The sequence below is a fragment of the Streptomyces sp. NPDC051172 genome (genome assembly GCF_040682555.1).
GTDB lineage: Bacteria > Actinomycetota > Actinomycetes > Streptomycetales > Streptomycetaceae > Streptomyces.
The window spans coordinates 1-115343 of record NZ_JBFBBE010000019.1 but is presented as its reverse complement, the minus strand read 5'-3'; the positions used below and the strand labels follow the sequence as shown (position 1 = coordinate 115343).

General features: G+C 72.6%; 77 protein-coding genes, 5 pseudogenes and 1 riboswitch (1 of these 83 running past the window's edge). Of the genes and pseudogenes, 46 read left to right on the top strand and 36 right to left on the bottom strand.

Annotated elements, in window-relative coordinates:
- On the bottom strand, window positions 1–3528 hold the 5' portion of the coding sequence (locus AB0N07_RS14590) for a cation-translocating P-type ATPase (RefSeq protein ID WP_365834791.1). Its footprint begins 795 nt before the window's first position; the window shows 3528 of its 4323 coding nt (coding positions 1–3528); it begins with the start codon at window positions 3526–3528; the stop codon falls past the left edge of the window.
- 9 nt (window positions 3529–3537) lie between these two features.
- The gene (locus AB0N07_RS14585) at window positions 3538–4071 is read right to left on the bottom strand and encodes a hypothetical protein (protein ID WP_365834789.1); all 534 of its coding nucleotides are present in this window, start codon (window positions 4069–4071) and stop codon (window positions 3538–3540) included.
- A 261-nt stretch (window positions 4072–4332) separates the two neighbouring features.
- Here AB0N07_RS14585 and AB0N07_RS14580 point away from each other — a divergent pair.
- Window positions 4333–4494, top strand: a pseudogene (locus AB0N07_RS14580) (pectate lyase); the annotation flags it as partial.
- Window positions 4495–4523: 29 nt separating this feature from the next.
- Here the strand turns inward: AB0N07_RS14580 and AB0N07_RS14575 are convergent.
- On the bottom strand, window positions 4524–5276 hold the full coding sequence (locus tag AB0N07_RS14575; RefSeq protein ID WP_365834787.1) for a PaaX family transcriptional regulator C-terminal domain-containing protein: 753 nt from the start codon (window positions 5274–5276) through the stop codon (window positions 4524–4526).
- A 72-nt stretch (window positions 5277–5348) separates the two neighbouring features.
- Between AB0N07_RS14575 and AB0N07_RS14570 the strand changes: the two genes are divergently transcribed.
- The 6 genes from AB0N07_RS14570 to AB0N07_RS14545 all read left to right on the top strand — a co-directional run bounded on the left by AB0N07_RS14570 (window position 5349) and on the right by AB0N07_RS14545 (window position 12382).
- Window positions 5349–7031: a DNA alkylation response protein gene (locus AB0N07_RS14570; protein WP_365834785.1), complete on the top strand. Its 1683-nt coding sequence runs from the start codon at window positions 5349–5351 to the stop codon at window positions 7029–7031.
- A 200-nt stretch (window positions 7032–7231) separates the two neighbouring features.
- Entirely contained in the window at window positions 7232–8467 is a 1236-nt protein-coding gene (locus AB0N07_RS14565) for an EfeM/EfeO family lipoprotein (protein WP_365834783.1), read from the top strand.
- On the top strand, window positions 8464–8784 hold the full coding sequence (locus AB0N07_RS14560; protein ID WP_365834781.1) for a hypothetical protein: 321 nt from the start codon (window positions 8464–8466) through the stop codon (window positions 8782–8784). The genes AB0N07_RS14565 and AB0N07_RS14560 overlap by 4 nt, the downstream gene beginning before the upstream one ends.
- Window positions 8785–8878: 94 nt before the next feature.
- On the top strand, window positions 8879–9076 hold the full coding sequence (locus tag AB0N07_RS14555; RefSeq protein WP_365834779.1) for a hypothetical protein: 198 nt from the start codon (window positions 8879–8881) through the stop codon (window positions 9074–9076).
- A complete protein-coding gene (gene efeB / locus AB0N07_RS14550; protein WP_365834777.1) occupies window positions 9073–10296 on the top strand; it encodes an iron uptake transporter deferrochelatase/peroxidase subunit in 1224 nt (407 codons plus the stop codon). The genes AB0N07_RS14555 and efeB overlap by 4 nt, the downstream gene beginning before the upstream one ends.
- A 205-nt stretch (window positions 10297–10501) precedes the next feature.
- Complete coding sequence (locus tag AB0N07_RS14545; RefSeq protein ID WP_365834775.1) at window positions 10502–12382, top strand: alkaline phosphatase family protein; 1881 nt, start codon at window positions 10502–10504, stop codon at window positions 12380–12382.
- Window positions 12383–12437: 55 nt separating this feature from the next.
- Here AB0N07_RS14545 and AB0N07_RS14540 read toward each other — a convergent pair whose 3' ends face one another.
- The 3 genes from AB0N07_RS14540 to AB0N07_RS14530 form a co-directional block, all read right to left on the bottom strand.
- Window positions 12438–13661 (bottom strand): MFS transporter, encoded by a 1224-nt coding sequence (locus AB0N07_RS14540; RefSeq protein ID WP_365834773.1) that lies wholly within the window; start codon window positions 13659–13661, stop codon window positions 12438–12440.
- Window positions 13662–13829: 168 nt separating this feature from the next.
- Window positions 13830–14660, bottom strand: a complete 831-nt coding sequence (locus AB0N07_RS14535; protein WP_365834771.1) for an MIP/aquaporin family protein — start codon at window positions 14658–14660, stop codon at window positions 13830–13832.
- Window positions 14661–14877: 217 nt separating this feature from the next.
- The gene (locus AB0N07_RS14530) at window positions 14878–15462 is read right to left on the bottom strand and encodes a hypothetical protein (RefSeq protein ID WP_365834769.1); all 585 of its coding nucleotides are present in this window, start codon (window positions 15460–15462) and stop codon (window positions 14878–14880) included.
- Between the two features lie 279 nt (window positions 15463–15741).
- Here AB0N07_RS14530 and AB0N07_RS14525 point away from each other — a divergent pair, with 279 nt between their 5' ends.
- The 4 genes from AB0N07_RS14525 to AB0N07_RS14510 all read left to right on the top strand — a co-directional run bounded on the left by AB0N07_RS14525 (window position 15742) and on the right by AB0N07_RS14510 (window position 19646).
- The gene (locus AB0N07_RS14525) at window positions 15742–16827 is read left to right on the top strand and encodes an exo-alpha-sialidase (RefSeq protein ID WP_365834767.1); all 1086 of its coding nucleotides are present in this window, start codon (window positions 15742–15744) and stop codon (window positions 16825–16827) included.
- A 73-nt stretch (window positions 16828–16900) separates the two neighbouring features.
- On the top strand, window positions 16901–17578 hold the full coding sequence (locus AB0N07_RS14520) for a uracil-DNA glycosylase (protein ID WP_365834765.1): 678 nt from the start codon (window positions 16901–16903) through the stop codon (window positions 17576–17578).
- 65 nt (window positions 17579–17643) lie between these two features.
- A complete protein-coding gene (locus tag AB0N07_RS14515; RefSeq protein ID WP_365834822.1) occupies window positions 17644–18627 on the top strand; it encodes a BadF/BadG/BcrA/BcrD ATPase family protein in 984 nt (327 codons plus the stop codon).
- A gap of 95 nt (window positions 18628–18722) precedes the next feature.
- Window positions 18723–19646, top strand: coding sequence for a hypothetical protein (locus tag AB0N07_RS14510; protein WP_365834763.1), 924 nt, complete (start codon window positions 18723–18725; stop codon window positions 19644–19646).
- Window positions 19647–19812: 166 nt separating this feature from the next.
- Here the strand turns inward: AB0N07_RS14510 and AB0N07_RS14505 are convergent, their stop codons facing one another.
- Both AB0N07_RS14505 and AB0N07_RS14500 read right to left on the bottom strand, forming a co-directional pair.
- Window positions 19813–20847 carry a lactonase family protein gene (locus tag AB0N07_RS14505; RefSeq protein ID WP_365834761.1) on the bottom strand — a complete coding sequence of 345 codons (1035 nt, stop codon included), beginning with the start codon at window positions 20845–20847 and terminating at the stop codon, window positions 19813–19815.
- 194 nt (window positions 20848–21041) lie between these two features.
- Window positions 21042–22535, bottom strand: coding sequence for an FUSC family protein (locus AB0N07_RS14500; RefSeq protein WP_365834759.1), 1494 nt, complete (start codon window positions 22533–22535; stop codon window positions 21042–21044).
- Between the two features lie 196 nt (window positions 22536–22731).
- Between AB0N07_RS14500 and AB0N07_RS14495 the strand changes: the two genes are divergently transcribed.
- Entirely contained in the window at window positions 22732–23208 is a 477-nt protein-coding gene (locus tag AB0N07_RS14495; RefSeq protein WP_030931193.1) for an Lrp/AsnC family transcriptional regulator, read from the top strand.
- Window positions 23209–23239: 31 nt separating this feature from the next.
- A complete protein-coding gene (locus tag AB0N07_RS14490; protein ID WP_365834755.1) occupies window positions 23240–23935 on the top strand; it encodes an HAD family phosphatase in 696 nt (231 codons plus the stop codon).
- Here the strand turns inward: AB0N07_RS14490 and AB0N07_RS14485 are convergent.
- Window positions 23883–25517 carry an AMP-binding protein gene (locus tag AB0N07_RS14485; RefSeq protein ID WP_365834753.1) on the bottom strand — a complete coding sequence of 545 codons (1635 nt, stop codon included), beginning with the start codon at window positions 25515–25517 and terminating at the stop codon, window positions 23883–23885. The two genes, AB0N07_RS14490 and AB0N07_RS14485, sit on opposite strands and share 53 nt — an antisense overlap.
- A 7-nt stretch (window positions 25518–25524) precedes the next feature.
- On the bottom strand, window positions 25525–26157 hold the full coding sequence (locus AB0N07_RS14480) for a TetR family transcriptional regulator (RefSeq protein WP_365834751.1): 633 nt from the start codon (window positions 26155–26157) through the stop codon (window positions 25525–25527).
- Between the two features lie 92 nt (window positions 26158–26249).
- On the opposite strand from AB0N07_RS14480, the gene AB0N07_RS14475 reads away from it, so the two are divergent.
- Window positions 26250–29351, top strand: coding sequence for a carboxyl transferase domain-containing protein (locus AB0N07_RS14475; RefSeq protein ID WP_365834749.1), 3102 nt, complete (start codon window positions 26250–26252; stop codon window positions 29349–29351).
- A 130-nt stretch (window positions 29352–29481) separates the two neighbouring features.
- Here AB0N07_RS14475 and AB0N07_RS14470 read toward each other — a convergent pair.
- A pseudogene (locus AB0N07_RS14470) lies at window positions 29482–29889 on the bottom strand (AAA family ATPase); the annotation flags it as partial.
- 24 nt (window positions 29890–29913) lie between these two features.
- Here AB0N07_RS14470 and AB0N07_RS14465 point away from each other — a divergent pair.
- Complete coding sequence (locus AB0N07_RS14465) at window positions 29914–30789, top strand: alpha/beta hydrolase (RefSeq protein WP_365834747.1); 876 nt, start codon at window positions 29914–29916, stop codon at window positions 30787–30789.
- Between the two features lie 59 nt (window positions 30790–30848).
- Here AB0N07_RS14465 and AB0N07_RS14460 read toward each other — a convergent pair whose 3' ends face one another.
- Entirely contained in the window at window positions 30849–31577 is a 729-nt protein-coding gene (locus tag AB0N07_RS14460; protein ID WP_365834745.1) for a TIGR03943 family protein, read from the bottom strand.
- Window positions 31574–32608, bottom strand: coding sequence for a permease (locus AB0N07_RS14455; protein WP_365834743.1), 1035 nt, complete (start codon window positions 32606–32608; stop codon window positions 31574–31576). The genes AB0N07_RS14460 and AB0N07_RS14455 overlap by 4 nt, the downstream gene beginning before the upstream one ends.
- Before the next feature lie 163 nt (window positions 32609–32771).
- Between AB0N07_RS14455 and AB0N07_RS14450 the strand changes: the two genes are divergently transcribed.
- Window positions 32772–33305 (top strand): TerD family protein, encoded by a 534-nt coding sequence (locus AB0N07_RS14450; RefSeq protein WP_365834741.1) that lies wholly within the window; start codon window positions 32772–32774, stop codon window positions 33303–33305.
- Window positions 33306–33332: 27 nt separating this feature from the next.
- On the opposite strand, the gene AB0N07_RS14445 is transcribed toward AB0N07_RS14450, so the two are convergent.
- A complete protein-coding gene (locus AB0N07_RS14445) occupies window positions 33333–34091 on the bottom strand; it encodes a hypothetical protein (protein WP_365834820.1) in 759 nt (252 codons plus the stop codon).
- 176 nt (window positions 34092–34267) lie between these two features.
- Complete coding sequence (locus AB0N07_RS14440; RefSeq protein WP_365834739.1) at window positions 34268–35053, bottom strand: LysR family substrate-binding domain-containing protein; 786 nt, start codon at window positions 35051–35053, stop codon at window positions 34268–34270.
- A gap of 58 nt (window positions 35054–35111) precedes the next feature.
- Here AB0N07_RS14440 and AB0N07_RS14435 point away from each other — a divergent pair, with 58 nt between their 5' ends.
- Window positions 35112–35516, top strand: coding sequence for a DUF5997 family protein (locus AB0N07_RS14435; RefSeq protein WP_365834818.1), 405 nt, complete (start codon window positions 35112–35114; stop codon window positions 35514–35516).
- Window positions 35517–35707: 191 nt separating this feature from the next.
- Window positions 35708–35881, top strand: a riboswitch (cyclic di-AMP (ydaO/yuaA leader).
- Between the two features lie 56 nt (window positions 35882–35937).
- The gene (locus AB0N07_RS14430) at window positions 35938–37293 is read left to right on the top strand and encodes a C40 family peptidase (protein ID WP_365834737.1); all 1356 of its coding nucleotides are present in this window, start codon (window positions 35938–35940) and stop codon (window positions 37291–37293) included.
- 158 nt (window positions 37294–37451) lie between these two features.
- On the opposite strand, the gene AB0N07_RS14425 is transcribed toward AB0N07_RS14430, so the two are convergent.
- On the bottom strand, window positions 37452–38138 hold the full coding sequence (locus tag AB0N07_RS14425) for a DinB family protein (protein ID WP_365834735.1): 687 nt from the start codon (window positions 38136–38138) through the stop codon (window positions 37452–37454).
- 142 nt (window positions 38139–38280) lie between these two features.
- On the opposite strand from AB0N07_RS14425, the gene AB0N07_RS14420 reads away from it, so the two are divergent.
- The gene (locus AB0N07_RS14420) at window positions 38281–38712 is read left to right on the top strand and encodes a VOC family protein (RefSeq protein ID WP_365834733.1); all 432 of its coding nucleotides are present in this window, start codon (window positions 38281–38283) and stop codon (window positions 38710–38712) included.
- A gap of 6 nt (window positions 38713–38718) precedes the next feature.
- Here AB0N07_RS14420 and AB0N07_RS14415 read toward each other — a convergent pair whose 3' ends face one another.
- The 3 genes from AB0N07_RS14415 to AB0N07_RS14405 all read right to left on the bottom strand — a co-directional run bounded on the left by AB0N07_RS14415 (window position 38719) and on the right by AB0N07_RS14405 (window position 42021).
- On the bottom strand, window positions 38719–40272 hold the full coding sequence (locus AB0N07_RS14415) for an MFS transporter (RefSeq protein ID WP_365834731.1): 1554 nt from the start codon (window positions 40270–40272) through the stop codon (window positions 38719–38721).
- A 136-nt stretch (window positions 40273–40408) separates the two neighbouring features.
- Window positions 40409–41338, bottom strand: a complete 930-nt coding sequence (locus AB0N07_RS14410; protein WP_365834729.1) for a carbohydrate kinase family protein — start codon at window positions 41336–41338, stop codon at window positions 40409–40411.
- On the bottom strand, window positions 41335–42021 hold the full coding sequence (locus AB0N07_RS14405; protein ID WP_365834727.1) for a class II aldolase/adducin family protein: 687 nt from the start codon (window positions 42019–42021) through the stop codon (window positions 41335–41337). Before AB0N07_RS14405 ends, AB0N07_RS14410 begins: the two co-directional genes overlap by 4 nt.
- Before the next feature lie 57 nt (window positions 42022–42078).
- On the opposite strand from AB0N07_RS14405, the gene AB0N07_RS14400 reads away from it, so the two are divergent.
- Window positions 42079–42726 carry a TetR/AcrR family transcriptional regulator gene (locus AB0N07_RS14400; protein ID WP_365834725.1) on the top strand — a complete coding sequence of 216 codons (648 nt, stop codon included), beginning with the start codon at window positions 42079–42081 and terminating at the stop codon, window positions 42724–42726.
- A gap of 278 nt (window positions 42727–43004) precedes the next feature.
- Here the strand turns inward: AB0N07_RS14400 and AB0N07_RS14395 are convergent, their stop codons facing one another.
- The gene (locus AB0N07_RS14395) at window positions 43005–44534 is read right to left on the bottom strand and encodes an aldehyde dehydrogenase family protein (protein WP_365834723.1); all 1530 of its coding nucleotides are present in this window, start codon (window positions 44532–44534) and stop codon (window positions 43005–43007) included.
- A gap of 118 nt (window positions 44535–44652) precedes the next feature.
- Window positions 44653–45828, bottom strand: a complete 1176-nt coding sequence (locus tag AB0N07_RS14390) for an FAD-binding oxidoreductase (protein ID WP_365834720.1) — start codon at window positions 45826–45828, stop codon at window positions 44653–44655.
- Between the two features lie 124 nt (window positions 45829–45952).
- Here AB0N07_RS14390 and AB0N07_RS14385 point away from each other — a divergent pair, with 124 nt between their 5' ends.
- Together AB0N07_RS14385 and AB0N07_RS14380 are read left to right on the top strand one after the other, a co-directional pair.
- Window positions 45953–46867: a LysR substrate-binding domain-containing protein gene (locus AB0N07_RS14385; RefSeq protein WP_365834718.1), complete on the top strand. Its 915-nt coding sequence runs from the start codon at window positions 45953–45955 to the stop codon at window positions 46865–46867.
- Window positions 46868–47098: 231 nt separating this feature from the next.
- Window positions 47099–47989 carry an ornithine cyclodeaminase family protein gene (locus AB0N07_RS14380; RefSeq protein ID WP_365834716.1) on the top strand — a complete coding sequence of 297 codons (891 nt, stop codon included), beginning with the start codon at window positions 47099–47101 and terminating at the stop codon, window positions 47987–47989.
- A gap of 488 nt (window positions 47990–48477) precedes the next feature.
- On the opposite strand, the gene AB0N07_RS14375 is transcribed toward AB0N07_RS14380, so the two are convergent.
- Window positions 48478–49074 carry a short chain dehydrogenase gene (locus AB0N07_RS14375; RefSeq protein ID WP_365834714.1) on the bottom strand — a complete coding sequence of 199 codons (597 nt, stop codon included), beginning with the start codon at window positions 49072–49074 and terminating at the stop codon, window positions 48478–48480.
- A 70-nt stretch (window positions 49075–49144) separates the two neighbouring features.
- Here AB0N07_RS14375 and AB0N07_RS14370 point away from each other — a divergent pair, with 70 nt between their 5' ends.
- The 5 genes from AB0N07_RS14370 (at window position 49145) to AB0N07_RS14350 (ending at window position 54417) form a co-directional block, all read left to right on the top strand.
- Entirely contained in the window at window positions 49145–50008 is an 864-nt protein-coding gene (locus AB0N07_RS14370) for a LysR family transcriptional regulator (protein WP_365834712.1), read from the top strand.
- A 226-nt stretch (window positions 50009–50234) separates the two neighbouring features.
- Complete coding sequence (locus tag AB0N07_RS14365) at window positions 50235–51125, top strand: alkaline phosphatase family protein (RefSeq protein WP_365834710.1); 891 nt, start codon at window positions 50235–50237, stop codon at window positions 51123–51125.
- Between the two features lie 5 nt (window positions 51126–51130).
- A complete protein-coding gene (locus tag AB0N07_RS14360; protein WP_365834708.1) occupies window positions 51131–52414 on the top strand; it encodes an MFS transporter in 1284 nt (427 codons plus the stop codon).
- Entirely contained in the window at window positions 52411–53433 is a 1023-nt protein-coding gene (locus AB0N07_RS14355; RefSeq protein WP_365834706.1) for a TolB-like translocation protein, read from the top strand. Before AB0N07_RS14360 ends, AB0N07_RS14355 begins: the two co-directional genes overlap by 4 nt.
- Window positions 53434–53616: 183 nt before the next feature.
- Window positions 53617–54417, top strand: a complete 801-nt coding sequence (locus AB0N07_RS14350) for a transglutaminase domain-containing protein (protein ID WP_365834704.1) — start codon at window positions 53617–53619, stop codon at window positions 54415–54417.
- An 8-nt stretch (window positions 54418–54425) separates the two neighbouring features.
- On the opposite strand, the gene AB0N07_RS14345 is transcribed toward AB0N07_RS14350, so the two are convergent.
- The 3 genes and pseudogenes from AB0N07_RS14345 to AB0N07_RS14335 form a co-directional block, all read right to left on the bottom strand.
- Complete coding sequence (locus AB0N07_RS14345) at window positions 54426–55334, bottom strand: TIGR01777 family oxidoreductase (RefSeq protein ID WP_365834702.1); 909 nt, start codon at window positions 55332–55334, stop codon at window positions 54426–54428.
- Window positions 55335–55785: 451 nt separating this feature from the next.
- Window positions 55786–56991, bottom strand: coding sequence for a cysteine desulfurase-like protein (locus tag AB0N07_RS14340; protein ID WP_365834700.1), 1206 nt, complete (start codon window positions 56989–56991; stop codon window positions 55786–55788).
- Window positions 56992–57064: 73 nt separating this feature from the next.
- Window positions 57065–57809: pseudogene (locus AB0N07_RS14335) on the bottom strand (IclR family transcriptional regulator).
- A 66-nt stretch (window positions 57810–57875) separates the two neighbouring features.
- Here AB0N07_RS14335 and AB0N07_RS14330 point away from each other — a divergent pair.
- The 10 genes and pseudogenes from AB0N07_RS14330 (at window position 57876) to AB0N07_RS14285 (ending at window position 76046) form a co-directional block, all read left to right on the top strand.
- Window positions 57876–58514 carry a hypothetical protein gene (locus AB0N07_RS14330; protein ID WP_365834698.1) on the top strand — a complete coding sequence of 213 codons (639 nt, stop codon included), beginning with the start codon at window positions 57876–57878 and terminating at the stop codon, window positions 58512–58514.
- A gap of 52 nt (window positions 58515–58566) precedes the next feature.
- Entirely contained in the window at window positions 58567–59985 is a 1419-nt protein-coding gene (locus AB0N07_RS14325) for a hypothetical protein (RefSeq protein ID WP_365834696.1), read from the top strand.
- Between the two features lie 58 nt (window positions 59986–60043).
- Window positions 60044–61294 carry a MoxR family ATPase gene (locus tag AB0N07_RS14320; RefSeq protein ID WP_365834694.1) on the top strand — a complete coding sequence of 417 codons (1251 nt, stop codon included), beginning with the start codon at window positions 60044–60046 and terminating at the stop codon, window positions 61292–61294.
- Window positions 61291–62525: pseudogene (locus AB0N07_RS14315) on the top strand (VWA-like domain-containing protein). The gene AB0N07_RS14320 and the pseudogene AB0N07_RS14315 overlap by 4 nt, the downstream one beginning before the upstream one ends.
- A 104-nt stretch (window positions 62526–62629) precedes the next feature.
- Window positions 62630–63412, top strand: a complete 783-nt coding sequence (locus AB0N07_RS14310) for a PaaX family transcriptional regulator C-terminal domain-containing protein (RefSeq protein WP_365834816.1) — start codon at window positions 62630–62632, stop codon at window positions 63410–63412.
- Window positions 63413–63568: 156 nt separating this feature from the next.
- Window positions 63569–65170, top strand: a complete 1602-nt coding sequence (locus AB0N07_RS14305) for an MFS transporter (protein WP_365834692.1) — start codon at window positions 63569–63571, stop codon at window positions 65168–65170.
- A 191-nt stretch (window positions 65171–65361) separates the two neighbouring features.
- Entirely contained in the window at window positions 65362–66051 is a 690-nt protein-coding gene (locus tag AB0N07_RS14300; protein WP_365834690.1) for a DUF4232 domain-containing protein, read from the top strand.
- A gap of 189 nt (window positions 66052–66240) precedes the next feature.
- Window positions 66241–66375, top strand: coding sequence for a hypothetical protein (locus tag AB0N07_RS14295; protein ID WP_266963465.1), 135 nt, complete (start codon window positions 66241–66243; stop codon window positions 66373–66375).
- A gap of 156 nt (window positions 66376–66531) precedes the next feature.
- A complete protein-coding gene (locus AB0N07_RS14290) occupies window positions 66532–74529 on the top strand; it encodes a type I polyketide synthase (protein WP_365834688.1) in 7998 nt (2665 codons plus the stop codon).
- Complete coding sequence (locus AB0N07_RS14285; RefSeq protein ID WP_365834686.1) at window positions 74526–76046, top strand: tryptophan 7-halogenase; 1521 nt, start codon at window positions 74526–74528, stop codon at window positions 76044–76046. The genes AB0N07_RS14290 and AB0N07_RS14285 overlap by 4 nt, the downstream gene beginning before the upstream one ends.
- On the opposite strand, the gene AB0N07_RS14280 is transcribed toward AB0N07_RS14285, so the two are convergent.
- The 8 genes and pseudogenes from AB0N07_RS14280 to AB0N07_RS14245 all read right to left on the bottom strand — a co-directional run bounded on the left by AB0N07_RS14280 (window position 76012) and on the right by AB0N07_RS14245 (window position 99508).
- Window positions 76012–78684 (bottom strand): amino acid adenylation domain-containing protein, encoded by a 2673-nt coding sequence (locus tag AB0N07_RS14280; RefSeq protein WP_365834684.1) that lies wholly within the window; start codon window positions 78682–78684, stop codon window positions 76012–76014. The genes AB0N07_RS14285 and AB0N07_RS14280 overlap by 35 nt on opposite strands.
- 50 nt (window positions 78685–78734) lie before the next feature.
- A complete protein-coding gene (locus tag AB0N07_RS14275; protein WP_365834682.1) occupies window positions 78735–79559 on the bottom strand; it encodes an SDR family oxidoreductase in 825 nt (274 codons plus the stop codon).
- Between the two features lie 48 nt (window positions 79560–79607).
- Window positions 79608–80312 carry an alpha/beta fold hydrolase gene (locus AB0N07_RS14270; protein ID WP_365834814.1) on the bottom strand — a complete coding sequence of 235 codons (705 nt, stop codon included), beginning with the start codon at window positions 80310–80312 and terminating at the stop codon, window positions 79608–79610.
- Window positions 80313–80363: 51 nt separating this feature from the next.
- Window positions 80364–80513, bottom strand: a pseudogene (locus AB0N07_RS14265) (MbtH family protein); the annotation flags it as partial.
- Window positions 80510–84475: an amino acid adenylation domain-containing protein gene (locus AB0N07_RS14260; RefSeq protein WP_365834680.1), complete on the bottom strand. Its 3966-nt coding sequence runs from the start codon at window positions 84473–84475 to the stop codon at window positions 80510–80512. The pseudogene AB0N07_RS14265 and the gene AB0N07_RS14260, both read right to left, overlap by 4 nt.
- Window positions 84476–84579: 104 nt before the next feature.
- The gene (locus AB0N07_RS14255; RefSeq protein ID WP_365834678.1) at window positions 84580–90882 is read right to left on the bottom strand and encodes an amino acid adenylation domain-containing protein; all 6303 of its coding nucleotides are present in this window, start codon (window positions 90880–90882) and stop codon (window positions 84580–84582) included.
- Window positions 90883–90887: 5 nt separating this feature from the next.
- On the bottom strand, window positions 90888–98177 hold the full coding sequence (locus AB0N07_RS14250) for an amino acid adenylation domain-containing protein (protein ID WP_365834676.1): 7290 nt from the start codon (window positions 98175–98177) through the stop codon (window positions 90888–90890).
- Complete coding sequence (locus AB0N07_RS14245) at window positions 98174–99508, bottom strand: cysteate synthase (RefSeq protein WP_365834674.1); 1335 nt, start codon at window positions 99506–99508, stop codon at window positions 98174–98176. The genes AB0N07_RS14250 and AB0N07_RS14245 overlap by 4 nt, the downstream gene beginning before the upstream one ends.
- Before the next feature lie 420 nt (window positions 99509–99928).
- Between AB0N07_RS14245 and AB0N07_RS14240 the strand changes: the two genes are divergently transcribed.
- Both AB0N07_RS14240 and AB0N07_RS14235 read left to right on the top strand, forming a co-directional pair.
- Complete coding sequence (locus AB0N07_RS14240; protein WP_365834812.1) at window positions 99929–100879, top strand: thiamine pyrophosphate-dependent enzyme; 951 nt, start codon at window positions 99929–99931, stop codon at window positions 100877–100879.
- 1 nt (window position 100880) lies between these two features.
- Window positions 100881–102923 (top strand): 2-oxo acid dehydrogenase subunit E2, encoded by a 2043-nt coding sequence (locus AB0N07_RS14235; protein WP_365834671.1) that lies wholly within the window; start codon window positions 100881–100883, stop codon window positions 102921–102923.
- 3 nt (window positions 102924–102926) lie between these two features.
- Here AB0N07_RS14235 and AB0N07_RS14230 read toward each other — a convergent pair whose 3' ends face one another.
- Both AB0N07_RS14230 and AB0N07_RS14225 read right to left on the bottom strand, forming a co-directional pair.
- Window positions 102927–103778 carry an isocitrate lyase/phosphoenolpyruvate mutase family protein gene (locus AB0N07_RS14230; RefSeq protein WP_365834669.1) on the bottom strand — a complete coding sequence of 284 codons (852 nt, stop codon included), beginning with the start codon at window positions 103776–103778 and terminating at the stop codon, window positions 102927–102929.
- Between the two features lie 293 nt (window positions 103779–104071).
- The gene (locus AB0N07_RS14225) at window positions 104072–105247 is read right to left on the bottom strand and encodes a cytochrome P450 (protein WP_365834667.1); all 1176 of its coding nucleotides are present in this window, start codon (window positions 105245–105247) and stop codon (window positions 104072–104074) included.
- A gap of 212 nt (window positions 105248–105459) precedes the next feature.
- Here AB0N07_RS14225 and lanKC point away from each other — a divergent pair, with 212 nt between their 5' ends.
- The 5 genes from lanKC to AB0N07_RS14200 all read left to right on the top strand — a co-directional run bounded on the left by lanKC (window position 105460) and on the right by AB0N07_RS14200 (window position 112322).
- Window positions 105460–107466 carry a class III lanthionine synthetase LanKC gene (gene lanKC / locus AB0N07_RS14220; protein WP_365834665.1) on the top strand — a complete coding sequence of 669 codons (2007 nt, stop codon included), beginning with the start codon at window positions 105460–105462 and terminating at the stop codon, window positions 107464–107466.
- The gene (locus tag AB0N07_RS14215) at window positions 107466–108083 is read left to right on the top strand and encodes a hypothetical protein (RefSeq protein WP_365834663.1); all 618 of its coding nucleotides are present in this window, start codon (window positions 107466–107468) and stop codon (window positions 108081–108083) included. The genes lanKC and AB0N07_RS14215 overlap by 1 nt, the downstream gene beginning before the upstream one ends.
- Window positions 108084–108090: 7 nt before the next feature.
- On the top strand, window positions 108091–108210 hold the full coding sequence (locus AB0N07_RS14210) for a SapB/AmfS family lanthipeptide (RefSeq protein ID WP_275774570.1): 120 nt from the start codon (window positions 108091–108093) through the stop codon (window positions 108208–108210).
- Between the two features lie 84 nt (window positions 108211–108294).
- Entirely contained in the window at window positions 108295–110016 is a 1722-nt protein-coding gene (locus tag AB0N07_RS14205) for an ABC transporter ATP-binding protein (protein WP_365834660.1), read from the top strand.
- Entirely contained in the window at window positions 110013–112322 is a 2310-nt protein-coding gene (locus AB0N07_RS14200) for an ATP-binding cassette domain-containing protein (protein ID WP_365834658.1), read from the top strand. Before AB0N07_RS14205 ends, AB0N07_RS14200 begins: the two co-directional genes overlap by 4 nt.
- Before the next feature lie 25 nt (window positions 112323–112347).
- Here the strand turns inward: AB0N07_RS14200 and AB0N07_RS14195 are convergent, their stop codons facing one another.
- Window positions 112348–112962, bottom strand: coding sequence for a response regulator transcription factor (locus tag AB0N07_RS14195; RefSeq protein WP_365834655.1), 615 nt, complete (start codon window positions 112960–112962; stop codon window positions 112348–112350).
- A gap of 205 nt (window positions 112963–113167) precedes the next feature.
- Here AB0N07_RS14195 and AB0N07_RS14190 point away from each other — a divergent pair, with 205 nt between their 5' ends.
- On the top strand, window positions 113168–114226 hold the full coding sequence (locus AB0N07_RS14190; protein WP_365834652.1) for a right-handed parallel beta-helix repeat-containing protein: 1059 nt from the start codon (window positions 113168–113170) through the stop codon (window positions 114224–114226).
- Between the two features lie 47 nt (window positions 114227–114273).
- Complete coding sequence (locus tag AB0N07_RS14185; RefSeq protein WP_365834650.1) at window positions 114274–115302, top strand: methyltransferase; 1029 nt, start codon at window positions 114274–114276, stop codon at window positions 115300–115302.
- Window positions 115303–115343 lie beyond the last annotated feature (41 nt).

The window sequence follows — 115343 nt, the reverse complement described above, 5'->3', positions numbered from 1 at the left end:
GGCGCCGTCCCCGACCATCCCGACGACCCGGCCCGCGTCCCGCAGCGCCTCGACGACCTGGAGCTTCTGCTCGGGCGCGACCCGGGCCACGACGCCCATGTCGCGCAGCATCCGGGCCCGTGCCTCCCGGTCCGCGGACGCCAGTTCGTCGCCCGTGACCACGCCGGTGTCCTCCGGCCAGCCCAGGTCGGCGGCGATGGCACGCGCGGTCTGCGGATGGTCGCCGGTCAGCACGATGGGTCGTACGCCGGCCGCCCGCAGACCCTGGACAAGAGCGGTGGAGGTGTCGCGCGGTACGTCGGCGAGCGCGAGCAGCCCGGTGAACTCCAGGTCCTGCAGGGGTTGTTCGATGATCTCCGAGGCCGTGTCCGCGTCGTCCAGGCGGCGCCGGGCCACGGCCAGCACGCGCAGTCCGTCGCGGGCGAGGGCCTGCGCCGCGTCCGAGGCTTCCGGGGACAGGCCGGAGCAGGCGAGAAGTACGGTCTCGGGGGCGCCCTTGACGACGAGTTGGGGCGCACCGTCCTCCGCCTGGCCGACGGCGGCGGCATATCCGCGGCCGGCCTCGAAGGGCAGCGCTGCGGTCTGGGTCCACTGCGGGTCCGGGGCGGCCGCGTCCAGGACGGCCTCGTCGGTGGCGTGCACGGGGCGTTCCGTGCCGCCGTTCAGCCGGGGGCAGGCGCGGGCCGCGGTCCGCAGCGTGGTGTCGGCCGCCTCGTCGCGCGGCGCATGAGCCGTGCCACCCGAGTCGCTCACCCGCACCAGGCGCAGCCGGTTCTCGGTGAGGGTGCCCGTCTTGTCGAAACAGATGGTGTCCATCCGGCCCAGGGCCTCCAGGGTGCGCGGGGTGCGGACGAGGACGCCGCGGCTGCTCAGCCGGCGGGCGGCCGCCATCTGCGCCACGGTCGCGACCAACGGCAGCCCTTCGGGGACGGCGGCCACCGCCACCGCCACGCCGCCGCTCACCGCACGGCGGATGGGCGCGCCGCGCAGCAGCGAGAGCGCGGTCACCGCGGCCCCGCCCGCCAGCGTCAACGGCAGTTCCTTGCTGGTGAGTTCCCGCAGCCTGGCCTGCATCCCGCCGGCCGGCGGCGTGCGGGCGGCGAGGTGGACGGCCCGGGCGGCCTCGGTCCGGTCGCCGGTGTCCACCACGACGGCCCGGGCCTGTCCGGCCACCAGGGTGGTGCCCTCGAAGACCATGCAGTGCCGGTCCGGCACGGCGGCGTGCGGTGTCGGGTCGGTGCCCTTGTCGGCCGGCAGTGACTCTCCCGTGAGCGCGGACTCGTCCACCTCCAGGCCGTCCGCCCACAGGATCCGGGCGTCGGCGGGTACGACGTCGTCGGACCGGAGCTCGATCACATCACCGGGCGTGAGCTTGGCGGCGTCCACGAGGTGCGGTTCGGCCGACGTCTCCTCCTCGGTGACCCGTGCCTTCGGTTTCTGTTCGGCCAGCAGCTTGGACAGCGCCCGCTCGGCCCGCAGCCGCTGGACGCCGCCGACGAGAGCGTTCAGATCGAGCGCGCCGACCACCAGCAGGGCGTCCACGACCGAGCCGAGGATCGCCTCGGCGGCCGAGCCGACCGCCAGCACCGGAGTCAGCGGGTCGTCGAGTTCACGGCGCACGGCCCGGGCGAGCTCCAGGGATCCGCGGACCGGCGCCAGCACGGGCTGCCTGCCCAGTGTGCGGATCGCCGTGCGGGCCCGGTCCGTGAGCTGCTCGGCGAAGGTCTGCTCCGGTTCCGTCTCGTGCTCCAGCCGGTCGCGCACCTCGGCCGGCCGCAGTTCGTGCCAGGCCACGCGCGGCCGGGGGTGCGGAGCGCGGGCCGCTGCCACAGCGAGGGCCGCTCGGGCTCCGCTCAGCAGGGCCCAGGCCGCGCTCGCATCGACCGGTGTGTGCCGCAGGCCCGGCCAGGGGGTGGGGCGTCCGCGGCGGGATTCGCCGATGGTGACGAGGAGCCCGGACAGCGTGGCACCTGACCGGGCGAGGGTCTGCGACCTGCGGCCCACCGCACGTGCGGCCGGGATCGCGGTCAGCAGCCGCCACACGTCGACCAGGCCGTGCAGGGCCAGCACATCCGCGTCCCACAGCACGGCACTGTCGCCGTCGCTGACGGCGAGGGCCACGTCTCCGGCGAGCAGTCCGGTCAGGACGTCGTCGTCGGACGCCGTCGGCCGGGCGACCGTGACGACGACGGCGCCCTCTTCGTGCAGTTGCTTCACCACTTCGGCGAGCGGCCGCTCGGCGCTCACCACCTGGTCGACGAGGCTCGTGAAGTCGGCCAGGGCCGGGTCGTCCACCATCACCACCCGCAGCCGGGCACGTCGTGCCACGTCCAGTACGGCCTCGGCCCACGCGTCGGCGCCCTCGCCAGTGGCCCGCAGCGCGCTCGGATGCAGGACGACCGTGTCGGCCATCTCCAGCTGCCGCAGCCGTTCCGTGTCCCGCACCAGCACGCCCGCACGGGACAGCGAGCCGCTCAGGACGGCGTGGAAGGCGGCGGGCCCGTAGCGCGCGGCCTTGGGAGAGCCCGCGAGCATCGCCTCCGCCGCCTCCCGGCCGTCGTGCTTGACCAGCAGCATGGCAGCGGCACCGAGCACACTGCCGGTCTCCGCCTTCTCTGCGTACGCCTGGGCCGGTGAGGTGCGCAGCGGCGGGCGCGGGCAGCGGTCCTGCGTGGCGATGCTGTCCCGCTCCGGTAGGCAGAGCTGGTCGTGGACCGCGTCGAAGGCAGCCGTGCGCGCCACGGTCTCGGCGAGCTGCAGGGCACGCAACGCGCTGTCGAGGACCAGGGGCGTCGGGGTCCGGCCCGCACCATGGGCCACCGCGTTCGCGACGGCCAGCGCCAGGTCCATGCGGGACCGGCCGATCCGGGCCCGCAGCCAGCCGCGGAAGCGCGGGTTCTCCCGCACCATGGTGACCAGCGCGGTCACCGCCCGTGGCGAGGCCGGCAGCCGCAGGCCGTAGCCGATCAGCGCGGCCGCGATGCCCGCCCCGTCGACCGCGAGCGCCGTCGCCGCGGCCCGCACCCCGGCGGGATCGGCCGGGTGCGGGACGTCGTCGATCTCCTCGTCGGTCTGTGCCAGACCGTGCCGGGCCGCGAGTTCCGTCGCCTTCTCCACGACGCGGTCGGTGAGGGCTTCCTCGGTCGCGGTCACCACGAGCCGCCGCAGTCCGCCGTCCCAGTACGCGAGGGCCACGTCCGGCCGCTCGGCCAGGGCCCTGGCGACCCGGCGCGCCACCTGCTCCATGCCGCCCGCGCCCCGTACCCGGTCCGGCTCGGCGGGCCGCAGCGCGAGGTGCACCCGGGATCCTGCCCGCCAGGGATGCGGGGTGAGCGATACGGCGTTGCGGGCGACCCGTGCGACACGAACCGCGGCATCCGCGCCCCGTACCCCGGCCCGTGCCGTGCCTGCGACCGCTCCGGCAGCGACACCCACCGCGGGAGCGGCGCCTCCGGCGAGCAGCCGGGGGCCGGCCGACACGATCCCGAAGGCGGCGCTCGCCGGGCGCGTGAGCAGTTCCAGAACCATCTCTCACCCTCAGCCGGTTGCGCTGCTGCGGCGGGCCGTCGAGCCGGTGCGGGCGGTGGACTTGCCGCGACCGGCGGACGTCGTCTTCTGACCGGTGGACTTGCCGGCCGGACCGGTGGACTTCGCGCTCTGGCCCGTGGACTTCCTGGCCGAGGCCGTGGACTTCCTGGCCGGTGCTGTGGCCTTCTTGGCCGGTGCTGTGGCCTTCTTGGCCGGTGCCGCGGCCGTCCTGGCGCGGGTGCCGGACGTCGTGCTCCTGCTCCCGGCGGACGTGCTCGGCCTGTCCTCGGGCTTCGGCTGGGTCAGCCAGGCCACGGCCGCTCCGGTCAGGGCGATCGGCCACTCGACGACACCGGCGAGGCCGAGCACTCCGGCTCCGGTGTACACGGCTATCCGGCGCCCTTGCGGCGAGACGGCTCCGATCCTGTCCAGCGCTCCTTCGGTGGTCCTGCTCACGACCCCCGCGCCGGGCACCCTGCGCAGCGCCGAGGCCGCGGCCCGCAGCGGCTCGAGCAGAGTCGTCGACACTTGCTGCGTGTCCATAGCTCTCTTCACCTCGTATGACGTCGCCGTTCGTGTGCGCACCGGGTTCCCGCGAAACGCGACGTCACCCGCCTTCGGCGTGCCTAGATGACATTCCTGCCGACCCCGAAAAGAGGCTGATCACTTCGGTTCCACTGCGGACGCGAAGATCACGGCGGTCGGAGCCGGGCGCCCCGGCCGCCGTGGGTTGCGGACGTCAACTGCTCGTGCAGGCAGATCCGTTGAGCGTGAAGGCAGCCGGGGCCGCACTGTTCGGCCGGCATGGCCATGGCGGACATTGCCTCGCCCGTGAGCGCCGCCACCTGGCCCACCGCGAACGGCAGCCAGGTCGTCACCGCCACCATCAAGCTCTCCGGCTCCAAGGACTACGGGTTGAAGCGCCTCTACGGCAGCGGAGACCTCGGCACCGGAGGCCAGAGCGAGGCACGGCGCTTCGTACGGCCGCCGTGGTGTCAGGATCGGTTCAGTGCCCGATCGACCGGGTGATCTCTCTGGTACGCCGCGTACGCGGCACGCAGCGCCGCGCCCGGCCAGTCCTCGGGAAGGAGCTCGGGCGGCAGCACGGGGTCGGCGAGCAGGTGACGGACGACCGCGGCGAAGGCGGTGAAGCGGTCCGCCGGGCGGTGCACCTCGGCGACGTGGGCGAGCTGGGACCGGGCGGTGGCGGCCCAGGTGTCCAACGGCCACAGCTGCGCGGCCAGTTCGCGCGCGGGCCGGCCGGGGCGGGCGGTGTAGGACTGGGCCACCTGTTCCAGGTCGTCCGGCAGGGGGCGGCTGAGGTTGGCGGGGCGCAGCCAGACACCCTCGCGGAGTTCAGCCAGGCGCAGCGCGGTCAACCGGGTGCGCAGGTCCGCTCGTTCGGCGGGGCCGCGGCCCGTCGCCGTGATCACCACCATCTCCCAGTCGCCGTGCCACGCGCGCGTGCGGGCCTCCACCGCCTCGTCCTGGCGCCGCTGGCGGGCCAGCAGGCGGTCGCTGAGCCGGTAGACGGCGTCGGTGCGCCGAAGGTCACCGGCGGCCACCATCCGGCTGAGCGCGGCACGCAGCGTGGAACCGCCGACGCCGAAGGGCTCCACGGCGCGGACGAGCTCCTTCACCGGAAGCTCCGGCGGATGCGTGCCCAGCAGCAGGCTCAGCACCACCGACCGCGCCGACAGCGGCGGCAGGTCGACCTCGCTGGGCTGCGACGGCATGTTCATCCGCATGGGCAGGTACTTTACGTGCACCCTTCTTGTTGCAACATTGCTACGGCCGCAGAAAAGGCGCAACATGGCTGCATGGTCTCGACACCCGCGCCCGCGCAGCCCCGCCGGCAGTACGCCACGCACGACGTCACCAACCAGCCGCCCGCCCTGACGCCGTACGACGCCTCCGAGGACACGGCCCTGCTGGAGGGGCTGCGCCGGGAGGGCGCCGGATGGGCCGAGGAGGACGTACGGCGGCTCGGGCTGCGGGCCGGCAGCGCCGAGGCGCAGGAGTGGGCCGAGCAGGCCAACGTGCACGAGCCGGTGCTGCGCACGCACGACCGCTACGGCAACCGCGTCGACGAGGTCGACTTCCACCCCAGCTGGCACCATCTGATGCGGGCCGCGGTCGCCGAGGGCCTGGCCGCCACACCGTGGGCGGAGGACCGGCCCGGCGCGCATGTCGCCCGCACCGCGGGCGGGCTGGTGTGGGGACACACCGACGCGGGGCACGGCTGCCCCACCTCGATGACGTACGCGGCCGTACCCGCCCTGCGGGCCCAGCCCGAGCTCGCGAAGATCTACGAGCCCCTGCTGACCAGCAGGGAGTACGAGCCGGGGCTGCGGGTGCCGACCGAGAAGCGCGGTCTGCTCGCCGGCATGGGGATGACCGAGAAACAGGGCGGCTCCGACGTCCGTACGAACACGACCACCGCGTGGCCGACCGCCGAGCCGGGCGTGTACCAGCTGCGCGGGCACAAGTGGTTCACGTCGGCGCCGATGTGCGACGTCTTCCTGGTGCTGGCGCAGGCATCCCCTCTCAGGGACAAAGGTGGCCTGTCGTGCTTCCTGGTGCCGCGGATCCTGCCCGACGGGAGCCGTAACACCTTCCGTATCCAGCGGCTCAAGGACAAGCTGGGCAACCGGTCGAACGCCTCCTCCGAACCGGAGTTCGACGGGACGGTGGGCTGGCTGGTCGGGCCGGAGGGCCGTGGCGTCAAGACGATCATCGAGATGGTCAACTGCACCCGGCTCGACTGCGTGATGATGTCGGCGACGCTGATGCGCAGGACCCTCGTCGAGGCGGGGCACCATGTGCGCCACCGCAGCGCGTTCGGGGCACGCCTCGTCGACCAGCCACTGATGCGCAATGTGCTGGCGGACCTCGCACTGGAGTCGGAGGCCGCCACCACGCTCACCCTGCGGCTGGCGGGTGCCGCGGACCGGGCGGTGCGCGGGGACGCCGGGGAGGCGGCGTTCCGGCGGATCGCGACCGCCGTCGGCAAGTACTGGGTGACCAAGCGGGGCCCGGCCTTCACCGCGGAGGCCCTGGAGTGCCTCGGCGGCAACGGGTACGTGGAGGAGTCGGGCATGCCCCGCCACTACCGCGAGGCTCCGCTGCTGTCGATCTGGGAGGGCTCCGGCAACGTCAACGCCCTTGATGTCCTCCGGGCGTTGAGGCGTGAACCCGGCGCCACGCAGGCCCTCTTCGACGAGCTCGCCCTGGCGCGGGGTGCGGACGAGCGGCTGGATGCCGCCGTGGTCCGGCTCGAGGGCCTGCTGGCCACCGGGTCCGAGTCCGGTGCCCGGCGCCTGGTGGAGCTGATGGCCCTGACCCTGCAGGCCTCGCTCCTGGTCCGGCACGCCCCGCCCGCCGTCGCCGACGCCTTCTGCGCGACGCGGCTGGGCGGCGACTGGGGACACGCCTTCGGCACACTGCCGGACGCCGCCGATCTGGACGCCGTGCTGGAGCGTGCGTTGCCGGGCGGGAGTTGAGCCGACGCGGGATGCGGGTCGCCGGGTCCCGGGTTCTTCGCAGGTGGGAGGCCGCCACGCTGCCCGACGGGCGGGTGAACCCTGGCCGAATTCTGGCTCTTCCTCCGGTCAGGAACCGGTCAGGAGGGCTGTCGCGGTCCTGCGGCCTGCTTAGGATCATTCGGCGCCGACTCGTTCGTACGACTATCAGGAGGGCCGGCATGCCCGACACCGCATCCGGTCCACCCGCTCCCCGGGCCCGGCGGCGCACCGCGCTGCGCGCAGGTGGTGCCCTGGCCGCTGCGGCTGCGGCTGCGGTGACGGCAGGGGTGCTGGCTGCCGGTGGTTCCGGCGGGGGGCGGCAGCAGGCGAAGGCGGCCGACGGGCTGCGGCACACCGCCGTCGAGGTCACGTCCGCCGCCTGTGGCCGCGGCTGGACCCATCCCGAGCCCGGCCGTCAGGTCTTCGATCTGCGCAACACCTCCGGCTCGGCGGCCGAGGTCTATCTGACCGATGCGAAGACGGGCGCGGTCTACGGCGAGATCGAGGGGCTGGCCCCGGGCACCGAGCGCCTGATACGGGTGACGCTGGGCGAGGGCTCGTACGCCTTCAAGTGCCTGCCCGAGGACGCCGACGCCGTCATCGGCCCCACCGTGCACATCACCGGCGGGAACGTGCGGAGTGGTCCGGCTGCCCTCCCGGTGACCCAGCAGCAGCTCATCCCGCCCACGCTCGCCTACCAGAAGTGGATCGGGGCCCGCACGGTCGAGCTGGCGGACAGGACCGACGTGCTGCGCGCCGCGATCGACCGCGGGGATCTCTCCGCCGCCCGCGCCGCCTGGCTTCCCGCGCACCTCGTGTACGAGCGGATGGGCGCCGCCTACGGCACCTTCGGTGACGCGGACCGGACGATCAACGGGACCACGGCGGGACTGTCCGACGGGGTGCACGACGCGGGCTTCACGGGGTTCCACCGGGTCGAGTACGGGCTGTGGCACGGCGAGCCGGCGAGCAGCCTGCGCGGGCCGGCGGACCGGCTCGCCAAGGCCGTGCACGCCTTGCGCGACAGCTGGCCCGACCAGCGGATGGATCCGGCCGATGTCGGCCTGCGCGCGCACGAGATCCTGGAGAACACGGTGCAGTTCGAGCTGACGGGCCGTACCGACTACGGCAGCGGCACCAATCTGGCCACCGCCCGCGCCAACCTCGACGGCACCCGCGTGCTGCTCGGCTGTCTGCGTCCGCTGCTGAAGACCCGCGACAAGGGCCTGTCCGACCTGGACGCCTGGATGACCCGAGCCCGGCACACGCTCGACGCCGCCGAGCACGACGGCCACTGGACTCCACTGGCCCGACTCCCCCGCGCCCAGCGGGAGAAACTCGACGCAGACCTGAGCGAACTGGCCGAGCACCTCGCCGCCGTGGCCACCCTCACGGACGTACGGAGGACTGCGTGAACCCGCCGACCGCCGTCCCACGCCACGGCCTCCTGGCCGCTGCGACCGGGGTCAGGCTCGTGGCCGCCGACCACCGGACCGCGTCCGCCGCGGCACAGCTCCGCCGACACACGGAGAACCACGCGCACCGGCCGCCCGGCATCGCACCGTACGGCCCCCTGGCCGCCACGAGCAGGACCGGGCTCATGGCCCCCGACCACCGGACCGCCTCCGCGCAGCTCCGCACCCGACGTAGGGCCATCGGCATCCACCTGTGCGCGTCAATCGAGCAACCCCCCGCCAGAGCCGCCTCCACCGGCATACGGAGGATCACGTGACCCCGGCACCCGAGATCGCACGCCGGGGCCTCTTGGCCGCCGACCGCCAAGCCGCCTCCGCCTTGGCCACCCCACCGACGACACGGAGGACCGTGTGACCCCGCCGCCGGACATCGCACACCACGGTCCCCTGGCCGCCGCCGGGACCCGGCTCGCAGCCGCCGACCGCCAGGCCGCCTCCGCCGCGGCGCAGCTCCGCACCCACCGCAAGACCATCGACACCAACCTGGGCGCGTCACTCGAGCAACCCCCCGCCAGGGCCGCCTCCACCTGCATACGGAGGACCGCATGACCCCGCCCCCCGACATCGCACGCCGCGGACTCCTGGCCGCCGCAGCCGCCACTGCCGGTGCCGGGCTTGTGGCTGCCGACCGCCTGGTCGCGTCCGCCGCCGCACCGGTGCGCGAGGGTGGGCAGGTGGCCTTTCACGGGCGGCACCAGGCGGGCATCGTCACTCCGGCGCAGCGGGCCACGGCGTTCGTGGCCTTCGACGCGACCGCGGAGAACCGGGGCGAACTGGCGGACCTGTTGCGCACGTTGACGGACCGGGCCCGGTTCCTGACGTCCGGTGGCAGCCCGGAGGAGTTGGGCATCACCGGGCCGCCCGCCGACTCCGGCACCCTCGGCCCGGACGTCCCCGCGGACGCCCTGACCGTCACCGTGGGCGTCGGCGCCTCGCTCTTCGACGACCGTTACGGCCTGGGCTCCCGCAGGCCGCACCGGCTCACCACGATGCCCTCGTTCCCCGACGACGACCTGGATGCCGCCTGGTGCCACGGCGACCTGAGCGTGCAACTGTGCGCCGCCAACCAGGACACCGTGCTGCACGCCCTGCGCGACCTCACCCGGCACACCCGCGGTGGCATGCAGGTGCGCTGGCGCATGGACGGCTTCGTCAGTCCGCCCCGACCTTCGGGCACGCCCCGCAACCACCTGGGCTTCAAGGACGGCATCGCCAACCCCGACCGGCGCGACGCCCGGACGATGGACCGCCTGGTGTGGGTGGGCAGCGGCACCGGCGAGCCCGACTGGGCGGTGGGCGGGAGCTACCAGGTCGTACGGCTGATCCGCATGCTGGTGGAGTTCTGGGACCGGGTCTCGATCACCGAGCAGGAGCGGATGTTCGGCCGCGCCCGGGACACCGGCGCACCCCTGGACGGACGCCACGAGACCGACACCCCCAACTACCCGCAGGACCCCCAGGGCGATGTGATCCCCCTGGACAGCCACATCCGGCGGGCCAATCCGCGCACCGGCGCCACCGACGACCAGCGCATCCTGCGCCGCGGCTACAACTACGACCGCGGTACGGACAGCAACGGCAACCTCGACATGGGCCTGCTGTTCTGCTGCTACCAGCAGGACCTCGTCCGCCAGTTCGAGGCGGTGCAGAAGCGGCTGGCCGGCGAGCCGCTGGTCGACTACATCACCCCGTTCGGCGGCGGCTACTTCTTCGCCCTGCCCGGCGTCCGGGACAGCTCCGACTGGCTGGGACGCGCACTGTTGGCCTGATCCCACCCAGCCGATCTCGGTCAAGAGCATGCCAAGAGACAATGAGGATTTCCTGACCGAAGATTCGCTGACGCGTCATTGCCACTCCTCCGCCCCGCCGCCACCATTGCCCAGGATCGAGCCGTAGATGTCATGGCCACGGATCCCGTGGCAGTGGATCGGTGGAATTGCAGTGGAATTCCGTGTTCTCGGAAGGCGAGACAGCATGATCGGCACAGATGGAACCCCAAGGGCGCGGCGCCGGTTGACGCGCGTAGGCGCCCTGCTCGGTGCGGCCGCGCTGGCGAGCGCGGGCGGCGCTTTCCCCGCCTCCGCGGCCGGCGTTCAGGCCGCCTCGGGCGCGCACGCCGCGACACCGATCAAGCACCTGGTGGTGATCTACGACGAGAACATCTCGTTCGACCACTACTTCGCCACGTATCCGAAGGCCGCGAACACCGACGGCACCAAGTTCAAGGCGGCGGCGCACACCCCGAAGGCCGACAACCTCCTCAACGCCGGGCTGCTGAAGAACAACCCGAACCTCTACAAGCCCAAGCGGCTGGCCAGTTCGCAGGCCATGACCTGCGACCAGAACCATTCCTACGGCCCCGAGCAGTACGCGGCCGACGGCGGCAAGGCCGACAAGTACGTCGAGAACACCGAGGTCAACAAGTGCAGCGGGCTCTTCGGCGAGCCCGGCCTGGTGATGGACTACTACGACGGCAACACCGTCACGGCGCTGTGGAACTACGCCCAGCACTATGCGCTGAACGACAAGTCGTTCAGCTCGGTCTACGGGCCCTCCACACCCGGCGCGGTCAACCTCATCTCCGGCCAGACGCACGGCGTGATCTCCGCCGACCCGGCGTCCGGCACGGAGAACCCGAAGCAGACCTCGAAGCCGGACCCGTACACGGTCGTCTCCCCCGACGCCAAGGGTGTCGGCACGCTGGTCAACGACCCTGACCCCGCCTTCGACGACTGCTCGGACAAGGACCACACCTCGACCAACGCACTGGCGGTGATGCAGGGCAAGAACATCGGCGACCTGCTCAACTCCAAGGGTGTGAGCTGGGGTTGGTTCCAGGGCGGCTTCCGTCCCAGCACCCCCTGGGACGGCAAGCAGGCCGACTACGCCAAGTGCGGCGGCACCACCCACGCCAACGTCGGCGGCGCGGCATCCGTGGACTACAGCCCGCACCACTCGCCGTTCGAGTACTACAAGTCGACTTCCAACCCGCACCACCTGGCCCCCAAGAGCGTCGCCGAGATCGGACACGCCGGCCGGGCCAACCACAACTACGACCTGACGGACTTCGACGCGGCCCTCCAGGCCGGCCGCCTGCCCGCGGTCAGCTTCCTGAAGGCGGCCGAGTACCAGGACGGTCACGCCGGCTACTCGGACCCGATCGACGAGCAGCATTTCCTGGTCAAGGAGATCAACGCCCTGCAGCAGTCGCCGCAGTGGAAGTCCACCGCGGTCGTCGTCGCCTACGACGACTCCGACGGCTGGTACGACCACGTGGCCGCCAAGGTGCTCAACGGCTCCAAGGACTCCACGGCCGGCTCCAACGGCAAGGCCCTGGACAGCCCGGCCTGCCAGTCCGGCCCGGCCGCGGCCGGCGGATACGCGGACCGCTGCGGCCCCGGCACCCGGCAGCCGCTGCTGGTCATCTCCCCCTACAGCAGGGTCAATTCGGTCGACCACACCGCCACCGAACAGGCGTCGATCACCCGGTTCATCGAGAACAACTGGCACACCGGCCGCATCGGTGACGCCTCCTTCGACCGGCGCTCCGGCAGCCTGAGCGGCCTGTTCGACTTCAAGCACCCCAACAACAAGCAGGTGCTGCTGAACTCGGACGGCTCGGTCAAGTCCGTGAAGGGCATCCCGCACCACAGCGGGACGGTCACCGCCGCCTCCGCGCAGGGCGCCTACCCGCCCTACGTCCAGGACCTCAAGGCGCAGAACGTCGCCGACACCGGCTCGGCCTCCCCGGCGCTCCCGATAGCCCTGGCTGCGGGTCTGCTCACCGCTGGTGCCACCGGCACCGCGTTCGCCCTGCACCGCCGCAAGCGGCGCATCGGGCACGCCGCCGGCTAGGAGAGTCTGCACCGGACGGTCCGCTGGGCACTCGCCCGCGGACCGTCCGCGCATTTCAGGACGGACGCCCCGGGCGGGTGACGGCCAGCAGGACGAGCGCCAGGGCCTGGATGGCCACGGTGACGATGATCAGCGCCGGGATCGAGCGGGAATACAGGCCTCCCGCGAGAATGCCGCCGATCAGCGTGGCCGCGCCCATGACGGCGGCGAACAGGCCGTACGCGGTGGCGCGGCGTCCGGGCGGGACGAGGTCCGCCACGGTGGCCCGCAGGGTCGACTCCTGTACGCCCATGGCGGCGCCCCACAGCAGCGCGCCGGCCACGGTCAGGCCGACGGTGTCGGTGAAGGCGAGCAGGGGCACACCGGCGGCGAGCACGGGCAGTACGGCCAGGGTGCGGGCGCCGTACCGGTCGTAGGCCCAGCCGGTGGCCAGCGCGGCGAGCGCGTCGACACCCATGGCGGCGGCGTACAGCACCGGCACCGCGGCAGTGGGCAGCAGATGCCGCTGGACCAGGTGGTAGGAGAGCACGCCGAAGGTCGCGAACCCGGCCAGCGTCGCGGCCGTGAAGGCGGCATACACCCAGAAGGTGCGCGGCAGCGGCGCCCTGCGCGGCTGCCCCACGGCGGCCGCGGGTTCCGGCTCGGGTTCGTAGGCGGCCGGATCCGGCACCCGGTGGCGCAGCCACACCAGCAGGGCCAGTACGGCGACGCCGGGGGCGGCCAGGACGCCCAGCGCGGGCGCGTAGTCGTCGCCGGTCGCGGCCAGCACCCCGGCCACCACCAGCGGGCCGATCAGCGCTCCGATCTGGTCCATCGCCTCATGGACGGCGAAGCCGCGGCCGCGCCCGGTGACGGCCGTGGCATGCGACAGGAGCGTGTCCTTGGCCGGTGAGCGCACCGCCTTGCCCACGCGTTCGGCGATCACGAGCGCACTCGCCACCCACAGCACTCCGGCCAGACCGAGCACCGGCACGGAGACCACCGTGAGCGTGTATCCGGCGATCGTCCAGGCCCAGAAGCGGCGGGTGCGGTCGGTCAGCGGTCCGGAGGCCAGCCGCAGCACCAGCGCGGCGGCCTCGCCGACGCCGGTGACCACGCCGACGACCAGGGCGGACGCACCGAGCGAGGCGAGCAGCGGGCCGGTGACGGAACGGGCGCCCTCGTAGACGAAGTCGGCCAGCAGGCTGACCGTGCCGAAGGCGACGACGAACCGCCAAGGCCGCATCCCGGGCCCGGCCTCCACAGCCTTCGGCGTGATCCTGTCGCCCCTCCCGCGCATGCCTGTGACGCTCCTCGCCCGGCGTACAGCACTTCGTCGCCCTGCGCGAACGGGCGCACACCGATGCGTACGACGGTAACCGCACCCTGCGGGACCGGAGCGGCCGGGCGGTCGGCGGGCTGAACTGCTGGGCGCCGGCGCCCGCCCGGCTCGATCGGACCTTCGCCCCTACTCCGTCGTCCGCGTGCCGTCGGGTGTCGGGATCTCGCCCGGCTCCTGTTCCTCCGTGCCGGTCAGATACGGCGAGATGAACAGCCTGTAGATGGCGGCACCGATCACGCCGCCGACCAGGGGCCCGACGATCGGCACCCAGAAGTAGATGTTGCCGTACTGGTCCCGCCAGGCGGTCCCGTACCCGGTGATGAAGCTGGCGAGCCGCGGCCCGAAGTCGCGGGCCGGGTTGATGGCGTAGCCGGCGTCGGTACCCCAGGCCATGCCGATCGCCACCACCAGGAGACCGATGATGAGCGGGGCCAGGTTGGCGCCGGGCGGAGTGTTGAGCAGGTCGGTGACGGCGAAGATGACCAGGACCAGGATGGCGGTGCCGATCACCTGGTCGCGCAGGGCGCCGAGTTCGCTCACCGGCAGGGTGCCGTTGCCCGGCAAGGTGGAGAAGACCCCCTGTGTCTTGATGGTGTGGCCGGGGTCGGTCTTGGCGAGGACCTCGGTGTAGTTCCAGCGCACCAGCAGCGCGGCGACGAAAGCGCCCGCGGTCTGCGCCACGACGTACGGCCCGACCTTCTTCCACTCGAAGCCCTTGAAGCAGGCCAGCGCCAGGGTGACGGCGGGGTTGATGTGGGCGCCGCTGAGCCGGGCGGCGACGTAGACGCCCATGGTGACGCCGAGGCCCCAGGCCCAGGCGATGCTGTCGTGATCGCCGATCCCGGCGGCCACGACCTGGGCCACCACACCGCAGCCGAAGAGGATCAGGATCATGGTGCCCAGGAACTCCGCCGACAGTTCGCCGACCAGTCCCCTTCTGGAAGTCTGCTCCGCCATGAGGCACCGCCTTCCGCCAGAAATGGTTGTGTCCGCGAGCGTAGTTGTCCGTCGCGAGGCGTCCAGGGGCCCAGCATCAACTGGAGCAACCGCCACCACTTCCGCCCTGAGGCAGCACCTGAGCGCGCCGCCTCGGGGCGTCACGTAAGACGATGGCACAGGGACCCGGAACCCGCACCGCGACGCCCTCCCGCAGCCTCGTCGGCAGGCGTCCTCGTCAGCTCGTCTTGCGCCCCCACAGCGGTCCGAAGCGTGCCCACTCCGTGTCCCACTGCGACATGCGGCGGCGTTCCATGCGGCCGCACAGGACACGCCCGCCGACGAGGGGCACCGCCGCGGCGCTCATGCCCACCAGGGCGCCGATCAGCGAGGACCGCAACTGGGCCTGGGCGGCGGTGGCGGGCCGGGAGACGAGGTGGCCCTGCAGGTCGGTCCAGACGGTGACCGCCGTGCCGGCCCTGCTGCCGGGGCCGACCCGGACCTGCCCGGTGTGCGTGGTGCCGTCCGGGGCGGTCCAGCGCACGTTTCCCCACACCCGGTCGCCGCTGAACGTGGCGGGGTGGTCGGAGGCCGGCCCGGGCGCCTTCTCCGTCAGCCGCGCCGCGACCTGCCGCCATTCGATGCGCTCGCGGGCCAGACCGTCCTCGACGGACCTGGTGGCCGTCAGACCCGCGAGCACGCCCACCAGGACGGTGACCAGCCAGGTACCGAGAACGACCCACGCCTCCACCGCGTCGGCGCGACGCCTCAGCGGATTGCGCCGCCAGCGCCACAGCCACACCTTCGGACCACGGAACGCCATCGAAGGCATCCTCCTCATGAGCGCACGATCATCCGGAACCTCCCTCCCATACGGGCGAAGGCCGCCGGATGCTCAGGTCGACTCCACCGACTCGACGGTCGCACGCGTCACCTCGCCCGCGCAGGTGTCTCCGCGAACGGTGCCGGATATCGCCGCGGGACTCGCCGACACTGCTTTGACCTGCGGTGATGCCGATCCAGAGGTGACTGTCAGTGGCGGGGTGCAGACTGGCCGATGTCTGGGACAGAGCCGTCACAGACACAGCGGAGGTGATTCGGCATGACCGAGGTACTGCTCGCCGTGGGCACGCGCAAAGGCCTGTTCATCGGGCGTCGGCGAGGTGGCACATGGGAGTTCGACGAGACTCCCTACTTCAACGCGCAGGCCGTGTACTCGGTCGCGGTCGACACCCGCGGCGACCGTCCGCGTCTGCTGGCCGGCGGCGACAGCGCCCACTGGGGCCCTTCCGTGTTCCACTCCGACGACCTGGGCCGCACCTGGACGGAACCGGCCCGGCCGGCCGTCAAGTTCCCCAAGGACACCGGGGCTTCCCTGGAGCGGGTGTGGCAGCTGCACCCGGCGGCCGCGGAACAGGACGTGGTGTACGCGGGCACGGAGCCGGCCGCTCTGTACCGCTCGCAGGACCGCGGGGAGACCTTCGAGCTGGTGCGCCCCCTGTGGGAGCACCCCACGCGTTCGAAGTGGGTGCCGGGCGGCGGCGGCGAGGGGCTGCACACCGTGCTCACCGACAAGCGCGACCCGCAGGCGGTGACGGTCGCCGTCTCGACGGCCGGGGTGTTCAGAACCACGGACGGCGGGGCGAGTTGGGCACCGTCCAACTCCGGTGTCTCCGCGGTGTTCCTGCCGGATCCGAACCCGGAGTTCGGGCAGTGCGTGCACAAGGTCGCGCGGGACGCGGCCAACCCGGACCGGCTGTATCTGCAGAACCACTGGGGTGTGTACCGCAGCGACGACGCAGGCGGGCACTGGAGCGACATCGGCGAAGGGCTGCCCTCCACCTTCGGCTTCGCCGCGGCCGCCCACCCGCACCGCGGCGACACGGCGTATGTGTTCCCGATCAACGCGGACGCGGACCGGGTGCCCGCCGACCACCGCTGCCGGGTCTTCCGCACGGCCGACGCGGGCAAGAGCTGGGAGCCGCTGTCGGCGGGCCTGCCGCAGGAGGACCACTACGGCACGGTGCTGCGCGACGCGCTGTGCACCGACGACGCGGACCCTGCCGGGGTGTACTTCGGCAACCGCAACGGCGAGGTGTACGCGTCGGCCGACGACGGCGACAGCTGGCGGCAGTTGGCCCGGCATCTGCCGGATGTGCTGTGCGTGCGGGCCGCGGTGATCGGATGAGTGCTGCGGGGGGAGCGCACGGCCTTGGCCACCGGTTGATCTCCGCTGCCCGTACGGCAGTAGGGTGACGCCCGTGGCACCACGACCGTTGCATGAAATCGTCGAAGCGGGCTGGGCGAAGGCCCTGGAACCGGTGGCCGGACGGATCGCCGAGATGGGGGACTTCCTGCGCGCGGAGATCTCCGCGGGGCGCACCTATCTTCCGGCCGGAGCGAATGTTCTGCGGGCCTTCCAGCAACCCTTCGACGAGGTACGCGTCCTGATCGTCGGCCAGGACCCGTATCCCACGCCGGGGCACGCTGTGGGACTGTCGTTCTCGGTGGCGCCCGAGGTGCGTCCGCTGCCGGGCAGTCTCATCAACATCTACCGGGAGTTGAGCACCGACCTGGGCCTGCCCGAACCGTCCAACGGCGATCTGACGCCGTGGACGCAGCAGGGCGTGCTGCTGCTCAACAGGGCGCTCACCACCGCCCCGCGCAAGCCGGGCGCGCACCGCGGCAAGGGCTGGGAGGAGGTCACCGAGCAGGCCATTCGGGCCCTCGCCGGGCGCGGCAAGCCGCTGGTGTCCATCCTCTGGGGCCGGGACGCCCGCAATCTGCGCCCGCTGCTCGGCAGCCTCCCGTCGGTGGAGTCCGCACACCCGTCCCCGATGTCGGCCGACCGCGGCTTCTTCGGCTCGCGTCCCTTCAGCCGGGCCAACGACCTGCTGATCAGACAGGGCGGACAGCCGGTGGACTGGCGCCTGCCGTGAGCGGTGCGGGGGACGGACCGGGTACGGACGCGGCGGGGCACGGAGCGCGGGCGGGCACGACCGGAATCCTCGCGGTCGACTCGGGGGGCTCGGGTCTGCGGGTCGTCGTCAAGCCCACGGACGGCGGTCCGCCGGCCCAGCGGGAGTCCCGGGAGCCGGTGCGCACCGGAGCCCGGGGGATCGATCCGGACCATCTCATGGCCCAACTTGTGCCGATCGTACGGGAGTTGAACGCCGAGACCGGTGTCTCCGCACTGAGCACGGCCGTCGTGGGTGCCGCCGGGCTCGCCTCCCTCGGCGATGCGCTGCGTGCCGAACTCCCCGGCGCGCTGGGCCGGGAGTTCGGCATCCGCTCCGTCGCCCTCGTCGCCGACGCCGTCACCGCCTATGTCGGCGCCCTCGGGCCGCGCCCCGGTGCCGTGGTCGCGGCCGGCACGGGCCTGATCGCCGTCGGTACCGACCTGACGGGCTGGCGCCGCGCGGACGGCTGGGGGCATCTGTTGGGCGACTGCGGCAGCGGCGCCTGGATCGGGCGGGCCGGGCTGGAGGCGGCCCTGCGCGCGTTCGACGGAAGACCCGGCGGTTCGACCGGGTTGCTGGCGCGCGCCGAGGAGATGTTCGGTCCGATGCCGGGGCTGCCGGGCAGGCTCTACCCGCGCCAGGACCGGCCCGCCGTGCTCGCCTCCTTCGCACCCCAGGTGGCCGCGTGCGCCGACGGCGACCCGGTTGCCGGGCGCATTCTGCGCGCGGCGGCCCGGCACATGGCGGAGTCGGCGGCGGCCGTCTGTCCGTCCGCGGGAGACGCTCAAGTGGCCGTGACAGGTGGCCTGTTCAAGATGGGCGACCCCCTGCTCGCCCCCCTCGCGGAAGAGCTGTCGCAGCGGCTGCCGCACGCGCCGTTGGTGCCGGCCGCCGGTGATCCGCTGGCCGGTTCGGTGCGTATCGCCGACGAGCTCGCAGCGGGAACGCTCACTCTCCCGAGTGATGAAGGGATGTTGAGCGTGATGACCGGCGACGACGGCTGGTCCTCGTACGCCGCAAGCTTCTGATCCGTATGTAACTCATCAGACAAAATGGGACAGAAACCGCTCACCTGCACCCTCCCCGAACAGGGGAGCCCAGGAAGCCAGTAACATGCGTCGCCATGAGCTCCCCCACTGGGCCCGCGTCCGGCCTGCCAGTACGAATGCCGCGACCTCGCCAGCCCGGGCGGCACCGCCGACCCGAGCCGCTGGCGGCTCCTGAGGGCGCGCCTGCGCTCGTCCTCGCGGTGCCGGGAACTCCCGGCGCCCCCACGCGCAGCCTCGCCGAGGAGGTCGTGAGCATCGCCCGCTCCGAGCTGCCCGGCCTCGATGCGCGGATCGGGTACCTGGACGGGGACGAGGCGGAGTTCCCCACGCTGCAGGCCGTGCTCGCGCACGCCTCAGAGGAGCGGGCCGCCCGCTTCGAGCACGCCCGCGCCGTCGGCCTGGACGTCAAGGAGCCGGACGGCCCCGTCGCCGTCGTCGTGCCGCTGCTGGCCGGCCCCGACGGCGCGCTGCTGCGCCGGATCCGCCAGGCCGTGATGGACAGCCGGGTCGCGGCCGACCTCACCGACGTGCTGGGCCCGCATCCGCTGCTCGCCGAAGCGCTGCACGTGCGCCTGTCGGAGGCCGGACTGGCCCGCGCCGACCGCGCCCGCCTGTTCACCGTGGCGACGGCGGCGGACGGCATCATCCTGGCCTCGGTGGGCGGTGACGAGGCCGTTCAGGCGGCCGGGATCACCGGCATGCTGCTCGCCGCACGTCTCGCCGTGCCGGTGATGGCGGCGGCTCTGGACCAGGACGGCTCGATCGCGGCCGTTGCCGAGCAGCTGCGCGGCTCGGGCTCGCAGCAGCTGGCGCTCGCGCCGTACCTGATAGGGCCGGAGATCGACCCGGGCCTGGTCGAGGAGGCGGCCAAGGAGGCGGGCTGCTCCGCCGCCGAGCCGCTCGGCCCGTACCCGGCGATCGGCAAGCTCGCGCTGGCCAAGTACACGACGGCCCTGGGCATCGCTCCGCCGCAGCCGCAGGGGACGCCGGTTCGCTGAGGCAGGAAGCAGCCGCTGCTCGCAATGTACGGACGCCGAAGGGCCCGCTCCATGCACTGGAGCGGGCCCGTCGGCGTTCGCCTGTGGCCGATGCGCGTCACCGCCGCGGGACGAAATGCCGTCGGTCGTCCGCGGCACCATCGTGGCCGGCCACTCCCCTGTGCAGTCAGGCGAAGACCACACAGGACGCCGCAGGGACCGCCAAAGAACCTTCGTAGCGAGGCAATCCCGTGGACGGGTCGAGGGCGAACCAGGTCACCTCACCTGAGCGTTCGTTGGCGACGTAGAGGAATCCTCCCGACTCGGCGATCGCGCGGGGCCAGTGGCCGCCGCAGGGGATTGTGCCGATCAGGCGCAACTCGTCGCCCTCGACGGCGAACGTGGACAGGACGTCCTCGCCGCGGGTGGCGGTCCACACGAAGCGGCCGTCGGGGGAGGCGACGATGCCGGACGGGTAGGCGTCGCCGGTCGGGGCTCCGGGGAGCACGTGCCGCTCGGTCAGCGGTTCCAGGGAACCGGTCACGGCGTCCCAGTGGCAGACGGTGACCGTCGGCGTCAGTTCGTTGAGGACGTACGCGCGCGTGCCGTCCGGATGGAAGGCCAGGTGGCGCGGGCCGGAGCCGGGCCGCAGGGCGATCTCCCGGTGCACTTCGAGGCGGCCGCCGGTCAGCGTGCAGACCCGGACCGAGTCCGTACCGAGGTCGACGCTGACGGCCCACCGCCCGCTCGGGTCGGGCTGTACCTGGTGGGCGTGCGGCCCCTGCTGGCGCAGGGTGTGCGGGCCCGAGCCCTTGTGCTGGAGGACATCGCAGGCGGCACCGGCGAGGGTGCCGTCGGAGCGGACGGGCACGGCGGTGACGCTGCCGGAGCCGTAGTTGGCGGTCAGGACGTGCCCGTCGAACAGGCTGAGGTGCGTGGGGGTGTTGCCGCCGACCGGGACCGGCGCCCCGGCCTTCTCCGGCCGGTCCCCCGTCACCCGGTACGCGGCCACCGCGCCCTCGGCGGTCTCGCTGACCGCGTAGAGGGTCCGCCCGTCGGGTGCCGGTGCCAGGTAGGAGGGGTCGGGCACGCCGTCCACGCTGCTCAGCGCGGTCAGCGCACCGCTGTCCGGGGCCACGGCCGCGGCCACGATCCCGGGGCCTCCCGCCGCCGTGAACGACCCGATGAAGGCCCGCCGTCGCCGCCCGCCGCCGTCTGTCACCGCTGTCCCCTCTCGGTTCTGTGCCGTCGGGCCGACGTTAGCAGCCGATCACGAGCGGTCTAGACCATACGCGGGGCATTTGACCAGGCCGCAACCGAGGCGCCCGTCTCCCGGCGGGCCCCCGCGAGGACCTCGGGGTGGTGGACGTAGGCGGGGCGGGGCGGGCAACCCCTCCGGCAGAAGATGCGGCCGCTTCACGCCCCCACGAGCGGCGACCCCGACGGCGTCCGCAGCGGTGTGGCCAGCTCGGCCAGGGCCCGTTCCAGGCCGTGCAGGTGGGCCAGTGCGGGTTCCGCCGCGGGAGCCTCGGTGGCGATGTCGAGACGGGCGTGTTCGCCACTGGTGAGCGCCTCCACCGCCGCCTCCACGCGCCAGCAGGCGGCGGCCAGTCGGGCGTCGTGGGAGGCCTCCGGGTCGGCGGCGACGGCGACCAGACCACGGGTCTCGCGGGCGCAGTCGTCGAGCAGGTCCAGCACCCGGCGGGCACGTCGCTTGCGGCCGAGCATCGGGTTGAGCGGGTGGACCAGGGGCGCGACGGAGAGCCGTACGCGGCCGAGGAGTTGCTCCAGTTCCGCGATCCGCCGCGCCGGGTCTGCGGCCTTGGAGCCCGCGAGGCGGGCGGCTGCCTCTGCCGTGCACGCGTGGACGCAGCGCAGGGCGCGCTGGATCCAGGCGTCGGTGATGGTGTGCGTGGTGACGGGCAGGACGAAGAGCACGGCGAGTACGGCGCCGAGCGCGCCGACGCCGGTCTCCGCGACCCGCAGGGCGAGCAGGCCCGGGTTCAGTACGCCCAGGAGGCCGTAGAGGAGTTCGGCGAGGAGCGTGACCCAGAGCATCATCCATGTGTACGACACCGCGGCCGTGTAGAAGATGCCGAAGACGCAGACGGCGAGGAGCGCGGCTGTGGGGAGGGCGGCTCCGTGCAGGGGGACGGCGATCAGCGGGCCGAGGCCGATGCCGATCACCGTGCCGAGGACCCGGCGGAAGCCGCGGACCAGGGTCTCGCCGCGCGAGGCGGTGTTGACGAAGATCCACCAGGTGGCGCCGACCGCCCAGTACCAGCGCTGGCCGGACACCAGCTGGCCCACGACGAGTGCGAAGCCCGCGCCTGCGGTGGCCTGGACGGCCTGGCGGGTGGTGACGCGGGCCAGGCCGGTGCCGGCGGGCGGTGCGGGCACGGGTGCCGGGGGCAGCTTGGCCTCGTAGCACCACAGGCCGAAGCGGACCGCGGATGCGCTGAGCACGGACAGCAGGACGGCGGCGTACAGCTCGGGCAGCCGGTCCGTGGCCGCGTGCAGGAACTGCGCCACGAAGAAGGTCATGAACGCGAACACGCCGAGGCTGTGCCCGCGCGGCCCGAAGCGGCGCGCGTACACGCCCGCGCCGATGACGGCGAGGAAGGTGAGGTCGCGGGCCACGGGATGGTCGTGCAGCTCGGCCGCGGCGGCAAGCACCGGCAGCCCGACGGCGGGCAGCAGCGCGGTGGTGACCGCCTGCCCGCGGACGGTGGCGTCCGTGACGGTGAACAGGGCGAGCAGCGCGGCCAGCCCGCCGGTGACGGCACCGACGAGGGACAGCCCGGCCAGAGAGCAGACGACGACCGCGAGCCCGATGCCGAGGACGGCCCGCGCGGCGAAGCGCAGCCGCGTCCGCCCCGGATCCGGCGCCACGAACACCCTCTTCAGCACTGTTTGCCACCCCTCGAAAATCACTGGCATGAAAAAGGCGCCGCGGGGTCCGCAGCGCCATCGACCCAGACATTGCAGCATCGACGGGTCGGCTGGCTCAAGCGGCTCCGAATATACTGAGCCATTGGCGCAGACATATCGGTCCGTGGACGGCCATGAGCGAGCCAACGGACCATGTACGAGGAGGCCGGGCACGATGGCCGTCGACGAGCTCGACACCCGCATCCTGCGGCTGCTGATGGAGCAGCCGCGCACGAGCGTGCGCGAGTACGCCCGGATCCTGGGCGTCGCCCGCGGCACCTTGCAGGCCCGCCTCGACCGGTTGGAGCGCGACGGTGTGATCACCGGTACGGGCCCGACGCTCTCCCCCGCCGCGCTCGGCCACCCGGTGCTCGCCTTCGTGCACATCGAGGTCACCCAGGGGCATCTGGACGACGTGGGTGAGGCGCTGGCCTCCGTGCCGGAGATCGTCGAGGCATTCTCGATCACGGGCGGCGGCGATCTGCTGACCCGGGTCGTGGCGCGCGACAACGCCCATCTGGAGGACGTGATCCAGAAGCTGATCAGCCTGCCCGGCGTCGTCCGCACCCGCACCGAGGTGGCACTGCGCGAACGCGTACCCCAGCGGTTGCTGCCGTTGGTCGAGTCGATCGGCCGCGCGGCCCGCAAATGACCTTGCCCTGGTGCGCTGCCATGCTGGAGCCATGAGCAGGCTCGGCACCACTTCGGTCATCTTCGATCTCGACGGAACGCTCGTGGACAGCGAGCCGAACTACTACGAAGCGGGCCGGCAGACCCTCGCCGAGCACGGCGTCCCGGACTTCACATGGGCGGAGCACGAGCGGTACGTCGGTGTCAGCACCCAGGAGACGGCCGCCCGGTGGAAGCAGAGGTACGGCCTGGCGGCCCCCGCCGCCGAACTCCTGGCCGGCACCAACCGCCGCTATCTGGAGCTGGCCCGGGCCGCCACCCGCACGTACCCGGAGATGCGGAAGTTCGTGGAGCTCCTCGCGACCGACGGCGTGCCGATGGCCGTGGCCTCGGGGTCGTCGCCGGAGGCGATCGACGCGATCCTCGCCGGTACCGGCCTGGACACGTATCTGCGCACCGTCGTCTCGGCCGACGAGGTGCCCCGTGGCAAGCCGGCCCCGGACGTCTTCCTGGAGGCGGCCCGGCGCCTCGGGGCGGCCCCGGCCGACTGTGTGGTCCTGGAGGACGCCGCCCCCGGCGCCGCAGCGGCGCACGCCGCCGGCATGCGCTGCATCGCGATCCCGTACGTCGCCGCACCTGCCGACGCGCCGGAGTTCGCCACCGTGGACCTGCTGCTGCGCGGCGGCCAGGGGGAGTTCACGGCGCGGGGCGCGTACGACTGGCTCGTGCGCTCAGCTCCGTCTTCCTGATCTTCCCGGTCGGCGTGAGGGGCAGTTCGGGCACGATCTCGACCAGCGGCACCTTGTACGTGGCCATCGCCTCCTTCGCCCATGCGCGCAACTCGTCTGCGGTCAGGACGGAACCGGGAACGGTCCTCACGAAGGCGTACGGCAATTGGCCGCTGTGCTCGTCCTCCACGGCGACGACGGCCGCCGCGAGCACTTCGGGGTGGCGTCCGAGCAGGGTCTCGACCTCGGTCGGGAACACGCTCATCCCCTTGACCTTGATCATGTCCTTGTTCCGGCCGAGGTACCGCAGACAGCCGTCCTCGTCGAGGCTGCCGATGTCCCCGGTGTGCAGCCAGCCGTCGCGCAGCGCACGCGCGGTGGCCTCGGGTGCGCGCCAGTAGCGGGTGAGGACCGAGGGGCCGCGCACGACGATCTCGCCGGGTTCGCCCAGGGGCAGCGGCTCGCCGGTGGTGAAGTCGACGACCATGAACTCGGTGCCGGGCACGGGCAGTCCGCAGAACACGGGGTCGCCGAGCAGGTCGTGGTCGCCGTCCTGGAAACCCAGGGTGTTGGTGTCGCTGGTGTGGGTCTCGGTCATGCCGTAGGAGGCCTCCCGCAGGACGCCTCCGGTGGCCTGCCGCCAGCGTGCGCGCACCTCGGGGGTGAGTTTGCGGATGAAGGAGATGGCGAGCGGCGCGGTGAGGCTGCTGAGGTCACGCTGCGGGAAGTCCGGGTGGTCGAGGAGTTCGAGGTAGTTCTCGACGGTTCCGGCCAGGGTGGTCACCCGGTGCGTCTCGATCGCGTCGAGCACGGCGGCCGGGTCCCAGCGGGTGAGCAGCACGCCGGTGCCGCCGGAGACCAGCGGGGCGAGGATGCCGAGGTTCTCGCCCGCGATCCAGAAGACGGGCAGGTAGCACAGGGAGACGATGCCGTCCTCGGCGCCCGGCATGCCGTTCTGGATGGCGGTGGCCGTGTAGACCATGTGGCGCTGGGTGTGCTCGACCCCCTTGGGCAGTCCGGTCGTGCCGCCCGTGTAGTTGAGGGCGGCGAGCGCGTCGAGGTCCTCGGCCGGCGCGGCCAGGGGCGGGTGCGCCATGACGGCGGGCCATTCGTTCTCCAGCAGGACCGCGCGTGCGGCCGTGCCGTCGAGTGCCTCGGCGAGCACGTCCCGCAGCGGCTCGAAGGACAGCACCAGTTCGGCGCCGGAGTCGTCGATCTCGTGCCGTGTCTCGGCGGCCTTGAACATGGGGTTGACGGGCACGTGGACCGCCCCGAGCCGCAGGATCGCAAGGAACGCGACCGCGAAGAACACGCTGTTGGGCAGCTGGACGGCCACGCGGTCACCGGGGCGCACACCCCGGCTCTCCAGCCATCCGGCCAAGCGGTCGGTGGCGTCGTCGAGTTCGCGGTAGGTGAGCGTCTGCCCGTGGGCGACGAACGCGGGCCGGTCAGGTGTCTCGCGCGCCCAGTGGCGTACGTGTCCCGGCACCGTCCGCTCGCCGGCGCGGTGCGTAGCGGTGTCGGGCTGCCTGCCGCGCCTCGACTTCGCCCAGCGGGCGCGCAGGTCGGCGAGGTGTGCGTCGGTGCGTGGCGTCGGCGTCATGGTGCGGCTACTCCTGACGTGTTCGGGCGGCTCCGAGCAGGTGCAGATATATGCCGGTGACGTCGCGTACGGCGTCCTCGTACGTGTCGGGGTGCGCGGCGACTCGGTGGGCGAACTCGACGCACATGCCGCCCACCGCGCGGGCCAGGGCAAGGGGTTCGGCGGCCGGGGCGGCCAGGCCGCGGTCGGTGAGGCGGCGGATGTAGCGGGCGTGCCGGTGGACGGGCCGTTCGCGGATCTCGTCCCACAGCTGCGCCGTGCCGGGATCGGTGCGGGACTGCTGCTCCAACAGGCCGAGCAGCGGCTGGTGTCGGGCGTAGGCGGCGATGAAGGCTCCGACGGACGCCTCCGCCACGGCGTGCGGGTCGTCCGTGTCGACGCCCGGGACCTCCTGCGCGGCGAGGAACGCGTCCCGTACCCGGACCGCCAGGACGCCGAAGATCTCCTCCTTGGAGGCGAAGTACACGTAGAAGCCCGCCCGCGATACCTCCGCTTCCGCCGTGATGTCGGCGACGGTGGCGGGGCCGAGGCCGAGCCGTGCGAAGACGGCCTCGGCGGCGTCCAGGAGCCGGGCGCGGGCCGGGGCCTCGGTGCGGTCGCGGGCGGTGCGGACCGCCCAGGCCTTGTGTGTGCGTGCCACACCGGGAGCGTATTGACGTTGACGTCAATGTCAATGAGCATGGCGGGGCCGGTCGATGAGGACCGCTGAGGTCCGGGTCCTGGAGGGCTCCCATGGGTACTGCCGCCGTGCTCGTCGCCAACCGCGGGGAGATCGCCGTGCGCGTCCTGCGGGCCGCCTCCGAGGCCGGCCTGCGCTCGGTCGCGGTGTATGCCGAGGGCGACGACGCGCACGCTCGACTCGCCGACGAAGCCGTCCCGTTGGACGACTATCTCGACGGCGGCGCACTGCTCGCCGCCGCGCGCGGCACCGGCTGCGACTTCCTGCACCCCGGGTACGGCTTTCTGAGCGAGGACGCGGACTTCGCCCGCCGCTGCGCCGACGCCGGGGTGACTTTCGTCGGGCCCACGCCCGAGGTGCTGGCGGTCTTCGGGGACAAGGCGCGGGCCCGTGTGTTCGCCGTCGAGGCGGGGGTTCCCGTGCTCGCCGGGGCCGACGGCCCGGACGGGGCGCGGGAGCTGCTGGCCGCCGGACCCGTGATGATCAAGGCGGTGGGCGGGGGCGGCGGACGCGGCATGCGGGTCGTACGGCGGGCCGAGGAGCTGGACGAGGCCTGGGAGCGGTGCGCCTCGGAGGCTCAACAGGGCTTCGGGCGGGGCGAGTTGTATGCGGAACGGCTGCTGGAGGGCGCCCGGCACATCGAGGTCCAGGTCGTCGGGGACACGACCGGCGCCGTCACGCATCTTTTGGACCGGGACTGCAGCGCACAGCGCCGCCACCAGAAGGTGATCGAGATCGCGCCCGCGCCCGAACTCTCCGAGGACACCAGGGAGCGGATCCTCGGCGCCGCACTGCGGATGGCCCGCGCCGCCCGCTGTTCGAGCCTGGTCACCTTCGAATTCCTGCTCCGGGGCGAGGAGTTCTGGTTCATCGAGGCAAATCCGCGGCTTCAGGTGGAGCACACGGTCACCGAGGAGGTGACTGGGGTGGACCTGGTCGCCGTACAGCTGCGCCTGGCGGCCGGGGCCACACTGGACGAGCTGGGGCTGTCGGGACCGCCGGCTGCGCCGCGCGGGTTCGCCGTGCAGGCGCGGGTCACAGCCGAGGGGGCGGGGCGGATCACGCGGTTCGACCTGCCGTCGGGGCCCGGTGTGCGGGTCGACACGGCGATCCGTGCCGGGGCCGAAGTCGGTGTCCGCTACGACCCGTTGCTCGCCAAGGTGGTCGCGCACGTCCCGGCGGGCGATGTGGAGGCGGCTTGTGCGCGGGCGCAGCGGGCGCTCGGCGAGTTCGCGGTGGAGGGGGTGCGGACGGGGATTCCGCTGCTGCGGGAGGTGCTGGCGCGGCCGCGTTTCTGGGCGCACACGGGCGTGGTGGCGGATCTTGCGCAGACCCACGTCGTTCCCGAGGAGGCGCCCGGCGACGGCACGGTCCTCGCGCCGCTCAGCGGCACCGTCGTCTCCGTCGACGTCTCCCCCGGTGAACCGGTGCGGGCCGGACAGCAGTTGCTGGTGGTGGAGGCGATGAAGATGGAGCACGTGGTGCGGGCTCCCGGCTCCGCGGTGGTACGGCTGGTGCACGCGCGCGTGGGCGAAACGGTCGGTGAGGGCTCCCCGTTGGTCACTCTGGACGACCTTTCCGGTGTCCCGGGCGAGGGGCCCGCGGCGGAGCCGGTCGATCCGGACGCCGTGCGGGCGGATCTCGCCGAGGTCGTACGGCGGCACGCCTTCGGTCTCGACGAGAACCGGCCGGAGGCGGTCGCGGGGCGGCACGCCCTCGGCCGGCGCACCGCCCGCGAGAACATCTCGGACCTGTGCGACACGGGCACCTTCACCGAGTTCGGCGCCCTCGCGATCGCCGCCCAGCGCGGCCGCCGCTCGCTGGACGACCTGATCCGGTCGACGCCGGCCGACGGCATGGTCACCGGCACCGGGCAGGTCAACGGCCGGCCGTGCGTGGCGATGTCGTACGACTACACGGTTCTCGCCGGTACCCAGGGGCTGCAGAACCACCGCAAGACGGATCGGATGCTGGAGCTCGCCGAGGAGCGGCGGCTGCCCGTGGTGCTGTTCGCGGAAGGCGGTGGCGGACGGCCCGGGGACACCGACACCACAGCCGTGGCAGGCCTCGACGTGACCACCTTCCAGCGGATGGGGCGGCTCAGCGGGCTGGTGCCGCTGGTCGGCATCGTCTCGGGGCGGTGTTTCGCCGGTAACGCCGCGCTGCTGGGCTGCTGCGACGTCGTGATCGCCACGCCCGACGCGACGATCGGGATGGGCGGGCCCGCGATGATCGAGGGCGGCGGGCTCGGGGTGTTCCGGCCGGAGGAGGTGGGCCCGCTGTCGGTACAGGTGCCGGGCGGGGTGGTGGACGTCGCGGTCGCCGACGAGGCGGAGGCCGTGCGGGTGGCGCGACGGTATCTGTCGTACTTCCAAGGAACACAGAGCACTTGGGAGGCTCCGGATCAGCGGCTGCTGCGGCAGGTGGTGCCGGAGAACCGGCGGCGGGCCTACGACGTGCGGGCGGCGGTGACCGGGCTCGCGGACATGGACTCGGTGCTGGAGCTGCGGCCTGAGTTCGGCGTGGGCGTGCTGACCTGTCTCGTTCGGATCGAGGGGCGGCCGCTGGGTCTCCTGGCCAGCAACCCGGCGCATCTGGGCGGGGCGATCGACCGGGACGCGGCCGACAAGGCGGCGCGGTTCCTGCAGTTGTGCGACGCCTTCGGGCTGCCGGTCGTCTCGCTGTGCGACACCCCGGGGTTCATGGTCGGCCCGGACGCCGAACGGACCGCCACCGTACGGCACTTCGCCCGGCTGTTCGTGACGGGCGCCAATCTGCGGGTGCCGCTGGTGAGTCTGGTGCTGCGCAAGGCGTACGGCCTCGGGGCGATGGCCATGATGGGCGGCTCGACGCGGGCCCCGCTGGCCACGGCGGCCTGGCCGAGCGGCGAGTTCGGCGGGATGGGCCTGGAGGGTGCGGTGCGACTCGGCTACCGCAGGGAGCTGGCGGCGATCACGGACCCGGCCGAGCGTGCGCGTGTCTTCGAGGAGCGGGTCGCCGAGTTGTACGAACGCGGGAAGGCGGTCAACGCGGCGGCCGCGCTGGAGATCGACGCGGTGATCGACCCGGCCGGGTCGCGGGCCTGGATCCTTGCGGCGCTGGAGCGGTGCCCCGTACCGGAGGCAGGACACCGCCCGTTCGTCGACACCTGGTGATCCGGGGCCTGGCGGTGCTCCGTCCCCCGGGGCACCGCCCGTCCATCGAGGCGTGATCACATCCGGTCCCATCGGCCCAGTGCACGTCCTCGACGACGAGTACCGCAGGATGCGGGGTCACGGCCAGCTCGCCGTGCAGGGCCTCGTAGACGCGGTGGCGGTCGCCGCCCTCGGTGACGGCGCGGGCGAGTTCGGCTCCGACGCTGCCGACGAGGTCGTGGAACGGGCCCAGCGGTCGCCGGGTGGCGAGGTCGTCGCACTGTCCGACGAGCACGCGGGCCTGCCCGGGCAGCCGCTCGGGCATGGCTCTCACCAGGCTCGACTTGCCGATTCCGGCCTCGCCGAAGACGAGCACCACCGAACCGGCCCCGTCGGCCGCCTCCCGTGCGGCCGTGGCCAGCTGTGCCAGCTCGGGCTCGCGCTCGAGGATCCCCCGGTCCACGCCGCCGATTCTGCCACCGGAGCGGGGCGGGATGACGGGTCCTGCCGGTCGGATGTCACACTTCGGGCCGCCCGGCCCTCTTGAGTGTGGACACATGGCGGAGACGTACGGGAGGCCTTCATGAACACCACTGCCCGAGCAGACGCGTACAAGATCGAGCTGTCCGCGGGCACGGTCGAATACCAGGACACAGGCGGCGACGGTCCCGTACTGGTGCTGCTGCACGGCCTGATGATGGACGCCTCGCTGTGGGATGGGCCGTTGGCCGACCTGGCCGCGGACCATCGGTGCATCGCCCCGACGCTGCCTTTGGGCGCCCACTGCCACCCGATGCACGCGGATGCGGATCTGTCGCTGCCCGGGGTGGCGAGGCTTGTCGCAGAGCTCCTGGAGCGGCTGGATCTGCGGGAGGTGACCCTGGTGGGGAACGACACGGGCGGGATGCTGGTGCAGTTCCTGATGGCCGACGGGGAGGCGCAGGTTGCGCGGGCTGTGCTGGTGTCCTGCGATGCGTTCGACAACTTCCCGCCGGGGCTGACGGGCCGGACCCTGGTTCTCACCGGTCGGCTCTCACCGCGCCTGTTCGGGCTGTTCATGCAGCAGATGCGGGTGCGGGCGGTGCGCCGGCTGCCGATCGCATTCGGTTGGCTCACCAAGCGGGGCGATGCGGCCACCGCGCGCTGGATGCGGCCGGTGCTGCGGCAGCCGGCCATCCGCCGTGACGCCGTCCGTCTCCTCCGCGGCGCGAACCGGGGCACCCGCCGCCTGCTCGAAGCCACGGCCGAACGTCTGCCGCTCTTCGACCGGCCCGCCCTGGTGGTCTGGGCGCGCGAGGACCGGGTGATGCCGCCCGAGCACGGCCGTCGCCTTGCCGCGCTGCTGCCGCAGGGGCGGCTCGTCGAGGTGGACGACGGCTACACGCTGCTCCCCCTGGACCGGCCGGCGGAACTGGCGCGGATCATCCGGGAGTTCGTGCGCGCCACTCGGGTGCTCTGACCCACCCGCCGATCTTCCTGAGCCGCCTGTCCGGGTGCCTGCCGAGGTTGCCGTCCTCGTCACGACGGCGTGAGCGGAAGGTCGTCCGTGTAGGCGTTGACCGGCGGGGAGATGCGCTCGATGCGGTGGACGTCGAGGGCCGCCGTCGCGGACTTCGTACCGAGGGTGCCCTTGGGGTGCCAGGTTCCGGTGACCGCCACCCAGGTGTTGGCCGGCAGTGCGGCGGTCCCGTACATGCGGACCTTCACCGACTGGGAGTCCGCCGCGCAGCAGGTGAAGATGATCCGGGTCAGATACCAGCCGCCGCCCCGCCCCGCGGGGGTGACGAATCCGGTCATCTGGATGCTGCGGCCTCTGACGGCCTGCTCCCGGTCCTGCTGGACCCGGGCGGTGAAGTCGGTGAGGGTCATCGGCAGCGGGACGGTCGCGGGCAGCGGATCGAACCGCTGCGCCTTCGGCACGGCCTTGTTGCTCGCGTGGGAGGCGGTGTACGCGCCGAGGGGGGGCGGGGCGTAGAGGAGCAGGCTGAACGCGGGCAGGAACAGCAGCCAGGCGATGCGGGGTGCGGTGGAGTGGTCGTGGCCGTGTTCGTGCGCGTCGGCTTCGGGGGTCGCGCGGTCCAGCGCTGCTGCTGTCAGGCCCAGCAGCAGGAGCAGCACGCCGGAGGCGATCAGCAGGGGGCGCAGGCCTTCCTTGACGTAGCGCAGACAGAGGTCGCTGAACAGGGAGGCGTGCAGCAGACCCAGGCCGGTCAGGACGAGTAGGAGAACTTGGGCGTGGCGCTTCACAGCAGTGCTCCTCCGATCAGGACCCCCGCGGCCACGGCCACCACCGTGGTCGCGGTCGAGAAGCGCAGGGCGAAGGACCGGCCGAACGTGCCCGCCTGAAGGGCGATCAGCTTCAGATCGACCATCGGGCCCACCACCATGAACACCAGCCGGGCGGTGGGCGAGAAGCCGGTGAGTGAGGCGGCGACGAACGCGTCGGCCTCCGAGCAGACGGCGAGCAGGACGGCGAGCGCCGCCAGGAAGAGCACCGACAGCCAGGGCGAGCCGGAGAAGGTGTCGAGGACCGAGCGCGGCACGGCCACGTTGAAGGTGGCCGCGGCCATGGCGCCCAGCACCAGGAAGCCACCGGCGTGCAGGAAGTCGTGCTGGAAGCCGAGCCGGAACTCCCGCGCGCGACTGTGTCCCGACCGGTGGCCGGTGTGGCGGACGGACGGCCGCAGCCATTCCTCGCGGCCCAGCCAGAGCCACAGCCAGCCCATCGCGGCCGCGGTGACCAGGGAGGCCAGCAGCCGGGCGGCGACCATGGCCGGGTTTCCCGGGAAGGCGACGGCCGTGGCGGTGAGCACGATCGGATTGATCGCGGGGGCGGAGAGGAGGAAGGCGAAGGCCGCGGACGGGGTGACACCGCGGCGGATCAGGCTGTTCGCGACCGGCACCGAGGCGCACTCGCAGCCCGGCAGGACGACCCCCGCCAGGCCGGCCACGGGGACGGCGAGTGCGGGCCTGCGGGGCAGGATCCGGGTGAACAGATCGGCCGGTACGAACGCGTTGATCGCCCCCGACAGGACCGTGCCCAGCAGGAGGAAGGGCAGCGCCTGGACGGTGATGGCCAGACAGACCGTGCGCCAGGCCGCGACGGCGGGCTGGTTCAGCCATCCGACGCCGGTGAGCGAGAGGACCGCCACCGAGCCGACGGCGGTGAGGACGACGAGGGGCAGGGGCCGTCCGGTGACGCGGCGCCCCTGATGGCCGGCCGGCGCGACGAGCGCCACTTCTTCCGCCACACCAACCAGTTCATCCGTTCTATTCATATTTACTCCGGATGTCGGATTCGTGGCGAAGATAAGCCAGGATCACTCCCCTCACGGTGCGCACACGCCGCCGCGCGCGGATGAATGAACGGGACCGGGAACATACTTGACCTTGCGGGGGGACTGTCCCGCGGTGGCCTGATTCGAGAGGGGCAGCTTCCGGGTGAGCGGCGGCGGCAAGATAACGGGAAAGATCGAGGTGCGGCTCAAGTGGGACCCCAGCCCCTGGAGCCGGCCGCCCCACCATCTGGACATCATGGCGACGACCTACTCGGCGGACGCCCCGTACGGACGGCCGGTGTACGTCGTGCACACCGAGAGCCGCTCGCCGGACGGCACCATCAACATGAGCCGGCACAGCGAGACCGGCCTGGGCCTGGGCTTTGTCGAGGTGATGGTCCTGGAGCTCCATCGCCTGGCACCCTCCTTCGCGCGGGTGGTCGTGGGTGTGGCGATCCATCAGAGCACCGGCCCCAAGTTCTTCGGCGACATTTCGAACACGGGCGTGCTGGTCGTCGACGGGTACACGGAACTGCTCGAGGACGACTTCGGGCAGGTCGCCGACGCCACCGCGGCGACCGTCGCCGAGTTCACCCGGGATGCCTCCGGCGCCTGGGAGTTCCACCCGATGGTCCGCGGTTTCGACAGCGACCCGACGGTCTTCGCGGCGGAGATGGGCGGTACGCCACAGCCCTGACCTGCGTCCGACGTGCGCCGGCCGCGCTCACCCGACCGCGACGTGATCGTCCGGACGCGGGCGCTCGGCCCCCGCCCCCGGCGACTCCGACCGGCGTACCGGAAGGAGGGGCCGGGCGGACGCCCGTTTGCGGCCGCGTTCGTGGAACAGGGCCAGGACGATCGCAGTGCCGACCGCTATCAGATGCTCGCGACCGGCCAGATTGGGTACGGCGATCGACTCCCACACCATCGACCCGCCGGTGAGGGCGAACACGATCGGAGCACGCTGGACGATCGCGACATAGGTGAAGAGGCCCACGACGGCGGCGGACGGGCCGGTGTCCAGCACCTGCCCGACCGCGCGCGGCAGCCCCAGCCCGCCCCAGCCCGGACCGAGCGCGATCATCAGGCGCACCATGAGGGTGCCGGCGAGGGTGGTCGCGTACGAGATGACGAGCGTTCTGGCCCGGCCGAGGATCAGCTCTGCGAGGGCGAACGCGAGGAACAGGCTCGTGATCCCCGCCCACACGGGGAGATCCAGGGCCGGGACGTACAGTGACACCGGCGTCCGCAGCAGGGCCAGCCACAACGGCAGGTCGCCCTTGACACCGCCGAGCAGCCGCACCACCACCGCACCCGTCGGCCGCTGCGCCAGCGCATGGAAGAAGATGACACCGAAGGCGGCCAGGAACGCCAGGAACAGTGCGGGCAGCCCACGGCGTCTGAGTTGCCGCACCGGATCGACGACGATGCCGTGCCACTCGACCCGCAGCGTGCGTACCACCAACGCCGCCACCCGCCACAGCGCGCCGCGCGGCCGCCGGTACTCACGGTCGGCCGGATCACCCCACAGTCCGTGGGCACGCAGCCGATCCGCGGCACCGCCCGCGCACCGCACCCCCTTGCGCAGCAAAACTCCCCCGCCTCCCGTCCATCGCCCCACCGGATGGTCGGAACGGGGCGAGGCCGCCCCGAGGGAGGCTATGCCCGGCGGCGGGGCTTCCTTCGCTTGGCGCCCTTGGAGACGTCGGATCCGGCCCTCGGGTTGCTCCCCGCCGACTTCCCAGCCGTTTTTCCGGTCACCTTTGCCGCCGCGGGCTTGCGCCGGGCGCCGGTCGTGTCGCCCGCCTTGCCCTTCGTTTCCGGTGTCGCCGCCTTGCGGCCGCGGGAGCTGTTGGCCGTGCGACCGCGGACGATTCCGATGAAGTCCTCGACCAGGTCCGTGGTCGCCTCCTCGGGCCACGCCAGGGCGATGCTCGACGCGGGGCCGTCCACCAGCGGCCGGTACGTGAGGTCCTTGCGGTGGTACAGACGGGCCAGCGACTGGGGGACGACCAGGAGGCCGACGCCCGCCGCGACGAGTTCCACGGCGTCCTCGGTGGTGGCGGGGCGCTCGAAGGCGGGCTCGCCCGGCGGCCGGTCCCAGTCGAAGACGTCGTCGAGGGGGTGGAAGAGCACCTCGTCCGCGAGGTCCTCGACGGTCACCTCGTCCGCCGCCGTGATCACATGGTCCTTGGGGACGACGACGACCGTCGTCTCGGTGTAGAGCGGGATCGCGCTGAAGAACGTACGGTCGACCGGCAGCCGTACGAGTCCCGCGTCGGCCCCGCCCGCGCGCAGCACGTCGGATGCCTCGGCGGCCGGTACGGCGAGGAGGTTCAGCGGGATGTCGGGCAGGCGCTCGTTCCAGATCCGCACCCACTTGGCGGGCGTCACTCCCGGGACGTACGCAAGCCGGAACGCCTGGGGTTCTTCCGAGCCTGTCACCAGGCCAGGCTACCGGCCGTGGTCGGAGGACTCGCACATGCTCGATACCCTGGACGGCATGAAGTCGCACCAGAGCACCCAGACGATGAAGCCCGCGACCGCGGCGAAGAAGCTGGGTGTGTACCTCGAGGCCACCCCCGCCGAGTTCCGGGAGGGCGTCGTCTCACGAGCCGAGCTCGACCAGCTCCAGGCCGAGCCGCCCGAGTGGCTGCGCGAGCTGCGGGCAAACGGTCCGCACCCCCGTCCGGTGGTCGCGGCGAAGCTGGGCGTCTCCATCGCGGGTCTCGCCCGGGGCGGGATCACCGAGGCGCTCACCACCGAGCAGATCGAGGCCCTGAAGCAGGAACAGCCCGAGTGGCTGCAGAAGGAGCGCGCCACCCAGGCGGAGGTCCGCAAGGAGGCGGCGCGCATCAAGAAGCGCGACGCCGAGCGTGAGGCTCGCAGCGAGGGCCCGCGGGCCTGACGCGGCCCGTTCGCAACGGACGGTTGCCGTCCGGATCCACTGTGTGCACAACGCACGGATCTGACGGCACGTCACGACGAAGGTCACAGAAGCGTATCGGACATTCCGGCCTTCAACCTTCACACGAGCCGCACAAGTTGGCTAGCGTGTCGTCAGGCCGCACGAGTTCCTCCGGCGAACCCCGCCGGGACGCGCGGCCTCCGCCGAATCCGGTACGCCCCTGTGGCAGCCGGAACCGGGGACCCAACCGAACGACGGGGTGAATCGGCCCAACTGCCCGCCAGGCAGGGGCCGTAGGGCATGCCTTCCGGAACCGACCGCCCGAACCCGACAGCTAACTCGGTAGGCGGAGTACGGAAGGAGTACGGCTCCCATGGCGCCGGATCGACCATCGCGCACCGCAGGCTCGGGCCTTCCCGGCATGCGCAATTCCGCTCTCGCGACCGCCGCCCTCACCTCGGTGGCCCTGTTCTCGCAGACCGCCGACGCCGCACCGACGACGGGCGACGAGGGGCCCAGCCGCGAGGCCGTCCGGCAGCGGGTGAGCAGCCTCTACGACCAGGCCGAGTCCGACACCGGCAACTACAACTTCACCCGGGCCCAGCTGCTGGGAGCGCGGCCGCCCGCCGCCCCGCCCCGCGAGCGCGGCCGCTCGGATCCGGCACTCGACTCGGTGTCCCGGCGGTGGTTCGACGGAGCCCGCGCCTCGCTGGGTCCGACGGTGCCTGCGCTGCTGCCGGCCGACCGTATGCCGGACCGCCGGGCCGAGCCCCGGACCGCGCGCCCGGCGGACAGCCGCAGCACCGCCCTTGAGCTGGAGGCGACCGCCCGGCCCGTGGCCGAGCTGACCTCCGCGGAGTCCCGCCGTACGGTGGCCGAGCTGACCGCCGGCCCCACGGCTGCGCTCCCCGCCATCCCGCTGCCCCGACAGGAGGCCGCCTCCGCGCTGCCCGCTGCGGCCCCCGAGTCCAGGCAGACCTCCCTGCGCAGGTCCAAGGAGCAGAATCAGCGCAAGATCGCGGCGGCCAGCGAGCTGCTGTACCGGTACACCGCCCGGCAGACATCCGCACCGCGCCCGGCTGTCGGGGCCGTGCCGGCCCAGCTCCCCCGGCAGGACCAGGCGCAACAGACCCGCCCGGCGGCCGAGGAAGCGTGGCGGCTGCAGGAGCCGACGGTCCTCGACACTGGCCTGCCCCCGGCCGGGGCACAGCTGATGCAGCCGTCCGTCCTCGACACCGGCGTACCCGCGGTCGAGCAGTGGCGCATGCAGCCTTCCGTGCTGGACACGGGCGTACCCGCCGTGGAGGAATGGCGCACCCAGCCGTCCGTGCTCGACACCGGCATACCTCAGGCCGGGGGTTGGACCATGCAGCCGTCCGTCCTCGACACGGGTGTGCCCGCAACCGTTACGCCCACCGCCACCAAGGCCGACAGGGCGATCGACTTCGCCCGTGCACAGATCGGCAGGCCGTGTCTGTGGGGTGCGGTCGGGCCGGAGTCGTACGACAACGCCGGGCTCACCCAGGCCGCCTGGCGGGCCGCGGGGGTCACCCTGCCACGGACCCCGTACGAGCAGGCGGGCGCCGGCACCGTGATTCCCCTGGCCGAGAGCCGCCCCGGAGACCTGATCTTCTTCAACGACAACTTCAGCCACGTCGGCATCTACACCGGCAACGGCCTGATGATTCACGCACCGGGTCCGGGCGCGGTCATCCGCGAGGACTCGGTCCACTACGCAGGCGAAGCCGCGGTCCGTATCGCAGTACGCCCCATGTGACACCAACGGCTCACTGAACCAGGAGGAGGCCGCCGACGGAAGTCGGTGACCTCCTCCTTTTCAGCCACAGGCACTCCACAACATCCTGTGACGCATGACCGCATTCGCAACGGCCGCCTGTGGCTCCGGTTCCGGGAGCGCCGGTACCCGTGACCGCATCAGCACGGTCCTGCGGGCCCAGCAGGTGGGGCTGATTCCCACGCCGTGACCCGTGGCGGCGCGGTCAGGGCCGGCGCGCGGTACAGGTCGCGCAGCAGGGCGATCTCGGCCCCGTGGTGCAGGACTTCCTGGTTGACCCACCACACGATGTCGACGAAGGGCTCTTCCGCGTCGCTGCCGTGCGGATACGTACAGTGGCCGACCTTGTCGAGTGCCGCGTCGCCGCTGTTCAGCAGCGCCTCCCGCCAGGCCGTGACTCCGGCGTCGAAGGCGGCGACGGCCGCTGCCACGTCCCCGCTGACGAGGTAGTCGTCCCGGGTGAGGCGGTGGGTGCCTGCCGTGTGATCGGCGCGGAGGGTCAGCATCTCGCTGAGGTGGCTCAGCCGCCACGCGATGGTGGTGAAGGGCGGTGGCCACGGATGCGGGTAGGACGCCGCGTCACGTCCCCAGTCTCCGTCCGCGGCACCGGCCAGCAGGGTGGCGCGCGGTCCGGGCCCGTCCGCCCTTCGCCGCACCGACCAGCAGTCCGCCACCGGCTCCCAGAGGTACTCCTCGTCGGTCATGGGCCCGACCTCGGTGTCCGAACCGTCGCCGCTGTCCATCACCGGCCCGGTCAGCCGGGCGGCCAGACGCCCACAGGCGAAGTCGAACTGCTCCAGCAACGGAGCCAGACGAGACACGGTCACCGACACTCCCATGGCGGACTCGTGGGCGCACGGCGCAGGCATGAACCGACCGGCTAGCCTGGCACAACCGGCGCACACCCCGCCTCTCCTTTTCCGAGGCCGGGTATTCCGGCAACAGGTTCCCGATGACAGGGAGTCGGCCATGAAGCCGAACCGCTCCATCCCCTCCTCGACCGTCATCCCCGTCCTGATCTACCCCGATGTACGCGCGGCGGTCGCCTGGCTCGGTGCGGCCTTCGGGTTCGTGGAACGGGTACGGATCGGCGAGGACCACCGCGCGCAGCTCGGGTTCGGCGACGGTGCCGTGATCGTCGGGGACACCCGCAAGGACCGCCGTCCCCCGCGCCCCGGCGAGGTCACTCACTCGGTCACGGTCCGCGTCGAAGACGCCCGCGCCCACTGCGAACAGGCCCGGGCACACGGCGCACGCATCGTCATGGAACCCACCGACTTCGAGTACGGGGAACGCCAGTACACGGCCGAGGACCTCGCGGGCCATCAGTGGACGTTCTCGGAGACCCTCGCGGACATTGCGCCGGAGGAGTGGGGCGGGCAGACGGTCTCAGTCGGCTGAGGAGCGTCAGCCCGGCGGGGGCCCCGTCCCGCCCTTGAGTCGTTCCAGGTCGGAGGGGCGGACCTGGATGACGACCAGGGCGATCAGGGCGGCGAGGACGGCGAAGATCGCTGCCATGATGAAGGCCGCCGAGATCCCTGACGTGAGCACGTGGTCGGACCAGGGGCTCGGGAGCTGCCCGGTGTGCCTGAAGCGCAGGCGTTCGGCCGGGGTGGCCTGGGCCAGGAAGCGCGGGATCTGCTTGTGGGCCTCGTGGGTGCCGGCCGTGCCGAACATGGTGACCAGGATGGACAGGCCGAGCGAACCGCCCACCTGCTGCGTTGCGTTGAGGAGTCCGGAGGCCGCGCCGGTCTCCCGGACGGGGACGTTGGACAGCGCCATGAGGGTGAGGGAGACGAACTCCATGCCCATGCCCAGGCCGAAGACGCAGATCGGGCCGAGGATGCTGCCCGCGTAGGTGGAGTGGACGTCGGTCAGGGTCAGCCAGGCCAGACCCGCCGCCGCGAGAACGGCGCCCACCACCATGAAGGGTTTGGGCCCGAACTTGGGCAGGAACCGCGAGGCGAGCGCCGCGCCGACCGCGATGACCGCGCTGACCGGCAGGAAGGCGAGCCCGGCCTGCAGCGGGCTGAAGCCCAGGACGTCCTGCACGAACAGCGTGAGGAAGAAGAACATGCCGAAGATCGCCGCGGCCAGGCTCAGCATGATGCCGTAGGTGCCCGCGCGGTTGCGGTCGGCGAACATGTGCAGCGGGGTGATGGGCTGTCGGGAGCCCCTCTCGACCAGGATGAACAGCGCCAGGACCACGACCGCCGCGGCGAACGAGGCCAGCGTGAGGGCGTCCCGCCAGCCCTCCTGGGCGGCTCGGATGAACCCGTAGACCAGCAGCACCATGCCCACGGTGGAGGTCAGCGCGCCGGCGATGTCGAAGTGGCCCGGATGGCGTTCGGACTCCTTGATCCAGCGGGGTGCGGCGAGAGCGATGAGCGCGCCGATCGGGACGTTCACGAACAGCACCCAGCGCCAGTTCAGCCACTCGACGATCATCCCGCCGGCGAGCAGCCCGATGGCGCCGCCGCCCGAGGAGACCGCGGCGAACACGCCGAAGGCCCGGTTGCGTTCCGGGCCTTCGCGGAAGGTCGTGCTGATCAGGGCGAGGGAGGTCGGGGAGGCGATGGCGCCGCCGACGCCCTGGAGGGCGCGGGCGGCGAGGAGTTCGCCGGAGTTCTGCGCGAGCCCGCCCAGCAGGGAGGCGAGCGCGAACAGCAGCACCCCGAAGACGAACATGCGCCGCCTGCCGAGGATGTCGCCGGTGCGGCCGCCGAGCAGCAGGAGGCCGCCGAAGGTGAGGGTGTAGGCGTTGACCACCCAGGACAGGCTGGTGGTGGAGAAGTTCAGGGCGCTCTGGATGTGGGGCAGCGCGATGTTCACGATGGTGATGTCCAGGACCACCATCAGCTGGCAGGAGGCGATGACCAGCAGTGCCATGCCGTTTCCGCCGCCGCCCGGTTCGCGGGTGGCGGCCTGTGGTGCGGAGGTCGGCTGTGGGCTGCTGCTCATGGCGTGTCGCACTCGGCGTCGGTGAACGGTTCCGTCCACCGCGGCCCGTACCGTTCGACCGTACGCCCCTGTCGTAACCGTCACCACTTGTTTGACTGGGTGACGGTTTACACCTTTTTACGGGGAGTCGAGCGGCTCATGGGCGGGTCTTGTGGGTCATGGCGAACTCGTCGGCCTCCGGCAGGTCGAACTCCCCGTGGTCGCTGCCCAGACCCTGCGCCACCAAGGCGGCGGCGGCGCTGCCCAGTACGGCGGCCTCGCGCGGGGTGCGGCCGAGGCCGATGCCCCGCAGGAAACCGGCCGAGAACGCGTCGCCGCAGCCGGTGGTGTCGACGACGTCGACCTCGAAGGCGGGGACCGTGTCCGTGCCCTCCGCGGTCACCAGGAGCGCACCGTCGCCGCCACGGGTGACGGCGACGAGGCCGGCCCCGGCGGCGAGGAACTTCTTCGCGCCGGTCACGAGGTCCTGCTCCTCGCTGAAGCCGAGGACCTGGTCGTCGTTGGGGAGCAGGTAGTCGACGTGCGGGAGCAGCGGTTCGATCTGGTCGAAGGTGCCCAGCTCGCCGGGAGCGAGGAGGTCCACCGAGGTGACCACGTCGTGCTCCTTGGCGTGCGCCAGGATGCGCGCGGCGACGTCGGCGCCGATCAGCTCGGGGCCACCCAGGTGGAGGTGGGTGGCCCCGGCCACGGCGTCCCAGGGCACGTCGTCGAGGCCGTAGGTGATGTTGGCGCCGAGCAGATGGAGCGAGGGACGGTCGCCGTTGGGCCGGATGGGCAGGACGCTCGCTGAGGTCGAGGTGTCGATACGGCGGACGAGCAGCCCGGTGTCGATGCCTGCCCTGTCGAGGAGTTGGACCAGCAGGTCGCCGGTCGGGTCGCTGCCGATCGCACCGGCGGTGCGCACCGAGGCGCCCAGCTTGGCGAGCGTGAGGGCGGTGCCGGCGGCCGTCCCGGCGGCGGTCATCCGGATGTCGTCGACGAGGGTCGCGCCCTGACCCTCGGGTATCTCCTCCACCGGCCGTACCAGTACGTCCAGCACGTGCACGCCCATCGTGACGACCTTCATCGCTCTTCCTCCTGCGCGGGTGCTACGGGGTGGGTGGTGCCGTAGTTGCGGGCTGTCGCGGCCTCGATGACCGCGAGTTGCTGCTGTTCGCCGAGGACGCGGGGTGGTCCGAACGCGGCCGCGTGCTGGTAGACACCGCAGGCCCACTCCAGCAGCAGGGCGTGCTCGACCGCCTTGTCGAGGGTCGGCGCGTGGGTGAGTGCGCCGTGGTTGGCCATCAGGGCGGCGCTGCGGCCCTCCAGCGCGGCGAGCACCGACTCGGCGAGTTCGGGGGTGCCGAAGGTGGCGTACGGCGCGACGCGGACGGTGCCGCCGAGAGCGAGCAACTGGTAGTGGATACAGGGCAGTTCGTCGAGGACGAGGGAGAGCGCGGTGGCCATCGGGGCGTGGGTGTGGACGACCGCGCCGGTGCCGTAGCGCCGGTAGACGCCGAGGTGGAGGTCGAGCTCCGAGGTCGGCTCCAGGGTTCCGGCCACGATCTTCCCGTCCAGGTCGACCACCGTCACCTGGTCCGCGGCGAGTTCGGCGAGCACCGCCCCGGTCGCGGTGATCGCGACCCGCTCCTCCACCCGCACGCTCACGTTCCCGGCCGTACCGATGAGCAGGCCCTCGGCCCCCAGCCGGCGGCAGGCGTCCGCCACGGCGGCCCGCTCCCGTCCGAGCACCGCGCTTGAGTCGGTCATGGGCGGGACCGTAACCTAAACATGAAACAATGTCACGTTCATGTTCGGAGGTTGTTCGTGGGTGAGCCGACCGCGGAGGCCGGCGGGGCCGCTCCCCTGCGCCGTACCCCCCAACAGGCGCGCAGCAAGGCGCGCTTGGTGCGGGTCCTGGAGGCCGCCGAGCGGGTCCTGATCGGTGAAGGGGTCGAGGCGCTGACCACGACCCGCGTCGCCGCGGAGGCGAAGGTGTCGGTCGGCTCGCTGTATCAGTACCTGCCCGACCGCGACGCGATCATCGAGGCGCTGGCGGCGGGCTACTTCGCGAAACTGGAGGCCGCCATGGACGGCCTCGTGCAGGCCGCGACGGCGGAGCACTGGGAGGACCCGGTGGGCGTGCTGATCGACGCGTTCGCCGGAATCTACCGCACCGAGCACGGCTTCCGGGCCCTGTGGTTCGGCAGCGGCCTGACCGAGCGGACCCGCGCCGCGGACCACGCGCACAAGCGCCGTATGGCCGACGGAATCCGCCGCGTCCTGCTCGCGCTCGACATGACCCTCGACCACGAGACCCTCGCCCGCGCCTGCCATGCCGCGGTCCTCGCGGCCGACGCGCTGGCACAGGAGGCGTTCCGGCGGGACGCCGAGGGGGACGCGGAACTCCTCGACGAGGCCAAGGTCATGCTGCGCGGCTATCTCGTGGACGTGGCCGCACGCCGTCGCCGTTGACCGCGGCCGCGGGGGTGGGGTGGGGCTTTCCCCGTCGGAGACGACGCTGCACCCCAGCGCGACCATGCCGCTGGTGGCGGACGTACTGCCGTGGGCCACGGCGGACGCAGTGGTCACCGTGACCTCCACGGCCCTGCGCACCTGCCTCCACGCCCGCTTCACCTTCGCCACCGGGCGGCGCGCGGGACGGCGGGAGCACTGGCAGTCCCCCGGTGCAGTACACGGTCCCCGGCCCGCTGCGCTCCCCCGCGCCGGCCTGAACTCCCGTGGGTGTCCGCCTAGAGAAAACTGACGTTCTGGGCCAGGGCGATTCGGCCGGAGTAGTTGATGGTGTTGGTGGCCGAGCGCATGTACGCGCGCCAGGCGTCGGAGCCCGACTCGCGGCCGCCGCCCGTCTCCTTCTCCCCGCCGAACGCGCCGCCGATCTCGGCGCCGGAGGTGCCGATGTTGACGTTGGCGATGCCGCAGTCGGAGCCCTCGGCGGAGAGGAAGAGCTCTGCTTCCTGCTGGTCGCGGGTGAAGATGCTGGAGGACAGGCCCTGCGGGACGTCGTTGTGCAGGGCGATGGCCTCCTCCAGCGTGTCGTAGGTCAGGACGTAGAGGATCGGCGCGAAGGTCTCCTCCCGTACGACGTCGGACTGTTCGTCGACACGGACGACGACCGGTTCGACGTAGGCGGCCCGGGGCGCGGCTTCGGCCAGCCGGCGCCCACCACCGGCCAGGATCTTGCCGCCCCGGGCCTGGGCCCGGGTGACGGCGTCCTGCATGCCGTCGAGGGCCTTGGTGGAGATGAGCGGTCCGACGAGGGTGTTCTCGTCGAAGGGGTCACCGATGGGGAGCTTGGCGTAGGCGGCCGTGAGTCGTGCGACGAGCGTGTCGGCGATGTCTCGGTGCACGATCAGGCGGCGCAACGTCGTGCAGCGCTGGCCCGCGGTGCCGGCCGCGGCGAAGACGATGCCCTGCACGGCGAGGTCGAGGTCGGCGGAGGGCGCGACGACGGCGGCGTTGTTGCCGCCGAGCTCCAGCAGGCTGCGGCCGAAGCGGGCCGCGACGCGGGGGCCGACCTCGCGGCCCATGCGGGTGGAGCCGGTGGCGCTGATGAGGGCGACGCGCGGGTCGTCCACGAGCTGTTCGCCGACGGCGCGGTCGCCGAGCAGAAGGCGGTGTACGTCCGCGGGCGCGCCGGTGTCTTCGGCGGCCTGGGCCAGCAGCCGGTCGCAGGCGAGGGAGATCAGCGGGGTGAGCTCGGACGGCTTCCAGATCACTGTGTCACCGCAGGCCAGCGCCACGGCGGTGTTCCAGGACCAGACGGCGGCCGGGAAGTTGAACGCGGAGATCACGCCGACGACGCCCAGCGGGTGCCAGGTCTCGGCCAGGCGGTGGCCGGGGCGCTCGGAGGCGATGGTGCGGCCGTAGAGCTGGCGGGAGAGGCCGACGGCGAAGTCGCAGATGTCGATCATCTCCTGGACCTCACCGAGCGCCTCGGAGCGGATCTTGCCGGCTTCGACGGTGATGAGGTCCGCCAGGTCGCTCTTGTGGTCGCGCAGCAACTCGCCCAGTCGGCGCACCAGTTCACCGCGGCGCGGGGCCGGGGTGGTGCGCCAGGTGAGGAAGGCCCCGCGGGTGGCGTGGACGGCCTCCTCGGTGTCGGCGGCGGTGGCGGCCGTGAGGCCGAAGAGGTCCTCTCCGGTGATCGGCGTACGTGCCTGGAAGTCGGCGCCTTCCGGGACGGTGACGCCGATGCGCTCCAGGCTCGTACGGGCGCGGGCGCGCAGGTCGTCCGTGCTGGGGAGGACGGTGCTGGTCATGGTGCTTCCTTCGGTTCGGCAAGCGGGAAAGGGCGGTCGGCTGAGCGGGCCGTCGAGTTGCAGCTCCCCGCTCGACGGCCCTTTCGATCGGGGGCGCACCGCACGGGCTTCGGCAGGTTCACACCACGTGCGCTTCGGGGCGGAATTCGGCCCCCGAACGGAAGCGGTCGGCGCTGAGCGGGGAGATGTCGACGAAGGGTGCGCGGTCGAGGTGGAGGTCGCGCAGGATCTCGCCGACGGCTGGGGCCTGGAGGAATCCGTGGCCCGAAAACCCGGTGGCGTAGAGGAAGTTGACGAGTTCGCCGGAGCGGCCGATGAGGGCGTTGTGGTCGGGGGTGACCTCGTAGAGGCCGGCCCAGCCGCCGACGGTCCTCATGTCGGCCAGTTCGGGGGCCCGCCTGCGTACGGCGTCCCGGAACAGTGCGAGCCACTCCGGGGTCCAGGTGGTGTCGAAGCCGTCGGGCTGGCGGGGGTCGGCGAGGCCGAACAGCAGGCCGTCGTCACTGTTGTGGAAGTAGGCCGACGAGGTGAAGTCGATGGTGAAGGGGATGCGGGGCGCCGGGGGCACGAGCGGTTCGGTGAAGGCGAGTTGGCGGCGTACCGGCCGGACCGGCAGGTCGATGCCGACCATGTCGCCGATCAGGCCCGACCAGGCGCCCGCCGCACAGATCACGGTGTTGCAGTCGATGCTGCCGTGGTCGGTGTGGACGGCGGTGACGCGGTCGCCTGCGGTGTCGATGCCGGTCACGGTGGTGTGGGTGGCGAAGGTGGCGCCGGCCCGGGCGGCGGCGTCCGCATATCCCTTCACGACCAGTACGGGGCGGGCGTGGCCGTCGGCGGGCGAGTGGGCGGCGGCCACGAGTCCGTCGGTGCTGACGTACGGGCAGAGGCGGCGGGCCTCGTCCGGGGTGATCATGCGGGTGGGGACGCCGAGGGCGTTCTGGGTCCTGACGCCGGCCTCGAAGTCCGCGGCCTGCCGGTCGGTGGTGAGCAGGAAGAGGTAGCCGACGGTGTCCAGGCGGATGTCGGCGCCGGGGCGGTGCGGGAAGTCCTCGTAGGCGCGCAGGCTCCGGCTGCCCAGCTCGATGTTGAGCGGGTCGGAGAACTGGGCGCGTACGCCGCCGATCGGTTTGCCCGAGCTGCCGCATGCCAGGTCGCCGCGCTCGACGACGACGATGTCGGTCACCCCCGCTTCGGTGAGGTGGAACGCGGCACTGGCACCCATCACGCCCCCGCCGATGATCACGACGTCTGCGGTCGGCGGCACGGAGCGGAAGGCGGATGAGGAGGACAAGGGGCCGTCCCTTCCGGAGGCCGCACCGGGCCGAGGGGGCTGGGCTTTCTGCCCGTCATCGTGACGCAACCCGACCTTTGACGTCCATGAACAGTTACTGCGCCCGATCTATTAGTGTTCCCATATGGACTGGACGAGCTCCCAGCTGCGTTCGCTCGTGGAGCTGACCAGGCGCGGAACCATCACCGCGGTGGCCCGGGCGCTGGGGTACACGCCCGGCGGGGTGTCGCAGCAGATCGCCGCGCTGGAGAAGGCCACGGGCATGGAGCTGCTGCAGCGGGTGGGGCGGCGGGTGGAGCTGACCGACGCCGGGATGACGCTGGCCCGGCATGCCGAGCGGATCCTGTCCACGGAGGCCGAGGCGGTCGAGGCGCTGGAGCGGAGCCGGGGCGAGGTCTGTGGGGTGCTGGTGGTGGGGCTGTTCGCCACGGCCGCCGCCGAGATCCTGCCGCCGGCGCTGCAGCGGGTGCGCGAGGCGCATCCCGGGCTCGCGGTGCACAGCCGCGACATGGACGTGGACGAGGTATACGACGCCGTCGCCTCCGGTGCGGTGGACCTGGCGCTCGGCCTGGACTATCCGGACGTGCCCATTCCGCGTGATCCGGCGCTGCGGGTGATGCAGCTGGACCGGGAGCGGTTCTCCCTCGCGGTGCCCACCGGGTGGCTGGAGGGCCGCGAGGAAGTCGCCCTCGCCGACACGCAGGACCTGGGCTGGATCCTGCCCTCCCCCGACAGCTACTACGGCCGCGCCGTGCGCACCGTCTGCCGGCGGGCCGGCATCGAACCCGACGTCCGGCACGAGGTGACCGACACCGCGGCCACGCTGGCGCTGGTCGAGGCGGGCATCGGGATCAGCACGGTGACGGAGCTGATGCTCAGGCTGCGCGCCTCCCGCTTCGACGTGGTGCGGCTGCGCGAGAGGGTCGAGCGGCACATCGTCGTGGTGTTCCGCTCCGCCGCCGAACACCGGCCGACGGTGGCCGCACTGGTCGACGTGCTGCGGGCGGTGGCCGGTACGCGGCGCGATGCGACGACGTAGCAGGCACTCGCCTGCCCCGCACCACCGGGAGAGACGGGTCCTCTGACGGCTGGTGACCCGGCGGGCCCGGGACAGGCCCGCCGCCCGGTCGCTCAGTCCGCTGTCGCGGGCGGTGGAGCAGGACGAGGTCCTTCTTCAGCAGCCGGCCGGCCCTTGTGGCCGCCGCTGTCCGGCCCACATCGTGGAAGGAACGGGTCGTGGATGACCGGTGAGCAAGGAGGGTTTCCAGCTGTGATCACCGTTCTGGAGGGCGCGCCGCCCATGGAGGCGGCCATCGGCGCACTGCGTGCGAGCCTGCTCGGTGGACTCGCCCCGGAGGCCGGTCCGCCGCGTTCGGCCGTCCCGGTGCCGCGGGGCGAGCTCCTGCTCATGCCCGCCCACTGGGGCTCCTACGCCGGAGTCAAGGTGGTGACCGTGGCACCGGACAACCCGGCGCGGGAACTGCCGCGGATCCAGGGCAACTACCTGCTGCTGGACGGCGAGACCCTCACCCCGCTGGCCCTGCTGGACGGGATCGCACTCACCAGCGTACGCACGGCGGCGGTGTCCGCCGTCGCCGCCGACGTGCTCGCCGAGCCGGGCGCGAGCCGACTGGTGCTGTTCGGGACGGGGCCGCAGGCACGGTCGCATGTCGAGGCCCTGCGGTGCGTCCGGCCGATCCGGGACGTCGTGATCGTCGGCCGCGACGCCGAGCGCACCCGCGCGTTCGCCGATGGCATCAAGGCGCGCGTCGGCAGTGCGGACGACGTGGCGGACGCGGACGTCGTGGCCTGCTGCACCACGGCGCGCACACCGCTGTTCGACGGCTCGCTGCTGCCGCCGCACGCGACCGTGGTGGCCGTCGGATCGCACGAGCCGGACGCCCGGGAGGTCGACGAGACGGCTGTCGGGCGTTCGACGGTGGTGGTGGAAGCGGTTTCGGCGGCGCTGCGTGAGGCGGGCGACATCGTGCTGGCCGTGCAGGCAGGCACGCTCGATCCCGGCACGCTGGTCGGCCTCGCCGATCTCGTGCGGGGCAGTGCCCAACTCCCCTCCGATCGCCCGCGGTTGTTCAAGAGCGTGGGCATGGCCTGGCAGGACCTGGTGGTCGCCGCAGCCCACTTCGAGGCGGGTCGGGCATGACGGCGACGGTCCGCGGGGGACTGCGGCCAGGTCACCGGTGACACCGGGCGCCGGGTGTCGACGACATCGCGCTCGTGATCGGGCTCCCATGGCGCTGACCGAGAGCGACGCGCCGTCGTCCAGGACGAGTTGGGCGATCGCACGGCGGCCCTCGGCACACCCGAGCACCTCGGCGCCACGGCGTACGACAGACTCGGCGTCACCGGCGACGGGGGGGCCGTGGCGGCCGCCCGGCGCTTCACGGCGCTCGGCGCCACCGTTGTCGCCGTGCCACCTCGCACGGCCACCGTTTCGTCGCCTGCGGGGTGCGGTGCTGAACTCACCGTGGGCTGCAGGGTGGTTGGTGCCCGCCGCACTGCGGGACGTCATCGACGACGCGACGGCGCACGAGATCAGGGCGAGCCTCCTCGTGGAGACCGCCGGCCTGCCCTCGTCGCCGGCGGCGGCCGGACGTCACCCCCGCAGGCCGCGGGCCACACCCTGGCTCACTACAGGGCGTACACCTGCCCGGTCTGCGCGCCCTCGACGGACCGGACGTACGCCTGCGTGACGTCGGCGAGATCGACCGGTGGCATGCCCGGGAAGTAGTCGCCGTACTTGGCGAGGCTCTCGGTGAAGACCGTCGGGCTGATCGCGTTGATGCGCTGCGGGGCGATCTCGATGGCGGCGGCGCGGACGAACGCCTCCAGCGCCCCGTTGGCCATGGAGGCCGCGCTGCCCGTGGGGATGGGCTCGCGGGCCAGCACGCCGGTGATGAGGGTGAAGGAGCCGCGCTCGGCGATCCGCGGGATGCCCTGGCGCACCAGGTCGATCTGGGTGAGCACCTTGCCGTGGAAGGCGGCCAGATAGTCCTCGGGGGTCAGCTCGGTGACCGGCTTGTACGGCACGTGTCCGGCGGCGCTGACCACGGCGTCCACCCGGCCGGCACAGTCGTAGACGTCCGCGACCTGCGCGGGGTCGGTGATGTCGTGGCGCAGATCGCCGCCGCTGCGTCCCACGGTGAGGACTTCGTGGCCGCGGGTGTCGAGTGTCTTGTGGAGGGCCGCGCCGAGCGTGCCGGTGGCGCCGATGAGCAGAATCTTCATGGCTGCGACGCTAGGCCCGGCCCCCGGCGGGAGGGAAATACCTTCTGGGGAGCACTTATGCTTCATAGTTATGAATGTGGAGCTACGGCATCTGCGGGCGCTCACCGCGATCGGTGACGAGGGCACCATCACCGGTGCGGCGGCCGTGCTCCACATCAGCCAGCCCGCGCTCTCACGCACCCTGGAACAGCTGGAGAGCCGGGTCGGCGTGCGGCTGGTGGAACGTACCACCCGCACCCTTTCCCTCACGGATGCCGGTCAACAGCTGTACGACAGAGCTCACTTGATCCTTCGTCAGCTGGACGACGCGCTGATGGAGGCCGCGGCCGGGGTGCGGCCGCTGCGGATCGGTTTCGCCTGGGCGGCGCTCGGCGACCTGACCGTGCCACTGCTGCGCACCTGGCGGGAGGCGCATCCCGGGACCCCGGTGCAGGTCTACCGGCGCGACGATCCGGAGGTGGCGCTGCGCCGCGGAGAGATCGACGCGGCGCTGGTGCGCACCGCCCCCGCGCCCGGCGCCGGCCTTGAGGTCCGGTCGCTGTACCGGGAGCGGCGCATGGCCGCCGTACCCGACAGCGATCCGCTGGCCACTCGTCCGTCGGTGCGGCTGACCGATCTCGCCGACCGGCCGGTGGTGCTGTGCGCCACCGCCGCGACCACCGCCGAGCTGTGGCCCGAGGGGCGACGACCTCGCACGTTCGAGGTGGCCAACGTCGACGAATGGCTCACCGTGATCGCCACCGGGGAGGCGGTCGGCGTCACCGCGGAGGCCACCAAGCAGAGCCATCCGCACCCGGGGGTCCGCTATCTGCCCCTGGCGGACGTACCGCCCGTGACGGTCCGCATGGCCTGGCCGCGCACTCCCACGCACCCTGCCACGCTCGCCTTTCTCGGGCATCTCCAGTCCGTGACTTCCGCGCATCTGCAGGCCTGACCTGCGCGGACGTCCGGCTCGCGAAGATCGGGGTACCTGGGTCGTATGTGGCGGCGACCGCAAGCCTCCGGTATACATGACCTGTACATGACCAGCATGTCGTGCGATGTTTGCCCATCGGGGTCCGGCGTTCGTCTGGGCTTCACGCAGTACCGGCCTGGGGCTCCTATCGTTGCGGCGCCGCCTCCCCCCGCACGTGCCCGTCACTTCTGTCCGGAGGACAGTCATGACCGCCGTAAAGGCTTCCAAGCGCACCAGTCGCCCCCTCACCGCACTCGCCGGGGCCGTCGCCCTCACCGCCACGTCGGTCGGCGTGTGGGCCGCAACGACCTCAGCCGCTCAGGCAGCCGCTCTCCCCACCCCCGACCACGTGGTGGTCGTGGTGATGGAGAACCACGCCTACTCGCAGGTGATCGGAAGCTCCAGCGCGCCCTACATCAACAACACCCTCAAGGCGGGTGGCGCCAACCTCACCCAGTCCTACGGCCTCACCCACCCCAGTGAGCCGAACTACTACATGCTCTTCTCGGGCTCCAACCAGGGCCGCACCGACGACAGTTGTGTGAGCGTCGGGTCCATCTCCGCGCCGAACCTCGCCTCCGAGCTGATCGCCGCGGGCAAGACCTGGAAGAGCTACAACGAGTCGCTGCCCAGCCAGGGTTCGACGACCTGCAGCAGCGGCAACTACGCGCAGAAGCACAACCCGTGGTTCGGCTTCTCCAACGTGCCGACGAACACCGCGATGACCTTCGCGCAGTTCCCGACCGACTACACGACCCTGCCGAACGTCTCCTTCGTCGTACCGAACCTGTGCAGCGACATGCACGACTGCTCGGTCTCCACGGGCGACACCTGGATCAAGAACAACCTGGGTGCGTACGCCACCTGGGCCCAGACGCACAACAGCATCCTCGCCGTCACCTTCGACGAGGACAACAAGCTCTCCGGCAACCGCATCCCGACCCTCTTCTACGGGCAGCACGTCGCCCCCGGCAGCTCCGACTCGACCACGTACAACCACTACAACGTGCTGCGCACCGTGGAGGACCTGGCCGGTCTGAGCGCCCACGCGGGCAACGCCGCCTCGGCGTCCGACATCTCCGGCATCTGGAACTGACGCCCGTGTATCTCGCGGACTCCCGCAGCACCAAGGCCGCCGCCGCCCCGGACACCCGACCGGGGCGGCGGCCGGCCGCCGTCCCCGGCACCGTGCTGGCTCTGGGTGCGGTCAGCCTGATCACCGACGTCTCCTCGGAGATGGTCACCGCCGTGCTGCCGCTCTACGTGGTCGCCGGCCTCGGCCTGTCCCCGCTCGGCTTCGGCCTCCTCGACGGCATCAACAACGGCGTGGGCGCGCTGGTCCGGCTGGCCGGCGGTCATCTCGCCGACCGCGGCGGCCGCCGGCACAAGGTCGTGGCGGGCCTCGGCTACGGCCTGTCGGCGCTGTGCAAGCCGCTGCTGCTGCTCGCCCACACGCTTCCCGTACTCAGTGCCGTGCTCGCGGTCGACCGCACCGGCAAGGGGCTGCGCACCGCCCCACGGGACGCGATGATCTCGCTGGCCACCGAACCCGAGCGCCGGGGGCGGGCGTTCGGGGTGCACCGCGCGATGGACACCACCGGCGCACTGCTCGGCCCGCTGGTCGCATTCGCCGTGCTGCGGGCCACCGTCGACGGCTACGACGCGGTCTTCACCGTCAGCGGCTGCATCGCCGTGCTCGGGGTCCTGGTCCTTGTGCTCTTCGTACCCCGCCGCATCACGCCTGCCGGTGCCGTGCAACCGCCCGAACCGGCCCGGCCCGCCCTGCGCGACTCACTGGGCCTGCTGCGCCGCCCGGAGCTGCGCCGGCTCACCGCGTGCGCGGCCCTGCTGGGTCTCACCACCGTCAGCGACTCCTTCCTGTATCTGCTGCTGCAGCGGGAGGGGGACCTGTCCGCCGACCTGTTCCCGCTGCTGCCCCTGGGCACCGCTGCCGTCTTCCTGCTGCTCGCCGTCCCGCTCGGCGCACTCGCCGACCGGCTCGACCGGCGACGGCTCTTCCTGGCCGGTCACGGCGTCCTGCTGCTCGGCTACGGCCTGGTGCTCTCCCCCTGGCACGGCGTACCCGCCGTGGTCGCCGTCCTCGTACTGCACGGCACCTTCTACGCGGCCACCGACGGAGTCCTCGCGGCCGCCACCGCCTCAGCCGTGCCTGCCCGGCACCAGGGCGCCGGGCAGGCACTGGTGGGCACCGGCCAGGCGCTGTCCCGGTTCGCCTGCTCGCTCGCCTTCGGCGCGGCCTGGAGCCTGTGGGGCGGTCGCACCGCGCTCGCCGTCACCGCCGCCGCGCTGGCCGTCAGCGCCGTGGCGGCCTCGTTCGTACTCCGCCCCGCCGCCGACGTGCCCCCCGCCGAGGTGTCCGCATGACCCGAACCACCCGTCTGGTGATCCTGCTGGCCGCCGTCCTGCTGCTCGGCGGCGTCGGCACCGGGGCGGTGCTCTACGCCGCCCACCGCTCGGGCATGCGCGACGAGCAGCAGGCGAACGGCCCGACCGTGCGCACGGGTACCGTCTCCCTCCGGCCGACGGCCGGGCGTCGGCTGCTGGTGCGCAACCTGGCCTGGGGCCCGCACCGCGACGAGATCGCCACCGTGCCCGCCGACGATCCGCAGGGGCCGCGCACCGCCTCGGGCGTCAAGTGCCTGCGCTTCCACGCGGCGGCAGGTACCGGCATCTGCCTGCAGGCCGTGCACGGCACGCTCAGGGACACCTACCGGGCGGTGGTCCTCGACGCGCACCTGCGCGAGCGGCACCGCTTCCCGGCCGCGGGCATCCCCACCCGGGCCCGCGTCTCGCCCTCCGGCCACATGGTGGCCTGGACGGTCTTCGTCAGCGGAGACTCCTACGCCGGTACGAACTTCTCCACCCGCACGGCCATCGTCGACACCCGCACCTGGAAGACCGACGACAACCTGGAGACCTTCCGCATCATCGAGGACGGCCGGACCTACCGCGCCGCCGACACCAACGTCTGGGGCGTCACCTTCGCCGACGACAACCGCTTCTACGCCACGCTGGCGACCGGCGGCAAGACCTACCTCGTACGAGGAGACGTCGCGGCACGCACCCTCACCACCGTGCACCGCAACGTCGAATGCCCCTCCCTCTCCCCCGACGGCACCCGCATCGCCTACAAGAAGCGCGTCGAGGGAGCCTCTCCCGACGCCCCTTGGCGGCTGTACGTCCTCAATCTGCGCACCATGAAGGAGACCGCGACCGCCGAGCAGCGCAACATCGACGACCAGGCCCTGTGGTCCGACGACTCCACCCTCGTCTACGCCCTCCCCGGCGACTACGGCTCCGACCTGTGGACCGTCCCGTCCGACGGCACCGGCACGGCCCGCCGGCTGATGACCTCGGCCGTGGCCCCCGCCTACCTGGGCTGACGGGCCCTCACAGGTCCCAAGGCGCACGCCCTCCCGGTCGTCGAGGTCTCGCTCCACCCGTTCGCGGGCCAGGTCGGGGACCGTGCCGCGGTGCGGCGACCACAGCAGAGTTGAACATGTTCAATTCATGGGTGATGATACGTACGTGTGGCCATCGGGGGCGCCGGAGAGAGGACCACGGTCATGACGAGCTCGCTTCTCACGCCACGAGGCCGTTCTCGCGCCGGCACAGCGGGCGGTGGAACGGCGGAGGGCAGCGCCGCGCCGACGCGGATCCTCGACTGGCGGCATCCGCAGGTCACTTCCCTGCTCGAACAGATCGGCGGGGCAGCGGACGCGGGGACGGCCGCGACACCCGACCGCCGGACAGCGGACCTGCGCCGGGCCCACCGGGTCATTGCCGCGGCTGTGCGGCCGGTGTACTCGGTGCAGGACGAGCGGCCCGTGTCCGAGGTGCTGCGCCGTGGCCGTGGTTCGTGCAGCCAGCGGCTGGCCGTGCTGGAGGCGGTGGCGCGGGCGTCCGGGGTCGCGACCCGGGTGCGCGGGCTGCTGGTCGACGGGGCCTTCTGGTATCCGCGCTTCCCGCGGCTGCACCGGATCGTCCCGGACCAGGTTCTCCTGGCATGGCCGGAATTCCGCCTCGGCACAGGGGCGTCGACCGTCCACGCCGCCGCTCCCTGGCTGACGGTCTCGGAACTCTTCGGCAGCCTCGACGAGTTGAGCGACGGTCGGGGCGGCGGCTTCACCAACGCCGGAGCGGAGACGCTGTTCGAGGCGCTGTCCAGGACGGCGATCGACTGGGACGGGGTGACGCTCTGCCCGGCCGACGGTGCCGCGTGCGATCTCTCGGCCCATGTCCTTGCGGACCTGGGGCACTTCGACTCGCGCGACGACCTCTTCGCCCGGCACGGCCAGACCCTCTGCCGTACGGCGAGAGTGTTCGCCGAGCCCGTCCTGGGCCGTCGTCGCGCGGCGGGCGCCTGAGGCCGCCGTCAGTGGATCGCTGAGCCCAGGGCGGCCTCGAAGGTCGGGTGCTCGAAGGTGAAGCCCGAGCCGAGGAGGCGTCCCGGCACGACGCGCTGGCTCATCAGGATGCCGTCGGCGAACTCCCCGAGCACCAGCCGCAGGGCGAAGCCGGGCACGGGCAGCACCGTGGGGCGGTGCAGGGCCCTGCCGATGGCGGCGGTGATGTCCCGGTTGGTCGCGGGGTGCGGGGTGGTCATGTTGACCGGACCGCAGACCGATTCGGTGTCGATGAGGTGGCGCAGGGCGCGGACCGTGTCGGGCAGGGAGAGGTAACTCCAGTACTGGCGGCCGCTGCCCAGCCGCCCACCGAGCCCCGCCCGGGCCAGCGGCAGCAGGCGGCCCATCGCACCGCCCCCGCCCGACACGACGATCCCGAATCGGGTGGTGACGACCCGCGTCCCGGCGGACCGGGCGCCGTCGGCGGCGGCTTCCCACTCCTGGCAGACGCCGGCCAGGAAGTCCCGGCCCGGCCCGCCGGACTCGTCCACCACGGTCTGCCCGGTCTCGCCGTAGTAGCCGACGGCGGACCCCGACACGAACACCGGCGGCGGCTTCTCGCAGCCACGGATCGCCTCGGCGAGGGCACCGGTGCCGCGCACCCGGCTCTCGCGGATCACCTTCTTGTACGCGGCGGTCCACCGGCGGTCGCCGACCCCGGCGCCGGCCAGACCGACCACCGCGTCCGCGCCGTCGAGCACCGCCGGATCGACCGCGACCGCGTCCGCCCGCGGGTCCCACCGCGCCTCGGCGCTTCCGTCGGCCCGGGTCTGCGGCTCGCGCCGGACCAGCCGGGTCACACGGTGACCGTCGGCCAGCAGCGACGCGGCGAGCGCACCGCCGATCAACCCTGAGGAACCACTGATGACCACGTGCATGAGAAACCGGCCTCGATCCGGGAGCGAACAACGAAACTATAAGTTTGATTCTTCAAACATACACCTGGCCGGACGCGACGGCGGGGCCAGGACTCCCCGGCGGTCCTGGCCCCGCCCAGGTCCACGTGTCTCCCTCGCGCCGATCACCAGGATGCGCAGAGGGCAGCGAGGCTGTCGTCGGCGGACGGTCCACACTTGCGCCAACTCCCTCCCGGCCCGACATCCGGCGCCCGATAACCTGGTCCGGTGCGCGGGCAGCGCCACCAGGGCTCGCGGTATATCGATTCCGATCAGGGTGACCGGGTCCGTCCGGCGGACCTGTCATGGGACCGTGAGGAGCTGTTGGTGTGGATGCCCGCCGGCAGATCCACGGTCCGCGAGACCGACTCGTGCAACACGGCCGTGGTCAACCACACGGCTCGGACGGCACTTTCGCGCGTCCGGCCGCTGCTCAGAGCCCGAGGAACTCGGACAGCCCGCCCAGCAGCCGGTCGACGTCCTCCGTGCTGTTGTAGGGCGCGAGGCCCATGCGGAGGCCGCCGGTGTCGCCGAGGCCGAGCCGGCGGGAGGCCTCGATGGCGTAGAAGGTTCCCGAGGGGGCGTGGACGCCGCGCTCGGCGAGGAAGCGGTAGGCGTCCGCGGTGGAGCGGCCCTCGAACGTCAGCAGCAGGGTGGGGGTACGGTCGGCCGCCCGGGAGAGGACCGTGATGCCTTCGAGCGAGGACAGTCCCTTGTCGATCTGTGTGCGCAGGCCGTGTTCGTGTGCCTCGAGCGCCGCGAACCCGGCGGCCAGGCGCTGTCGGCGGGTTCCCGTGGCGCTCGGGTCGAGGCGGGTGAGGAAGTCGACAGCGGCGGTGGTGCCCGCGAGGAACTCATAGGGCAGCGTGCCCAGTTCGAAGCGTTCGGGGACCGCGTCGGTGGAGGGCAGGAGCTTGTCCGGCCACAGGGTCTCCAGCAACTCCGGCCGGGCGGCGAGGACTCCGTGGTGCGGGCCCAGGAACTTGTACGGGGAGCAGACGAAGAAGTCCGCGCCGAGCGCCTCCAGGTCGACCAGCGTGTGGGCGGCGTAGTGGACGCCGTCGACGTAACTGAGCGCTCCCGCCTCGTGCGCCAGGCGGGAGATCTCGGCGATCGCGGGACGGGTGCCGATCAGGTTGGAGGCGGCGGTGACGGCGACCAGCCGGGTGCGTCCGGTGAGGACGGCGCGGATGTCGTCAGGGGTCAGCTCCCCGGTGGCGGGGTCGAAGTCGGCCCAGCGTACGGTGGCGCCGGCCGCCGCGGCGGCCTGGGCCCAGGGGCGGATGTTGGCGTCGTGGTCGAGGCGGGTGACGACCACCTCGTCCCCGGGCTGCCAGGTCTTGGCGAGGGTGCGGGAGAACTCGTAGGTGAGCTGGGTGGCACTGCGGCCGAAGACGATCCCCGACGGATCCGCTCCGAGCAGGTCGGCCATGGCCCGGCGGGCTCCGACGACGATGGTGTCGGCGTTGCGCTCCCCCTGCGCCACCTGGCCCCGGTTCGACAGGGGGTTGGACAGGGCGTCCGCGATGGCCTGGATGACGGGTTGCGGGGTCTGGGTGCCGCCCGGGCCGTCGAAGTGCGCCGTCCCGGCCGCCAGGGCGGGGAACCGGGAGCGGATGGCGGTGATGTCGTACGTCACGAGAGCTCCTGTTGAGTGCCGGGCCGGGGCAAAGATCCTCCGCGATCGCGGGCGGGCGTGGCAACAGGCAGTGTCAGCCGCCCGCGCGCAGGACGCGGGAGAGACCCAGCGCCGCCGTCCGTACGGCGGGAGCCGGCTGGGCCGGGCTGAAGCGGGCGCGGGGCACGGCCACCGAGAGGGCGGCGACCGTGGTGCCGCCGGCGAACACGGGGCGGCGATGCAGCTGACGCCCGGGGCGGCCTCCTGCTCCTCGTAGGCGAGGCCGGACACCTGGGTCTTCTCCAGGGCCGTGCGCCGGGTCGGTGACGAGTGGGGCGTGAGGCTGGGCAGGGGACGGGACAGCACCCCCTCGGTCAGTTCGGGGCCGGAGAAGGCCGGCAGGGCCTTGCCGACCGCGGTGCAGCTCAGCGGCAGGCCGCCGCCGATGCGGGAGGGCAGCTGGAGGGCCTCGTGGCCGTGGATGCGTTCGAGGTGGACGACGTCCATGCCCTCGCGCACGCCGAGATGGACGGTCTCGCGGGTGGCCTCGAACAGGTCCTGGAGAAAGGGCAGGGCCGTCTCGCGCAGGTCCAGCCGGTGCGGCACCAGCGAGCCCAGCTCGAAGAGCTTCGCGCCGAGCCGGTAATGGGGCCCGTCCGCTCCAGCCAGCCCGGCCGGACGAGGTCGGCCGCCAGCCGGTGCACGGTGGGCTTGGGCAGCCTCGCCCGCTCGGAGAGTCCCGAAAGACGGAACGAACCGCCGTCGGGACTGAAGCATCCCAGGATGACCGCCGCCTTCTCAGCATGCTGCCGCCATTGTCGTTCCGTGTCACGGAACAGATTTCGTCCCTGCCTGCGGGCGGTGTCCATACCGGAGTCGTCCCACCGCTCCCCTGGAGGTATCGCATGCCGTCCGCCCGACCTGCCGTGGTCAAGGCCACCGACCTACTGGCGGAGGCCGCCCCTACCGGGGCCGCCTGTCCGCCGGTGCGTGACCTGTTCGACGACGGCGACGTCGCGGCCGCCTGCGCCGTGCAGCAGCTGAACGCACGGCGCGGACTGGACGCCGGACGACGGGTCGCCGGCCGCAAGATCGGCCTGACCTCCCCCGCCGCGCAGGCCCAACTCGGCGTGGACCAGACGGACTTCGGCGCCCTCTTCGCGAACATGGCCGTGCGCGACGGCGGCGAGGTGGCCGCCGGGCGGCTGCTGCAGCCCAAGGTGGAGGCCGAGGTCGCGCTGGTGCTCGGCCGGGATCTGCCGGACCGGGCGTGCACCGTCGTGGACCTGCGCACCGTGACGATGACCATGACGTGGGGCGGCGAGACGGTCTCCGAGGGCACTGGCACCGACTGCCTGGGCAGTCCTCTCAACGCGGCGGTCCGGCTGGCCTCGGCGCTCGCCGAGCGGGGCGACCCGCTGCGTGTCGAGGTCGGCCGGCGGGGCTTGGTCGGCGGTCAGGAGGACATGATCACCGATCTGAACTCGCCGATCCGAAAACCCCTGGCCGAGCGAAAGGGGGAAGGCTACGATCCCTCGCGATGACGACTCATTCTGTTGACAGATTGGGGGTCCCGTCCGCGCCAGGTGAGTGCTGATGCTCACCGAGACTGCGAACGGCGATCCCCGCCTTTTCTTCTGGCAGCGCGTGCGCGAGTTCGCCGTGCCGCCCTCCATGATCGAGACTGCGACCGCCCGCCGCCTGGTCGGCGACTGGGCGGGAGCGTGTGCCGCCGCCGGCCTCGATGTCGATCTCAACCTGCGTTCCGTGGCGCGCAGCCATGGCCGGGAGCTCGCAGCCCGAGTACGGGCCGATCTGCGCCGGTTGGCTCCCGACCTGTTGCGCTGGCACATGCCGAGGATCGCTCCCGACGGGTTGCTGCGCCCTGGTCTGACGATCGCACTGTCCCGGTACGACACCGCCGGGCGGGACGGGCCGGGTCCGGTGCACCTGGTGGTGCGGACCCCGCCGGCCTGGGCGGACGCCGGGCAGCGGATCAGCCTCGCGCTGTGGGACGGATCCCACACGGACGCCGCCGCCCGGCGTCATCCGCACCCCCGTCCCAGCCGGCGCTTCCGTCTCGACCTGCACCGCCATCTGTGGGACGCGGGCAGAGCCGATGAGCTGCGGACACGGTCCGGGGCCGATCGGCCGAGCGACGACAACAGCCCTGCAACGGCTTGCGAGTTGCCCGACTCGGTTCCGGACGGTCGGCGCTGCGCCGTCGACCGGTGGGCGGCCGAGGCGGGGATACTGCTCGGCGCCGAAGGGCGGCGCGGGTCCGGCAGTTGCGTGCTCGTGCGGCTCGGGGGCAGGCATCGCCTGGTCCTGGACCTGACCGCGGGCAGCGCCGAGGCCGGGCCGCCCTCGGTGCGACTCGCCGACGCGTCCGGGTACGGCGACGGCTCCGCGCTGCGGGTGCTGCCCGATGCGGCGACCTGGGTCCCGCCCGATCTGGAACTCCTGCGCACCGGTGCGATCACGCCCGAGCGACTGCACCCGCTGGTCGCCACCGCCCTCGTACCGGACCACTCGCCGGCCGGGCCGCCCCCTGCTCTGGAACCGGCAGGGCAGCCGCGTCTCGTGGAGTGCCGTGGAGTTCGGCACCGGATCGGTCTGGTGGACGGGGTGCTGGCCCCGCTGGACCATGACCCGGCCGAGATCCGGCGGGAGGAGCTGCTGGTCGCGCTGACCGGGACTCCGCTGCCCTGCCTGCAGGCGATCGACGAGGCGCACCGTCGTCCGGACTGCCTCACGGGGGTCCGCGAACGCCTGGACCACGGCGACATCGCCGGTGCACTGGCCGTCGTGGAGGGCCTGCTCGGTCCCGATGCGGTGCTGCGCGACGGACCGCTACGGGCCGAGCTGGAGGCTGCCGCGGAGCGGCGGATCACCTACGGCCTGTTCAGGCAGGGCCTGACCGGACCCGCTCGCGGGCCTGCCCGCCATCGCCCCGGGGACCTCTGCCGCACTCCTCGCCACCGCTCCCACCCGCGCCACGCGAATTTCCGCTGACCTCACCCTCGTACATCCGTCTCACTCGGCTCACCCCGACGAAAAGGTGACCACACACATGCCTGCACACACTCCGTTCGCTGCCTCCGTCACTCCTCCCGGCTCCCAACTCGACGTCGCCGACGAGCTGTTGGCCCTGCTGCGCGATGCCACCACCGAACCCCGTCCCGACATGCAGCTCGAGGCCCTGACGCTGGCCGTGGCCGCCGATCTGCCCGTGCTGCTGTGGGGTGAGCCGGGGATCGGCAAGACCGCGGCCCTGACCCGGCTCGCCGAGGCCCTCGACCTGCCGCTGACCACGGTGATCGCCAGCGTGCACGAGCCGTCCGACTTCTCCGGGCTGCCCGTCGTCGGGGACGATCCCGCGGAGCAGGGCGTCCCGATGGCCCCGCCGGACTGGGCGGTGCGCCTGGTGCGGGCCGGGCGGGGACTGCTGTTCCTGGACGAGCTGTCCACCGCGCCGCCCGCGGTGCAGGCGGCACTGCTGCGACTGGTGCTGGAGCGTCGGATCGGCGCCCTCCAGCTGCCGCCCGGGGTGCGGATCGTGGCCGCGGCCAATCCGCGGTCCTCGGCGGCCGACGGCTGGGAGCTGAGCCCGCCGCTGGCCAACCGTTTCGTGCACCTCCAGTGGACCCACGACCACGAGGTCGTCGTACGCGGCCTCGGCGGGACCTGGCCGCGGGCCACACTGCCGCGGCTCTCACCGGAGAAGCTGTCGGAGGCGGTGGACTTCGCCCGCCGTGCGGTGTGCGGGCTGCTCACCGCACGGCCCACACTCGTGCACCGGCTTCCGGGCAACGAAATGGGGCGGGGCGGCGCCTGGCCGTCGCCCCGGAGCTGGGAGATGACGCTGCGGCTGATCGCCTTCGCGACCGCGGCCGGCTCCTCCCGAGACGTGCTCTCCCTGCTGGTGCGGGGCACGGTGGGCGACGGCCCGGGCCTTGAACTGCTGGCGAGTCTGGACCGGATGGACCTGCCGGACCCCGAGGTGCTCCTGGCCGACCCCGCGAACGCGGAGCTGCCCGAGCGGGGTGATCTGCGCCAGGCCGTGCTCGACGGTGTGGTGGCGGCGGTCCGCAGTCGCCCCGAGAAGTCCCGCTGGGACGCGGCCTGGGCACTCCTGGTCCGTGCGCTGGAGACAGAAGCGCCGGACCTGGTGGTCGTGCCGGCTGCCACGCTCGCCACGTTGCGCCGCGAGAACTGGGACGTACCGGCGTCGATCGAGAAGCTCGCCGGAGCGGTGTCCGTGTCCCGGCGGGCGGACCAGGCGGCGGCCCGAGCCGCCCTGACCGCGGAGGCCGCCCGATGAGCCCCGACCAACCCGGGGCACTGGACCTCGACAAGCTCTTCGCGGCCCGGCTGCAGGCCGCCCGTGCCCGCCCCTACCTGGCGACCGCGCTGTTCGCCCTGCACACCGTGGAGTCGCGGCAGGTGCCGACGATGGGCGTCGACCGGCACTGGCGGTGCTATGTCTCGCCGGGGTTCGTGGACCGGATGCCGGTGGAGGACCTGGCGGCCGTATGGGTGCACGAGGTGTCGCATCTGCTGCGCGACCACCACGGGCGCAGTGACCGGGTCGCCCGGGAGCGGGGGCTGACCGGCCCCGGAGAACGGCTGCGGATGAACATCGCCGCGGACTGCGAGATCAACGACGACATCTACGGCGACGGGCTGGTCCGGCCCCGGGGCGCGGTGCGGCCGGCGGCCCTGGGGCTGTCCGAGGGGCAGCTGATGGAGGACTACCTGCGCCAGTTCACGCTCGGCGCGCGGACACAGAGCATGGCCTGGCTGGACTGCGGCAGCGGCGCCGACGGGCTGGCACGGGAGTGGGAGCTGGGTCCGGACGGCGCGCACGGCCTGAGCGCGCAGGAACAGGACGCGGTGCGGTTCCGGGTGGCGGAGGGGCTCAGGGGCCGTCCGGGCAACGCCCCGGAGGGGTGGCGGCGGTGGGCGGAGAAGGCGTTCCATCCGCCGCAGCCGTGGCGGGAGTTGCTGGGCGCGGCGGTCCGTTCCGCGGCCTCCGGGTCGGGCGCGGGCGAGGACTACAGCTACGGCCGGCCCGCGCGGCGCTCGGCGTCGCTGCCCGGAGTCGTACTGCCGAGCCTGCGGCGCAGACCGCCCCGGGTCTCGGTGATCATCGACACGTCCGGGTCGGTCAGTGACGCCGAACTGGGCAGCGCACTCCTGGAGGTCGCCGCGATATCCCGTGCCGTGGGCGGTCGCCGCGACCTGGTGACCGTGGTGCCGTGCGACGCGGCCGCCCGGGTCGCGCACCCGCTGTGCCGGGCCGAGGGCATCCCGCTGATGGGCGGCGGCGGTACGGATCTGCGCACCGGCTTCGCCAAGGCGCTGCGCACGCGGCCGCGTCCCGATGTCGTAGTGGTGCTGACCGACGGTCAGACCCCCTGGCCGGACGCGCGGCCGGCGTGCCGGAGGTGGTGGGTCTGTTTCCCCGGCACGGCGCGAGCTGGGACGAGGAGGATCCCGAGCATGTGCCGGACGCGCCGCCCGCCTGGGCCCGGGTGGTCGACATCGGGTAGGCGGCCCTGTCCGTCGAGATGGAAAGGACCGGATCTACCCTTGCCCGGTGACCAGCTTCGATCCGCCGGACCAGGCGGGCAGCGCACCCCGGCCGCAGTCGCTGATGCTGAGCTTCTTCGGCATTCACGCCCTGGGCCGGGACGTCGCCCTGTCGGCGAGCAGTCTGATCGATGTGTTCGGGCAGGCCGGGATCACCGAGGACGCCGTACGGTCGACGCTGACCCGCATGGTCAAGCGCGGACTGCTGGAACGGCATCGGCGCGGCCGTAAGACGTACTTCGGCCCGACGCCCCGCGCCACCCGCGTGCTGCAGGACGGCCACGACCGGATCTGGTGCACCGGCGCGGTCAACCTCACCTGGGACGGCACCTGGACCCTGGTGGGCTTCTCCCTCCCTGAAGCGTGGCGTCGCGAGCGGCACGACCTGCGTTCCCGGCTGCTGTGGAGCGGTTTCGGCCCGCTGCAGAACGGCCTGTGGGTGGCGCCCGGCACGGTGGACGTGCCCGAGATCGTCGCCGGGCTGGACCTCGATCCGTATCTGCGCGTCTTCCAGGGAGCCACGGCCGTCGCCCCGACCGACGCCCGGACGATCCTGCACACGGCGTTCGACGTGGAGTCCGTCGCCAAGGGATACGAGGCGTTCCTGGCCCGCTGGAGCACGGACGCCGACGAGCCGGCGGACGCCCTCGTGCGGCAGCTGCTGCTGCACACCGACTGGCTGGACCAGGTCCGCCAGGATCCCCATCTGCCGGCCGAGCACCTGCCCGAGGACTGGCCGGCGGCCCGCGCGGAGGAGCGGTTCCACGAGCTGGCGCGCCGCTGCGAGGCGCCGGCCCGTCAGGAGGCCGCGAGCGCTCTGGACCTGATCCGGGTGGCCGTCCCGTAACACCGCCCGGACATCCGGTGGCACCCGCCAGGCGCAGCCACGCCCATCGTTACTGGGCAATCTATTGACCGCCGTCGAAAAACTGCCCTACATTCGTCGCGTTCTCGGCGTCCCCGCATCGCTCGAAGCCGCCCAGCCGCTCAAAGGGGAGCACTCGTGTCCACCGAAACGCGCACCCAAACCAGCACCACCGCCGCCTCGCAACCATCCGGCGGCCTGCCCGTCGGCACCCTGATCGCCGGCTGCTTCGCGGTCTGTCTGGCACAGATCGCCCTGGCCATGCCGGCCACGCTGAACGGGCTCTTCCAGGAGGACCTGCATCCCGTCGGTTCGCAGCTGACCTGGATCTCGGACGCGTTCCTGCTGCCCGTCTCCGTACTGGAGCTGACCTTCGGCGTCCTCGGCGACCTCTTCGGCCGCAAGCGGCTGCTGGTCGGCGGCGGTGCGCTGCTGGTGGTCGGCGAGGCACTCGCCGCCGCCAGCACCGGCATCCACATGCTCTGGGTGGGCCAGGCCATCGCCGGCCTCGGTGCGGCGGCACTGTTCCCGACGTCGCTCGCGATGATCGCCGCGGGCACCCACTCGGCCAAGGACCGTGCCCGCACCATCACGATCTGGGCGGCGGCCCTGTCCAGCGGCGGTTTCGTCGCCCCCGTCCTGGGCGGCATCACCGGCAACTACGGCTCCTGGCGCTGGGCGTTCATCGTCGTGACGGGACTCGCCCTGGTCAGCACCGTGCTCAGCCAGCTGCTCGCGCACAACTCCAGCGCCCCGCAAGGCCGTTCACTCGACCTGGCCGGGCAGATCACCATCGGCATCGGCATGTTCGCCCTGCTCTACGCGGTGATCCAGGGCCCGGCGGACGGCTGGACAGCGACGCCGGTGGTGATCGCGTACGTGGTCGCCGCGGTGTTCATCGGCCTGTTCATCGTGGCCGAAAGCCGGGCCGCCTCCCCCCTGTTGAGGCTGGACCTGTTCAAGAACCGGGCGTTCGCGGTGGCGTCGTTCGTCGCGGTGGTCGGCATGTTCAGCTACCTCGGCACCGCCTACGCGACCAGCATCCGGCTGGGCCCGATCCAGCACCAGAGCCCGCTGCGCGGCTCGTTCGCGTTCATTCTCCTCAACGCCTGGACGCTGCTGCTGATGCCGCTGATCTCCCGGCTGCTGGAGAAGGTCAGCCCGCGCTGGGTGCTCGGCGCCGGTCTCGGGCTGATGGCCACTGGAGACTTCATCGCCGCCACCCTCTCGGTCCACGACCGCGCCCTGACCTCTCTCATCCTCCCCATCGGCCTGGTCGGTGTCGGCTTCGCGCTGACGGTCTCCTCGATCACGTCGACGGCCGTCAACACGGTGGAGGTCCACTACGCGGGCATGGCCAGCGCATCGACCAGCCTGCTGCGCGACTTCGGCTTCACGCTCGGTCCGGCGGTCATCGGCGCGATCGCACTGAGCCGTGCGGCGGACGAGTTCACCTCGAAGCTGGCCTCCTCCCATCTGTCCGCCGAGGTCAAGGCGGCCGCCGGACAGGTGGCGGCGGAGGGCGGACCACTCGCCTCCAACTCCGTACCGCCGTCCTCCCCCCCGGGCGGCGCGGTCCCGCTCGCTCTGGAAGCCCTCGGCAACGGGTACGCCATCGGCTATGTGCTCTGCGGCCTCTCGGCCCTGGCCTGCTGCCTCCTCAGCGTGATCGCGCTGCGCGGGAAGGGCGACACGGACGCGACCGTGGGCATCGCGGAGGAGGAGCCCGCGGCCGCCTGACCATCTGTGGGATCCCTGTGCGAGACGGCGCCGGTCCACCTGACCGGCGCCGCCTCGTCACCGTAGTGTCACAGAAGATCCACACGTGTCACAGCTGACCCACAGGCGAAACCCCCGGTGAGGCAGTCATGTCTCCATGGTCGGGCGCCGGCGAAGGACCGGTCCCGCACCATCCGAACTCGGGGGACTCCATGCAGTACGTGAACGGCATCCGCAAGGCCGCGCCGGCGATCGCCGCCCTTCTGGCCGCACTGTCGGTGACCGCGTGTCAGGCCGACGGCTCCAAGGCGGCGGCCGAAACGTCGTCGAAGGCGCCGAGCAGCGCGCCGTCCGCTTCCACCACCACCCCGGGCACGACGACCCAGGAACCCTCCCACGCGCCCACGTCGAAGGCTCCGACCGCGAAGGCTTCCCCCATATCCGGGTCCGGTTCCACGGGTACGGCCGTGAAGACCTGCGCGGCAACCGCCCTGAAGGTGACGGCGCACCAGGCCGCCGTCCGCCCGGCGGGCACCGGAACCGGAGCGGCGGTGGTCGAGTTCACCAATGTCTCCGCCAAGCCGTGCATCCTGCAGGGCCACCCCACCGTGGCCGGCGCGGGCAACGGCTCCCCCGAGCACAACGCACCGCTGAAGGTGACGCCGTCCGGCTCCGCCACTCCGGTCAAGCTGGCACCGGGCGCCAAGGCCTGGCTGAAGCTGACCTTCGTCCAGGTCCAGGGCGAGGCGGACGGCTACTGCAAGTCCGGCGCGAAGCCGGTCGCCTACCCGACGCTGGTGGTCGGTCTGCCGGGCTCCGGGGCGCACCAGGTCGCACTGGACGACGGCGTCTTCGCGGAGTGCGACAACACGGTGACCGCCACTGCCGTGGCAGCCGCGTAGCCCTGGGCCCACAGGACATTTTCACCATGGACACCGAAGACGTTCTCCTTCTCCTCAATTCGGTCCGCCTGTCCTGATTTATTGGCTGGTCGGTCACGGCATCCGTGACCGGCCGGCCCGCACGACCAGATCACCACGGAGAAGGACCAGACTGTGATACCGAACCCGCCCGGAAACGATCATCTACCGGTGTACGAGAGCCTGCTGCGTGAGCGCGGTGACGTCGTGGCCGAGGCCCGTGTGGCCGCGGAGCAGATGCAGGACCAGGCACCGCAGGCATCGAGCAGCCACGACTGGGATCCGTCGGACTTCGGCCCGCAGTGAGGGAGGAGCCCTGCCGGTGAGGCAAGGGGCGCCTCCTTTTGCGCCACCCCGCCGGAATGTTCGATCACCCGGCCCTCCGCCCCGTAGGCTCAACGTCATTGACCTGCAAGGGGATTGACGGCCGCCGTGCCGAGCACGCGCCGGAGGGGCAGGAACATGACGCACGACGGGCTGATCCGACCGCTGCCGGAGCTGCTGAAGGCGCACGCGTTGGAGGCACCGTCACGTGTGGCGTTCGCCGACGACGTACGCGCCGTCACCTACGCGGAGTTGGAGGAGCGCACCGGACGACTTGCCGCGTACCTCGCCCGGACCGGGCTTCGGCGGGGCGAGCGGGTCGCGATCTGCCTGGGCAACTGTGTCGAGACGGTGGAGAGTGTGCTGGCCGTCGTCAGGGCGGGGGCGGTCGGCGTACCGCTCAATCCCCGGTCCTCCGACGCGGAACTCGCCCATTTCCTGGCGGACAGCGGCGCCTCGGTCCTCGTCACCGACCCCCCGCATCTGGCCCGGCTGCACCGACTGGGCCAAGGACAGCGCCGTACACGCGTCCTGCTGACCGGCCCGGGACCGCTCCCCGAGGACGCCCCGGACGGAACGGTCCTCTTCGACGCCGTCGCCGCCGACCCCTCGTCCGCCGGGCCGCCCCGGGACGACCTCGGCCTCGACGAGCCCGCCTGGATGCTCTACACGTCCGGCACCACGCACCTCCCCAAGGGCGTGCTGTCCACGCAGCGTGCCGCCCTGTGGTCGGCGGCGGCCTGTTACGCCCCGCTCTTCGGGCTCTCCTCCGCGGACCGGCTGCTGTGGCCGCTGCCGCTGTTCCACAGCTTCGGGCACTCCCTTGCCGTCCTGGGAGTGACCGCGGTCGGCGCGAGTGCCAGGATCACCGCCGAACACCTTCCGCCCGACGGCCTGTTACGGGAACTGCGCGCACCGCGCGAAGAGCTGGGCGGCCCCTGCACCGTCCTGGCCGGGGTGCCCGCCACCTACCACCAGCTGCTGGCGTCCGCCCGGCAGGAGACCTCCCCCGCCCCTCCGGGACTGCGGACCTGCATCGTGGCGGGCGCCCCGAGCGCACCCGCCCTGCGCCGGTCGGTGGAGGACCTGCTGGGGGCTCCGCTCCTCGACGCCTACGGCAGCACCGAGACCTGCGGCATGATCGCGGTGAACCGTCCGGACGGGCCACGGGTCGACGGTTCCTGCGGTCCGCCGGTGCCGGGCATGGAGGTGCGCGTCGTCGATCCCGGCTCCGGCAACGATGTCGCGGACGGCGACGAGGGCGAGCTCTGGGTGCGCGGCCCGAGCCTCATGAGCGGCTACCACAACCGGCCGGAGGAGACCGAGGCCGCGCTGCGGGACGGCTGGTACCGCACCGGGGACCTCGGCCGGCGCGTCGCACACGGTCATCTCACCCTCACCGGCCGCGTCAGCGAGCTGATCATCCGCGGTGGGGAGAACATCCACCCCACGGAGATCGAACAGGCCCTGCTGCGCTGCCCCGGCGTGCGGGACGCGGTCGTGGTGGGCGTCCCGCACGACTTCCTCGGCGAGGTCCCGGTGGCCTACGTCGTCCCGGGACCGGAAGGGTTCGACCCGCGGGAGATCCTGGACGCGTGCCGTACTCGGCTGGCCGCGTACAAACTGCCCGTCGAGATCCGCGAGATCGCGGCCGTACCGCGCACGGCGTCCGGCAAGATCGCCCGCCACGCGGTCGTGACGGGATCGGCCCGTCCGGCCCGGTCCTCCCCCACGGCCGCCACGGGAGCCCTGCGACAGCGGCTGCTGTCCCTGCCACCGGAGGGGCGTGAGCGGGCGCTGAGAGAGGCGGTGCTCGCCGAGACTGCCGCGGTCTGCGGCGGCGGGCCGTACGTACGGCTCGACGCCGACGGAACGTTCACCGACCTCGGTCTGACCTCCGTGGGCGCCGTCACGCTCGTCGACCGGCTCGGCGAGGCGACCGGACTGCGGCTGCCCTCGACGCTGGTCTTCGACCATCCCACACCGGCCGCGCTGGCCCGGCACCTGCACGACACCCTCTTCACCCCGGCCACCGCGACTCGGCAGCCCTTCGCTGCAGAGGCGAACACGGACGATCCGGTGGTGATCGTCGCCATGGGCTGCCGCCTGCCCGGCGACGTCGAATCGCCCGAGGACCTGTGGCGCCTGGTGTCGGAGGGCAGGGACGCGACCTCGGGCTTCCCGACCGACCGGGGCTGGGACCTGGCCGCCCTCTACGATCCCGATCCGGAACGGATCGGCACCTCGTACACCCGCCGGGGCGGATTCCTGCACCGGGCCGCGGAGTTCGACGCCGGCCTGTTCGGGATCTCGCCGCGCGAGGCGCTGGCCATGGATCCGCAGCAGCGGCTGCTGCTGGAGACCTCGTGGGAGGTCTGGGAGCGGGCGGGCATCGACCCGGCCACGATCCGCGAGAGCGACACCGGCGTGTTCGTGGGCGTGATGCACGGCGACTACTCGGCCCGCTTCACCACCCACGAACTGGAGGCCCATCTGGGCCTGGGCTCGGCCGGCAGCGTGGCCTCGGGCCGCATCTCGTACGTCTACGGTCTGCGCGGGCCTTCGATCACCGTCGACACCGCGTGCTCCTCCTCGCTGGTGGCTCTGCACTGGGCGGCGCAGGCGCTGCGCTCCGGGGAGTGTTCCCTTGCGCTGGCGGGCGGGGTCACGGTGATGGCGACGCCCAAGCCGTTCACGGCGTTCAGCCGCCAGCGCGGTCTGGCGCCCGACGGCCGCTGCAAGTCGTTCTCGGCCGCGGCGGACGGCACCGCCTGGGCCGAGGGCGCGGGCCTGGTGCTGCTGGAGCGCCTGTCCGACGCCCGCCGCCACGGCCATCCGGTACTGGCCGTGCTGCGCGGCTCCGCGGTCAACTCCGACGGCGCGTCCAACGGGCTGACGGCCCCCAGCGGCCAGGCCCAACAACGGTTGATCACACGGGCATTGGCGGACGCCGGGCTCCGTGCGCAGGACGTGGACGCGGTGGAGGCGCACGGCACGGGCACCACGCTCGGCGACCCCCTGGAGGCGCAGGCGCTGCTGGCCACCTACGGCCAGGGGCGGCCCGGGGACCGGCCGCCGCTGTGGCTCGGCTCGGTCAAGTCGAACCTCGGTCACACCCAGGCGGCCGCGGGAGTGGCCGGAGTCATCAAGATGGTGCAGGCCCTGCACCACGAGGAGCTCCCCCGGACCCTGCACGCGCAGACCCCCACACCGCACGTCGACTGGTCCGCCGGACGGGTGCGGTTGCTGACCGAGGCCCGTCCGTGGCCGGCTCCGGACGCCGGGCCGCGCCGGGCCGGTGTGTCGGCCTTCGGCATCGGCGGCACCAATGCGCATGTGATCCTGGAGGAGCCTCGGCGCTCGGTGCGCTGTGCCGCAAATGAGCGCAGCCCCGCGCCCCTTCAGGGCGCTGCCTGGCTGCTCTCCGGTGCCGACGAAGCAGCCCTGCGGGCCCAGGCCCGTCGACTCGCCGACCACCTGACGGGGCGCCCCGAACTCTCCCCAGCCGACGTCGGCTTCTCCCTTGCCGTGTCCCGGTCGGCGCTCGCCCACCGGGCGATGGTGCCGGCCGACGACCGGGCGCGCATGCTGACCGCCCTGGAGGCGCTCGGCGAGGGCGGTGACGGCCGCGGTTCGATGCGGGCCGTCGCCGACCCGGCCCTGCGTACGGCCTTCCTGTTCACCGGGCAGGGGGCCCAACGCGTCCGGATGGGTGCCGAGTTGCGCACCGCGTTCCCCGTCTTCGCCGCCGCTTTCGACGAGGTCTGCCGGGAACTCGACGGCCGTCTCGAACTTCCGTTGGGTCAGGTGCTGTTGGCGGAGCGCGGGTCGCCCGAGGCCGGCCTGCTCGACCGTACGGACTTCACGCAGGCCGGTCTGTTCGCCTTCGAGGTGGCGCTGTTCCGGCTGCTGGAGTCCTGGGGCGTACGGGGCGACTTCCTGACCGGTCACTCCGTCGGAGAACTGGCAGCGGCCCATGTCGCCGGAGTACTGGAGCTGCCCGATGCGGCCGAACTGGTCGCGGCACGTGGCCGGTTGATGCAGGCCCTGCCCACCGGCGGCGCGATGATGTCCCTGCACGCGACGGAGGAAGAGGTCCTCGCTGCGCTGGAGCACGCCGGGGACCGGGTGGCGATCGCCTCCCTCAACGGGCCGCGCTCGGTGGTGATCTCCGGCGTACGGGAGACGGTGCTCGCCGTCGCGGCCGGGTTCGAGGCGCGCGGCCGCAGAACCGTACGCCTGCGGGTCGCCCACGCCTTCCACTCGCCGCTGGTGGAGCCGATGCTCGACGAGTTCCGCCAGGTCGCCGAGGGACTGGCCTTCCGGCCGCCACGGATACCCGTGGTCTCGGCCGTGACGGGCCGCCCGGCCGAGGCCGTGGAGCTGTGTTCCCCGGAGTACTGGGTACGGCAAGCCCGGCGGCCGGTGCGGTTCGCCGACGCCCTGCACCGGCTCGGGGACAACGGCGTCTCGGTGTTCCTGGAGATAGGCCCCGGGCCCGCGCTCACGGCGGCGGCCGAGGAATGCCTGACCGGCCCGGACGGCGCCGGGCCGGTGTGCGTCACCGCCACCCGCGGCGGCGAACCCGAGCCGCAGACCCTCCTGACCGCGGTGGCCCGCCTGCATGTGCACGGGGCGCAGGTCGACTGGGCCGCGGTGTTCGCGGACAGCGGGGCCCGGCGCGTGGACCTGCCGACGTACGCCTTCCAGCGCCGCCGCTACTGGCTGGACGGCCGGCGCACCCCGGCCCCCGTGGCGGACACCCACGAACACCCGCTGCTGGGCCCGGCGTTCACCGTGCCGGACACGGACCGCACGGTGTTCTCCGGACGGCTTTCCCCGACCACGCACCCATGGCTCGGCGACCATGTGATCGCCGGGGCGGTCCTCGTCCCCGCGACGACGTTCGTGGAACTGGCCGTACAGGCGGGCCACGAGGTCGGCTGCGGCAGCCTCGACGAACTCGTCCTCGTGGCCCCGCTCGCCCTCGCCCCGGACACCGGGGTGCGCGTCCAGCTCGTCGTGGGAAAGCCGGACGAGTCCGGCCGACGGCCGTTCGACGTCTACGCCCGCCCCGACGTGGACGAAGAGCCCGCCTGGACCCGACACGCCACCGGTCTGCTCGGCCCGGCCCCCGGGGAGACTCCGCCGCCGGACCCGGAGCTCGCGGCATGGCCCCCGCAGGGCGCCGTCGAGGTCGACCTCACAGATGCCTACGACGGTCTCGCCGAGGGCGGCCTCGCGTACGGGCAGGCCTTCCGGGGCGTACGGTCGGCGTGGCGGCTCGGGGACGCCCTCTTCGCGGAAGTGCGGCTGCCCGAGGAGGAGTTGACGGCCGCCGACCACTTCGGCATCCACCCGGCGCTGCTCGACGCGGCACTGCACGCACCACTGCTGACAGGCTCCGCGGCCGGGCCTGAGGCCCTGCGGGTCCCCTTCGCATGGACCGGCGTGCGGCTGTATGCGGTGGGGGCGTCGGAGGTACGCGTACGGGTCGTCCCGACCGGAGCCGACGCGCTTTCGTTGACGCTCGCCGACCAGGCGGGCCGCCCGGTGGCGCGTGTGGATTCCCTCGTCACCCGGGAGCCACCCGTCCCGACGGCCGAACTCGACGTGGTGCGGCAGGCCTTGTGGCGCCCCGACTGGACGCCCGTCGAACCGTCCGACGGCGAACGGGACACCACCACACGCTGGGCGCTGCTGGGCCCGGACGAGCTGGACCTGTGCACGTTGCTCCCGGACGTCGTGGACACCGCCGCAGGCGAACCGGACACCCTCGTCGTCACGGCCGTCGGGGCGACGGAGCCGGACCCGCTGCCCGCCGTGCACACGCTGACGGCCAGGGTGCTGCGTGCGCTGCAGGACTGGCAGGACGACCCGCGCACGGCGGGCTCGCGCCTGGTGGTGCTGACGCGCAACGCAACCGCGCCGGACCCGGACCTGGCCGGTGCCGCGGTGTGGGGGCTGGTGCGCACGGCCCAGTCCGAGGTGCCCGGGCGCATCACGCTCGTCGACGTGGACGAACGGCCGGAGTCGCTACGGCTCCTGCCGACGGCCGTGGCCACAGACCAACCCCAACTGTCCATCCACTCCGGCCGGTTGTGCGTGCCGCACCTGCTTCGTGCCACCGGCACCACATCCGCGGACGCCCCTCACTGGCCCGGCACCGTCCTGATCACCGGCGGTACCGGCGCTCTGGGTGCGGAGCTCGCCCGCCATCTCGTCACCTCGTACGGCGTACGGCACCTGCTGCTCATCGGGCGCCAGGGCCCGCAGGCGCCGGGCGCCGCGGAACTGGGCGCCGCGCTGGAGGAGTTGGGCGCCGAGGTGCGGATCGTGGCCTGCGACGCGGCCGACCGTGCCGCGCTCGCCGAGGTGATCGACAGCTGTGCGCCCGTCCTGACCGCCGTGGTGCATGCCGCCGGGGTGCTGGACGACGGGGTGCTGACCGGGCTGACCCCCGAGCGGATGGCAGCGGTGCTGCGGCCGAAGGCGGATGCGGCCTGGCATCTGCACGAGCTGACGCGGGATCTGGATCTGTCGGCGTTCGTCCTGTTCTCCTCGGTGTCCGGTCTGCTGGGCCGCGCGGGCCAGGGCAACTACGCGGCGGCGAACTCCTTCCTGGACGCCCTGGCAGGCCACCGCGCCCGGCTCGGCCTGCCGGCCGTGTCCTTGGCGTGGGGGCCGTGGGAGGCCGCAGAGGGTATGGCCGGGGCTCAGCGGCGGGAAGGTGACGTGCTCCGGCCGCTGTCCACGGCTCAGGGTCTGGCCCTGTTCGACGCGGCGCTCCGCGACGCCGGGCCCGTGCTGGCGCCCGTTCTGCTGGACCGGGCGGGTCTGCGCTCCGCCGAAGAGCCGCTGCCGTCGCTCCTGCAAGGGCTGGTGCGCCCTCGTACGGCTGCTGCCGAGAAGAACCGGTCGCGTCCCGAGCAGGCTTGGGAGCCGGGAGCGTGGCGCCGGCTGCTGGCCGGGCTTCCCGCCGAGCAACGGGAGGGCAGGCTCACGGAGTTGATGAGCGCCGACGTCGCGGCGGTGCTCGGATACCCGGACGCCGACGCGCTCCCGGCCGGCAGGTCCTTCACCGAGCTGGGCTTCGACTCGCTGATGGCGGTGCAGGTCCGCAACCGGCTGAGCATGGCGCTGCGGCTGCGCCTCTCGGCCGCCGTGGTGTTCGAGCATCCGACGGCTCAGGGGCTGGCCCGGCACATCCTCGGCCTGCTGGAGGACGACCTGCCTGCGACGGCGCCCGACGCCGAGAGCGCCGCGGGTCCGCGGCCCGCGCAGACGCTGTCCTCGCTCTACCGGCGGGTCTGCGAGGCCGGTCAGGTGGTCGCCGCGATGCAGATGCTGGTGACGGCGTCCTGGGCGGTTCCGACGTTCGACGCGAGCGAAAGTCGCCGGAACGCGATCCCGCCGGTGCGCCGCGCCACCGGTGCCGGGGCGGACGCGCCGGTGCTCGTGTTCCTCACCGGCACCCACCCGACATTCGGCGGGCCGGGCGGGGAGTTCGCTCGCTTCCACGGTTGCCTTCAAGGGGAGTTGGACGTCCTGGAGTTCCCGCACCCTGGCATCGGCGCAGGCAGCGCGGTGCCGGCCGACCGGGAGACGCTGGCCCTCACCCACGCCGAGTCGGTGCTGCGGCACCTGGGCGGCAGGCCCTTCGTGGTCGTCGGCGTCAGCACCGGGGGCACCGTGGCGCATGCCGTGACCCGGCGGCTCGAAGCGCTGGGGGCCGCTCCCCTCGGGCAGGCGCTGCTGGACACGTACCTCGTCAACGACGGCAACAGCGACAAGGACTGGCTGCTGGCGCTGCCCGCGGTCATCGCACCGCGTCTCGGCGGCACCGAGTTCGCCGGGGACGAGGACGCAGGCGTTGCCGCAATGGGGGCGTACACCCGCATGTTCCTGGGCTGGGACCCGGAACCGGTCGACACCCCCACCCTGCTGGTGCGGGCGACCCGGCCCACGCCGGAGATGGCGGCGAACGCGGGCCCGGACGGATGGCGGACGTCCTGGCCGCTGCCGCACACCGAGGTCGACGTCCCGGGCGACCACTTCTCGTTCATGCAGGAACACGCCCCGACCACCGTGGCGGCCCTGCGCGCATGGCTCGACTCCCTGGGAGAAGCACAGTGACCGTGGCCCAACCCGCCAGTGAACACGGCGCAGTTGAGGAGTTCGACGTGATCGTCGTGGGCGGTGGTCCGGCCGGGTCCACCGTCGCCACCGCCGTCGCCCTGCGCGGTCATCGCGTCCTTCTCCTGGAACAACAGGCGTTCCCCCGCTACCAGATCGGCGAGTCGCTGCTGCCGTCCACCGTGCACGGTGTGTGCCGCATCCTGGGCGTCGAGGACGAGGTCGCGCGGGCGGGCTTCAAGCTGAAGCACGGCGGGACGTTCCGGTGGGGCCGCAACCGGGATCCGTGGCAGTTCTCCTTCGCCCTGTCTCCTCGGCTGGCCGACCCGACCTCGTTCGCCTACCAGGTGGAGCGGTCCCGGTTCGACGCGATCCTGCTGGCGGGCGCCCGCCGGGTCGGCGTCGACGTACGGGAGGACTGCCGCGTCAAAGGTGTGCTCGCCGACGAGGAGCGGGTGCGGGGCGTCAGTTGGAGCGGCCCCGGCGGTGAGCTCCGCGAGGCCCGGGCCCGCTATGTCGTGGACGCGTCCGGCAACGGCAGCCGGATCCACACCGAGGTCGGCGGCAGCCGGACGTACTCCGACTTCTTCCGCAACATCGCGGTGTTCGGCTACTTCGCCGGCGGCAGGCGGCTCGCGAGGCCCAACGATGGCAACATCTTCTGCGCCGCCTTCGACGAGGGCTGGATCTGGTACATCCCGCTCCGCGACGACCTCACCAGTGTGGGGGCGGTGGTGAGCCGGGAGAACGCCGCCGGGATACAGCGGGACCCGGCGGCGGCCTGGCGCGGGCTGATCGGCTCCTGCCCCGAGGTCCGCGACCTCCTCCAGGGGGTTCCACAGGCCACCGAGGTGCCCTACGACCAGGTCCGCGTCCGCAAGGACTGGTCGTACTGGAAGTCCCGGCTGTGGCGGCCCGGCATGGTGCTGGCCGGGGACGCGGCGTGCTTCGTCGATCCGGTGCTCTCCTCCGGCGTGCACCTCGCCACGTACGGTGCCCTGCTCGCGGCCCGCTCCATCAACGCCGGCCTGGCCGGGACGCTGGACGAGGGTCGCCTGTTCGAGGAGTTCGAGGCCCGCTACCGGCACGAGTACGGCCGGTTCTACGAGTTCCTGGTCTCGTTCTACGACATGCATCAGGACGAGCGTTCGTACTTCTGGAAGGCCCGCAAGGTCACCAACGTGGGCGCGACGGAACTGGAGGCGTTCGTGGAACTGGTGGGCGGTCTCGCCTCCGGCGACGCGAGCTTCGACGGGCTCGGGGAGGCGGGCGCCCGGCTGACGGCGGCCTCCTCGGAGCTCGGCACGGCGGTGGGCCGGTTGCCGGACTCCGACGGCCTGCGCAACCCGCTCTTCGAGTCCGCCTCCATCCGTCAGGTGTTCCAGGAGGGTGCCGTCCTGCAGGAACGAGGGGTGTTCGGCGGGCCGTTGGAGGAGGAGACGCCGGTGCGGCCCGGCGGGCTGGTGGCTTCGGAGGACGGGCTCACATGGGTGGATCCTGCTCGGCCACGGCCCTGAGGCTCGCCACCGTCCCCCGGACCGTCGGGTGACGGTACAGCTCCCGCAGCCGCAGGGACGGCAGGCCGCGGGCGCGCAGGGCGGCACCGATACGGACGGCGGACAGGGAGTTGCCGCCGAGTTCGAAGAAGTCGTCGTCCGGGCCCACGGGCACCCCCAGCACGTCGCTCCAGATCTCCGTCAGGCTTGCGGTGAGGTCGTCGGCGGCCGGAGCTCCCGGAGCCGTCTCCCGCTGGGGTGTGCGCAGGACGGCGGGCGCCGGGAGCCGGGCCGCGTCGAGTTTGCCGTTGGCCGTCAGCGGCAGCGCGTCCAGGGCGGTGACGGTGGCAGGAAGCATGTACTCGGGCAGGATGCCGGCGGCCCGCTCGCGGACCCCGGCGGGGTCGCCCCCGGCGGCCAGGGTCACGTAGGCGTCGATCCTGTCGGTGGCGGCGCCTGCGGTCTCGTCACGGCGTACCAGGACGGCCGCGGTGCGCACATCGGGGTCCTCCAGCAGCACGGAGCGGATCTCGTCGAGCTCGATCCTGAAGCCGCGGATCTTCACCTGGCTGTCGATCCGCCCGAGGTGTTCGAGCCGCCCGTCAGGGCGCAGCCGTCCGAGGTCGCCACTGCGGTACATGGTGCCGCCGGTGCACGGATCCGGCACGAACCGCTGTGCGGTCAGCTCCTCCTGGCCCAGGTAGCCGAGCGCCACGCCGGCTCCGCCGACGCATATCTCGCCCGCCACGCCCGGCGGCAGCAGCCGTCCGGCCGGGTCCACCACGTACAGGTGCCAGCCGGGCAGGGCGCGCCCGACGGAGCGGGTGGCGGCGAGCGCCAGTTGCCGGGTGAGGGTCTGCTCGGTGACATGGACGGTGGTCTCCGTGATGCCGAACATGTTCACCATCCGGCAGGACCGTTCCGGGTGCCGGTCGAACCAGGGCAGCAGCATCCGCGTGTCCAGCGGCTCACCGCCGAAGACGACGAGCCGGACGGACACGTCGGTGTGGTCCACGTCGAGGAGCTGGGCGAAGGCGGACGGGGTCTGGCTGAGCACGGTGACCTTCTCGGCGACGAGCAGGTCACGGAAGTGGTCCGGTTCACGGGAGACGAAGTACGGCACCACGACCAGCCGCCCACCGGTCAGCAGGCAGCCCCAGATCTCCCACACGGAGAAGTCGAAGGCACTGGAGTGGAACCAGGTCCACACGTCCGCCTCGGAGAACCCGTACTCCTCGCGGGTCGCGTCGACCAGGGCGATCACATTGCGGTGCGGTACGACGACGCCCTTGGGCCGACCGGTGGAACCGGAGGTGTAGATGACGTAGGCGGCGTCGTGGGCCGAGGGGGGCGTGGGGCTGGTGTCCCCCTCGGCCGACGGCCACCCGGTGCCCGGCGCGTTCAGCAGTTCGTCCGGGGTCACCTGCACGCAGTCCGCCACGGCCGGGAACTGAGAGAGCCGGGTGATCACCAGGCCCAGACCCGCGTCCCGTGCCGTGTGCGCGAGCCGCTCCGCCGGGTAGGCGGGGTCGACGGGCACGTAGGTGGCGCCGGCCGTCAGCACGGCGAGCAGGGTGACGACGAGTTCGGCGGAGCGCTCAAGGCACACGCCCACCCGGTCGCCTGCGCCCACTCCGCGTGCGTGCAGGCCGGACGCCAACCGGGCTGCCCGCTGGTCGAGTTCGCGGTAGGTCAGGCCGGTGTCGCCGTCGGTCACGGCGATGCGGTCCGGTGCCGCCGCCACGATCCGGGCGAGCGCCGCGGGCACGCTCACCTGCCTGGTGGTCAGTGCGCGGGGCGGGCGGCCGAGCGCCGCCGTGCGGGCGCGCTCCGCCTCGTCGAGGAGTTCGACGTCGTCCGGCGGGGTCTGCGGGCGATGCAGAACCTGCTGGTGCACATGCGCGAGGTGCCGTACGAACTGGGCGGCGATCTCCGCGGAGAAGTGACTGCTCAGGTGGTCGCAGCGCAGCCGCAGACCGCCCGAGTCCCGGAGGATCGAGACGGTGAGCGGGAACGGGGGCGCGAGGCAGGGTACGTACTCGGTCTCGCCCTCTGCGGGAAGGGCGGTGGCGTCGAAGAGCAGACCTGTCAGCGCAGGGCCGGCCGCGGAGGAGGGCTTCGACTCGCCCAGCGTGGCGGCCGGTTCGACGGTGAAGCTGCCGCGGTCGGTGCCGATGACCGGCAGGGTGTCGGGATCGTAGCGGTGCAGGGTGACGGCGAGTGCCGTGAGCCAGCTCGCCTCGTCGCCGCCGTCGTCCAGGGCGAGGACATGGGGAGCGGCGGGGCGGTCGTCGCCGAGTCCCCAGGCGGGAGCCGGCGCGGCGGGGGATGTCTCGGGAGCCGGGGGTGCGTCGTGCGGTGCCACGGGCTGCCCGGCTGCCAGCCGGTTGAGGGCCGTACGGTCCCAGCGGCCGCGCGGGGCGACGACGATCAGGTCGTGGAGGCCGTCGGCGTAGCGCAGGAGGACTTGGCGAGGTCCGCGGCTGGGGCGGGCGAGTTCGGTGGCGCGTCGGCGCTCGGCCAGGGGGTCCGTCGCCGGTACGGAGATGTCCTCGATCCACAGCCCCGGCCGGGAGGCGGGGTCCGGTGAGTGGTCCGGCCGGACGCGCAGGGCGTGGCAGTGGGGCGCGAGGAGGGGGGCGGGCAGCAGCGCGGACACGGGCCGTACTCCTTGTTGTTCTCGTGGTTTCCGTTGGCCGTGACGGGGTCTCAGCGGATGCTGAACCCGCCGTCCACGGTCAGGACCGACCCGGTGATCTGCCGGGACTCGTCCGAGGCGAGGAAGACGATCGCGGCGGCCACGTCCTCGGGTTCGATCAGCGCGTTCATGGGCTGCGCCTCGACGAAGGTCTTCTCGTGCTCGTGGACGGGCACCTCCAGCGCCCTGGCGATCTCGGCGAGCATCCTGCCCTCGGCCCGCGCGTCGTCGCGCACGGACCCCGGGCAGACCGCGTTCACGCGCACCTTCGTCGGCGCGAAGTCGAGCGCGGCGGCTCTGGTGAGGCCGACGACGGCGTGCTTGGCGGCGACGTAGCCGGCGAAGTGGCGGTAGCCGACGAGCCCGGCGGTGGAGGCGACGTTGACGATGCTGCCGGCGCGCCGGGCGCTCATCGCTCCGCCAACCTCGCGGATCACCCGCCAGGCGCCGGAGAGGTCCACGTCGATCATCAGGGACCACTCGTCCTCGTCGATCTCGTGCACCGGTTTGCCGGAGGGCGCGGCGATGCCCGCGTTGTTGACGGCGACGTCGATCCGGCCGAACCGGTCCTCGGCGCGGGTCACCGCCTGCCGTATTCCTTCGGTGTCGCGGATGTCGGCCACCGCGGTGAGGACGGCGGCGCCGGCGTCCCGGCACAGCGCGGCGGTGTGCTCCAACTGCCCCGGGGTGCCCAGCGGGTAGGGCACACCCGGCAGGTCGGCGCAGATGTCCAGCAGGGTGAGGTCGGCGCCCTCGGCCGCACAGGCGACCGCGGCTGCTCTGCCGAGTCCGCGGGCGGCACCGGTGACGAGGACCGACTTGCCGTGCAGACGCATCGGGTACTCCCTTGAGGTCGTGAAGGGGCGAGGGGGTGAGGGCGGCGGCTAGGCCAGTTTCGAGGCGATCATGCGGACCAGGGCGGGCGCGGACTCGGTCAGATACATGTGGCCGCCGGGGACCTCCACGTGCTCGAAGTCGCGGCCGGAAGCCGTGTTCCAGGACGCGGCCTCGTCGTGGGCGACCAGTGTGTCGTCCTCGCCGCGGATGACCGTGAGGGGCACGTCCAGCGGAAGGTGGCTGCTCGGCAGGTAGGTCTCGTGCATCTCTACGTCGGCGCGCAGGGTGGGCAGGATCATCTCGCGCATCTCCGGGTCGTCGAGGGCGGGGTGGCTGTAGCCCGCGAACTCGCCGACGCGGGCGAGGAAGTCGTGGTCGGACAGGCCGGTGGCCTTCTGCTCACGGCCCTGGCCGGGGTGCGGCGAGCCGCTGACGAACACGCGGACGAGTTCGATGCCGGGCTCGGTCACCAGGCGGTGTGCGAGTTCGTAGGCGAGCACGGCGCCGAGGCTGTGCCCGAAGAGGGCCACCTTGTGGTCGCCGGCCCCGAGCCGTTCCCGCAACTGGAGGAGGAGTGCGTCGACGGCCTTGTGCACGTCCCGGTAGGGCTCCTCGTCGATCAGCCTTTCCCGGCCCGGCAGTTGGAGCGCCACGATCTCCAGCGCGTCCCCGGCCAGGTCCGCCCAGGGGCGGTAGACCGAGGCGCCCGCTCCGGCATACGGAAGGCACACCAGCTTGGTCGCCTCCCCCATGGCCTTGATCAGGCTGTGGGGACGCATGTCGGTCCAGTGCTCGTTGACGTAGTCCACGCAGGACTGACGGCTCGCACGACCGTGGACGACGGTCCAGCCGGCGGGAACCTCGGCGAAGGCGGGCCACAGGGAGTGCTGGCCCTGGTCGTTCACCAGGACCAGGTGCTCGATGGTGTCGTCGTCGAAGGGGTTGGTGGTCATGACGAGTCCTTCTGTGGAGGGCGGTTGTGCTGTCGGAGCCGGTTGTCCAGCACCGGGCCGATGCGGTCCAGTGACGCGGGACGGGTCATCTCTCCGTGTGTGCAGGGGATGTCGTGGTTGTCGATGCGGCCTTCTACGTACGGCTGCCAGGAGCGGTGCCGGCCGGGCACCGCGTCCGGGTCTTGCGCGGCGGTGAAGAAGAGCAGGTCACCGCGGTAGAGCCCGGGGGCGAACTCGCCCAGCAGACGGCGGTTGTCGGCCGTCACGTCGACCAGGGCTGCGAGTTCGGCGTCGTCGAGGCTGCCGGGCATGTCGGGTACGCGGCGCACCAGCTCCGCGAACCGGCTCTCGGTCAGCGGTTCCGTGTCGTCCTGGGGCACCTGCCGGCCGAGGATGGTGAGGAGGCTGCGCAGCAGCGCCGGGCGGTCGGACCGGGCGGGGCCCTGTCGGATCCAGGCCCCGGGGAAGGAGTCGAGCAGCGCGAGGAGCGCGACCTGTTCTCCGGCCTCCTGGAGGCCGACGGCGATGTCGTGGGCGACGAGGCCGCCCATGGAGTAGCCGAGGAGGTGGTAGGGGCCGTGCGGCTGTACCTCGCGGATGAGGGCGGTGTGCTCGGCGACCGCCTCGGCCAGGCTGCCGGCCCGGTCCTGGCCCGGGATCAGGCCGCGGGACTGCAGGCCGTACAGCGGGCGGCCGGCGTCGATGTGGCGGGCCAGCCCGGCGAAGCCCCAGGACAGGCCGGAGGCCGGAGGAAGGCAGAACAGGGGTTCGTGCTCGCCTCGGGTGCGCAGCGGGAGCAGGGGTCCCACGGGGGCCGTACCCGAGCCGCCGGCGTGGCGGGGCCCTGCGGGGCGGGCCGGCTCGGCGGAGTGGTCGGCTTCGGCCTCATGTCGGGCCAGTGCCGCCACGGTCGGTGTGTGGAAGAGGGCGCGCAGGGGCAGTTCCACGCCGAGTTCGGCTCGGATCCGGGCGGTCAGTCGGGGGGCCAGCAGGGAGTGGCCGCCGAGGTCGAGGAAGCTGTCGTGGACGCCGATCCGGTCCGCGGTGAGGCCGAGGACCTCGGCGAAGATTCCGCGGAGGGTCTCCTCCCGCTCGGTACGCGGGGCCGTCTTCGCGGCGAGCGGTGCGTCGGGGGCGGGCAGCGCCTTGCGGTCCAGCTTGCCGCTGGCGGTGTGCGGGAGCGCTTCGAGAACGACGAACGCCGAGGGGACCATGTGGGCGGGGAGGGCTCGGGCGAGGTGGTCGCGGAGGCCGTCGGCATCGGCTGCCGATGCCGCCCCCGCGGCGGGAACGACGTAGGCGACGAGTAGTTTCTCGCCTCGCTGGTCCTCCCGCACCGTGGCGGCCGCCTCGGCGACGGCCGGATGTGCGGCGAGCACGGTTTCGATCTCGCCCAGTTCGATCCGGAAGCCGCGGAGCTTCACCTGCTGGTCGGCCCGGCCCAGGAAGCGCAGCTGCCCGTCGAAGCCGCGCACCGCCAGGTCGCCCGTGCGGTACATGCGCTCTCCCGGTCCACCGAACGGGTCGGCGACGAACCGCTCGGCCGTCAGCCCCGGCCTGCCGAGGTAGCCGCGGGCAGGGCCGCCACCCGCCACGTACACCTCGCCGACGGCCCCGTCGGGTACAGGATGCAGCGCGTGGTCGAGGAGGTGGACGAGGTTGCGGGCGAGGGGGCGGCCGATGGGTGGCGCGGTCCTGTCGTGGGGGTCGGCGTCGGACTGCCAGGCGGTGGCGTAGATGGTCGCCTCGGTGGGCCCGTAGAAGTTGACGAGCCGTGCCCCGGGGAAGGCGGTCTCGATTCCGGCCCGGAGCTGTTCGGGGATCGGTTCGCCACCAAGAGCCACCGTGTGAGGTGTGACGGCAGGCCGCTCGGCGAGCACGCCGGCCATGACCGTGGGTACGCCGCTGATGAGACCGACGTCCCGTGGAGTGCCCTCGGTGAGTGCGAGGAGGTTCTCGACGATCTCGATACGGCCGCCGCACAGCAACGGCGAGAAGATCTCGAACACCGACACGTCGAAGTTGAGCGAGGTCGAGAACAGCACCTTGGCCAGCCGCTCGGGACCGAACTCCGCATGAGTCCACTCGACGAACTCGACGGCGTTGCGATGCGTGGCCAGAACACCCTTGGGGCGGCCGGTGGAGCCGGAGGTGTACGTGATGTACGCGAGGTGCTCCGGAGTCAAACTGCTTGAAAGAGAGGGCGCTTGACGCTCCGTCACCTCACTTCCGGTATTGAGCAGCGGTGTGCCCTTCGGCAGCGCCCCCGCCGTCTCCTCGGTGGCGAGGACGACGACCGGGCGAGCGTCGGCGACGATGTACGCCAGGCGGTCGGCCGGGTAGGCCGGGTCGAGCGGCAGATAGGCGGCACCGGACTTCAGTACGGCCAGTACGGCGACGACCAGTTCCGCCGTGCGGGGCAGCGCGATGCCCACGACCCGCTCCGGGCCGGCTCCGAGGGCGGTCAGGCGACCGGCCAACTGCTCGGCCCGGGCGTCCAGTTCGCGGTAGGTGAGAAGGGTGTCGCGGTCCAGGACGGCTTCGGCGTTCGGGGTGGCCGCGACCTGGGCCGACCAGAGGTCGGTGAGGGTGCGGGTCGCGGGCGGCGTGGGCAGGGTCGGCCGCGGGAGTTCCTGCGGCGCCAGGAGGCCCAGACGGCCCTGCGGGAGTTCCGGGTCGGCCGCCATGGCTTCGAGGACGCGCACCAGGCGGGCGAGCGTGGCGTCGGCCCAGTCGGCGTCGAAGAGTCCCGGGTGGTAGGCCAGCCGGAAGCGGGGTCGGGGGCCGGGAAGCGCCACGAGGGTCACGGGGTAGTGCGTGGCGTCGCGACCGCTGGAGCCGACGACGCGAAGCCCGTCGCCGTCGTTGTCGGGTCGGTTGCCTGTCGCCTCCGGATCCATCGGATAGTTCTCGAAGACGACGAGGCTGTCGAAGAGCTCCGGGACGCCCACGGCCCGCTGGATGTCGGCCAGGCCGAGATGGTGGTGGTCGAGAACGCGGACGTAGCCGTCCTGGACGTGGCGGAGCAGGGCGGCCAGGCTCTCCTCGGGCCGCAGTCGGACCCGGGTCGGGATGGTGTTGATGAACAGGCCGACCATCGACTCGACGCCGGGGAGTTCCGGCGGCCGCCCGGAGACGGTGGCGCCGAAGACGACGTCGTCGCGGCCGGTCAGGCGGCCGAGCAGGATCGCCCAGGCGCTCTGGACGAGGGTGTTCACGGTCACGCCGAGGCTCCGGGCGCATGCCGTGAGGGCGGCCCCGCTCTCCGCCGAGAGCTCGGTCCGGGCCTGTGCGGGCTCGGTGGCGCCCGGCGCCGTGGCCGGGGCCAGTCGGGTCGGTTCCGTCACGTCGGCCAGCGCATCCCGCCAGGCGGCCTCGGCGACGTCGCGGTCCCTGCGGTTCAGCCACTCCAGGAAGGTGCGGTACGGCGGGGCGGGCGCGAGCGCGGCCGGGTCGCCGTCGGCCGCGTACAGCGCGAGCAGTTCCCGTAGGAGCACGGAGACCGACCAGCCGTCGAGCAGGATGTGGTGGTGGGTGACGAGCAGCCGGTGGTGGCTCTCGCCGGTGCGGACCAGGGTGCAGCGCAGGAGTGGAGGGGTGGCGGGGTCGAAGCCGAGGGCCCGGTCCTCGTCGAGCAGGTCGGTCCACGCCTTCTCGGTGTCGATGCTCGGCCCGGTCAGATCGGCTTCCGCCCATGGCAGCGTCGCCCGGTGCGGGACGACCTGCAGCGGCTGACCGCCACGGCGCCGCCGGAAGGCCGCCCGCAGGTTGGGGTGGCGGTCCAGCAGTGCCTGAGCGGCCGCGCGCAGGCGTTCGGCGTCCACAGGGCCTTCGAGTTCGAAGACCAGCTGTACGACGTACACGTCGGGGGCGTCCCGTTCGTGCTCGTACAGGGCATGGAAGAGCAGGCCCTCCTGGAGCGGGGTCAGCGGTAGTACGTCGACCGGCCCGGGCTGCGTCATGTCGCCTCGTCTCGCTGTGTTCTGGAGCTGGTGGGTCTTCTCGGAAGGTCGGCTGGGCGGGTCGGGAAAGTCCGCCGCAGCTCGGCGCGCCTTCAGGGGCGCACTCAGTCGAGGCCCGCCGTCAGCTCGTCCAACTCGTCCCGGGACAGACCCGCAACCGACAGACCGGCCCCGTGGCCGGCCCGGGACACGAGCGCGGTGAGCGCCGTGAACCAGGCCTCGGCCAGCGCCCGTACCTCCGGCGCGGTCAGCACGCCCTCGGGCCACACCCAGTCGGCCACCAGCCGAGGTCCGGTGGCCGTGTCGTGGACGACCGCGTTGATGTCGAGAACGTGGGCGGCGGCGAGGCCGGGGTCGCAGCCGGCGCCGAGTGCCGACGACTCGGGGGCGAAGGCCCACGGCTCGTTGCCGGTGGTGGCGGGCGCGGTGAACCGGCCGAGGTAGTTGAAGCCGATCGCCGGTGTGGGTGCCTTGGCCAGCCCGGGTGCGGTGTCCGGGTTGAGATGGCGCAGCAGGCCGTGTCCCACGCCGTGGTCGGGCAGTTCGCGCAGCCGCTCGGCGACCCGGCCGGCTGCGAGGTCGGCGGCAGGTCCGCCACGCAGGGCGTCGGCCACGTCCACGCCCTGCAGATCCAGATGGACCGGATAGAGGGAGGTGAACCAGCCGACGGTGCCTGCCGGTTCGAGTCCGGGGGTCACTTCCTCGCGGCCGTGCCCCTCGACGTCCAGGACGACGTGCGGGGTCCTGTGCCGTTCGGCGACGGCCAGCGCGAGGCCGGTGAGCAGGACGTCCTGGACACCGAGGCGGAAGGCGGCCGGGACGCTGGTGAGCAGCGGTCCCGTGGTCTCGGGCGGCAGGGTGAGCCGCAGCGAGCGCGTGGTGGCGGCGGTGTCCCGGTCGGGGTCGAGCGGGCGTCGGCCGAGCGGGGTGCGCGGCGCGTCGGCGATACGCCGCCACAGCTCGGCCTCGGCGACTCGCGACGGTGTGTGCGCCTGCTCGCCCAGTGCCCGGGACCAGCGGCGGAACGACGTTCCCACGGGCGGCAGTTGAGGTCGGCCGCCGGCGGAGACGGCCTCCCAGGCGGTTTTCAGATCGGGTACGAGGATGCGCCAGGACACGCCGTCGACGGCCAGGTGGTGGACGACCAGCAGCAGCCGCCCCGTCCGGTCCGGTCCGGCGTCGAACCACACGGCCCGGACCATCGCCCCGGCCCTCGGATCGAGCAGGGTCACAGCCCGCTCGAACTCCTCGGCCACGCACGCGCGGAGCTCGTCCGAGCCGACTGCCCCGGAGACGTCCCGCCGGTCGAGCAGGTCCGCGGCGCGGATGCGGCCGACCGGTACGACGTCGAGCTCCGGAGTCGGGGTAAGCCGGGAGCGCAGCATGTCGTGATGGTCGAGCACCGCCTGCAGGGCATCGGTCAGCCGCCGCAGACCGGCGTCCGCCGGGACCGTCAGCAGGACGGACTGGCTGAACCGCCCGATCGGGCCGCCGCGTTCGAGCAGCCACCGCATGATGGGGGTGAGCGGGACCGGGCCCACTCCGTCGGCCGCGTGGACGCCGGCCGCGCCGTCGGCGGTACCGCCGACCGGCCCACGTGCCACCGCCGCCAGTTCCTTCACCGTCTGGTGCTTGAAGACGTCCCGGGCGCTGATCACGACTCCGGCCTCGGCTGCCCGGCTCACCAGCCGGATCGAGGTGATGCTGTCACCGCCGAGGGCGAAGAAGTCCTCGTCGAGCGGGACTTCGGGCAGCTTGAGCAGCTCGCGGAAGAGCCCGGCGAGGATGCGCTCGGCCGGGGTGGCCGGTTCCTGGCCGCCGGCGGCGCCGAGCGCCTGCACGGGCGCGGGCAGTGCCTGGCGGACTTCCTCGGAGGCCGCGTTCGACTCACCTCGCTGTCGCCATTCGTCGTCCTCCGGAAGGTCCACGTCCTCGACGCGCAGGTCGGGATCGGCGGCGACGGCGGCCAGGAAGCGGACGAGCCGACGGGTGAGCCGCCCGGCCGTGGCCGGGTCGAACAGATCCGTGCTGTATTCGGCGATGCCGTCGATGCCGGCCGGGGTGCCGTCGTCGTGGCGGCGTTCGCTGAGGTAGAGGCAGAGGTCGAAGCGGGCCGCTCCGGTCTCGACGGGCTCGCGTACGACGCCCAGGCCGGGCATGGACAGCGGGACGTCCGAGGTGTGCGCGGTGAAGGCCAGCATCACCTGGAACAGCGGATGGCGGGCGAGGGTGCGCTGCGGGCTGAGGGCGTCCACGAGGAGATCGAACGGCACGTCCTGGTGGGCGTAGGCGGCGAGGTCGAAGTCCCGGACCCGGGCCAGGAGTTCACGGAAGGTGGGGTTGCCCGAGGTGTCCGTGCGCAGCGTGAGGCTGTTGACGAAGAAGCCGACCAGGTCGTCCAGCCTGGAGTCGGCGCGTCCGGCGAGCGGAGTGCCCATGGTGATGTCGGTGCCGGAACCGACCCCGGTCAGCGTCGCGGCGACGCCCGCCTGGAGCACCATGAACAGGGTGACCCGGGAGGCGGAGGCGAGGTCGGCGAGTGCCGCGTGCAGCTCCGCGTCGACGGTCAGTTCGGCGCGGTCGCCGCGTCCGCTGGGCTCGGCCGGCCGAGGACGGTCGGTGGGGAGCGGCAGCTCCTCGGGGGCGCCTGCCAACGCCTCGCGCCAGAAGGCGGTCTGACGTTCCAGCAGACTCGCGGCGCCGTCTGTCGCCGCGCCGAGCAGGTCGCGCTGCCAGTGGGTGAAGTCGGCGTACTGGACGGGCAGGGGCCGCCACTGCGGGGCACGTCCGGAGATCCGGGCGCCGTACGCGGTCTCCAGGTCGCGCATCAGGGGCCCCATGGACCAGCCGTCGACGGCGATGTGGTGCGCGAGCAGCATCAGGACGTGCGTGTCGTCTCCGAGGGCGAACAGGGTGGCGCGCAACGGGGTTTCGGCGGAGAGGTCGAAGCGGTGCCCGGCGGCTTCGGTGAGCAGCGCGGGCAGTTCCGCCTCGGTGACCGGTACGAGGGTGAGGTCCGGGCGTCCCGCCTCCGGGTCCAGGATGTGCTGGTAGGGGATGCCCTGGAAGTCGGGGTGGAGGGTGCGCAGCGGTTCATGGCGGGTCACGACGTCGGCGATCGCCGCCTGAAGCGCCTCGTGGTCGAGGGGGCCGGTGAGGCGCAGGGCCCAGGGGACGGTGTAGGTGTTGCTGCCGTCGAGGCGGCTCAGGAACCACAGTCGCTGCTGGGCGTACGACAGCGGAATCGGAGCGTGCCCGCGTTCCCGCGCCGTGAGTTCCAGGCGCCGGGCGCCGCCCTCGGCTTCGCCGATCCGTGCGGCCAGTCCGGCGGGCGTCGCCGCCTCGAACACGGCCCGCACGGGCAGCGCGCTGCCCAGTGCGCCCCTGATGCGGTCCGTGAGTCGCATGGCGAGCAGGGAGTCGCCGCCGAGGTCGAAGAAGCCGTCGTCCGCGCCGACCCGGTGCGGGTCCAGGCCGAGGACGTCGGCGAAGAGCCCGCACAGGATCTCCTCCTGCGGGCTGCGCGGGGCGCGGCCGCCGCTCGGCAGGGAGGGTGCGGGCAGGGCGGCGCGGTCCAGCTTCCCGTTGGCGGTCAGTGGCAGCCGGTCGAGGACGACCACGGCGGAGGGGACCATGTGATCCGGCAGCGTCCGCGCCGCGTGGCGGCGCAGGGCGTCCGCGTCGAGGTCTCCTCCGACGGCGTAGCCCACCAGCCGTCCGTCCCTGACGAGGACGATCGCCTGCGCCACGTCGGGGTGGTCGGCGAGTGCCGCCTCCACCTCGCCGAGTTCGATGCGGAAGCCGCGGATCTTGACCTGGTCGTCCGCGCGGCCCTGGTACTCCAGCTCCCCGTCGGCCGACTGCCGCACCAGGTCGCCCGTGCGGTACATGCGTTCACCGGGGACGGCCGTGAACGGGTCGGCCACGAAGCGTCCGGCCGTCAGCCCCGGCCGCCCCAGATAGCCGCGCGCCAGGCCCGCTCCCGCCACGTACAGCTCGCCGGTCGTACCCGGCGGGACCAGCCGCAGGCCCGCGTCCAGGACATATGCACGCAGGTCGGGGATGGTCTGCCCGATGCCACTGGCCTGCGGCCGGTCGGCTGCCGCGGCCTCGGTCAGCGGCAGGCCCGTGACATGGACCGTCGTCTCGGTGATGCCGTACATGTTGACCAGCACGGGCGCGTCCTGCGGGTGCCGGGTGTACCACTCGGCGACCAGCGTGAAGTCGAGCGCCTCACCGCCGAAGACCACGTACCGCAGGGCGAGTTCGCGCCCGACGTCCGGCAGGGCGGCGTCCGCGCGCAGGAGTTCACCGAAGGCGGAGGGCGTCTGGTTCAGCACGGTGACGCGCTCGCGTGCCAGCAGCCGCAGGAACTTCTCCGGGTCACGGCTCACCGCGTGCGGGACGACCACGAGCGTGCCGCCGTGCAGCAGCGCGCCCCACAGTTCCCACACCGAGAAGTCGAACGCGTAGGAGTGGAACAGCGTCCACACGTCGTCCGGGCCGAAGTCGAACCAGTGCCGGGTGGCCGAGAAGAGCCGTACGACGTTGCGGTGCGGGACCGCGACGCCCTTGGGGCGGCCGGTCGAGCCCGAGGTGTAGATGACGTAGGCGAGGTGGTCGCCGGTCAGGCACGGCGCGTCGGGTGCCGTGGCGGGATACGCCGACGCCTCGTCCGGGGTGACCACGGGGATCTCGCACGGGGACAGGCCCGCTGCCACGTCGGGCACCGTCAGCAACAGCACCGGGTCGGCGTCGGCCAGCATGAACTCCAGCCGGTCCGCGGGGTACTCCGGGTCCATGGGCACGTATGCGGCGCCGGTCTTCAGGACCGCCAGCACGGCCACCACCAGCTCCGGCGAACGCGGCAGCGCGAGCGCCACCAGGCGTTCCGGGCCCGCCCCGCGGGCCGTCAGCAGATGCGCCAGGCGGTTGGCCCGCGCGTCCAGTTCGGCATAGGTGAGGCGGGTGCCCTCGTGCAGCACGGCCGTGGCGTCGGGGGTACGGGCCGCCTGGTCCGCGAACAGTTCAGGCAGGGTGGCCGAGGACGGCACGGCAGTGCCGTCGGCCTCGCCGAGCAGCCGCTGCCGCTCCCCCGGCAGCAGGATCTCGACCTCGCGCACGCGCCGCGTCGGATCGGCCACGAAGGCTGCCAGGACGGCGGCGAACCGGTCGAGGAGCTGCCGGGCGCCCGTCTCGTCGTACAGGTCGGGCCGGTAGGACAGACGCAGGGCGAGGCGGCGAGCGGGCAGGACGGCGAGGGTGAGCGGGTAGTGGGTGGCGTCGCGGCCGGTGAGCTGGGTGACCTTGGAAACCCCGGGGCCGGTCATGGCCGGGTGGTTCTCGAAGGCCAGCAGGGTGTCGAAGAGTTCCCCGCTGCTTCCTGCGGAGCGCCGGATGTCGGCGAGTCCGAGGTGCTGGTGCGGGAGCAGGGCCGCCTGCCGTTGGTGAAGGGCGGTGAGGAGGTCCGTGACCCTGCCGCCCTCGTCCCAACGGACATGGGTGGGAACGGTGTTGATGCAGAAGCCGACCATGGAGGCGATGTTGGGCAGTTCGGGCGGGCGCACGGTCACCGTCTGGCCGAAGACCATGTCGGTGCGGTCGGTCAGGCGGCCCAGCAGTACGCCCCAGGCGCCCTGGACGAGCGTGTTGAGGGTGATCCCGAGCGAGCGGGCGGTGGCCTCGGCGGAGACGGTCAGCTGCTCGGGGAGTTCGACGACGAGTTCGCGGGGCAGGACGGTGGTGGTGGCGCCGGTGGCGCCCGGCGCGAGCAGGGTGGGCTCGCCCGCGTCCGACAGGGCGTCGCGCCAGGCTGCCTCCGCGGCGGTGTGGTCCTGCCGTTCCAGCCAGGCGAGGTAGTCGCGGTAGGCGGGCGCCGTCGGCAGGGCGGTGGGGTGCTCCCCCGCGTACAGGGCGGTGAACTCGCGTACCAGCAGCTGCTTCGACCAGCCGTCCAGCAGGATGTGGTGATTGGTGATCAGCAGGCGGTGACGGTCCGCGTCCCACTTGACCAGGAGGTACCGCAGGAGCGGGGGCCTCGCCAGGTCGAAGCGGCGGGCACGTTCCTCGTCCAGCAGACGTTCCCACTCCTTGGCGCGCTCGCTCTTCCCGAGAGCCGTCAAGTCGGCCTCCGCCCAGGGAAGTTCGACGTCCGTGGGCACGATCTGCAGGGGCCGTCCGGCATCCCGGCGGCGGAAGCAGGCGCGCAGGTTGGGGTGCCGGTCCAGCAGGGCCTGTCCGGCAGCGCGTACGGCCGCGGGGTCGACGGGGCCCTCCAGCTCAAGGATCTGCTGGGTCGCGTAGAGGTCGGGGGACTGCTCGTCGTCGTACAGGGCGTGGAAGAGCAGGCCCTCCTGCAGCGGCGACAGCGGCAGGATGTCGGCGATTCCGGAACCGGACCGAGTCACCTGGGTTACCTCCACTCATTGCCGAACTCGGCTTCGAGTTCGTCGATCTCTGCTTGGGACAGCGACACCAGGGGCAGGTCGGACGGGGTGTGCCCGCCCGCCGCGCCGGTGCCGCCCTCGGCCTGCGCGGTCAGCTCCGTCAGCCAGCGGTCCGCGAGGGCGTGTACGTCGTCTTCGGACCAGATGCCGGGGGCCCACGACCAGGTGGTGTCGAGCCGGCCGTCCTCGGTGGTCACGGCGGTGATCTCCAGGCCGTGGGCCACGGGCATCGCGGGGTCGTGCACGGCGCCCAGGTTGCGCAGCGGTTCCGGCGCCAGGGCCCAGTCGCCGCCGGTCGAAGGGGCCGTCCGGCCCAGGTAGTTGAAACCGATCTCCGGCGCGGGAAGGGCCGCGAGGAGCGGCCCGTTCGACGGATCGAGATGGCGCAGCAGGCCGTGTCCGATGCCGTGGTCCGGGACGGACCGCAGCTGTTCCTTGACGGTCTTGAGGACCTGGGCCGGATCTGCGGGGTCGACTCCCGTGAGGTCGAGCCGGGCGGGCACGACGCTGGTGAACCAACCTAGCGTGCGCGACAGGTCCACTCCGTCGGCGATCTCCTCGCGGCCGTGCCGCTCGACGTCCAGCAGCAGGGCCGGGTGGCCGTCCCTGGCGCGCCGCCAGCGCACGAATGCGGCGGTCAGCGCGGCGATCAGGACGTCGTCGGGTCCGGCGTGGAAGGCGGCGGGCACGGTGGTGAGCAGCGCGTTGGTGGCCTCGGCCGGGAGCTGCCGGGTGAGGTGGCGCATCTCGCCGACGACGTCCCGCTGGGGGTCGGGTCGACGGGTGCCCAGCAGTGGACCGGGATCTCTCAGCACATGGCGCCACGCGTCCAGTTCGGCCGCCCGTGCCGGGGTGCGGGCCTCCCGCTCCAGCAGGCGGGCCCAGTGCCGGAAGGGAGTGCCCTGCTCGGGCAGGTCCTCCCCGCGCCAGGCCGCGGCCAGGTCGGAGGACACGATGCGCCAGGACACAGCGTCCACGACGAGGTGATGGATGGTCAGCAGGAGCCGCCCGGGGCGGTCGGGACCGGCATCGCACCACACCGCGCGCAGCAACTGGCCTCGGTCCGGCCTGAGTTGTGACACCGATTCGTGCAGTACCTGTGCGAAGTCGGCCGGTCCGGCGATGCATTCCAGCACCGTGGCCGCGTCGATGGTCCCGCGTGGAGGAATCTCGGCCGACCGCCCGTCGGCCGTCAGGCGCATCCGCAGCACGTCATGGTGGTCGAGTACGGCCTGCAGCGCGGCGGTCAGTCGCTTCTCGTCCGCGCCCGGCGGAGTGACGAGCAACACCGACTGGCTGAACGCCCCGATCGGACCGCCGCGTTCCCGCAGCCGGTGCATGGCCGGGGTGAGGGGCAGCGTACCGATGGGCGAATCCTGTTCCGCGGCCGGGCCGGGAGCCGGACGGTCGGCGGCCGCGGCGGCGAGACCGGCGACCGTGCGGTGCTCGAACACGTCCCGCGGGGACAGCCGCAGCCCTTCGGCGAGCGCGCGGCTCACCAGGTGGATGGAGGTGATGCTGTCGCCGCCCAGGTCGAAGAAGCCGTCGTCGACACCAACGGCGTCGGCGGGGGCTCCGAGGACCTCGGCGAACAGGTCCCTGAGTGTCTCCTCCTGGGGGGTGCGCGGCGCCCGTCCCGTCGCCGTCTCCCGGGTGGTGTCCGGTGCGGGCAGGGCGGTGCGGTCCAGCTTGCCGTTGGGGGTCATCGGCAACGCGCCGAGCGCCACGAGCGCCTCGGGGACCATGTGGGCGGGCAGATGACGGGCGGCGTGCGCGAGGACGGCGGGGCAGTCGGCCTCGGTGGCGCCGACGACGTATCCGACCAGGCGGCGTACGCCGGCCCGGTCCTCGCGGACCACCACTGCGGCCTGGGCGACGGCCGGATGGGCGGTGAGCACGCCTTCGACCTCGCCGGGCTCGATCCGCAGTCCGCGGATCTTGAGCTGGCCGTCGGCCCGCCCACGCAGTTCCAGGGTGCCGTCGGCCCGCCACACGGCCAGATCACCGGTCCGGTACATGCGCCCGCCGGACGGATCGAAGGGGTCGGCGACGAACCGCTCGGCGGTCAGACCGGGCCGCCTCCAGTAGCCACGGGCCACATGATCGCCGGAGACGTACAACTCGCCCTCGACACCGGCCGGTACGAGGTTCAACCGGGCATCGAGCACATACGCCCGGGTGTTCCACATGGGGCGGCCGATGGGCACCGGCCCGGTCGGCAGTTGGTCGCCGGGCTCGATGCGGTGGTCGGTGCAGCCGACGGTGAGCTCGGTCGGGCCGTAGTGGTTGATCAGGCGTACGTCGGGATGGTCGCGGCGCCAGGCGCGCAGTGCCTCGCCGACCAGCGCCTCGCCGCCGAGCATGAACTCCTCGGTGGGCGAGAGGTCGTGCGGCAGGGCGGGCAGCAACGGCAGATGGCTGGGGGTTGCCTTGAGGAAGGTGTAGCCGCCGTTCGCCGGCGCCGCGCCCGCGTCGTGGAAGCCGGCGATGTGCACCCGGCCGCCGGCGGCGAGCGCCCCGTGCAGGGTGGTCACGGTGGCGTCGAAGGACATGGTGGCGTGCAGCAGAGAGGTGCCGCGCAGACTCGGGTAGGCCTCGACGCAACGGGCCACGTAGGTGGTGAGGTTGCGGTGCTCGACGACGACGCCCTTGGGGCGGCCGGTGGTACCGGAGGTGTAGATCAGGTAGGCGGGGTCGCCGGGCCGGGCCTCAGCAAGAGGCGTGTCCGGATCGTCCGGTGCCTCATCGGGATCCACGACCGCACAGCCGACGCCGCAGCCGGCGGGAAGCCGGTCCCGGGCGATCAGGCACACCGGATCGGCGTCCGCGAGCAGATAGGCGGTGCGCTCGGCCGGGTGTTCCGGGTCCAGCGGCAGATACGCGGCGCCCGCCTTGAGAACGGCGAGCACGCCGACTGCGAGGTCGACCGACCGGGGCAGCGAGAACGCGACGATCTGCCCCGGACCGGCGCCGTGGGAGACGAGCACACGTGCCAAACGGTGTGCGCTGTCGTCGAGTTGACGATAGGTCAGCGAACGGGTGCCGTCCTCGACGGCGATGGTGTCCGGTGCCTCGGCGGCGCGCGCCTCGAAGAAGCGAGGGAAGGTGGTGTCCGGTACGTAGCGTGCCGTGTCGTTGAACTCGGTCAGGAGCCGGTGGCGTTCGCGGTCGTCGAGGATGTCATGGGCGGCGACGGCGCGGTCGGGATGGCGGGCCGCGGCCCGCAGCAGCCGCTCCAGACGGGCGGCCAGGTCCTCGGCCGTGCCGCGGTCGAAGAGGTCGGCGCTGTACTGGAGGATGCCCTCGATCCCGTTCGGGGAGCCGTCGGGGGCACGGTGCTCGCCCAGGTTGAAGGTCAGGTCGATCTTGGTGGCGCCGGTCTCGACGGGCAGCGTGCGGGCATGCAGTTCGGGGAGGTCGAGGCGGGGTTCGGCGGTGGGCCGGAAGGCGAGCATCACCTGGAAGAGCGGGTGCCGGGCGAGTGAGCGGGGCGGGTTGAGGGCCTCCACGAGCTGCTCGAAGGGCAGCTCCTGGTGGGCGTAGGCCGCCAGGTCGGTCTCCCGGACCCGGGCCAGCAGTTCCCGGAAGCTGGGGTCGCCCGAGGTGTCGGTGCGCAGCACGAGGGTGTTGAGGAAGCACCCGACGACGTCGTCGAGCGCCTCGTCGGCACGGCCGGCGACCGGCGTGCCCAGCGGGATGTCGGTGCCCGCGCCCAGCCGGGTCAGCAGGGCGGCAAGGCCCGCCTGCACCACCATGAACACCGTCGTGCCGGTCTCACCGGCCAGTGCCCGCAGCCGCCGGTGCAGATCCGCGTCCAGCCGGACGGGGATGTCGCCGCCCTGGTGGGTGGCGCGGGCCGGCCGCGGGCGGTCGGCGGGGAGCGGGAGTTCGTCGGGGAGCCCGGCGAGCGCCCGGCGCCAGTGGTCGAGTTGGCGGTCCTGGTCCTCGCCGAGCACCTCGTGCTGCCAGACGCAGTAGTCGGCGTACTGGACGGGCAGGGGCGCCCAGTCCGGCTCCCGGCCCGCCAGCCGGGCGCGATAGGCGGCTGCCAGGTCCAGCAGAAGGGGGTCCAGGGACCAGCCGTCAGCGGCGATGTGATGCAGGACGAGGAGCAGGACGTGGTCTTCGGGGCCGAGGACGAGCAGGTGCGCCCGGAACGGGACGTGCTCGGAGATCTCGAAACCCTCCCCCGCCAACCGGCCCAGTGCCCGGGGAAGTTCGGCCGCGGCCACCTGCTCGACGGGCAGGTCCGGCATGGCGGAGCCCAGCAGCCGCTGGCACGGCAGGCCGTCGGCGTCCGGGTAGACGGTGCGCAGGATCTCGTGCCGGGTGACGACGTCGGCGAGGGCCCCGCGCAGGGCCTCCACGTCGAGGCCGGCACCGGTCAGCCGTACGGCGAGGGGGATGTTGTAGGCAGCGCTCGGGCCCTCCAGCCGGTGCAGGAACCACAGCCGCCGCTGGGCGGACGACAGCGGGGCCTCCTCCGGGCCGGTGCGCGGAGTCGGCCGCGGGGCGGGTCGTACGGCCGCCCCGGCTCCCGCGAGCGACCGGGCGAGCTCGGCCGGAGTGGGCGCCAGGAAGACGTCGCGCAGGGTCAGTTCGACGCCGAGGGCGCGGATGCGCCCGAGGAGGCGAAGAGCGAGCAGCGAATGTCCGCCCAGCGCGAAGAAGCTGTCCCGGGGGCCGACGTCCGGGAGGCCGAACAGGTCGGCGAAGAGGACGCACAGGACCTCTTCGTGGGGAGTACGCGGCGCGTGCGTCTGCGGGGCGGCAGCGGTGGGCGGGGCGGGCAGCGCGGCCCGGTCGAGCTTGCCGTCGCGGGTCAGCGGCAGCCGGTCGAGGACGACGACCGCCGAGGGAACCATGAAGTCGGGCAGGAGGGCGACGAGGTGATCCCGCAGGGCTCTTGGGCTTGGGGCGGGCTGGGCGCCGGGAGTGGGAGCGGAATGGCCGACCGCCATGCCACCGGGGACGGGAGCCGGACGGCCGGCCACCAGCGCACCAGGCGCAGAAGCCGCACGATCAGCCGCCAGCGCACCCGAGGCAGGAGCCGGATCGCCGGCGGGCGAAGCATCGAGGGCGGGCGCGGCGGGGTCGGGTGCCGGGGCGTCCGGGTTCGCTTGGGCATTCTCTGCCCGGCGGGGCTCCGGCGTTGATACGGCGCCATCGGCGGGCTGGAGCTCCGGGGCGGCCCCCGCGGCTTTGGCAGACGGGGCCGAGGTCGACCCGGCGCTCTCCCGCTCCTGCCCCGGCGCCGGATCCGCCGCCCGTCCGACCTCTGTCACCAGCTCCGCAGCCCCGGCGCGCCGGGGCTCGGGCACGAATGCCGCATGCTCGGCCGAGGAGACGCCCGCAGCCGACCTTGCAGCTCCGGCGCCGGCGGCCCCCGATTCACCCGCCGTCGTGGCCCTGCCCCCGGCACAGACCGCATACGCGACCAGCCGCCGGTCGCCAGGGTGGTCCTCGCGGACGACGACCACCGCCCGGGTGACCTCGGGGTGACTGAGGAGAGCCGACTCGATCTCGGCCGGTTCGATGCGCAGGCCTGGGAGTTCGACCCGGCCGTCGGCGCGGCCGTGGTATTCCAGCTCACCGTCGGCCGTCACGCGCGTGCGGTCGCCCGTGCGGTACATGCGGGACCCGGGCGGGCCGTACGGGTCGGCGGTGAAGCGTCCGGCCATGGCGTCGGGGCGGCCGAAGCAGTCGGGCACCACACCGCGGCCGGCGACGTACAACTCCCCCACCATGCCCGGCGGGAGTGGCTGCAGGGCGCCATCGAGGACGTAGGCGCGCATGCCGTCCAGGGGACGGCCGATGGCCGGCGGGTCGGGTACCGGCGTGTCCGGGGTGGCCGCGACCCGGGCCGCGAAGAGTTCCGGCACGGTCGTCGCCGTTCCCGAGGGCGCGGCGGAGCCGGCGAACCGGACGTCGGCCCGCTCCTCCGGCATGGTCACTTCGACCCGGCCGACCGGGGTACCGGAGGCGACGACGGCTCGGGCGAAGTGCTCCACGAAACGGGCGAAGCGCCGGTGATGGGCGGCGAGTTCGGCGTCCGTGTAGTGGTCGGGGCTCGCGTCGAGGTCGATGCGGATGCCGTCGCCGTCCGCACGGTCGTACACGTTGACGGCAAGGTCCTCGACGGGCCCCGTGGACAGGTTGTGGCGGGTGGTGGCATGCCCGGCGAACCGCAGCTCCGGGCCGAACGCCATGATGTTCACGACCGGCCCGAAGAAGCGGGGACCGTCCTGCGGCCAGTCCTGCTCCCGGCGGAGGTCCTCGCCGCGGTACCGCTGGTGCGCCAGCAGCTCGCGGGTGGCGGACGCCGTCCGGCGTACGAGGTCTTCGGCGGCGGTGTCGGGCCGTACGGACAGCCGCAGCGGAAGCACGTTGGACGCCATGCCCGGCGTGGCGAGTTCGGTCTCGCTCTCGCGGGCGGTGACGGCGAGGCCCAGGACGATGTCCCGGGCTCCGGTGAGCCGGTGCAGATAGGCGGCGGTCGCCGCGAGCAGGACACGCGACCAGCGGGTGCCGGCCTGTTCGGCGGCCGCGTGCACCAAGTCCCCTGCTGTCTGCGGGAGATGGCCGGTGCGGCGCAGGAAGCGCCCGGCGACGTGCGGCGGGCGGGCGGACAGGCTCACCGGGCCGGGGCGGTCGGCGAGCGCGGATGTCCAGAACTGCCGGTCCGTCGCGCGCCGTTGGCCGGCGCGATAGGCCTCGTCCGCGGCGACCAGCGGGGCGAGGGGCGCGGTCGGCGGGGTGTGCGGCGTGCCCGCGGCTAGGGCGCTGTAGGCGTCGGCGACCCGGCGAGCGAGGAGGGAGCAGCTGTAGCCGTCGACGGCGATGTGGTGGTAGCGCTGGTACCAGATCCAGTGCGTGGCCGTGAGGTGCAGCAGCGCGTACCGGAAGAGCGGTGACCTGTCGAGGTCGAACGGTGTGGCGAAGTCGGCGGCCATCCAGGCCTCGGCGGCCGACCGGGGGTCGGTTTCGCCCGTGAGTTCGATGACGGGCAGGTCCCAGGCGGGGCCGGGGTCGACGAGCCCGCGGACGGTGTCGTCCTCGACCGTGAACCGGAGCCGCAGCGTCTCGGTGGCCGTCACAACCTGCTGGACGGCCGTCCGGAAGCGATCGGGGTCGACCGGGCCGTGGATCTCGGTGTACTCGCCGACGTTGTAGGCGGGGCCGGCGGGGTCGAGCCGCTGCGCGAACCACATGGAGCGCTGGGCGCCGGACAGGTCCAGAGCGTGTGGGACGGTCATCGGGCGGCCTCCGTTACCGTCGCGAGGCCGGTCAGCTGCCGTGCCACGAGCTCGGCCACGTGCCGCGGGCCTTCGTCGCGTCCCGGCCAGGGCACCCGCAGCCAGGGTTCGGCGGGAATCAGCGGCAGGTCATGGGCCTGTCGGGCCCGGCCGCCTCCGGTGATGTTGAGGAGGACGAGTTCGTCGCGGCGGACGCGGCCGGCCCGTGCCGCCTCGGCCAGGGCGGCCAGGGCCACTCCGGCGCCCGGCTCGATGTCGATGCCCTCGATTTCTTCGAACAGGGCCATCGCGGCGAGGGCCGCGACGTTGTCGGTGCACAGGACGTCGCCACCGCTCTCGGTGAGCACATCGCGTACGCCGCCGTGGACGGTGAACGGCGGGCGTCGGTTGGTCAGTTCGCGTGCCAGCGGCTCGAGCTCGCGATCACTGTCGCTGCCCCGACCCTGGTGGGCAGGAGCGACGCCGGTACATCGCCACGCGTCGTACAGAGGCGCGAAGGGCGCGTTCTGGCACATCAGCAGGCGCGGCAGTGCCTCGCCGTCGGCACGCAGCCTGCTGGCGGCCTCGTGGGCGCCGATGGCTCCGGTGCCGCTGCCGACGGCCTGCACATACGTCTCCGGTAGCCGCCCGAGGGCATCGGCGGCGGCCAGCATGACGGTGCCCAGGCCGTCGCGGCGGCCGACGTTGCGTGCGCCGCCCTCGGCGTGGTGGCCGGGCAGTGCGGACAGCAGGTCGGCGCAGGCGATGGCGTCGCTGTAGGTGGCGGTGCCGTCGAGGACCACGAGCCGGACGCAGGGGTCGAGCGGTGCGGGGAAGCGCATCCGCTCCAGCGCCGGTGCGGGCACGACGAGCAGGCAGGGCACCCGGTGGCAGGTGGCGGCCCAAGCGAAGGCGGCGGCGGTGTTGCCTGCGGAGGGAATCACGAGCACGGGCGGCCCGGCGGGCAGCCGGCCGAGCACCGTGTAGGCCTCGAGGTCCTTGAACGTACAGGTCGGCAGGGCCGCCCCGCGTTCGGGCCAGTACCCGTTGAAGGCGATCCACAGCCGGTCGAGGCCCATACGGTGCCCGAGGCGCTCGGCGCGGTGGACGACCGGGCCGGGAACATCGGGGAAGGTGCGCACCACCGGCAGCAGCGAGGCGTGCCGGAACAGGCCGCTGTTCGCGCCGCCGCGGGTTCTGGTGGTGTCCTGGTCGCTGTTGTACTCGGTGCGCAGGAATGCCGGTTCGTGCCGGCGGGAGCAGTCGAGAAGGAGGCCGTCGTCCTCGTAACGGTTTCCGCATGAGGAACAGACAACGGTGTAGTGACGTGTTCCCGGGCCTACTCCGGACATCTTCGCTTGCCTTCCGCAGTGCCGCGTCTCGGTGATCAATTGGAACCGGCGCTTCAGGAAGGGCGGGCGACGCGCGAATTACCTTTTGGCGACGCGTGATCGACAGACAGGAAGCGCTTACCCCCTTCTTGTGCACAACGGCGGACTGTTCAGTTCCGCTTCATGCGCCCTTATCTGCCGGGCAGTTGAGAAGGCGCATGCCCATGGAGATCATCCGAAGCGCGAAAGCCGTTCGGAAAGGGTGGCGGATACATGGGCAATAACCCGACAGGGACGAAGAGCGAAGCGCGGAATGAGACGGCGCCCTCGCGCTGGCTTCCCTCCCCGGTTCCGGTTTCCCTTCTGCCGTCGGACGGCGGAACGGCGAGCAGGACGTACTCCGAGCCTCCGGCCGAGTCGCTGCTGACGGCGTACCGGAAGATGGTCGTCGGGCGCCGCTTCGACGAGCAGGCGACGGCGCTCGCCCGGCAGGGCAGGCTCGCAGTCCACCCCTCCAGCCTCGGCCAGGAGGCCTGCCAGGTGGGCGCCGCGCTCGCCCTGCGTGCCACGGACTGGCTGTTCCCCACCTACCGGGACTGCGTCGCGCTGGTCAGCCGCGGGATCGACCCCGTCGAGGCGCTGACGCTGCTGCGCGGGGACGCGCACTGCGGCTACGACCCGGTGCGGCACCGTACGGCACCGCAGTGCACCCCGCTGGCCACCCACGCCGCGCACGCCACGGGACTGGCCCACGGCGAGCGCCTCAAGGGCGCGGACACGGTCGCCCTCGCGCTCGTGGGCGACGGCGCCACCAGCGAGGGCGACTTCCATGAAGCCCTCAATCTGGCGGGCGTGCTGAAGGCTCCGGTGGTGTTCCTGGTGCAGAACAACGGGTACGCCATCTCGGTCCCGCTGTCCGAGCAGTGCGCGGCACCGAGCCTGGCGTACAAGGGAGTCGGCTACGGCATCCGTTCGCAGCAGGTGGACGGCAACGACGCCGCGGCCGTGCTCGCCGTACTGAGCGGCGCGGTCGAGGACGCCCGGGCGGGCGGCGGTCCGTGGCTGGTCGAGGCGCACACCTACCGGATGGGCCCCCACACCAGCGCCGACGATCCCTCCCGGTACCGCGCGGCCGCGGAGGCCGACGGCTGGCAGGAGCGTGACCCGATCGCCCGGCTGGAGTCGGCGCTGCGGGCGCGGGGCTTGCTGACGGACGAGGACGTGAAGACCGCAGCCGCCGAGGCGGAGGCGTACGCCACCGACGTACGTGAACGGCTCCGCGCAGATCCGGAGTTGAACCCAGGGGCCCTTTTCGACCACGTCCTCTCTTCGCCGACCCCACACATGGCCGATCAACGAGCCCTCCTGCGGGCCGAGTTGGAGGAGTGCTGACATGACCGCAGTCGACACGGGGATGGCCCAGGCACTCAACGCCGCCCTGCGGGACGCGCTGGGCGCGGACGATCGGGTCGTCGTCTTCGGCGAGGACGTCGGCCGGCTCGGCGGCGTCTTCCGGGTAACCGACGGGCTGCGGGACACCTTCGGCGAGGGCCGCTGCTTCGACACGCCCGTCAGCGAGGCCGGCATCGCGGGCCTCGCGGTCGGCATGGCGATGGCCGGCTGGCGCCCCGTGGTGGAGATGCAGTTCGACGCGTTCGCCTACCCGGCGTTCGAGCAGATCACCTCCCACATGGCGAAGATGCGCAACCGCACCCGCGGCACCCTCCCGCTGCCCCTGGTCGTCCGGATCCCCTACGGCGGCGGCATCGGCGGCGTGGAGCACCACAGCGACTCCAGCGAGGCGTACTACGCGCACACGGCGGGCCTGAAGGTCGTGACTCCGGCGACGGCGGCGGACGCGTACTCCCTGTTGCGCGAGGCGATCGACGACCCGGACCCGGTGATCTTCCTGGAGCCGAAGCGCCGCTACTGGACCAAGGAGTCGCTCGAACTCCCGGTCCGGACGGGGCCGTTCGGCACCGCCGCCGTGCGCCGCGCGGGAGACGACATCACGCTCGTCGCCTACGGTCCCTCGGTCGCCGTGGCCCTGGAAGCGGCCCGGCTGGCCGCCGCGGAAGGTCCGGACGTCGAGGTGCTGGACCTGCGCACCCTCGTGCCCCTCGACGACGACGCGCTGACCGCGTCGGTGCGGCGGACCGGCCGGTGCCTGGTGGTGCACGAGGCGCAGGGCTTCGCCGGGGTCGGCGCCGAGATCGCGGCGCGGGTGCAGGAGCGCTGCTTCGACGCGCTGCGGGCGCCGGTGCTGCGGGTCACCGGATTCGACATCCCGTATCCGCCGCCCTTGTTGGAGGACGCCCATCTCCCGGGCGTGCGCCGGGTGCTGGACGGTCTGCGCCGCCTGCTGCCCTCCTCCACGCGACAGGCCCGCCCCTCCCTTCCCGCCGCCGCAGGTGCCCCCGCGTCCGGCCGTACGTTCCTCCTGCCCGACCTGGGTGAGGGGCTGGCCGAGGCGGAGGTCGTGGAGTGGAAGGTCGCCGTGGGCGACCCCGTCGAGCACGATCAGGTCGTCGCGGAGGTCGAGACGGCCAAGTCCGTGGTGACGCTGCCGAGTCCGTTCGCGGGGACCGTCACCGCCCTGCACTGCGGGGCGGGTGAGGTCGTCGAGGTGGGGGCGCCGCTGCTGACCGTGGAGGAGTCGGCAGAGGCATCCGGTTCGGGTGCCGTCCTGACCGGCTACGGGACTTCGGGCCGGGCGGGTCGTCAGCCGTCGGCCCGCCCTGCGGCCACGACCGGGAGTGCCGACGCCGTACACGAGTCGTACGGGCCGGTCCACGCGGCCACCCGGATCCCGCTGGGCCCCTCGGCCGACAAGTTCGTCCGCGGACACCGGGACACACCTGCGGTGACCATCTGGGCGGACACGGACGCCGGCAGCCTGCTCGCCGCTCGCACCACCCTCGGTACGGGTCTGATGGCCCTGCTCGCGCGGGCCTGTCTCGACGCGCTGGCCGCCTTCCCGGAGCTCAACTCCCGTGTCGACGCCGAACGCCAGGAGCTCGTCCGCCTGCCGCACGTGCATCTCGGCTTCGCCGCACAGACCGACCATGGCCTGGTCGTCCCCGTGGTCCGGGACGCCGACCGTCTCTCGCTCGACGCCCTGGCCGCCGAACTACGACGGCTCACCGACCTCGCCCGCCGCGATGCGCTGCCCGCCGAGCACCGCACCGGCGGCACATTCACCCTGAACAACTACGGCGGCTTCGACGTCGACGGCGCCACGCCGATCCTCAACCACCCCCAGGCGGCGATGATCGGGGTGGGCCGCATCACCGACCGCCCCTGGGTGCAGGACGGCCGCGTCGAGGTCCGCAAGGTCGTCAACGTGTCGCTGACCTTCGACCACCGCGTCTGCGACGGCGGCACGGCGGCGGGCTTCCTGCGACACGTCGTCGACCGCCTCGGCTGTGGCCTCTGAGCGTCAAGTACTTCGCTGGAAGAGGTCGTTGAGGTCCGACTGCGGGATCTGGTCGTCGGCGTAGGAGAAGGTGCCCCGGTCGGCCAGTTCCCGCGCGGCGCTCAGCAGGTGGTGGTACATCGCGCGGGCGATGCTGCCGCCGACCGTGACCCGCCGTACGCCGAGTTCGCGCAGGTCGTCCAGTGACAGCGTGCCGCCCGTCAGACCCATCACCACGTTGAGCGGGCCGTCGAGTTCGCGTACCAGCGTGCCGATGGTCTCTGCGTCGGCGGCCCCCGGCACGAACGCGCAGTCCGCTCCGGCCGCCAGATACGCGTCGGCCCGCCGGATGCACTCGTCGAGTGTGCCCCCGACGAGCAGCACGTCGGTCCTGCCGACCAGGACGAAGGGCTCGCCGCCGGCGTCCACGGCGGCGCGGGCGGCCCGGATGCGGTCGGCGGCGAGGGCCGGGTCGTACAGGGGCGCTTTCCGGTCGCCGGTGAAGTCCTCGATGTTGCCGCCTGCCGCCCCGGTCGCGAGCGCCATGGAGATCGTGGTGGCCACGGTCTCGGGCGACTCGCCGTATCCGTCCTCCAGGTCGGCGCTCAGTGGCACCGTGATCTCGTCGGCGATCTCGCGAATGCGGCGCAGCATCGTCTCGCGGTCGATGCGGCCCTCCGGCTGCTCGGCGAAGAAATCGTGGTCCGGGCGTCCCAGGGAGAACGCGACTCCCGCGCTGGTGGTCGCCACGGCCGGAAAGCCGGCCGCCTCCAGGATCCGGGCGCTGCCCACGTCCCACGCGTTGGGGAGCAGGAAGCAGCCCTGCTGGTGCAACTGGACGAATCGTTCCGCTCGTTCTCGGCTGTCGCTGTTCACGTGAAGAACCTACGAGCCGGGGGCCCGAGCCGGAACCCTCGTCCCGGGCGCGTCACTCCCCGACCACGACGTTGCGCGCCCGCAGGTGGGTGCGCATGGCGGTGCGGGCGAGCGGATGTTCCCGCCCACAGCGAACCCCCGGTCTGGGCATCAGAGGCGCCGAGTCCCACGTCGCCTGCGGCCCGACCGGTCTCGGGCATCGCACCGCCTGGCGACAACCTGTTCGGGCGGCGCGGCGCTCTCCGACAGTTGCGGCAAGCTGCTGCATGTGCGGCGTGCGCCGGATCTGCCACTCAGCGAGAGCTGTCCCACTGCACATGCAGGGAAGGCGGCTTGCGGAAGACCAGGCCGTATGGGGCTGCGGGGCGGTCCGGGTCGAGGCGCAGGGCCGGGAGGCGTTCGAGCAGGCGCTGGAGGGCGATGCGGGTCTCCAGGCGGGCCAGGTGGGCGGCGATGCAGTGGTGCGGGCCGTGGGCGAAGGCCAGTTGGAGGCGCGCGTTCTCGCGGCGGACGTCGAAACGGTCGGGGTCGGAGAAGACGGCGGGGTCGCGGTTGGCGCCGGCCAGGGAGACCGTGACCAGATCGCCCCGGCGGATGGTGGCCGGGCCCAGCGCCATGTCACATACCGCGTATCGGTCCACGACCGCCGCGCCGGGTTCGAGGCGCAGCGACTCCTCGATCGCACCGTCCAGCAGCTCGAAGTCAGCGAGGACGAGGTCCAGTTGGTCGGAGTGGCCCAGCAGGTGCAGCAGCGCATTGGTGATCATCGCCTCGGTGGTCTCGATGCCCCCGAACATCAGGACCGCGGCATTGGACGCCACCTCGGGCAGTGCGAGCCGCCCGGCGGCGGAGACCAGCAGCGAGGAACTGCCCCCGTCGGCAATGGTGTTCTCCACGGCGGCCCGTAGCTCCGCGTAAGCGGCGGCTCCGTCGGGTCCCGCCTCGTGTCCGGCGGTGATGTCCGAGACGGAGCGCACGATGGAGTCGTACCAGGAGAGCACCGTGTCCGTGCCGGCACCGGCCAGTCCGAGTGCCTCGGTCACGACGGCGACCGCGAGCGGGCCGGCGAAGGCGCGTCTCAGTTCGGCGGCGCCGGCCGGCTCGAGTGCGGTGATGAGCCGGCCGGTCTCCTGCTCGATGAACGAGGCGAAGCCGTCGTGCACCTGCCGTGGGCGGAAGGGGGCGTTGAACGGCTCGCGGTGGCGGGTGTGCTGCTCCCCGTCCAGCGACAGCATGCTCGGCCCGACGACCTGCGCGGTGGAGAACCGGGGGTCGTCCACCGTGAAGGTCGCGGCGTCCCGCATCACGTCCAGCGCGAGGTCGCGGCGGGTCACCAGCCAGCCGCCCAGCTCCGGCAGCCAGGACACGGGCTCGTGCGCCCGCAGCTGCGCCAGTCGGGCATGCGGGTCCCGGGCGAGTTCGTCGAGCGTGGTGGCAGCACCGAGCGGGAAGGAGTCGGCGACGCTCATCGTGCGGGACCGTTGCGCATGGCGGGAAACACACGCCCTCTCGGGAGGTTCGAATACCCCTGCGGTCGTGATTATCCACGGCCCCGGCCATGCGTTTCGCACAGGGAAGCCGGGTGAATCCCACGCTCGTCAGGTGACAGACGCACGATGTCCCCGCCTGCGCCTTCTGCCATCGTGAGAGGTGAGAGGCACCAGGGAGGCGGACTGAACCCTTGGAGACTCCCGTGGACAAGCGGTACGAGGTCTACTGCCTCACTGACCCCCACTTCTACGACGCACCGCATCATGGCCGCACGCGTGACCGATTCCGGCAGGCCGGCCGGCCACTGCCCGATTCATGGGCGCGCGAGGAGCTCGGCGACTGGGTGGTGTGCCGTCCCACCGGCACCGTCTTCCCGAGGCAGGGCTGGAAGATTCATGTCTCGGCCTGTCCGGACAACGCGCAGTCGATCCTGGACGAGGTGTGGGACTACTGCGTCCCGCGCCGCATCGCGTTCAAGTTCCTGCCCGGCATGGACGCCCTGTTCCTCGCGAACGCGAAGTACGCGCACCGCGGCTCCAGCGGCAAGTTCGTGACCGTCTACCCCGTGGACGAGGCCGAGTGCGAGCGCATCCTCACCGAGCTGGGCGCACTGCTCGACGGCTGCCAGGGCCCGTACATTCTCAGCGATCTGCGCTGGGGGGACGGTCCGCTCTACGTCCGGTACGGAGCCTACGCCGACCGGTACTGCGTGTCGGACGACGGCGAGCTGGAGCAGGCGGTGGAAGACCCCTCCGGCCGCCTGGTGCCCGACGTGCGCGGCCCCACCTTCCGGCTGCCCGAGTGGGTGCAGCTGCCCGGCTTCCTCGAACCCCACCTCGCCGAGAGCCGCCGCACCACCGTCGCCGACCTGCCCTACCGGATCGAGAAGGCGCTGCACTTCTCCAACGCCGGCGGCCTGTACGCCGCAGTGGACACCCGGACGCAGGAGCGGGTCGTCCTGAAGGAGGGGCGGCCGCACGCGGGGCTCACCCCGGACGGCGCGGACGCCGTCACCCGGCTCCGGCGCGAGCGGGAGGCCCTGCAGCGGCTGGCCGGACTGCCGTTCGTGCCCGCGGTGCGCGACCACTTCGAGCTGGGCGGCCACCACTTCCTCGTGGAGGAACTCGTCGAGGCCACGGCTCTGTACAACGAGTTCGTCAAGCGCTGTCCGCTCGCCGCACTGGACCCCGACTCCGCCGCGTTCGCCGAGTACACCGACTGGGCCCTCGACATCCACCGGCAGGTGGAGGAGGCGGTCGCGGCGGTCCACGAGCGGGGCATCGTGATCGGGGACGTACACACGGACAACATCCTGGTGCGCCCCGACGGCAGGGTGGTGCTCGTCGACTTCGAAGGTGCTGCGGACGTGACGCAGGCGCGGCGCCAGGTCCTCGCCGCACCGGGCTTCATCGCCCCCCGCGGCGTCACCGGCTTCGACATCGACCGGTATGCGCTGGCCAGTCTGCGGCTGTTCCTGTTCCTGCCGCTGACCGGCCTGATCGAACTGGACGTCGGCAAGGCGGGCCAGCTCGCCAGGGAGGCCGCCCGGCTGTTCCCGGTCCCCCTCCCCTTCCTCGACGAGGCGGTACGCACCATCACCGGTGACGGCGGCATCGACGCGGGGGCGGACGACGCGCCCCGGCTGGAACCCGACCGCGCGGGCTGGCTGCACGCCCGGGACTCGATCGCATCCGCCGTCCTGGCCGCCGCCGCACCCGAGCGGCACGACCGGCTCTTCCCGGGTGACATCGAGCAGTTCCTGCTCCCGGGAAGCGGCCTGGGCCTGGCCCACGGCGCGGCAGGCGTGCTGTACGCGCTGGACGTGACGGGCGCGGGACGCCACCACGGCCACGAGGACTGGCTGATCCGGCACGCACTCGACCCGGCACCGGGCACCCGCCTCGGCTTCTACGACGGTCTGCACGGCGTCGCCCATGTCCTGGAGCACCTCGGCCACCACGAGGAGGCCGTCAAGGTCCTCGACATGTGCCTGGGCGAACGCTGGGAGCCGCTGCCCCTCGACCTCAAGGGCGGCCTGTCCGGCATCGGCCTCAACCTGCTGCACTTCGCGATCACCACCGGCGACGCCACCTGCCGTGACACCGCCTGCCGGGTGGCGGAGGTCGTCGCCGACCGTCTGGGCCCGGCCGACGCCGTGCCGGAGACCAGCGGCGGTGCCCACCCCAGGCGGGGCTGATGTTCGGATCGTCCGGGCCGGCGCTGCTGTTCCTGCGCCTGTACGAGCGCAGCAAGGACCCGGCCCTCCTGGACCTGGCGGCCACGGCGCTGCGCCAGGACCTGCGCCGCTGTGTCGTGCGCGAGGAGGGGTCGATGGAGGTGAACGAGGGCTGGCGCACCATGCCGTATCTCGCCGACGGCAGCGTGGGCATCGGCATGGTCCTCGAGGACTACCTGGCCCACCGCGCGGACGAGGAGTTCCTGGACGCCGCCGCGGCCATCCGCAAGGCGGCCAGGGCATCCTTCTACATCGAGCCCGGGCTCTTCGACGGTCTCGCCGGGATGATCCTCCACCTCAGCCGCCCGCACCCGCCCGGCACGGCCGCGGAGCGGGACCCACTGATCGCCGACCACGTACGCCGTCTGGCCCGTCACGCCTGTCTCCTGGACGGGCAACTGGCCTTCCCCGGCGAGCAGTTGCTGCGGCTTTCCATGGACCTGGCCACCGGCGGCGCGGGCGTCCTGCTCGCGTTGGGCGCCGCCTTCCACTCCAGGCCGGCCGGACTGCCGTTCCTGACCCCTGACCTGCCCGCCCATGACTTCCCCGTCCCCACGCGAGTACCAGAGAGGAGGTGAGGACGTCGTGTCGCTCCTCGAACTGCAAGGTCTCACCATCGAGACCGAAACCGGGGCCGCTCCCCCGCCGGGCAGCCGCGCGAGCAAGGGCTGCGGAGGCAGCCGGCTGAGCCTGCTGCTCTGCTAGTTCTCACCCAACGGCGGGGGCACGTCCGGTGCCCCCGCCTCCCTCCGCCGGAAACCATCCGACGACGGCAGACGGGAGCGGCCGGTGGACCGACGTGCGGCGGACGGACTGCTGCTGACAGCGGTCCGGCGGGGCGGCACCTGGGGCGGTGTCCTGACCGCCACATCTCTTGTGCTCGCGGGGGTCTACGTCGTCCTGCCCGCCGTCCTGGGCCGCACGGTCGATGCCGTGCTGGGGCGCGGTGACGCCACCCTGTGGCTGAGCCTGTCCGCCGTGGCCGTCACGCTCCTCGTGGTGTGCGACGCGGCTGACGACTACGCGGGCGCCGTCGCCAACTCCCGCTCCACGGCGTGGCTGCGGCACACCCTGCTGGGGCACGTCCTCGACATGGGCAGCCGTGCCACCCGCCGTCACACTCCCGGCGATCTGGTGACGCGCCTCGTGGGCAACACCGCCCGGACCGGCAGCGCCCCCTCGGGTCTGGTGTGGGCGGTGACCGAAGTGCTGCCCCCGGTCGGGGCGGTGGTGGCCCTGGCCCTCATCGACCCCTGGCTGTGCCTGACGTTCCTCGCCGGACTGCCGCTGGTCGTCCTGGTGGTGCGCGCCTTCGTCCGTGACGTCTCCGACGTCAACGACCGCTACTTCGCCACGCAGGGCCGTATCGCAGCCCGGCTCCTCGACGCCCTCACCGGCATCCGCTCCATCACCGCCGCCGGGACCGCCGCACGGGAGGCCGAGCGGATCCTGCAGCCGCTGCCGGAACTGCACCGCCACGGCATGGGGATGTGGCGGGCGTACGCCCGGGTCTGCGCGCAAGACGCGGCGGTCGTCCCCCTGCTGGAGGTCGCCGTGCTGGCAGTGGCCGGCCTGGAGCTCGCCCGGGGCCGCATCACACCGGGTCAGACCCTTGCCGCAAGCGAGTACGTGCTGCTGGCCACAGGGGTGAGTTCGCTGGTGGCCTCGGCACACCGGCTCGCCTTCGCGCGCGCCACGGCCGGGCGGATCGCCGAGGTGCTGGCGGAACCCGCGGTCGAGTACGGCGACACGCATCTGCCGGGCGGTGGCGGCGGCCGGCTGGAGTTCCGCCGGGTGACCGTCCACACGCCGGAGGGCGGCACGGTGCTGGACGGGGTCGACCTGACCCCGCCACCCGGCATGCTGACGGCCGTCGTGGGGCGTTCGGGATCCGGCAAGTCCCTGCTGGCCGCGCTGGCCGGGCGGCTGGCCGACCCGGACGAGGGCGAGGTGCTGCTCGACGGGGTGCCGCTGCGTGACGTGGACCGCGCGGTCCTGCGGCGGGCCGTGGCGTACGGCTTCGACCGGCCGGTGCTGCTGGGCGAGACATACGCCGACGCGATCGCCTTCGGAGCCCGCGCACCCGCGCCCGCCGAGGTGCTGGCGGGGGCGGCCGCCGCGCGCGCCGACGCCTTCCTGCAGACACTGCCCGAGGGCTACGGCACCCGGCCCGCCATGGCCCCGCTGTCCGGCGGCGAGACCCAACGTGTCGGTCTGGCACGCGCGTTCGTCCAGGCCGGCCCGGCCGGCCGGGTCCTGGTGCTCGACGACGTGACGGCCGGCCTGGACACCGTCACCGAGCACCACATCGGCAAGGTGCTCACCGGATCCGGACGGCTCGCCCGCCGTACCCGGCTCGTGGTGACCCACCGGGCGTCGACCGCGGCCCGCGCGGACCACGTCGTGTGGCTCGACGCGGGCCACGTCCGCGGACAGGGCACCCACCGTGAGCTCTGGGCGGACCCGGAGTACCGGGCCGTGTTCCGGTCGCCCGACGGGGAGCCGCGATGAACCGGGCGGCCCACGGCCTGCTTCGCTCCGCCCTCCGCGCCCGGCGCCGGGAGTTCGCACGGCTCACCGGCTGGTCGCTGGTGCAGGCGGTGCCCGCGCTGCTGTCCGGCTGGCTGGTCGCGCGGGCCGTCGACGACGGCTTCCTCGCCGGCCGCAGTGCCGAGGGCCTCGGCTGGCTGGGCCTGCTGGCCTGCACCGCCCTGCTCGGCGCCTGGGGCACCCGGCAGGCCACACTCCGACTCGCGGACGTCGTCGAACCGTTCCGCGACGACCTCGTCATCCTCGTCACCACGGGCACGCTGCAGCGCTCCGCCCGCGTCACCGGGCCGGTCGACACGGCGGGCGTGGCACGGCTGACCGAACAGGTCGAGATCGCCCGCGAGTCGTACGGGGCGATCGTGATGTTCGTGCAGACCTTCTCGGTCACGGCGGTGAGCGTGCTGCTCGGGCTGGTCGTACTCGATCCCGCCCTTCTGCTGTTCGTGCTGCCGCCCCTCGTGGCCGGGCTCGCGCTGTTCCTGCCGGCCCTGCGCGCGATGGCCGCCCGGCAGCGGGCTGCAGTGCTGGCCGACGAGGCCATCGCCGAGCAGGTGGGCGCGGTGGCCGACGGACTGCGGGACGTCACGGCCTGCGGTGCCGAGGACGTCGTACGCGCCCGGGTCGGCGCCCGCATCGACGCCGCGGCGGACGCGGCCCGCGCCCTGGCCCGGCTCACCGCCGTGCGGACCGCCGCCCTGGGCGTCGGCGGCTGGCTCCCCCTCGTGCTGATCCTCGCCGGAACACCCTGGCTGGTCCACGGCGGCATGACGACGGGCACCGTCCTGGGCGCCCTGACCTACGTCTCCCAGTCCCTGCAACCGGCCCTGCGGGGCTTCGTCCAGAGCCTCGGCGGCAGCGGCCTGTGGCTCCTGGTCACCCTCACCCGAATCCTGGAAGCATCCACCCCAACGGCAACAGCACCTCCTGCCGGGCCGGACGCCCCGCCCCCTGCAGACGCTTCGGGCAGCCGCAGTCCCACCGACGGCTCCCCAGAGACGCTGACGGGCGGGCCCGGGAGGCCACGACCTCGGGAACAAGACGCCGCCGGTCCGGCAAAACGCAGTGCTGCGAGCCTCTGTCCGAGGACTGCACCGGAGGGGCCCAGCGCACCACCCTCCCTGGAGACGGGCACCGAGCCGCACCGGTCTTGGCCGGCTGCCGGCGGACCGGCACGGCACAGGACCGCCGGCCCATTTCCCAGTGCGGTGCCGGACGGGCCCGAAGGGCCGCAGCCCATCGAGAGAGGCGCCGCCCCCGCTCCGGAAGGACGCAAGGCCGCCGGCCTCTTCCCCAAAACGGTGACAGGCAGGCCCGGGAGACCCCGGTCACCAGGAAAAGGCACCGGTGCCGACACCGCCCGGTCTTACGCCTCCCGGCCGGGAACATCCCGACCCGTCGAGCCACTCCCCGAGCCCGCGGCCGACCCGCCCGGAAGGGCGCAGCCCGCAGGTGGCAGCCCCGAACCATCCGCCCCCTCCCCCGTCGCACCGCAGCCCCGCGACGGCAGGGTCGAGTTGTGCGGGGTCACCTTCGGGTATGCCCGGTCAGCCGAGCCGGTCGTACGGGATCTCGACCTTGTTCTCGCGCCGGGAACTCATCTGGCCGTCGTGGGCCCCAGTGGGGCGGGCAAGTCGACGCTGGCCTCGCTGATCGCCGGGGTGCTGGAACCGCGGGCCGGTCGGATCCGGCTGGGGGGTGTGCCGGTGTCGGAGCTGGACCGGGGACGGCTGTCCCGGTGCCGGGTGCTGATCCCGCAGGAGGCCTACGTGTTCGCCGGCACCCTGCGCGAGAATCTCGCCTGTCTTGAGCCCGCGGCCGGCGAGTCCGAGCTGGACGCGGCGGTCCGCGCCATCGGCGCGCAGGCGCTCGTCCGGCGCCTCGGCGGCTATGGCGCGACCGTGGATCCTGCCGTGCTCTCGGCGGGTGAGCGGCAGCTGATCGCCCTGGTCCGGGCCCTGCTGCCACCGGCCCGGCTGGTCCTGCTGGACGAGGCCACCTGCCACCTCGACCCGGCTGCAGAGGCGGTCGCCGAACGGGCCTTCGCCTGCCGCCCGGCCACCCTGATCGTCTGCGCCCACCGGATCAGTTCCGCGCTGCGCGCCGACCTCGTCCTCGTCATGGACGGCTCGCACTGCCGCCTCGGCACGCACGACCGGCTGATGACCGACTGCGCCCTCTACCGCGATCTGATCGGCCACTGGGACGGAAGAGGGGATGCGGCGCGACCGGTCGTCGGCGGCGAACTCGCCCGCCGTACAGGGATGTGAGCCGGACGGCCGGCCGCGGCCCCTGCTACAGCCATCCCGACTGCCGGGCGATGCGGATCGCGTCGATGCGGTTGCGTGCACCGGTCTTCCTGGAGACCGCGTTCAGATGGTTGCGGACCGTTCCCACCGACAGTGACAGTTTCTCCGCGATCTCCCGCGTCGGTGTGCCGTCCGCCGCCAGCCGCAGCACCTCGACCTCCCGGGGGGTCAGCGGGCTGCGGGCCGAGGACAGCGCCAGCAGCGCCAGCTCCGGGTCGATGAACCGCCCGCCCGCCGCCACCTTGCGTACGCCCTCCGTCAGAAAGTTGCTGGGGCTCTTCCTGCCGATGAGTCCGGCGACGGGCTGGGCCAGTGCCTGGCGCAGATACTCGGGTGTCGCCGCACCGGCCACCAGCAGGATCCGGCACTCCGGAAGCCGCTCGCTCAGCACCTGCGAGGTATCGAGCGCCCCGTCCTCGACGGCTTCGCCGTCACAGTCGATGACGACGACATCGGGCCGGTACGACAGCGCCCGGGTGACGGCCTGCCCGCACCCCGGTGCCGCTGCCACCACCTCGATGTCCTCCTCACGTGTCAGCAGGGCAGCCAGCGCCCCGCGCACCAGGTCGGTCTCCTCGACGAGAAGAACACGGATCAACATCGCTCCCGCCCGGCCCGCAGCGGCCTGCTCACGCGACACGCCCCGGACACTCCGAAGGCGCCGTACGAAGTATCTCCGGTTATCGCCCTATTTGACGGATGCCGCCCCGCCCCGGGCCCGCGCCAGGCACAGGGGGCCCGTAGGACACGCCGCCGAATGGTCCATTCGGCAGGTAAGCGTCCTATCCGGTCATAGCGTTCGCGATATGAAGAAATACCGCTTTACGTACATGATGTGCACCGCCGTGGTGGTCGGGACCGGACTGGGTGCCGCTCCGCCGGCCGCCCGTCATGCGTTCCATGTGGTCCTGCCGGGCCAGTCGATCCAGAAGGCGGTGGACGCCTCAAAACCCGGAGACACCGTTCTCGTGGCCCCCGGCACGTTCCACGAGAGCATCAAGGTGACCACGCCCGGGCTGACCCTGCGCGGCATGGGGCGAGCCACAGTGATCGAGCCGAGCGGGAAGAAGGCCGCCAACAGCTGTGCCGAGGGCGGCAACGGCATCTGTGTCCTGGGCACGAAGGACCGTGACGTCAAGGGCGTCACCATCGCCTCGCTGACCGTCACGGGGTTTGCCAGGACCGGGGTGTTCGCCATGGCGACCGACCGGCTGACCGTGCGGAATGTGACCACGGCGCGCAACGGCGTGTGGGGCATCGCCCAGGAGCGCTCGGTCCGCTCGCTGATCCGGGACAACAGCGCCCTGAACAACGGCGACGCGGGTGTATTCCTCGCCAACACGATCAATGAGGAGGCAGGCGCCACGGACACGGGGGGAACACTGATCGAACACAACCGGCTGGAGGGCAACCGGATCGGCCTGACGGTCCGGCGCCTGCGCAACCTCACCGTCGCTCGCAACCGCGCGACCGCCAACTGCGTGGCGGTGTTCGTCGTCGGCGACGAGAACAAGCCGAAGGCCGGCGCGCTGACCGTGCGCGACAACCTCCTCGTACGCAACAACAAGTCGTGCCCGAAGACGGCGCGGCTGGACGCACTGCAGGGCTCCGGCATCGTCCTGACCGGTGCCGAGGACACCCTGGTGACCCGGAACGTGGTCAGGAACAACGTCGGCGACTCGTCGATGTCGGGCGGCATCGTCCTGTTCAAGAGCTTTGTGGGCGTCACCAGCGACCGCAACCGGATCAGCGACAACGTGGTCGAGGGCAACTCCCCGGCGGACCTCATCAACGCCGACCACGGCACGGGCAACACCTTCGAACACAACTCCTGCCGGGCCTCCCAGCCCGCGGGAATGTGCTGACCGCAGGTCACGGCCCGCCTGCGGGCCCAGAAGGAAGGAAGCGGCACATGACGACCGCACAGACAGCCCCACCGCCGTCCATGCGGCTGAGGGAGCTAGCGTTCGCGGCGGCATGTGCCGCCGCCCTCCGGGCGGCCGCCCGGCTGGGAGTCCCCGACGCCCTCGGCGACCGCCCCATGACCGCGGAGGACCTGGCGGCCGCGGTGAAGGCCGAGGCCCGGCCGCTGCGACGACTGCTGCGCACCCTTTCCTGCTACGGCGTCTTCGCCGAGCTGCCGGACGGGACCTTCGCCCACACCGATGTCTCCCGGCTGCTGCGCGAGGACGATCCCAACAGCCTGCGCGCCATCTCGCTGTGGTGCACCGAACCGTGGACCTGGGACGCCTGGCCGAGGCTCGACGAGGCGGTGCGCACCGGGCGCAATGTCGTCGAGGACCTGTACGGCAAGGAGTTCTTCCCCTACCTGAACGAGGACGCCCCGGAATCCGCCGACGTCTTCAACCAGGCCATGACGACCTCCAGCGTGCAGTCGGCGCGGGACGTCGCCGACTTCCTCGATCTGGCGGGGAGTTCGTCGGTCGCCGACCTCGGCGGCGGCCAGGGGCATGTGCTGGTGAGCCTGCTGGACAAGTACCCCTCGCTGCACGGCAGTCTGCTGGACCTTCCGCGGGTGGTGGAGAACGCACTGCCGAGGCTGCGGCCGGGCGGCGACCTCGCGGACCGGGCCTGTGTGGTGCCCGGCGACGTGAGGGTGTCCGTGCCCGTCGCGGCGGACGTCTACGTCATCAAGAACATCCTGGAGTGGGACGACGACAGCACCGCCCGGACGCTGCGCAACGTCCGTGCGGCGGGCGGCCCGGGGGCCCGGGTCGTGGTCATCGAGAACCTCGTCGACGACTCGCCCTCGATGCGGTTCAGCACCGCGATGGACCTGCTGCTGCTGCTCAACGTCGGCGGGGCGAAGCACACCACCGACAGCATGGTCGGCCGGCTGACCGAGGCGGGTCTGGCCATCGACGACATCCGCCCGGTCAACCCCTATCTGCACGCGTTCGACTGTCACGTTCCGGGCTGAACGCCCGTAGACCACCGGTCGCCGGGCCCGCGACGCTGCGG

Bases quoted from the DNA above. Each gene is read 5' to 3' on its own strand.
- AB0N07_RS14585 (WP_365834789.1), bottom strand. From the start codon at position 4,071: ATGGACACGCAGCAAGTGTCGACGACTCTGCTCGAGCCGCTGCGGGCC.
- AB0N07_RS14575 (WP_365834787.1), bottom strand. From the start codon at position 5,276: ATGCGGATGAACATGCCGTCGCAGCCCAGCGAGGTCGACCTGCCGCCG.
- AB0N07_RS14570 (WP_365834785.1), top strand. From the start codon at position 5,349: ATGGTCTCGACACCCGCGCCCGCGCAGCCCCGCCGGCAGTACGCCACG.
- AB0N07_RS14565 (WP_365834783.1), top strand. From the start codon at position 7,232: ATGCCCGACACCGCATCCGGTCCACCCGCTCCCCGGGCCCGGCGGCGC.
- efeB (WP_365834777.1), top strand. From the start codon at position 9,073: ATGACCCCGCCCCCCGACATCGCACGCCGCGGACTCCTGGCCGCCGCA.
- AB0N07_RS14545 (WP_365834775.1), top strand. From the start codon at position 10,502: ATGATCGGCACAGATGGAACCCCAAGGGCGCGGCGCCGGTTGACGCGC.
- AB0N07_RS14540 (WP_365834773.1), bottom strand. From the start codon at position 13,661: ATGCGCGGGAGGGGCGACAGGATCACGCCGAAGGCTGTGGAGGCCGGG.
- AB0N07_RS14535 (WP_365834771.1), bottom strand. From the start codon at position 14,660: ATGGCGGAGCAGACTTCCAGAAGGGGACTGGTCGGCGAACTGTCGGCG.
- AB0N07_RS14530 (WP_365834769.1), bottom strand. From the start codon at position 15,462: ATGGCGTTCCGTGGTCCGAAGGTGTGGCTGTGGCGCTGGCGGCGCAAT.
- AB0N07_RS14525 (WP_365834767.1), top strand. From the start codon at position 15,742: ATGACCGAGGTACTGCTCGCCGTGGGCACGCGCAAAGGCCTGTTCATC.
- AB0N07_RS14510 (WP_365834763.1), top strand. From the start codon at position 18,723: ATGAGCTCCCCCACTGGGCCCGCGTCCGGCCTGCCAGTACGAATGCCG.
- AB0N07_RS14495 (WP_030931193.1), top strand. From the start codon at position 22,732: ATGGCCGTCGACGAGCTCGACACCCGCATCCTGCGGCTGCTGATGGAG.
- AB0N07_RS14490 (WP_365834755.1), top strand. From the start codon at position 23,240: ATGAGCAGGCTCGGCACCACTTCGGTCATCTTCGATCTCGACGGAACG.
- AB0N07_RS14485 (WP_365834753.1), bottom strand. From the start codon at position 25,517: ATGACGCCGACGCCACGCACCGACGCACACCTCGCCGACCTGCGCGCC.
- AB0N07_RS14475 (WP_365834749.1), top strand. From the start codon at position 26,250: ATGGGTACTGCCGCCGTGCTCGTCGCCAACCGCGGGGAGATCGCCGTG.
- AB0N07_RS14465 (WP_365834747.1), top strand. From the start codon at position 29,914: ATGAACACCACTGCCCGAGCAGACGCGTACAAGATCGAGCTGTCCGCG.
- AB0N07_RS14455 (WP_365834743.1), bottom strand. From the start codon at position 32,608: ATGAATAGAACGGATGAACTGGTTGGTGTGGCGGAAGAAGTGGCGCTC.
- AB0N07_RS14435 (WP_365834818.1), top strand. From the start codon at position 35,112: ATGAAGTCGCACCAGAGCACCCAGACGATGAAGCCCGCGACCGCGGCG.
- AB0N07_RS14430 (WP_365834737.1), top strand. From the start codon at position 35,938: ATGCGCAATTCCGCTCTCGCGACCGCCGCCCTCACCTCGGTGGCCCTG.
- AB0N07_RS14420 (WP_365834733.1), top strand. From the start codon at position 38,281: ATGAAGCCGAACCGCTCCATCCCCTCCTCGACCGTCATCCCCGTCCTG.
- AB0N07_RS14415 (WP_365834731.1), bottom strand. From the start codon at position 40,272: ATGAGCAGCAGCCCACAGCCGACCTCCGCACCACAGGCCGCCACCCGC.
- AB0N07_RS14410 (WP_365834729.1), bottom strand. From the start codon at position 41,338: ATGAAGGTCGTCACGATGGGCGTGCACGTGCTGGACGTACTGGTACGG.
- AB0N07_RS14405 (WP_365834727.1), bottom strand. From the start codon at position 42,021: ATGACCGACTCAAGCGCGGTGCTCGGACGGGAGCGGGCCGCCGTGGCG.
- AB0N07_RS14395 (WP_365834723.1), bottom strand. From the start codon at position 44,534: ATGACCAGCACCGTCCTCCCCAGCACGGACGACCTGCGCGCCCGCGCC.
- AB0N07_RS14385 (WP_365834718.1), top strand. From the start codon at position 45,953: ATGGACTGGACGAGCTCCCAGCTGCGTTCGCTCGTGGAGCTGACCAGG.
- AB0N07_RS14375 (WP_365834714.1), bottom strand. From the start codon at position 49,074: ATGAAGATTCTGCTCATCGGCGCCACCGGCACGCTCGGCGCGGCCCTC.
- AB0N07_RS14370 (WP_365834712.1), top strand. From the start codon at position 49,145: ATGAATGTGGAGCTACGGCATCTGCGGGCGCTCACCGCGATCGGTGAC.
- AB0N07_RS14365 (WP_365834710.1), top strand. From the start codon at position 50,235: ATGACCGCCGTAAAGGCTTCCAAGCGCACCAGTCGCCCCCTCACCGCA.
- AB0N07_RS14355 (WP_365834706.1), top strand. From the start codon at position 52,411: ATGACCCGAACCACCCGTCTGGTGATCCTGCTGGCCGCCGTCCTGCTG.
- AB0N07_RS14350 (WP_365834704.1), top strand. From the start codon at position 53,617: ATGACGAGCTCGCTTCTCACGCCACGAGGCCGTTCTCGCGCCGGCACA.
- AB0N07_RS14345 (WP_365834702.1), bottom strand. From the start codon at position 55,334: ATGCACGTGGTCATCAGTGGTTCCTCAGGGTTGATCGGCGGTGCGCTC.
- AB0N07_RS14330 (WP_365834698.1), top strand. From the start codon at position 57,876: ATGCCGTCCGCCCGACCTGCCGTGGTCAAGGCCACCGACCTACTGGCG.
- AB0N07_RS14325 (WP_365834696.1), top strand. From the start codon at position 58,567: ATGCTCACCGAGACTGCGAACGGCGATCCCCGCCTTTTCTTCTGGCAG.
- AB0N07_RS14320 (WP_365834694.1), top strand. From the start codon at position 60,044: ATGCCTGCACACACTCCGTTCGCTGCCTCCGTCACTCCTCCCGGCTCC.
- AB0N07_RS14310 (WP_365834816.1), top strand. From the start codon at position 62,630: ATGCTGAGCTTCTTCGGCATTCACGCCCTGGGCCGGGACGTCGCCCTG.
- AB0N07_RS14300 (WP_365834690.1), top strand. From the start codon at position 65,362: ATGCAGTACGTGAACGGCATCCGCAAGGCCGCGCCGGCGATCGCCGCC.
- AB0N07_RS14290 (WP_365834688.1), top strand. From the start codon at position 66,532: ATGACGCACGACGGGCTGATCCGACCGCTGCCGGAGCTGCTGAAGGCG.
- AB0N07_RS14275 (WP_365834682.1), bottom strand. From the start codon at position 79,559: ATGCGTCTGCACGGCAAGTCGGTCCTCGTCACCGGTGCCGCCCGCGGA.
- AB0N07_RS14270 (WP_365834814.1), bottom strand. From the start codon at position 80,312: ATGGGGGAGGCGACCAAGCTGGTGTGCCTTCCGTATGCCGGAGCGGGC.
- AB0N07_RS14260 (WP_365834680.1), bottom strand. From the start codon at position 84,475: ATGACGCAGCCCGGGCCGGTCGACGTACTACCGCTGACCCCGCTCCAG.
- AB0N07_RS14250 (WP_365834676.1), bottom strand. From the start codon at position 98,177: ATGACCGTCCCACACGCTCTGGACCTGTCCGGCGCCCAGCGCTCCATG.
- AB0N07_RS14245 (WP_365834674.1), bottom strand. From the start codon at position 99,508: ATGTCCGGAGTAGGCCCGGGAACACGTCACTACACCGTTGTCTGTTCC.
- AB0N07_RS14240 (WP_365834812.1), top strand. From the start codon at position 99,929: ATGGTCGTCGGGCGCCGCTTCGACGAGCAGGCGACGGCGCTCGCCCGG.
- AB0N07_RS14235 (WP_365834671.1), top strand. From the start codon at position 100,881: ATGACCGCAGTCGACACGGGGATGGCCCAGGCACTCAACGCCGCCCTG.
- AB0N07_RS14225 (WP_365834667.1), bottom strand. From the start codon at position 105,247: ATGAGCGTCGCCGACTCCTTCCCGCTCGGTGCTGCCACCACGCTCGAC.
- AB0N07_RS14215 (WP_365834663.1), top strand. From the start codon at position 107,466: ATGTTCGGATCGTCCGGGCCGGCGCTGCTGTTCCTGCGCCTGTACGAG.
- AB0N07_RS14200 (WP_365834658.1), top strand. From the start codon at position 110,013: ATGAACCGGGCGGCCCACGGCCTGCTTCGCTCCGCCCTCCGCGCCCGG.
- AB0N07_RS14195 (WP_365834655.1), bottom strand. From the start codon at position 112,962: ATGTTGATCCGTGTTCTTCTCGTCGAGGAGACCGACCTGGTGCGCGGG.
- AB0N07_RS14190 (WP_365834652.1), top strand. From the start codon at position 113,168: ATGAAGAAATACCGCTTTACGTACATGATGTGCACCGCCGTGGTGGTC.
- AB0N07_RS14185 (WP_365834650.1), top strand. From the start codon at position 114,274: ATGACGACCGCACAGACAGCCCCACCGCCGTCCATGCGGCTGAGGGAG.